General features: G+C 61.5%; 105 protein-coding genes (2 of these 105 cut by a window edge). 62 read left to right on the top strand and 43 right to left on the bottom strand.

Annotation, left to right across the window (positions count from 1 at the left end; translation table 11 throughout):
- Positions 1-123 carry the end of a hypothetical protein gene (locus tag AMK02_RS17085; RefSeq protein ID WP_064804641.1) on the top strand. The gene continues 177 nt to the left of window position 1, outside the view, so only the last 123 of its 300 coding nucleotides appear in the window; the start codon falls outside the window, past its left edge; its stop codon occupies positions 121-123.
- A gap of 185 nt (positions 124-308) precedes the next feature.
- On the opposite strand, the gene AMK02_RS17080 is transcribed toward AMK02_RS17085, so the two are convergent.
- The 5 genes from AMK02_RS17080 to AMK02_RS17060 form a co-directional block, all read right to left on the bottom strand.
- Positions 309-1,775 (bottom strand): hypothetical protein, encoded by a 1,467-nt coding sequence (locus AMK02_RS17080; RefSeq protein WP_064804639.1) that lies wholly within the window; start codon positions 1,773-1,775, stop codon positions 309-311.
- Between the two features lie 121 nt (positions 1,776-1,896).
- The gene (locus AMK02_RS17075; protein ID WP_064804637.1) at positions 1,897-3,276 is read right to left on the bottom strand and encodes a polysaccharide biosynthesis/export family protein; all 1,380 of its coding nucleotides are present in this window, start codon (positions 3,274-3,276) and stop codon (positions 1,897-1,899) included.
- Positions 3,277-3,280: 4 nt separating this feature from the next.
- On the bottom strand, positions 3,281-4,222 hold the full coding sequence (locus AMK02_RS17070; protein ID WP_064806303.1) for a glycosyltransferase: 942 nt from the start codon (positions 4,220-4,222) through the stop codon (positions 3,281-3,283).
- 74 nt (positions 4,223-4,296) lie between these two features.
- Entirely contained in the window at positions 4,297-6,057 is a 1,761-nt protein-coding gene (locus tag AMK02_RS17065) for a polysaccharide biosynthesis tyrosine autokinase (protein WP_064804635.1), read from the bottom strand.
- Between the two features lie 116 nt (positions 6,058-6,173).
- A complete protein-coding gene (locus AMK02_RS17060) occupies positions 6,174-6,875 on the bottom strand; it encodes a sugar transferase (protein WP_064804633.1) in 702 nt (233 codons plus the stop codon).
- Between the two features lie 471 nt (positions 6,876-7,346).
- Between AMK02_RS17060 and AMK02_RS17055 the strand changes: the two genes are divergently transcribed.
- From AMK02_RS17055 to AMK02_RS17035, 5 genes are all read left to right on the top strand, one after another.
- Entirely contained in the window at positions 7,347-8,081 is a 735-nt protein-coding gene (locus AMK02_RS17055; RefSeq protein ID WP_064804631.1) for a Crp/Fnr family transcriptional regulator, read from the top strand.
- Positions 8,081-9,427 (top strand): glycosyltransferase family 4 protein, encoded by a 1,347-nt coding sequence (locus tag AMK02_RS17050; protein ID WP_064804629.1) that lies wholly within the window; start codon positions 8,081-8,083, stop codon positions 9,425-9,427. The genes AMK02_RS17055 and AMK02_RS17050 overlap by 1 nt, the downstream gene beginning before the upstream one ends.
- A complete protein-coding gene (locus tag AMK02_RS17045; RefSeq protein ID WP_064804627.1) occupies positions 9,424-10,668 on the top strand; it encodes a glycosyltransferase family 4 protein in 1,245 nt (414 codons plus the stop codon). Before AMK02_RS17050 ends, AMK02_RS17045 begins: the two co-directional genes overlap by 4 nt.
- A gap of 75 nt (positions 10,669-10,743) precedes the next feature.
- Positions 10,744-12,225 (top strand): lipopolysaccharide biosynthesis protein, encoded by a 1,482-nt coding sequence (locus AMK02_RS17040; RefSeq protein WP_064804625.1) that lies wholly within the window; start codon positions 10,744-10,746, stop codon positions 12,223-12,225.
- 50 nt (positions 12,226-12,275) lie between these two features.
- Positions 12,276-13,103, top strand: coding sequence for a glycoside hydrolase family 16 protein (locus AMK02_RS17035; RefSeq protein WP_064804623.1), 828 nt, complete (start codon positions 12,276-12,278; stop codon positions 13,101-13,103).
- Between the two features lie 20 nt (positions 13,104-13,123).
- Here the strand turns inward: AMK02_RS17035 and AMK02_RS17030 are convergent, their stop codons facing one another.
- The 6 genes from AMK02_RS17030 to AMK02_RS17005 form a co-directional block, all read right to left on the bottom strand.
- Entirely contained in the window at positions 13,124-14,203 is a 1,080-nt protein-coding gene (locus tag AMK02_RS17030) for an ABC transporter ATP-binding protein (protein WP_064804621.1), read from the bottom strand.
- On the bottom strand, positions 14,200-15,129 hold the full coding sequence (locus AMK02_RS17025; RefSeq protein WP_064804619.1) for a PfkB family carbohydrate kinase: 930 nt from the start codon (positions 15,127-15,129) through the stop codon (positions 14,200-14,202). The genes AMK02_RS17030 and AMK02_RS17025 overlap by 4 nt, the downstream gene beginning before the upstream one ends.
- Positions 15,130-16,152, bottom strand: a complete 1,023-nt coding sequence (locus AMK02_RS17020) for an SIS domain-containing protein (protein ID WP_064804617.1) — start codon at positions 16,150-16,152, stop codon at positions 15,130-15,132. It lies immediately after the preceding gene.
- Positions 16,149-16,994 carry a carbohydrate ABC transporter permease gene (locus AMK02_RS17015; RefSeq protein ID WP_064804615.1) on the bottom strand — a complete coding sequence of 282 codons (846 nt, stop codon included), beginning with the start codon at positions 16,992-16,994 and terminating at the stop codon, positions 16,149-16,151. Before AMK02_RS17015 ends, AMK02_RS17020 begins: the two co-directional genes overlap by 4 nt.
- The gene (locus AMK02_RS17010) at positions 16,994-17,878 is read right to left on the bottom strand and encodes a carbohydrate ABC transporter permease (RefSeq protein WP_064804613.1); all 885 of its coding nucleotides are present in this window, start codon (positions 17,876-17,878) and stop codon (positions 16,994-16,996) included. The genes AMK02_RS17015 and AMK02_RS17010 overlap by 1 nt, the downstream gene beginning before the upstream one ends.
- 75 nt (positions 17,879-17,953) lie before the next feature.
- Positions 17,954-19,192 carry an extracellular solute-binding protein gene (locus AMK02_RS17005; protein WP_064804611.1) on the bottom strand — a complete coding sequence of 413 codons (1,239 nt, stop codon included), beginning with the start codon at positions 19,190-19,192 and terminating at the stop codon, positions 17,954-17,956.
- 228 nt (positions 19,193-19,420) lie between these two features.
- Between AMK02_RS17005 and AMK02_RS17000 the strand changes: the two genes are divergently transcribed.
- The 5 genes from AMK02_RS17000 to AMK02_RS16980 all read left to right on the top strand — a co-directional run bounded on the left by AMK02_RS17000 (position 19,421) and on the right by AMK02_RS16980 (position 25,406).
- On the top strand, positions 19,421-20,626 hold the full coding sequence (locus AMK02_RS17000; protein WP_064804610.1) for an ROK family transcriptional regulator: 1,206 nt from the start codon (positions 19,421-19,423) through the stop codon (positions 20,624-20,626).
- Positions 20,627-20,991: 365 nt separating this feature from the next.
- Entirely contained in the window at positions 20,992-22,347 is a 1,356-nt protein-coding gene (locus AMK02_RS16995) for an extracellular solute-binding protein (protein WP_012485024.1), read from the top strand.
- A 127-nt stretch (positions 22,348-22,474) separates the two neighbouring features.
- Positions 22,475-23,359: a carbohydrate ABC transporter permease gene (locus AMK02_RS16990; RefSeq protein ID WP_012485023.1), complete on the top strand. Its 885-nt coding sequence runs from the start codon at positions 22,475-22,477 to the stop codon at positions 23,357-23,359.
- A gap of 10 nt (positions 23,360-23,369) precedes the next feature.
- Positions 23,370-24,284 (top strand): ABC transporter permease subunit, encoded by a 915-nt coding sequence (locus AMK02_RS16985; RefSeq protein ID WP_064804608.1) that lies wholly within the window; start codon positions 23,370-23,372, stop codon positions 24,282-24,284.
- Positions 24,285-24,296: 12 nt separating this feature from the next.
- A complete protein-coding gene (locus AMK02_RS16980; protein WP_064804603.1) occupies positions 24,297-25,406 on the top strand; it encodes a sn-glycerol-3-phosphate import ATP-binding protein UgpC in 1,110 nt (369 codons plus the stop codon).
- Positions 25,407-25,412: 6 nt separating this feature from the next.
- Here AMK02_RS16980 and AMK02_RS16975 read toward each other — a convergent pair whose 3' ends face one another.
- A complete protein-coding gene (locus AMK02_RS16975) occupies positions 25,413-25,886 on the bottom strand; it encodes a cupin domain-containing protein (protein ID WP_064804601.1) in 474 nt (157 codons plus the stop codon).
- A gap of 111 nt (positions 25,887-25,997) precedes the next feature.
- Between AMK02_RS16975 and AMK02_RS16970 the strand changes: the two genes are divergently transcribed.
- Entirely contained in the window at positions 25,998-26,534 is a 537-nt protein-coding gene (locus tag AMK02_RS16970) for a hypothetical protein (RefSeq protein ID WP_064804599.1), read from the top strand.
- Here AMK02_RS16970 and AMK02_RS16965 read toward each other — a convergent pair.
- Entirely contained in the window at positions 26,531-27,301 is a 771-nt protein-coding gene (locus AMK02_RS16965; protein ID WP_064806301.1) for a TIM barrel protein, read from the bottom strand. The genes AMK02_RS16970 and AMK02_RS16965 overlap by 4 nt on opposite strands.
- Before the next feature lie 139 nt (positions 27,302-27,440).
- Between AMK02_RS16965 and AMK02_RS16960 the strand changes: the two genes are divergently transcribed.
- Positions 27,441-28,229, top strand: coding sequence for an SDR family NAD(P)-dependent oxidoreductase (locus AMK02_RS16960; protein ID WP_064804597.1), 789 nt, complete (start codon positions 27,441-27,443; stop codon positions 28,227-28,229).
- Between the two features lie 176 nt (positions 28,230-28,405).
- Complete coding sequence (locus tag AMK02_RS16955; protein WP_064806299.1) at positions 28,406-28,870, top strand: RrF2 family transcriptional regulator; 465 nt, start codon at positions 28,406-28,408, stop codon at positions 28,868-28,870.
- Positions 28,871-28,920: 50 nt separating this feature from the next.
- On the opposite strand, the gene AMK02_RS16950 is transcribed toward AMK02_RS16955, so the two are convergent.
- Positions 28,921-30,033 carry a monooxygenase gene (locus AMK02_RS16950; RefSeq protein WP_064804595.1) on the bottom strand — a complete coding sequence of 371 codons (1,113 nt, stop codon included), beginning with the start codon at positions 30,031-30,033 and terminating at the stop codon, positions 28,921-28,923.
- A 203-nt stretch (positions 30,034-30,236) separates the two neighbouring features.
- On the opposite strand from AMK02_RS16950, the gene AMK02_RS16945 reads away from it, so the two are divergent.
- Positions 30,237-30,974, top strand: coding sequence for a metallophosphoesterase family protein (locus AMK02_RS16945; RefSeq protein ID WP_064806297.1), 738 nt, complete (start codon positions 30,237-30,239; stop codon positions 30,972-30,974).
- A 133-nt stretch (positions 30,975-31,107) separates the two neighbouring features.
- Here AMK02_RS16945 and AMK02_RS16940 read toward each other — a convergent pair whose 3' ends face one another.
- The 3 genes from AMK02_RS16940 to AMK02_RS16930 form a co-directional block, all read right to left on the bottom strand.
- Positions 31,108-34,293, bottom strand: coding sequence for an efflux RND transporter permease subunit (locus AMK02_RS16940; RefSeq protein ID WP_064804593.1), 3,186 nt, complete (start codon positions 34,291-34,293; stop codon positions 31,108-31,110).
- Positions 34,290-35,468 (bottom strand): efflux RND transporter periplasmic adaptor subunit, encoded by a 1,179-nt coding sequence (locus tag AMK02_RS16935; protein ID WP_064804591.1) that lies wholly within the window; start codon positions 35,466-35,468, stop codon positions 34,290-34,292. Before AMK02_RS16935 ends, AMK02_RS16940 begins: the two co-directional genes overlap by 4 nt.
- A gap of 258 nt (positions 35,469-35,726) precedes the next feature.
- Entirely contained in the window at positions 35,727-37,268 is a 1,542-nt protein-coding gene (locus AMK02_RS16930; protein ID WP_064804589.1) for a cation:proton antiporter, read from the bottom strand.
- A gap of 229 nt (positions 37,269-37,497) precedes the next feature.
- Here AMK02_RS16930 and AMK02_RS16925 point away from each other — a divergent pair, with 229 nt between their 5' ends.
- The 3 genes from AMK02_RS16925 to AMK02_RS16915 are packed head-to-tail and all read left to right on the top strand — an operon-like array spanning position 37,498 to position 40,712.
- The gene (locus tag AMK02_RS16925; RefSeq protein WP_064804587.1) at positions 37,498-37,962 is read left to right on the top strand and encodes a MarR family winged helix-turn-helix transcriptional regulator; all 465 of its coding nucleotides are present in this window, start codon (positions 37,498-37,500) and stop codon (positions 37,960-37,962) included.
- Positions 37,955-39,178 carry an HlyD family secretion protein gene (locus AMK02_RS16920; RefSeq protein WP_064804585.1) on the top strand — a complete coding sequence of 408 codons (1,224 nt, stop codon included), beginning with the start codon at positions 37,955-37,957 and terminating at the stop codon, positions 39,176-39,178. Before AMK02_RS16925 ends, AMK02_RS16920 begins: the two co-directional genes overlap by 8 nt.
- Complete coding sequence (locus tag AMK02_RS16915; protein ID WP_064804583.1) at positions 39,171-40,712, top strand: DHA2 family efflux MFS transporter permease subunit; 1,542 nt, start codon at positions 39,171-39,173, stop codon at positions 40,710-40,712. The genes AMK02_RS16920 and AMK02_RS16915 overlap by 8 nt, the downstream gene beginning before the upstream one ends.
- Here the strand turns inward: AMK02_RS16915 and AMK02_RS16910 are convergent, their stop codons facing one another.
- From AMK02_RS16910 to AMK02_RS16900, 3 genes are read right to left on the bottom strand one after another with little or no spacing between them, the layout of a single operon-like run.
- A complete protein-coding gene (locus AMK02_RS16910) occupies positions 40,713-41,330 on the bottom strand; it encodes a DNA-3-methyladenine glycosylase (protein ID WP_082929679.1) in 618 nt (205 codons plus the stop codon).
- 48 nt (positions 41,331-41,378) lie between these two features.
- On the bottom strand, positions 41,379-41,693 hold the full coding sequence (locus AMK02_RS16905; RefSeq protein WP_064804579.1) for a hypothetical protein: 315 nt from the start codon (positions 41,691-41,693) through the stop codon (positions 41,379-41,381).
- A 23-nt stretch (positions 41,694-41,716) separates the two neighbouring features.
- Positions 41,717-42,625: a LysR family transcriptional regulator gene (locus tag AMK02_RS16900; RefSeq protein WP_064804577.1), complete on the bottom strand. Its 909-nt coding sequence runs from the start codon at positions 42,623-42,625 to the stop codon at positions 41,717-41,719.
- A 116-nt stretch (positions 42,626-42,741) separates the two neighbouring features.
- On the opposite strand from AMK02_RS16900, the gene AMK02_RS16895 reads away from it, so the two are divergent.
- Positions 42,742-43,485, top strand: coding sequence for an SDR family oxidoreductase (locus AMK02_RS16895; RefSeq protein WP_064804575.1), 744 nt, complete (start codon positions 42,742-42,744; stop codon positions 43,483-43,485).
- A gap of 245 nt (positions 43,486-43,730) precedes the next feature.
- Here AMK02_RS16895 and AMK02_RS16890 read toward each other — a convergent pair whose 3' ends face one another.
- A complete protein-coding gene (locus AMK02_RS16890; RefSeq protein ID WP_064804574.1) occupies positions 43,731-44,642 on the bottom strand; it encodes a LysR family transcriptional regulator in 912 nt (303 codons plus the stop codon).
- A 164-nt stretch (positions 44,643-44,806) separates the two neighbouring features.
- On the opposite strand from AMK02_RS16890, the gene AMK02_RS16885 reads away from it, so the two are divergent.
- The 5 genes from AMK02_RS16885 to AMK02_RS16865 all read left to right on the top strand — a co-directional run bounded on the left by AMK02_RS16885 (position 44,807) and on the right by AMK02_RS16865 (position 53,418).
- On the top strand, positions 44,807-45,622 hold the full coding sequence (locus AMK02_RS16885; RefSeq protein ID WP_064804572.1) for an alpha/beta hydrolase fold domain-containing protein: 816 nt from the start codon (positions 44,807-44,809) through the stop codon (positions 45,620-45,622).
- A gap of 46 nt (positions 45,623-45,668) precedes the next feature.
- The gene (locus tag AMK02_RS16880; RefSeq protein ID WP_064804570.1) at positions 45,669-46,859 is read left to right on the top strand and encodes an efflux RND transporter periplasmic adaptor subunit; all 1,191 of its coding nucleotides are present in this window, start codon (positions 45,669-45,671) and stop codon (positions 46,857-46,859) included.
- A 117-nt stretch (positions 46,860-46,976) separates the two neighbouring features.
- Positions 46,977-50,177 carry an efflux RND transporter permease subunit gene (locus AMK02_RS16875; protein ID WP_064804568.1) on the top strand — a complete coding sequence of 1,067 codons (3,201 nt, stop codon included), beginning with the start codon at positions 46,977-46,979 and terminating at the stop codon, positions 50,175-50,177.
- A gap of 276 nt (positions 50,178-50,453) precedes the next feature.
- Positions 50,454-52,238 (top strand): IlvD/Edd family dehydratase, encoded by a 1,785-nt coding sequence (locus tag AMK02_RS16870; RefSeq protein ID WP_064804566.1) that lies wholly within the window; start codon positions 50,454-50,456, stop codon positions 52,236-52,238.
- Positions 52,239-52,569: 331 nt separating this feature from the next.
- A complete protein-coding gene (locus AMK02_RS16865; protein ID WP_064804565.1) occupies positions 52,570-53,418 on the top strand; it encodes a GNAT family N-acetyltransferase in 849 nt (282 codons plus the stop codon).
- Positions 53,419-53,420: 2 nt separating this feature from the next.
- Here AMK02_RS16865 and AMK02_RS16860 read toward each other — a convergent pair whose 3' ends face one another.
- On the bottom strand, positions 53,421-54,338 hold the full coding sequence (locus AMK02_RS16860; protein WP_064804563.1) for a DMT family transporter: 918 nt from the start codon (positions 54,336-54,338) through the stop codon (positions 53,421-53,423).
- A gap of 191 nt (positions 54,339-54,529) precedes the next feature.
- Here AMK02_RS16860 and AMK02_RS16855 point away from each other — a divergent pair, with 191 nt between their 5' ends.
- Both AMK02_RS16855 and AMK02_RS16850 read left to right on the top strand, forming a co-directional pair.
- Entirely contained in the window at positions 54,530-55,828 is a 1,299-nt protein-coding gene (locus AMK02_RS16855) for an adenylosuccinate synthase (protein WP_020922114.1), read from the top strand.
- Positions 55,829-55,888: 60 nt separating this feature from the next.
- A complete protein-coding gene (locus AMK02_RS16850; RefSeq protein ID WP_064804562.1) occupies positions 55,889-58,375 on the top strand; it encodes a hypothetical protein in 2,487 nt (828 codons plus the stop codon).
- Positions 58,376-58,572: 197 nt separating this feature from the next.
- On the opposite strand, the gene rpoH is transcribed toward AMK02_RS16850, so the two are convergent.
- Together rpoH and AMK02_RS16840 are read right to left on the bottom strand one after the other, a co-directional pair.
- A complete protein-coding gene (rpoH, locus tag AMK02_RS16845) occupies positions 58,573-59,481 on the bottom strand; it encodes an RNA polymerase sigma factor RpoH (RefSeq protein WP_064804560.1) in 909 nt (302 codons plus the stop codon).
- Between the two features lie 190 nt (positions 59,482-59,671).
- A complete protein-coding gene (locus AMK02_RS16840) occupies positions 59,672-60,697 on the bottom strand; it encodes an RluA family pseudouridine synthase (protein ID WP_064804558.1) in 1,026 nt (341 codons plus the stop codon).
- A gap of 40 nt (positions 60,698-60,737) precedes the next feature.
- Between AMK02_RS16840 and AMK02_RS16835 the strand changes: the two genes are divergently transcribed.
- Positions 60,738-61,121, top strand: a complete 384-nt coding sequence (locus AMK02_RS16835) for a hypothetical protein (RefSeq protein ID WP_064804557.1) — start codon at positions 60,738-60,740, stop codon at positions 61,119-61,121.
- A gap of 6 nt (positions 61,122-61,127) precedes the next feature.
- A complete protein-coding gene (locus tag AMK02_RS16830) occupies positions 61,128-61,949 on the top strand; it encodes a TrmH family RNA methyltransferase (protein ID WP_064804555.1) in 822 nt (273 codons plus the stop codon).
- Between the two features lie 3 nt (positions 61,950-61,952).
- Here the strand turns inward: AMK02_RS16830 and AMK02_RS16825 are convergent, their stop codons facing one another.
- Together AMK02_RS16825 and AMK02_RS16820 are read right to left on the bottom strand one after the other, a co-directional pair.
- A complete protein-coding gene (locus AMK02_RS16825; protein WP_064804554.1) occupies positions 61,953-63,113 on the bottom strand; it encodes a hypothetical protein in 1,161 nt (386 codons plus the stop codon).
- A 116-nt stretch (positions 63,114-63,229) separates the two neighbouring features.
- A complete protein-coding gene (locus AMK02_RS16820) occupies positions 63,230-63,817 on the bottom strand; it encodes a DUF1134 domain-containing protein (RefSeq protein WP_064804552.1) in 588 nt (195 codons plus the stop codon).
- A 193-nt stretch (positions 63,818-64,010) separates the two neighbouring features.
- Here AMK02_RS16820 and chpT point away from each other — a divergent pair, with 193 nt between their 5' ends.
- Both chpT and AMK02_RS16810 read left to right on the top strand, forming a co-directional pair.
- On the top strand, positions 64,011-64,658 hold the full coding sequence (gene chpT, locus AMK02_RS16815; RefSeq protein WP_011426568.1) for a histidine phosphotransferase ChpT: 648 nt from the start codon (positions 64,011-64,013) through the stop codon (positions 64,656-64,658).
- 119 nt (positions 64,659-64,777) lie between these two features.
- Entirely contained in the window at positions 64,778-65,140 is a 363-nt protein-coding gene (locus AMK02_RS16810) for a response regulator (RefSeq protein WP_064804550.1), read from the top strand.
- A 215-nt stretch (positions 65,141-65,355) separates the two neighbouring features.
- On the opposite strand, the gene ctrA is transcribed toward AMK02_RS16810, so the two are convergent.
- Positions 65,356-66,057 carry a response regulator transcription factor CtrA gene (ctrA, locus tag AMK02_RS16805; RefSeq protein WP_007533606.1) on the bottom strand — a complete coding sequence of 234 codons (702 nt, stop codon included), beginning with the start codon at positions 66,055-66,057 and terminating at the stop codon, positions 65,356-65,358.
- Positions 66,058-66,494: 437 nt separating this feature from the next.
- Here ctrA and AMK02_RS16800 point away from each other — a divergent pair, with 437 nt between their 5' ends.
- Positions 66,495-66,848 carry a hypothetical protein gene (locus AMK02_RS16800; RefSeq protein WP_011426566.1) on the top strand — a complete coding sequence of 118 codons (354 nt, stop codon included), beginning with the start codon at positions 66,495-66,497 and terminating at the stop codon, positions 66,846-66,848.
- A 156-nt stretch (positions 66,849-67,004) separates the two neighbouring features.
- Here AMK02_RS16800 and AMK02_RS16795 read toward each other — a convergent pair whose 3' ends face one another.
- A complete protein-coding gene (locus AMK02_RS16795) occupies positions 67,005-67,283 on the bottom strand; it encodes a GNAT family N-acetyltransferase (protein ID WP_064804549.1) in 279 nt (92 codons plus the stop codon).
- Positions 67,284-67,418: 135 nt separating this feature from the next.
- On the opposite strand from AMK02_RS16795, the gene AMK02_RS16790 reads away from it, so the two are divergent.
- Entirely contained in the window at positions 67,419-67,886 is a 468-nt protein-coding gene (locus tag AMK02_RS16790) for a paraquat-inducible protein A (protein WP_064804547.1), read from the top strand.
- Between the two features lie 20 nt (positions 67,887-67,906).
- Here the strand turns inward: AMK02_RS16790 and sciP are convergent, their stop codons facing one another.
- Positions 67,907-68,182 (bottom strand): CtrA inhibitor SciP, encoded by a 276-nt coding sequence (sciP, locus tag AMK02_RS16785; protein ID WP_007533628.1) that lies wholly within the window; start codon positions 68,180-68,182, stop codon positions 67,907-67,909.
- A 97-nt stretch (positions 68,183-68,279) separates the two neighbouring features.
- Between sciP and AMK02_RS16780 the strand changes: the two genes are divergently transcribed.
- Complete coding sequence (locus AMK02_RS16780) at positions 68,280-68,513, top strand: hypothetical protein (RefSeq protein ID WP_064804545.1); 234 nt, start codon at positions 68,280-68,282, stop codon at positions 68,511-68,513.
- Positions 68,514-68,550: 37 nt separating this feature from the next.
- A complete protein-coding gene (locus tag AMK02_RS31770; RefSeq protein WP_064804544.1) occupies positions 68,551-68,865 on the top strand; it encodes a helix-turn-helix transcriptional regulator in 315 nt (104 codons plus the stop codon).
- A 378-nt stretch (positions 68,866-69,243) separates the two neighbouring features.
- On the opposite strand, the gene AMK02_RS16770 is transcribed toward AMK02_RS31770, so the two are convergent.
- Positions 69,244-69,969 (bottom strand): sugar transferase, encoded by a 726-nt coding sequence (locus AMK02_RS16770; protein ID WP_064804542.1) that lies wholly within the window; start codon positions 69,967-69,969, stop codon positions 69,244-69,246.
- A 584-nt stretch (positions 69,970-70,553) separates the two neighbouring features.
- A complete protein-coding gene (gene cysQ, locus AMK02_RS16765; protein WP_064804540.1) occupies positions 70,554-71,351 on the bottom strand; it encodes a 3'(2'),5'-bisphosphate nucleotidase CysQ in 798 nt (265 codons plus the stop codon).
- A gap of 535 nt (positions 71,352-71,886) precedes the next feature.
- On the opposite strand from cysQ, the gene AMK02_RS16760 reads away from it, so the two are divergent.
- From AMK02_RS16760 to AMK02_RS16735, 6 genes are all read left to right on the top strand, one after another.
- The gene (locus tag AMK02_RS16760) at positions 71,887-72,789 is read left to right on the top strand and encodes a branched-chain amino acid ABC transporter permease (RefSeq protein WP_012484986.1); all 903 of its coding nucleotides are present in this window, start codon (positions 71,887-71,889) and stop codon (positions 72,787-72,789) included.
- A 4-nt stretch (positions 72,790-72,793) separates the two neighbouring features.
- The gene (gene livM, locus AMK02_RS16755) at positions 72,794-74,185 is read left to right on the top strand and encodes a high-affinity branched-chain amino acid ABC transporter permease LivM (RefSeq protein WP_064804538.1); all 1,392 of its coding nucleotides are present in this window, start codon (positions 72,794-72,796) and stop codon (positions 74,183-74,185) included.
- On the top strand, positions 74,185-75,060 hold the full coding sequence (locus tag AMK02_RS16750; RefSeq protein WP_064804536.1) for an ABC transporter ATP-binding protein: 876 nt from the start codon (positions 74,185-74,187) through the stop codon (positions 75,058-75,060). The genes livM and AMK02_RS16750 overlap by 1 nt, the downstream gene beginning before the upstream one ends.
- On the top strand, positions 75,060-75,803 hold the full coding sequence (locus tag AMK02_RS16745; protein WP_170965895.1) for an ABC transporter ATP-binding protein: 744 nt from the start codon (positions 75,060-75,062) through the stop codon (positions 75,801-75,803). Before AMK02_RS16750 ends, AMK02_RS16745 begins: the two co-directional genes overlap by 1 nt.
- Before the next feature lie 18 nt (positions 75,804-75,821).
- Positions 75,822-76,175: a DUF6867 family protein gene (locus AMK02_RS16740; RefSeq protein ID WP_064804534.1), complete on the top strand. Its 354-nt coding sequence runs from the start codon at positions 75,822-75,824 to the stop codon at positions 76,173-76,175.
- Positions 76,176-76,295: 120 nt separating this feature from the next.
- On the top strand, positions 76,296-77,417 hold the full coding sequence (locus AMK02_RS16735; RefSeq protein ID WP_038690865.1) for a branched-chain amino acid ABC transporter substrate-binding protein: 1,122 nt from the start codon (positions 76,296-76,298) through the stop codon (positions 77,415-77,417).
- Between the two features lie 167 nt (positions 77,418-77,584).
- On the opposite strand, the gene AMK02_RS16730 is transcribed toward AMK02_RS16735, so the two are convergent.
- Positions 77,585-78,502 carry a response regulator transcription factor gene (locus AMK02_RS16730; protein WP_064804532.1) on the bottom strand — a complete coding sequence of 306 codons (918 nt, stop codon included), beginning with the start codon at positions 78,500-78,502 and terminating at the stop codon, positions 77,585-77,587.
- Positions 78,495-81,878, bottom strand: a complete 3,384-nt coding sequence (locus AMK02_RS16725) for a hybrid sensor histidine kinase/response regulator (RefSeq protein ID WP_064804530.1) — start codon at positions 81,876-81,878, stop codon at positions 78,495-78,497. The genes AMK02_RS16730 and AMK02_RS16725 overlap by 8 nt, the downstream gene beginning before the upstream one ends.
- 177 nt (positions 81,879-82,055) lie before the next feature.
- Between AMK02_RS16725 and AMK02_RS16720 the strand changes: the two genes are divergently transcribed.
- The 19 genes from AMK02_RS16720 to ureG all read left to right on the top strand — a co-directional run bounded on the left by AMK02_RS16720 (position 82,056) and on the right by ureG (position 99,039).
- Positions 82,056-83,957: an acid phosphatase gene (locus tag AMK02_RS16720; RefSeq protein ID WP_064804528.1), complete on the top strand. Its 1,902-nt coding sequence runs from the start codon at positions 82,056-82,058 to the stop codon at positions 83,955-83,957.
- A 187-nt stretch (positions 83,958-84,144) separates the two neighbouring features.
- On the top strand, positions 84,145-85,437 hold the full coding sequence (gene urtA / locus AMK02_RS16715) for an urea ABC transporter substrate-binding protein (protein ID WP_064804526.1): 1,293 nt from the start codon (positions 84,145-84,147) through the stop codon (positions 85,435-85,437).
- Positions 85,438-85,548: 111 nt separating this feature from the next.
- Positions 85,549-87,174 carry an urea ABC transporter permease subunit UrtB gene (gene urtB / locus AMK02_RS16710; protein ID WP_064804524.1) on the top strand — a complete coding sequence of 542 codons (1,626 nt, stop codon included), beginning with the start codon at positions 85,549-85,551 and terminating at the stop codon, positions 87,172-87,174.
- Positions 87,171-88,334: an urea ABC transporter permease subunit UrtC gene (urtC, locus tag AMK02_RS16705; protein ID WP_064804523.1), complete on the top strand. Its 1,164-nt coding sequence runs from the start codon at positions 87,171-87,173 to the stop codon at positions 88,332-88,334. The genes urtB and urtC overlap by 4 nt, the downstream gene beginning before the upstream one ends.
- A 5-nt stretch (positions 88,335-88,339) precedes the next feature.
- A complete protein-coding gene (urtD, locus tag AMK02_RS16700; protein WP_064806294.1) occupies positions 88,340-89,095 on the top strand; it encodes an urea ABC transporter ATP-binding protein UrtD in 756 nt (251 codons plus the stop codon).
- 76 nt (positions 89,096-89,171) lie between these two features.
- Positions 89,172-89,690, top strand: a complete 519-nt coding sequence (locus AMK02_RS16695; protein WP_064804521.1) for a hypothetical protein — start codon at positions 89,172-89,174, stop codon at positions 89,688-89,690.
- Positions 89,691-89,708: 18 nt separating this feature from the next.
- Positions 89,709-90,404 carry an urea ABC transporter ATP-binding subunit UrtE gene (urtE, locus tag AMK02_RS16690; protein WP_064804519.1) on the top strand — a complete coding sequence of 232 codons (696 nt, stop codon included), beginning with the start codon at positions 89,709-89,711 and terminating at the stop codon, positions 90,402-90,404.
- Between the two features lie 138 nt (positions 90,405-90,542).
- A complete protein-coding gene (locus AMK02_RS16685) occupies positions 90,543-91,364 on the top strand; it encodes an urease accessory protein UreD (protein WP_064806292.1) in 822 nt (273 codons plus the stop codon).
- 28 nt (positions 91,365-91,392) lie between these two features.
- Positions 91,393-91,695 (top strand): urease subunit gamma, encoded by a 303-nt coding sequence (locus tag AMK02_RS16680; protein WP_064804517.1) that lies wholly within the window; start codon positions 91,393-91,395, stop codon positions 91,693-91,695.
- A 9-nt stretch (positions 91,696-91,704) separates the two neighbouring features.
- The gene (locus AMK02_RS16675; protein ID WP_064804515.1) at positions 91,705-91,956 is read left to right on the top strand and encodes a DUF1272 domain-containing protein; all 252 of its coding nucleotides are present in this window, start codon (positions 91,705-91,707) and stop codon (positions 91,954-91,956) included.
- A 10-nt stretch (positions 91,957-91,966) separates the two neighbouring features.
- Positions 91,967-92,272 carry an urease subunit beta gene (locus AMK02_RS16670; RefSeq protein ID WP_003542314.1) on the top strand — a complete coding sequence of 102 codons (306 nt, stop codon included), beginning with the start codon at positions 91,967-91,969 and terminating at the stop codon, positions 92,270-92,272.
- Positions 92,273-92,289: 17 nt separating this feature from the next.
- Positions 92,290-92,697, top strand: a complete 408-nt coding sequence (locus AMK02_RS16665; RefSeq protein WP_064804513.1) for a lysozyme inhibitor LprI family protein — start codon at positions 92,290-92,292, stop codon at positions 92,695-92,697.
- Position 92,698: 1 nt separating this feature from the next.
- Positions 92,699-93,337, top strand: coding sequence for a hypothetical protein (locus AMK02_RS16660; protein ID WP_064804511.1), 639 nt, complete (start codon positions 92,699-92,701; stop codon positions 93,335-93,337).
- A 3-nt stretch (positions 93,338-93,340) separates the two neighbouring features.
- The gene (gene ureC / locus AMK02_RS16655; protein ID WP_064804509.1) at positions 93,341-95,053 is read left to right on the top strand and encodes an urease subunit alpha; all 1,713 of its coding nucleotides are present in this window, start codon (positions 93,341-93,343) and stop codon (positions 95,051-95,053) included.
- Positions 95,054-95,081: 28 nt separating this feature from the next.
- The gene (locus tag AMK02_RS16650) at positions 95,082-95,753 is read left to right on the top strand and encodes a TIGR02117 family protein (protein ID WP_064804507.1); all 672 of its coding nucleotides are present in this window, start codon (positions 95,082-95,084) and stop codon (positions 95,751-95,753) included.
- A 330-nt stretch (positions 95,754-96,083) separates the two neighbouring features.
- Positions 96,084-96,947 carry a GGDEF domain-containing protein gene (locus tag AMK02_RS16645; RefSeq protein WP_064804506.1) on the top strand — a complete coding sequence of 288 codons (864 nt, stop codon included), beginning with the start codon at positions 96,084-96,086 and terminating at the stop codon, positions 96,945-96,947.
- 86 nt (positions 96,948-97,033) lie between these two features.
- Entirely contained in the window at positions 97,034-97,660 is a 627-nt protein-coding gene (ureE, locus tag AMK02_RS30235; RefSeq protein WP_082929678.1) for an urease accessory protein UreE, read from the top strand.
- Between the two features lie 6 nt (positions 97,661-97,666).
- Positions 97,667-98,338 carry an urease accessory protein UreF gene (locus AMK02_RS16635; protein WP_064804502.1) on the top strand — a complete coding sequence of 224 codons (672 nt, stop codon included), beginning with the start codon at positions 97,667-97,669 and terminating at the stop codon, positions 98,336-98,338.
- An 89-nt stretch (positions 98,339-98,427) separates the two neighbouring features.
- Entirely contained in the window at positions 98,428-99,039 is a 612-nt protein-coding gene (gene ureG, locus AMK02_RS16630) for an urease accessory protein UreG (protein WP_064804500.1), read from the top strand.
- A gap of 75 nt (positions 99,040-99,114) precedes the next feature.
- On the opposite strand, the gene AMK02_RS16625 is transcribed toward ureG, so the two are convergent.
- The 6 genes from AMK02_RS16625 to AMK02_RS16600 all read right to left on the bottom strand — a co-directional run bounded on the left by AMK02_RS16625 (position 99,115) and on the right by AMK02_RS16600 (position 108,143).
- The gene (locus AMK02_RS16625) at positions 99,115-102,444 is read right to left on the bottom strand and encodes an efflux RND transporter permease subunit (protein ID WP_064804498.1); all 3,330 of its coding nucleotides are present in this window, start codon (positions 102,442-102,444) and stop codon (positions 99,115-99,117) included.
- A gap of 12 nt (positions 102,445-102,456) precedes the next feature.
- Positions 102,457-103,647, bottom strand: a complete 1,191-nt coding sequence (locus AMK02_RS16620; protein ID WP_064804496.1) for an efflux RND transporter periplasmic adaptor subunit — start codon at positions 103,645-103,647, stop codon at positions 102,457-102,459.
- A 391-nt stretch (positions 103,648-104,038) separates the two neighbouring features.
- Positions 104,039-105,010, bottom strand: coding sequence for an ABC transporter substrate-binding protein (locus AMK02_RS16615; RefSeq protein WP_064804495.1), 972 nt, complete (start codon positions 105,008-105,010; stop codon positions 104,039-104,041).
- 59 nt (positions 105,011-105,069) lie between these two features.
- A complete protein-coding gene (locus tag AMK02_RS16610) occupies positions 105,070-106,197 on the bottom strand; it encodes an ABC transporter permease (RefSeq protein ID WP_064804494.1) in 1,128 nt (375 codons plus the stop codon).
- The gene (locus AMK02_RS16605) at positions 106,194-107,123 is read right to left on the bottom strand and encodes an ABC transporter permease (protein ID WP_064804493.1); all 930 of its coding nucleotides are present in this window, start codon (positions 107,121-107,123) and stop codon (positions 106,194-106,196) included. The genes AMK02_RS16610 and AMK02_RS16605 overlap by 4 nt, the downstream gene beginning before the upstream one ends.
- A 234-nt stretch (positions 107,124-107,357) precedes the next feature.
- Positions 107,358-108,143 (bottom strand): ABC transporter ATP-binding protein, encoded by a 786-nt coding sequence (locus tag AMK02_RS16600; protein WP_064804492.1) that lies wholly within the window; start codon positions 108,141-108,143, stop codon positions 107,358-107,360.
- Positions 108,144-108,237: 94 nt separating this feature from the next.
- On the opposite strand from AMK02_RS16600, the gene AMK02_RS16595 reads away from it, so the two are divergent.
- Positions 108,238-108,651, top strand: coding sequence for a cupin domain-containing protein (locus tag AMK02_RS16595; RefSeq protein ID WP_038690814.1), 414 nt, complete (start codon positions 108,238-108,240; stop codon positions 108,649-108,651).
- A gap of 58 nt (positions 108,652-108,709) precedes the next feature.
- On the opposite strand, the gene hydA is transcribed toward AMK02_RS16595, so the two are convergent.
- Genes hydA through AMK02_RS16580 form a run of 3 tightly spaced genes read right to left on the bottom strand, consistent with a single transcriptional unit; the run spans position 108,710 to position 112,006 of the window.
- A complete protein-coding gene (gene hydA / locus AMK02_RS16590) occupies positions 108,710-110,164 on the bottom strand; it encodes a dihydropyrimidinase (RefSeq protein WP_038690812.1) in 1,455 nt (484 codons plus the stop codon).
- 19 nt (positions 110,165-110,183) lie between these two features.
- Complete coding sequence (locus tag AMK02_RS16585) at positions 110,184-110,753, bottom strand: endonuclease domain-containing protein (RefSeq protein WP_064804490.1); 570 nt, start codon at positions 110,751-110,753, stop codon at positions 110,184-110,186.
- Positions 110,753-112,006 (bottom strand): Zn-dependent hydrolase, encoded by a 1,254-nt coding sequence (locus AMK02_RS16580; RefSeq protein ID WP_064804488.1) that lies wholly within the window; start codon positions 112,004-112,006, stop codon positions 110,753-110,755. The genes AMK02_RS16585 and AMK02_RS16580 overlap by 1 nt, the downstream gene beginning before the upstream one ends.
- A gap of 298 nt (positions 112,007-112,304) precedes the next feature.
- Between AMK02_RS16580 and AMK02_RS16575 the strand changes: the two genes are divergently transcribed.
- On the top strand, positions 112,305-112,949 hold the full coding sequence (locus AMK02_RS16575) for a TetR family transcriptional regulator C-terminal domain-containing protein (protein ID WP_064804486.1): 645 nt from the start codon (positions 112,305-112,307) through the stop codon (positions 112,947-112,949).
- 71 nt (positions 112,950-113,020) lie between these two features.
- Here the strand turns inward: AMK02_RS16575 and AMK02_RS16570 are convergent, their stop codons facing one another.
- Positions 113,021-113,431 carry a rhodanese-like domain-containing protein gene (locus tag AMK02_RS16570; protein ID WP_064804484.1) on the bottom strand — a complete coding sequence of 137 codons (411 nt, stop codon included), beginning with the start codon at positions 113,429-113,431 and terminating at the stop codon, positions 113,021-113,023.
- 69 nt (positions 113,432-113,500) lie between these two features.
- Here AMK02_RS16570 and ftrA point away from each other — a divergent pair, with 69 nt between their 5' ends.
- Positions 113,501-114,392: the 5' portion of a transcriptional regulator FtrA gene (ftrA, locus tag AMK02_RS16565; protein WP_064806290.1), read on the top strand. 107 nt of this gene lie beyond the right edge of the window; 892 of the gene's 999 nt are visible here — the first part of the coding sequence; the start codon lies at positions 113,501-113,503; its stop codon lies beyond the right edge, outside the window.

Here is a 114,392-nt window from a genome sequence, read left to right as displayed (position 1 = left end):
ATGGAAATCGGCTACCTGACAGGCGTCTTCCTGTCGGGTTTCGCGCGGCGTAGCGCCAGGCTGCCAGAAAACAATTCCGCCGCTGATAGCGTCGCAGGCACCAGCGAACGCCGACAGGGCTGAGGCCGAAGCAGGATCGGTCGCCCGTCCTATCCAGCAGGGAGGTGCGACACCGCGTTCCTCCGAGCTTTTGATTTTACCAGCATTTCCTGACGGCGCGGGCGATTGGCTGCGAATCCGGCCGGGCATGCGTATCGCTGCAAGGGCATACCGTCCTCGACCTTGAACGAAATTCGCGACTGAGGTCATCACGTTGCAAACACCGGCGCTCTCCTGAGAGATGCCGATGCCTCCGGGGGATGCCGATTTGCGACAGGTCGGGCCACCCGATGCCAGGACACATAGGGGGTGGCCAGGCAACCGGCCGCCAAACCCGCAGTGGTGCTGAACAGCAGGCCGAGATCGGTGCCGCTTCCTGAAATCGCCGCAGAGGCGATCTGTGAGATCGATGCCATAACGGCGGCGTTTCCGATGGCATGCGTCTCCCGATCGCCGGAGACGTACCGGCCGGAGGCTCTGATAAGGCTGTACAGGAAGGCGACGAAGAGAAGCGTGCCGGTCAATCCGACGTTGGACAACAATGCGGCGATGAAACTCGATGCTCGAACCGTTCCGAGGCCGGCGCCGAAGGTTGCGGTATCGACGAATGCGATCAATGCCAGCGTGTTCCAGGCGGTGCGCTCCTCGCCGGACTGCGATTGGAGTTTGTCCGACACGGTGGTGTTGACGAGACTGGTGATGGAATTCCATGCATCGGGGATAAGGCTGAGGGCTACGATGGCGCAAGGGATCAGGAAGAGGGTTATCGCCAGGAAAGTCACGTGCGAGGTCTTTGCCGATCCTGCGACCATATGTTTGCAGCAGAACAGCACGAGCATGCAGACAACGAAAAGCCCGGCGATATAGGCGGTTGTCGATGTGCACAGCAGGATCGTCGGGCCGATGAAAAGCGTTGCTAGGCCGGCCATACGGCTTCGAACGCGCTCCAGCCAGAGCAGAAGCGTGAACGAAAAATAGGCCAGTGCGACCGTCCCGTATATGCTTGCTTCGGGAAAGGCGCCGACGATGCGTTTGAAGCCGCTGATCGTCTCGGCGGTATGCATGGTGTAATTCGCGTTTCTGATGACGTCGAGCAGGTAGGTCTGACCGGTCAGGAACGTTCCGATATCAAGCAACGCCAGAGCAAAACATGCGATTGATGCGACGATCAACTGCTGGGCGATGAACCGCTGATATCCGAGCCTCGCAAGTCCCGAGACCACCGCAAAGCAGGCGAGGTCGCCGAGCAGATAGACAGATTGGCTGAGATTGGAAGAGCCTGGCGACAAGGGCGCGGCCACCGTCGACATCATGCCCGTCGCATCTCTCGCAGAGGAGTAGACGAGCGTCGCGCCCGCAAAAATGCGCGGCAGGAAAAAAGACGACACGACGGAAAACAGCACGTAGGCGGCAAACCAGAAGCCGGGACCCGGATAGGCGATGCTAGCCAGCGCCGCTTGTGTCTGGACCGGACGCAACAAGGTGGCGGCGACGATAAACAGGAGCATTAGATGGCTTGGCTGGACACTGCTGCCACCGAGCGCAGCCAATTGCAGAGCCGCCGCTGCTCCCAGCAGCGTCAACAGGCAGAGGGTCGTCACTGCAAAACGCGCGCCATTGACCATGGTGAGCAGGCCAAGCAGGAGAACGATCAAACCGAGCGGCTCTATCGACATGCGTCTAATCCTGACCCTGGCAAACAGCTGAAATACCGCTTTGGCCGAATGCGGGCACGGCAAGTCGATATGATGGGCGAGGCGAAAGCCGCCAGCTGTCGTTGCTGATCATCATCGTGTCCTAATTCGATCCCATCTGGGACATCCAGCCGCGGCCGGCTCGATTATCCCCGGCCACATCAGATGACGGGAGTGTCGAGCTCTGCGTCTGGGGCGCGGACTGCAGCGGCGAAGTCGGCGCCTGAAGATTGGTGTCCAAGCCGATCTCGACGAGATCATGCGGCAGCAATGCGGTTTGCTCGTCGGCTACGATGTTGCTGGTGGTTCCGTCGTTGTTGCGACGCACAATCCTGTAGTTCTTCTGCGCTCTGCCAAGTCCCGGCGCCTCCATGTTCATCTGCGCAAGTTGAGCGTCATAGCCGGCCTGTTCGCCCAGAAGCTGGGCCACCTGAATATCGATCGCTGCCCTGCCGATCGCGAGGTTGACCTGATTCAGCAGCTCCTGGTTTTCGCTGTTCTGCCTGTTGACGATATTGATCTTGGAACGGTCGGCCTCGCTGAGGCCCTGACGAGCCGTGGTCAGGGCGACTTCGAGATCGATCAGAGTACCTTGTGCATCGGCAACCCAGCGGTCGACGGAGACCTGACGGGAATTGCTGACCAACCCTTTGCTCACCAGACTATTGACGTTGTCCAGTTCCTTTTGGGCAAGGTCAATCTGCCGCTTTTGCGAGCTGATCTTGGCCTCGAGCGACTCGACCTGCTGGCCGTAGAGGCGGGTGAGGTCATTCGCCGCTTCGATCTGGCTGTCGGTATCGACGCGGCGCAGCCGCATCAGGTTCAATTCCTGTGCCTTCAGCTTGTCCACGTCGGGCGTTCCCACGAGTTCGGCGGGAATCTCGAAGCTCTGCTCGCCGGCGATTTCCGCGCGCAGCCGCGCCTGCCGCATCAAGAGATCGCGCCGGTTGAGGACGGCGGTTCGGTAGGCTCCGGCTGCCTGAATCCGGTCGCGCTCGAAATAGGTATTGTCCTCGCGTTCCCGCAGAAAGCCACCAGCGATGCTGACGGCCTTCATGACGGTCATCCGCGGTTCAAAAGGATAGCGTCCCGGGGTCTGAACGGTGCCGGTCACAAAGATCGGCGCATGCTCGGCTATCTCCAGGGCGATGTATGGCTTGCCAGGAAGTTCCGCCTTTTCGGCGAGCGCACTGGCGACGGCATCGGCGAGTTCTTCGGCTGTTTTTCCGGACGCCTGTACATGGCCGGCGATCGGGATCGACAGGTCGCCGGTATCGTCGATGGTGTAGACGCCATCGACAGCTTCCCAGCTGGCATAGCGGGAATCCGCGGAACGCCATTCGACGACGCGCAGTCTGACCTTGTCTTCCGGCACGAGGGTGAATGTTTGTGCGTGGGCGACGCTCCAGCCGGTCAGGCAGCAGAAAACCTGCAAGGCGAGGGCCGCGGAGATAACGCGATCGAGCAAGAATGTGGACTGCATTGATCTATCTCCGTTTCGTTGCGATCGGCGGCGAGGGCGCGCGGGAGGGCGGATTGCCGAATTCGAGAATGCGGGATGGCGAGACGCGGCCGGCAAGAAGATCGGTGAGCGCCAGCAAATTGCCGTTCAAACGTCCCCATCGGTCGACCAAGTGGTCGTTGAGCACTATGCCCGATGCGTTCGCCAGGATGTTGCGGCCGATCTGTGCTATTGCACGGCCTTTCGACATCGTGCCCTTGCGGATCAGGTGGACAGGATTGGCAACCTGCGAATAGCCGAGTCTGCGGCCAGGCTGTCGCCCGGATCTGACGCCGAGATGCACTCCGTAGGCGCCTTCAACGCGCACGGATCTGCCGTAGTGGGCGATGGACCTGCTGAAATCGACATCCTCAAGCCAGCCATAGAGCGGCAGTTGCTCGTCAAACGCCAGCGCGTGTTCGAGAACGGGGGCGAGGCGAACCGCCATATTGCACCCGTAGGCATTATAGACATCCGACACCCGCTCGGACCCTTCGCCGGCGCTGTGAAGAACCTGCAGGGCCTTCGACATGTCGAGCCCCCCATCGAGGATGCCGTCGGCCAGGACCTCACCGGTGGCAATCGCGACGTCAGATTTCGCTGAAAAGACGGCTGCCATTCGCGACAGAAAGGTTGCGGCCGGAATAAAATCGTCGTCCAGGAAGATCAGAACATCTGTGTCGGCGGCGGACGCCCGGATGATGCTGTTGCGCTGAGAGGTCAGGCCGCGGCTGCCGATAATGATTTCCACGTCGAGACGGTCGGCGAGCCCGGCGGCATCGTCGATCCCCGGCACGCAGACGATCAACCGCTGCGGCTGGTCCGGCAGGCCGGCGAGGTAATTGACCGTTTCCAGCAGGATCGAAGGACGTCCCGCCGAAGCAATTCCGACGGCAATCCGCAATGGCCGGCTCGCGCGCCGGACCATCGCTTCGGTGTCGGAAGAAACAGGCGCCGGTCCGACCAAGCCGTCCTGCCTTGTGGTTTTTGCCGAATGCGCGATCATGGCTGTATGCTCTTCGGCGAGTGGTTGATGACCGCGCCGAGGATCTCCGCGCCGACATTGCGCATCGTCTCGATGACACGCATGGCGTCGTCGATCGAGGTGCGTCCGTGCGAGGCGACCACCAGAACACCGTCGAGCTCCGGCGCGATCGCATTGGCATCCGACGAAGCAGAGAATGCGGAAATGTCGACAAATATGGTGTCGAATTCCTTTTTCAGCTCGGCGAAGCTCAATTGCGTGCGGCGCGAACTCAGACGAATTGCCGGCGTCACGGTGTCGACCTTGCCGAGCGGAAGGAATTTCAGCGTCGGGCTGAGGGGCAAGGCCGCCGTCTGAATCAGTTGGCCGTTGTCGAGCACGTCGACGAGGCCGCTGGAACTATGGGGCGCAATCGCTTTGCTGAGTGATGATTTCTGCGCGGCCGCATCAATCAGAAGTGTCTTCGCTCCAGATGCCGACGATAGCACGGCAAGTTCGCTTGCGATGGTTGATGCTCCGTTGCCGGGATTGACGGCGACCACTCCGATGACGATCCGGCGTTTGCGCCGAAGCCCGACGACCGTTGCGCTCAACTCCGTCATGCCTGGAATGACCGGATAGGCGGCTGTACTGCTGCCCGTGCCGGCGGCGAGGAAAGGCGCCGGCTGGCCGTTGCGTGTTCTTTTTGATGTCGCCAGAACGGTGACGAAGGGCAGACCACAGGTTTCAGCGATCTGATGCGGGCGGACGAGCCGGCGGTCGCTGGCATGTCTTATCATTGCGAGTGCGAGACCCGCGCCAAGGCCGACCGCCGCCGCAAAGGCAACGATGAGCGTGCTGCGCGGTCTCGCCTTCGAAAGAGGCAACATGGCCCGCGAGACGATCGTGGCGTCGGACATCGGATAGGTGATGCGCTGCTTTGCTTCGGTCAGCTGGTTCAAGGTGTTTTCATAAAGCGTACGGCGGGCATCCGTCGCGCTTTGCAGTTCCGCAAGCTTGAACTGGTCGCGGGGATTGCTCGTGAAGCTCGCCAGGGCGCTGGCGGCTTCCGCCAGCCCTCGCTGTTGCTCGGCCATGAATTTCGCCAGCCAGTCGCTGTATTGGCGGGCGGAGTTGGCCTTCATCGAGATATTCTTCTGGATATATTGCCTGGCGAGCGTGTCGGCGATGTCGACGGCCTTCTGAGGGGTCGATGCCGCAGCCGATATTTCGATGATCGTCGAGCTTCCGATCCGGCGGATGTCCATCATGTTCAGCAGTTTGGCGGTTGCCCAGTCGTGGAGCCGCTCCTCCTCCGTCTGCGGTTGCGCTTCGCTCGCTCCGTTGCCCGCCGCGTCTTGCGATGGCGTATCCAGTTGTGAGGAAAGCCCTGTCAGCCAATTCTTCGCTCTACCCTGCAGAGAAGGCGTCTGATCGACAAACTCCGGATCACGGACGAGATCAAGCGCCGCCACCGCTCCGCCGACGACATCGCTCGATCTGGCGATCTCCAGCTGTCCTTCGATGAACGCATCTTCGGCGAAAGCCCTCTGTGCTTCAGAGCCGCTCACCTGGGGGAAGATCAAAAGCTGCGTGCTGGCAACGAAGGTCGGTTCGGCGGTCAGCAGGTAGGTTCCGGCGATTGCCAGAAAAGCGATGGTCGTCACGACGATCCAGTGCCAGCGCATCCTCAAAAAGAAGAGCATATCCCGCAGGGTCAGCGGCGAATTCCCGCCGCCAGCGGCTGCTGCGGGCAGGGATATGGCAGAGACACCGCTGAAGATCGTGCTGGAGGTCATGTCGTCCTAATCCAAAATGGGAAATCAAGGAATAACAAGGTAGTGGCGGCTTGGAGGGGACGCGGGAGCGGCGCATTTTCCGATCCCGGCGCTGTCGGCTGTCTCCTCTTGAACGCTCAGTACGATCCGCGCTGCGAAAACAGCGCTGGAATAGTCTTGGCGATGATGACGAAGTCTCGGGCAAGCGACCAGTTGTTGAGATAGTGGACGTCGAGAGAAACCCGGAACTCGTAACTGACGTCGTTGCGCCCGCTGGTCTGCCATTGACCGGTCAGTCCCGGACGGACCGCCATATAGGCCCACATGTGTTCGCCGTAGCGCGGCAGTTCCTCGGCTGTGACCGGCCGGGGTCCGACGAGGCTCATTTCGCCACGGACAATATTAATCAGCTGCGGAAGCTCGTCGATGCTCGAGCGCCTGAGAATATCGCCGACGGCGGTGATCCTGGGGTCGTTCTTAAGCTTGCGCGTCGTTTCCCATTCGCTGCGGGCGGCCGGGTTGTTTTGCAGCAATTCCGTAAGCTGAGCGCTCGCATCGGGCTTCATCGTCCGAAATTTGAGGCATCCGAACGGCGCTCCGCCGAAGCCGATGCGCGTATGGGAATAGAAGACAGGGCCGCGGTCGGAGAGTTTCACGATCATCGCGACGATCAGCAGAAGCGGAGAGAGCAGGATCAGGGCGGTGATCGCAACAAGAAGATCTATCGCACGCTTCGACGAACTACTCGCTGCACGAGGCCGGGCGTCGGGTAAATCGTCACCCTTAGCGGCCCGTCCGACGCGTGACCAAGCCTCAACACTATGTGCTTCCCATGCCATCGCGGTCTCCAAAACATTGCCCGTCAACAACCGTTGAAAGCTTGCTGCGCCGCACCCAGATTGTCTGTTACCAAGGTCATAATCGTTAATTAATTCTTTATGCTAGGAAGCCGTCACACAGATTTCCGACTACAGATCTGTGTCATCAATTCTTTTAATTGGCTATATAATCTGCTGTTGGTGATAATTTTGCGCATTAATTCAACAATTGTGTTGATGTCGTAATTTCAATAATTGATGAGTTTTAAATCACTAAGTCGTCTTTATGGGCAATTTTGGCTCGTATCGTAGAAATTATTAGAGCATTTTAGAATCTTCTATTTTACGTTGGGAGTTCTTCGCATTTCTATGAAGGTAGACTTAAATTTTACGTTAGATAGCGCCGATGTTATTTGACTAACGTAGTAATCCAATATAATTGATGCAATGCAGCATGGGTGAGAGACCATTCTAGTATTAGGAGCGAATTGCATGGACGGGATCACACATGCATCTGATCGCAGGCCCGGCATCAGCAAAGCCGCGATCTCGGCCAGCGGCACTCACCTCAACAGTCGCATTGTCATCGAAGACGACTTCCTTTCCTGCCGCTCGAGCATACGGCGTTTCCGTCGCGGCGAGATCATTGCCGGGGCGGGCGTTCTTGTCGACATGTTCGCTCGCGTGCATTCGGGGGTGGTCAGTGCAAGTACGATGCTGCCTGACGGCAGGGAATTCATCGTCGAGATCATTGCGAAATCAGGTCTGATCGGCGAGCTCGAGGTCTTGCGCCGACAGACATTGAACCTCGAATACCGGGCCGGTTCTAATTGCGAGCTGCACTTCTTCGAGGGCCGGCTGCTGCGGGACATGTATGCCACCGATCCGTGCTTTCGCGAAAAAGTCTTCTCAAGGGCTTTGGCGCGTGTCTCGGAGCTTGAACAAAGAATAATCGCCAATGCGGCGTCGACCCTGCAGGCAAGACTGGCGAGCACGTTGCTGCGGCTCTCGGCTGTTTACGGAAAAGATTCCGCAAACAGCGGCAACGAACTGACTATCTCGCAAAATGATCTGGCCGCGACGTTGCCGGCGTCCCGCGAGAAGGTCAATCAATGCCTACGGCGCCTGCGGGAATGCAAGATTATCGACGGAGGGCAGGGTAGGATCCGAATTCTTAACCGCAAGGCGCTCGAGGCCTGTGCGAATGGCGCGTTTTCGGTGAAGTGATGCACCCGTCGCTTTCCGAGGCCCTCCGATCCGCCGCAAATGTCAGCCGCTTTCCAGGCCCCGGCACGCCAAGGATCGATCGCGTGGTCGTCATCGACGACTACTCGGTGGCCAGGGGCGGGGCGACGGGGCTGGCGGTGCTGTCGGCCAAGCTTTTTCGCGGCCTCGATATTCCCGTGACTTATATTTGCGGGGATGACGCCGCCAATGCGGAGCTCGCTGCCCTCGGGGTCTCGATGGTCGGATTGAACAGTCGCGACCTGCTGAGCGCCGAGCGTGCGAAGGCTTTCGTGACCGGCATTCACAATGGTGCGGCTGCCCGCATGGTCGCGAATTGGATTGCCGCAAGAGATACGGCGAATACCGTCTACCACGTCCATGGCTGGCACCAGATCCTGTCTCCGGCGCTTTTCGGGGCACTGGCTCCGGTCGCGGCACGCTGCGTGGTTCACGCCCATGACTTCTTCACCGCCTGTCCCAACGGCGCCTTTTTCGATTATCAGGCGCAAGAGATTTGCCTTCGTCGTCCGCTCGGTGCCGGCTGCATCGCGACGGCTTGCGACAAGAGAAGTTATTCGCACAAATTGTGGCGGGTCGCCCGCGGCTCGAATATCCTCCGGTTGCTGAGGGCTGAAGCCGATTTCGGCCGGATCATCCTGCTGCATGAGAAGATGGCTGGCTTTCTCGTCGGCGCCGGCTATCGGCCCGAGCGGTTGACGACGATCCGCAATCCCGTCGCCCCCTTGTCGATTGAGCGTGTCGAGGCGGAGGCGAACGACGAGTTTGTCTTCATCGGTCGCCTCGACGAGGAAAAGGGCGTGGAAGACGCCGTGGCCGCCACACGCAGAGCCGGTGCCAGGCTCTGCGTGATTGGGGATGGGCCGCTGATGCCGTTGGTCGCAACTTCCGGCGATCACGTCAGGGCCGTCGGCTGGCAGTCGCATGCGCAGATCGGCACCACCATCCGCAAGGCGTGCGCCCTGTTGATGCCATCGCGCTATCCCGAGCCTTTCGGCCTCGTAGCGATCGAAGCGGCCAGAAGCGGCCTGCCGGTCATCATGTCGCGCAGCGCCTTTCTCGCCGAGGAAATGGAACGCGCCGGTATGGCGTTTGCCTGCGACACGGCTGATGAAGCCGCCTTTGCCGACACATTGACGCGATTTGGCCAAATGCCGAGGCACGAAATCCGCGCCATGAGCGAGCGGGCCTTCCTGATGTCGCCTGATCTCGCTTCGACGGATGAGGAATGGCGCGACGCGCTCCTTGCCGAATATTGCAGCCTGCTTTCGACGAATGCGGTTCCCGAGCTGACAGACGGTGTGGCGACACAAGGAGTATTCCGTTGACCTTTAAAGCAACAACCTCTCTTTCCGACGCAAGGGCATATCTCGGCGATGCGCCCGTGATGGCGAAAAGACGCGTGGCCGAGGCGGGAAGCGTCAAGGAAACCAGGCAACTGCGCGTCGCCATCGTGCATTACTGGCTCGTCTCGATGCGCGGCGGCGAGAAAGTCGTCGAAGAATTGTGCCGCATGTTTCCGCAGGCCGACATCTTCACCCTTGTCTGCAACCGGGATCGCATCAGCGATTTTCTCAAGACGCGCAACATCCGCACGTCCTTTCTGCAGAAGATCCCCGGCGCGCAGCGGCATTACACAAAGATGCTGCCGCTGATGCCCTTCGCGCTCGAACAATTCGATCTGCAGGACTACGATCTCGTGCTGTCGAGCGAATCCGGGCCTGCCAAGGGCATCATTACTCGCGCCGACGCTCTTCATGTCTGTTACTGCCATTCGCCGATGCGCTACATCTGGGATCAGTTCCACGTCTATCGGCATGGTCTGCCCTGGGTGGGACGTGCCTTGATGTCGGTCACCGCGCCGATGCTGCGCGCCTGGGACGTGACGACGTCGTCCCGCGTCGACGTGTTCGTTGCCAATTCCGACTACGTCGCAAACCGCATTCGCCGCTTCTACGATCGGGATTCCATCGTCATCCATCCCCCGGTTGCCACCGATGATTTTTCGGTCGGGAAGGGGAAGGGCGAATTCTATCTCTATGCCGGTCAGCTGACGGCCTACAAGCGGCCGGATATCGCTGTTCGCGCCTGCACCGCGGCCGGGCGTAAGCTCATCGTGATCGGAGAGGGAGAACAGTTGCCCTATCTGAAATCAATTGCCGGCCCGACTGTCCAATTCCTCGGCCATCAGCCGTTCGATGTCCTGCGTGATCACCTCTCGCGATGCCGCGCCCTGCTGTTTCCGGGCACGGAGGATTTCGGCATCCTGCCGGTCGAAGCGATGGCATCAGGGCGGCCTGTCCTCGCTTTCGACGCCGGCGGCGCAAGGGAAACGGTATCTTCACCGCAGGTCGGTTTTCGCTTCGCTGAGCAAACCACCGAGGCCTTGCTGGAAACCATGGCGGCGTTCGAAGAGGGGGAGGACGATATCGATCCGCAAGCCATCCGCGCGCATTCGCTGAAATTTTCCTCGGCGGTTTTCCGCAATCGGATGGCCGGGCTCATCGAGCAACAGCTCTCCACCCATGCCGACCGGTCCGTCGATGCCTTCAATAGACGACCGGTCTGAGGGCAAGACTGGAGCTGCCTGTCTTGCTGCCGCGATCGAAACCGTCCCAATCTGCCGACGAGGAATAGACAGATCATGTCAAGCCTATCTCAGAGGACGGCGACGGCGAGCATCTGGACGATCAGCGGAAAATTCCTCGCGCGACTGCTGGATTTCGTCAGTCTGCTTGTCCTGGCAAGATTGTTGAGTCCTGCGGATTTCGGATTGGTCGCCATTGCGACGTCGGTTCTGGTCATTATCGAAGCAATCCTGGATCTGCCGTTGACGCAGGCCCTGATGCGTCAGCCGTCCCCCTCCGAGGAGATGTTTGCGACGGCTTTCACGTTGAGCCTGCTGAGAGGGTTGGCCATCAGCCTGCTGATGATGGTCATTTCCTGGCCGATGGCCGTGATCTACGACGATTCCCGACTTTTTGCGCTTGTCACCGTGCTTTCGATCGCGCCTTCCATGCGGAGCATGATCAGTCCTCGCATGGTCCTTTTCATGCAGCGTTTCGATTTCAAACGCGAGTTTGCGCTCGACCTCATCACCAAAGGATCGACGCTGCTGTTCGGGGCAGGGGTGGCCGCGGCGACGGGCAGCTATTGGGGGCTCGCGGTCGGGGCGGTCGCCGGCCCGACCGCGGCGATGATCACCTCCTATGTCTTTGCGCCGATGCAGCCGAAGTTCAGCCTGTCGGAATGGAAGCGTTTCCAGGATATGATCAGCTGGAATACCGTATCGCAGGTGCTGAGCGCAATTAATTGGCAGCTCGACCGGCTGCTTTTGCCGCGTTTTGCCGGGCTGTCGACGTTTGGCGCCTTCAGCGTCGCCGACAATATCGCCGGCATTCCCTATCAGACCTTTGTCGGCCCGTTGTTGCGCCCGCTGATGGCGGCGTTCTCCTCTGTCGAAGATCGTCGCAACCTGGTTGCCGCCTATTTGAAGGCAACGAGTGCAATCACCTTCGTCGCGGCGCCCATTCTTATTGCGCTCGCCTTTCTGGCCGAGCCGACGGTGCGTGTCCTCGTCGGCGAGAAATGGGCATCCGCCGCACCAATTCTGCAATGGCTCTGCCTGGTGAGCCTGCTCGGTCTTCCGACGAACATAGTGCCGGCATTGGCGATGGTCATGGACAAAACCCGTTCCCTCGCCTTGCGGATGTTCGCCGAATTCCTGGTCAGGGTCCCGGTCACCATCCTCGGTATCGTCTATTTCCAGGTGGCGGGTGCGCTCGGCGCGCGCGTTGTGGCGGTTCTCGTCGCTTATGCCGCGTCGCTCATCATCACTCGGCGGTTGATCGGGGCGAGTTTTGCCGCGCAGCTGACTTCCTTTTGCAGGCCTCTGGCCACGAGCCTGCCGATGATCGCTTTCCTGCTCTGGATGGGCCCCAAGCTCGCCGCCATGCCTGCCGGCTTCGGCCTGATCGTCGGCCTGGCGCTTTGCGGCGCGGCGGCGGCGACGATCTTTTGGGTCTTCGCGCTGTTGCTATGGCAGATTCTGGGAAGGCCCGACGGCGTCGAGACCATCGTCGTTCACCGGCTCATGCCGCGACGAAACAGAATTCTCATTTCATGAGAAAGACCGGTGCAGTCCAACGATTATTTTGGCGGTTTCGGAGGAGCGCAATGCGTTACGGCATATCTTCTAAGAGCTTGGGTCTGCTCGTTGTTCTCGGTCTGGGGGCATTGCCCGGCCAGCCTAGTGTTGCCCAGGAACCGATCAACATGAATGCCTATCAGCTGACGTTCGAGGAGAATTTCGACAGTCTCGATGTCTCGGCGTGGGGAGAGAGAGGCTCCCGCTGGATCGCTCATACGCCCTGGAACGGTGATTTCGGCGACGCCCGTTTCACGGATCCGGCGTCCGATTTTCCGTTTACGACCGATCAGGGAATCCTGAAGATCGAAGCGCGTAAGGGAGAGGATGGAACCTGGCGGTCGGGCCTGCTCTCGGCGGTCAACCCGAAAGGCGAAGGCTTCTCGCAGCAGTTCGGCTATTTCGAAGCGAGGATGAAGCTGCCGCCGGGCAAAGGGGTTTGGCCAGCCTTCTGGCTCATCGGGCTCGACCGGTCGAAATACACCGCCGAGATCGACGTGCTGGAATATTATGGACGCGCGCCCTACGAGTTCAGCATGGGCTTTCATATCTGGCGCCAGGCCCATGGCGGTGAGAATTCCAATGGCGGCTATTGGAAAACCGTCCAGGATGGAATTTTGAACAGCGAGTATCATACCTACGGCGTCGATATCCGGGCCGACAAGACGACCTTCTATCTGGATCGCCAGTACCTGTGGAGCTTCGACACGCCGAAGGAGTTCCATATGCCGTTCTATCCGCTGGTGAATTTGGCGCTCGGCTCGGGCTGGCCGATCGATGAAACGCCAAATCCTTCCATCCTGCTCGTCGACTATATCCACGTTTACAAGCGCAAGCCGGCCGACGCGGCGAATTGAGCGAGCGACCGTTGATCGCTCTATTGCTCGCGGAGGCAACTGAGACCGGTTTGCGCATCGAAGAGATGCATCGCCTCCTCGTCAAAGAAGAGCGTGAGTTTTTCGCCGTCGCGGACCGGTGTGCGCGGCGGCAGGCAGGCCATCAGCCGTTGGTTTCCCGCGAGGGCGGTGACGACGAGCTCCGGGCCGGTCAACTCCGCAACCTCCACGGTTGCCTCGAGCGAAGCCCCGGATCCAGCCGTGCGAAGCGCCTCGGGGCGGATGCCAAAAATGAGGTCGCGGCCATCGGCTGCCGCCTTGCCGAAGCGGACGGGCAGAGGCAGGCTGGTATCGGAACCCGAAAGCACCAGTCGATCATCTCGGATCGTTGCCGCCAGCAGGTTCATCGGCGGTGCGCCGACGAAGGTCGCGACATAGAGCGTCGCCGGACTGTTGTAGATCTCTTCCGGCGTGCCCAGCTGTTCGATGCGGCCGTCGCGCATGACGGCGATGCGGCTCGCCAGCGTCATCGCCTCGATCTGGTCATGGGTGACATAGACCACCGTCGTCTTCAGTATCCGGTGCAGCCGCTTGATTTCGGTGCGCATTTCCATGCGCAGCTTGGCGTCGAGGTTGGAGAGCGGCTCGTCGAAGAGGAACACCTCCGGCTTGCGCACCAGCGCGCGGCCAATCGCGACGCGCTGGCGCTGGCCGCCGGAGAGCTGGCTCGGCTTGCGATCGAGAAGATTTTCGATCTGCAGGAGCTTTGCGGCATCGCGCACCGCTTTGTCACGCTCGGGCGTCGGAACTTTACGCATTTCCAGGCCGAAGCCGATATTCCTATGCACCGTCAGATTGGGATAGAGCGCATAGGATTGAAAGACCATGGCGATGTCGCGGTCCTTCGGATGCACGCGGAGCACTGAGCGGCCGCCAATCCTGATGTCACCGCTCGTCGCCTCGGCAAGGCCGGCGATGATGTTCAAGAGCGTTGACTTGCCGCAGCCGGAGGAACCGAGCAGTACGAGGAATTCGCCGCTTTCCAGGGAAATATCGATACCCTTCAGCGTCTCGACGTCGCCATAGGTCTTGCGGATATTTTCGATATCGAGCGCGCTCATGACTGTGGCTCCTGACGAGAGGTCGGGTCGCCATAGCTGCGGGGAAGCGTGGAGATGGCGCGAGAGGCGACCTCGGTTCCGGCCCTCAGGCAAGATATCAAAGGCTCATCCTTTGCCAGCGCTGCGAGAAAGGCGGCATTGAAGACATCGCCGGCGCCGATGGTATCGACTACTGCGACAATAGGCGCAGTCACCGTAGCCAGTTGGCCGTCAGCCCCGATCGCGATTGCGCCATCGGGGCCGCGCTTGACGACGACGATCGCACCTTGCGGCATATGCGAGCTGATGTGCCGGGCGGCTTCGATCGGATCGGCGATGCCGGCAAGCGTCGTCGACTCGACCTCGTTGAGCAGCGCGATGCGGCTGCGAGAAAGCCAGGCCCGTGTCGCAGCGCAATTCTGCTCGGTCCAGCCGTCGAGCGGCCAGCCGGTATCGAGGGCGACGGCGATGTCATGGCTCTCGGCCCAGTCGAAGAAGGCGTCATATTGGCGGGTCAGATCGTCGGTCAGGAAGCCGCCGCAGAGAAGCGCACAGCCGCCGCGCAGCTTTTCGCCGTCGATGACGGCGAAAACATCGGCGAGGCTGAAGCGCGGCAGATGGCCCCGCGTCGTGAAGAAGGTGCGCTCGCCGTCAGGATGGGTGATGCCGACGGAGAGGGTCGTTTGTTCGGGGCGCACCGGCCACTTCGCGGAACGGTGGCCGAAGGCTTCGGCCAACCAGCGGCCGAACTGGTCGCTGCCGATATTGGCGGCGATCTCGAATTCGACCCCGAGCGCCTGCCAGGCGAGTGCGCTGTTGCCGGCCGATCCCCCGACCCTGAGCTCGTCGTGATCGACGATGATTTCCGTCCCGGCCTTGGGCCAGGGGGCGGCCGGTCCGAGGATCAGGTCGACATTGACGTTGCCGATGACTGCAAGCGGCCGCATTCATTCGCTCCGGGTAATCTTGGTGGATCGAACCGGCGTTCCGGCATTCTCGACGCGGGTGTCGGCAAAGCCGATCATCAGCCGCTGGGCAACCGGCAGCATGGCGAAGATCGCGGCAAGGCCTGTCGCCGGGCGAAAGCGGATTGTGACCGCACCGGCCACCGGAGCTTCTGTCGATGCGTCAAAGAGGATGACGGGAGCGCCGGTCTCGACAGCAGACATCGCCATTGCTGTAACCAGGCCGGCGGTTTCATCCTGGCCGCGGAACAGCACGACGCCGATTTCCGGGCCGAGCATCTCCATCGGACCGTGGCGGAGCTGACCGCCTTCGAGCGAGAAGCAGGGGCGGCGCGACAATTCGGTCAATCCCAGGGCCAAGGCCTCGGCAACGCCCTGCAGACGGCGGCCCGAGGTGACGACGGTCGCAACATTTTCAAGTGCGGCGAGGGCGACGGTAATGTCGTGGTCTTCAGGCGCTTCAAAGACAGCAAGCGCGGCTGCGGGATCTTCGCCGAGCGCGGCAAGGATTGCCAGATGCAGAGCAAAAGTCACCGTCAGACTGCGGGTGGCTGCGAAGGCAAGCTCGGTGCCGCCGCTGCCAACGAGCGATGGGGCGGTTCTTGCCAGGAAGGCGCCGGCTTCAAGCGTCAGGCCGAAAGTGTCCTCGGTGCCGCCGGTCTCGTTGAACCAACGCACGACTTCGGCACTTTGGCCTGATTGCGAGGTGACGAAGATCGTCCTGCCGGCGATCGGCAGCGGCTGGCCGAGCTGCTCGGAGAGCGGCAGGGCGACGGCGTCGATGCCGAGCGCGCGATAGAGCGGCTCGACGGCGCGGTTGACGGCATGTGAGCCGCCCATGCCGATCAGGAGCAGCCGCCCGGTCTTCTCAAGCGAGGCGGCGGCTCTTGCCGCCATCGGCCCGGCCGATTGATAAGAGGTGATTGCATCGGCGTGCTGGCGGGCCATTTCGCGATCGATCGCCACAAGCCCGGCGGGTCGAATTCTTTCTGTTGTCATGTTCATCCCTTGACGCCGCCGCTGGTGAGCCCCGAGATCAGGGCGCGTTGCATGACGAGACCGATCAGCACCGGGGGCAGGGCGGCGAGCACGCCTGCCGTGGCGATCAGTCCGTAATCGGAAACGCGGCCGCCGGCGAGATCAGCGATGGCGACGGTCAGCGTCTTGGCGCGCTGGTCCGAGGTAAAGAGCAGCGCATAGAAAAATTCATCCCAGGCCAGCAGGAAGGCGAAGAGGCTCGAGGTCGCCACCACCGGGGCGGCAAGCGGCAGCGTGATGATCTTCAGCGTCTGAAACAGGCCGGCACCGTCGATCATCGCCGCCGATTCGATCTCGCGCGGGATGGAATCGAAGCCTGATTTCATCAGCCAGGTGGTGAAGGGCGCCAGTATCGTCAGATAGACGAGGGCGAGGCCGAAGACGTTGTTCAGCATCCCGAGATGGGAGAGGCCCATATAGAGCGGCACGGCGAGCGCCACCGGTGGCAGCATGTAGGTCGCGATCACCATCGACAGCGACCAGCCGACGGAAGGTGTGCGCGACACTGCCCAACCGGCGGGAATTGCGAGCGCGATGGCGGCGATCGTCGCCATGCCGGCCACCTCGATGCTGTTGCGCAATGACGAGGTGAAAGCGGCGCCGGCGCTGTTTTCGAGCGTCGACAGCAGCACCTGGTATCGCGAGAAATCAATGGCTTGCGGCCACCAGCGCAGCGGCTTTGCGGCGAGATCGGCCGCCGGCGCGATGCTCATGATGAAAAGCCACAGGATCGGCGCCAGGATGACGGCGGCAAGCAGCAGCGCCGAGAGGTGAATGAAAGCGGAAAAGAGCGGGCTCCGGCGTTCCATCAGACGGCACTCCCGGCGGTCTTGCGCACAAGGGCCGCGTAGCCTGCGGCGAGCAGCGTCACCAGCAGCGTGACGATCAAGGCGAGCGATGCGCCCGAGCCCGCGCGCTGGAAAGAGAAGGCCTCCTGATAGACCAGAATCGAGAGCGTTCGCGTGCTGTTGGCCGGTCCGCCGCGGGTCATGACCCAGATGATGTCGAACACCTTGAAGGCCTCGATCGTGCGCAGCACCAGCGCCACCATCAGCGGGCCGGCGAGATAGGGCAGGATGACGAAGCGGAAGCGGGCGAATGGACCGGCGCCGTCGACCAGCGAGGCGGCAGTAATGTCGCGCGGCACGGCCTGGAGTGCTGCGAGCGCGATCAGCGCCACCAAGGGAAAATTTTTCCAGCAGTCGGCGACGATGAGGGCGGCGAGCGCCGTGCCGGGTTCGCCGAGCCAGGAACGATAGGCGTCGAGCAGGCCGAGCTGGGTCAGCGCGGCGTTCAGCGCGCCATATTCCGGATTGTAGATCAGCCGCCAGAGCGTGGCGTTGACGACGGTCGGCAGCGCCCAAGGCAGGATCATCAGGGCGCGGAGCGCGGTGCGGCCACGGAATTGCTGGTTCAGCAACAGAGCCGCAAGGACGCCGATCACCATTTCGGCGGCAACCGAGACGATCGCGAACCATGCGGTGGTGATCAGTGTGCGCTGGAAATTCGAGCCGGAGAGCATCTTCACGTAATTGTCGAGGCCGACGAAGCTTCCCTCGGTGCCGACGAGCTTGGCATCGGTGAAGGAGAGGCCGACGGTATCGACCAGAGGCCAGCCGATCACCGAGATCATCACCACGAGAAGCGGCAGCATGAGAAGCCACGCGCGGGTTGTCAGCCAAGTGCCCGACATCGAGGCGGCCCTTTTCATTCATAGGTTCGGGAGGCCGGGCGACGACGGGCGCCGCCCGGGATTTCATGCGGGGGCTCAGAGACCGCTGTTGTCGGCCGCCGACTTCAGCGCGTCCTCGGGCGTGGACTGGCCGAGCAGCGATTCCTGGATCGCCTGCTGCAGCGCGGTCGACAGCTCCTGATATTTCGGCGTCGTCGGGCGCGGATACATGGCGGCGAGGCCGATCTTGGCAGCGGAGATCAGCTCTTCCTGGCCTTTGGTGACATTCGGGTCATCATAAGAGGATGCCCAGATCGGCAGGCTGAGCTTGGCATAGGCGTTCTGCGTGGCCTGCGAGGTCATGAAGGCGATGTACTTCCAGGCCTCGTCGGGATGCTGGCTGGCGGAGGTGATACCGAGGCCCATCGAGCCGTTGACGGCCGAAGCCTCGCTCTTGCCGGCGACACCCGGTGCCGGCACGACGCCGACCTTGCCCGCGACCTTGCTGTCCTTCGGGTCGTTGGCCATGTTGTACATGTAGGTCCAGTTCAGCGCGAAGGCGGCGTCGCCGTTCTGGAAGACCTTGCGAACGTCTTCTTCCAGAAATTCCTTGGAGTTCGGATTGGTCAGGCCCGATGTATAGCTCGCGACCATGTATTTCAGCGCATCGAGACCGCCGCCGCTCTGAAAGGCTGGTTTGCCATCCTTCAGGAAATCGCCGCCATAGGCGCTGACGAGCGTGGTGTAGTCGCAGATGGCGGCTTCGGCCTGCGACCAGCTCCAGGAGATCGGCGTGGCGAGCAGACCCTTGTCCTTGATGGTCTTTGCCTGCTCGGCCAGTTCGTCCCAGGTCTTCGGCGGCGCCTTGATGCCGGCCTTCTCCAGGATCTCCTTGTTGTAGAACAGGTATTTGGTGTCGAGGATCCACGGCATGCCGTAATATTTGCCGTCATACTGCACAGTGGTCCAGGCGCCCGGCAATACGCCCTTCTTCATCTCGTCGGTGATGCGCGAGGAGACGTCGACCAGCACCTTGTTGGTGGCGTATTCGGCCGGCCAGATGACGTCGAAGAGGACGACGTCGTAGCCGCCGCCGGAACCCTGCGCCAGCACCGTCTTGTCGTGCAGCCCCTCATAGGGAACGAATTCGAGATTGACCTTGATATCGGGGTTCGCCTTGGCGAAGGCGTCGGTCATGGCGCGCACATCCGCCTCGCTGTAAGCGGCCTGCGCCATGAACAGCGCGTTGAGCGTCGTTTCGGCGAAAGCATGCGGGGCAAGGGATGCGCCGATCAAGGCCGCACCCAAAAGCGTCTTGTTCAAGGATTTCAGCATTGCAGCCTCCAGTTTTTGACATTTACGCATGGCCGAGGGCGGATTTTCCGCCATCGGTTTTCGAGAAGGCACGCGTGAAACAAAACGTGCCGGTTGGTCATCTCGGAGCGTCGTTGGAGGCCCTGTGCGGCTTCCTGCGTTCCCAGGAACTCTTCGGTCCCTTATTAAGTCAATTGTCTTGACTTATTACTTCTTCAACATTCTACTGGAGTCAAGAGGCAATTGCACATGAATGACAGCAGGCCCATCAGGGCCAAGAGCGGCACCAATCACGAAGGCACCAGCGCGCATAACCGGCGCGTGATGATCGATGCCTTGAGGATCAACGGTGCGCTCTCGCGCGCCGATCTGGCGCGGGCGACGCGGCTGACCAAGCAGACTGTGTCGAATATCATCGAGGAACTCGAGCGCGACGGTCTCGTCAGTTCGCAGGAGGCGGTGCGAAAGGGGAGGGGCCAGCCCTCGACGCCGTATCGGCTCGTTCCCGAGGGCGCCTTTGCGATCGGCCTGCAGATCGACCGGCACGTGACGCGGGCGGTCGCCGTCGATCTCGTAGGCAGCGTTCTCGTGCGCGCCGAGGCCGTTCTGCCGCCGGGAGGCCCGTCGACAGGAACGAAGGTCATTCTCGATCTCGTCGCCAGTGTCCGGTTAAAGCTCGCCGGGATCGTCCGGCAATCCGAGAAGCGGCTGGTCGGCCTCGGCGTCGCGATGCCAGGTCCCTTCGGGATCGACGGCAGCGGCGACGATCCGTGGATGATGGAGGCTTGGCAGAAGTTTCCGCTGCTTGACACGCTGACCGCCGGCACCGGGCTCGATGTCGGTCTGCAGAACGATGCGGCAGCGGCCGCGACTGCGGAGCGTATGGTGGGGGCCGCGCATGGCCTCGACCATGCCGTCTGCCTGTTCGTCGGTTACGGCATTGGCGCCGGTCTCATCCTGAACGGCGAACTCTATCGTGGCGCCAACGGCAATGCCGGCGAGATCGGCATGGCACTGCTCTTTGCCGATGGCAAATCGACCCCGCTCGAACACCGCGCCTCGCTCGCCTCGCTCTACCAATATCTCTCGGCCGATCCCGCCGATCCCGATCTGCATGCACACATCAATGACCTCGCCTCGGGGGGCGATCCACGCATCGACACCTGGATCGAAACGGCGGCTGCTGACTTGCGCTGGAGCATCCATCTGATCGAAACGATCTTCGATCCGCAGACGGTGATCCTCTGCGGCAGCGCGCCCGAGGCATTGGTCAACAGGTTGATTGCGGCCATCGGCCCGCTGCTGCCCTCGATCGGCGAACGGCGCGGCCGGACGCTGCCGCGGCTGCAGTCCGGCATGGCCGACCCTTGGTCGGTGGCGCTCGGGGCGGCCGCTGGACCAATCGGCCGGGCATTCGATCCGCATTTTGCTGCAATTTTGAAGGCTTCCCGCTGATTTCGAGCCTGAAGCCGGGCGTTGCACAGCAGTGCAACGGCAGAAAAATGGTCACTCTTTGTAAGTTTCAAGCGACCATTGCCAGCGAATTAACAGGCGCGATCGAAGTATAGTCAAATATTGAAAATCATTGAAATTTATAGGAATTCTGGTATAGATATAATTATTCGGCAGTGCGCTGGGGTGGTTGGCGAGGCTTCTCTCAATATAGCCTTCAGCCGTGGCAAATAACATCCGCATGAAGGTTTCGTGACGGTACGATTTCGGTTGTTTCATGTCATGGAATATTCATTGGCCGCGGCAATTTGGACCAGCTAATAGGGCGTGCGCTGAAAGTGCGCGTCTCTTTTACGTTCGAGGTTCTCATGCAAGCCAAGCTTCTCGGCGCCGTTGGCGCCCTTCTCGCTACAGCGTTTCTTGCTGGTCCCGCTGCCGCCGCCGATAAGACCAAGATCGACTTCTGGTTCGGCAATTCCGGTGATATCGCGAAGCGTGTCCAGGAACAGTGCGATCGCTTCAACCAGTCGCAGGGCGACTACGAAGTCGTCTGCACCAGCCAGGGTAGCTACGATGCTTCCCTGCAGAATACGATTGCCGCTTTCCGCGCCGGCAAGCAGCCGACGATCGCTCAGGTCTCCGACGCCGGCACCCTCGACATCATGCTCTCCGGCGCCTTCTATCCGGCAAACCAGCTGATGACCGACATGGGCTACACGGTCGACTGGAAAGATTACTTCTCCGGCATTGCAAACTATTATGCGACGTCCAAGGGCGAGATGTATTCCTTCCCCTTCAACTCGTCGACCGCTCTGCTCTATTGGAACAAGGATGCCTTTGCCAAGATCGGCAAGGACCATGCTCCCGCCACCTGGCAGGAAGCCGGTGAAGATTTCAAGGCTCTGAAGGACGCCGGCTACGCCTGCCCGCTCGCCTTCGATATCTCCAACAATGAAGTCTGGCAGTACGTCGAGCAGTTCGAAGCCGTCAACGGCGAAGCGATCGCGACGAAGAAGAACGGCTTTGAAGGCCTCGATGCCGAGCTGGTGTTCAACAAGAACCCGCTCCTCGTCAGCTACATCAAGGACCTCAAGTCCTGGTACGACAACAAGCTCGCCGTCATCAAGAACAAGGCCGTCGGCCAGACCTTCGTGGAAGCCTTCGCTGCCGGCGATTGCCAGGTCATCCTGACGTCGGTTGGCGACCACGGCAATATCGGCCGCACCGCCAAGCAGGGCATGAACTGGGGCGTTTCGATGCTTCCGACCTACGGCAATGCAACCCGTCACAGCTCCTTTGTCGGCGGCGCTTCGCTCTGGGTTCTGAAGGGCCACACCGACGCCGAATACAAGGCTGCTGCCGCCTTCTTCAACTTTATCGCCAAGCCGGAGGAAGCTCTGACCTGGTCGACCGTCACCGGCTACATCCCGGTTCGTAACTCCGGCTTCGAATATCTGAAGAAGCAGGGCTTCTACGACAAGGCTCCCTATGCCGGCCGCGAACTCGCCATCCAGAGCCTGACCGCATCGCCGGCGGGCGACACAGCTCCGCACGGCATCCGCCTCGGCGGCCTGCTGCAGGTTCGCACCGAAATCGCCAACGGCCTGCAGGCGATCTTCGTCAACAATGCCGACGTTCAGGCTTCGCTCGACGGTGCTGCCGATCGCGGCAACCAGCTGCTGCGCCGCTTCCAGCAGACTTACAAGAACGTTCAGCTTCCCTGACCGTCCGATATGAGCCGCACCCGGCCGCCTTGCGCGCGCCGGGTGCGTCTTTGCAAGCTCTCTTAATCGGTCGCGGATGCAAAGCTGCTGCCCGCGCCCAAACAAACTCGGGCGAAAACGACCACTCATGGAAAAGCGCGTCACTTTCTCCTCGACGACGATCGGACTGCTCTTCGCCTTTCCGATGCTGCTGCTGATCTTCGTCTTCTTCTACTGGCCGAGCGCGCAGGCGCTCTATTGGGCATTCACGCTCGAGCAGCCATGGGGTGGCGGCAATGCCTGGGTCGGTTTCGACAATTTCAAACAGCTGCTCAGCGATCCCATCTATTGGGAGTCGATCACCCGCAGCATGATCTTCGGCTTCAGCTCGACGGCGATCGCCATGGGGATGGCGCTCATCCTGGCGCTGTTGACGGACCGTGAACTGCGCGGCCACAAAATCTACCGGTCGGTCTTCATCTGGCCTTACGCGATTGCCGCTCCCGCCCTCGGCCTTGCCTTCCGCTTCATTCTGGCGCCGGAGGCCGGTCTTCTCTCCGTAATCAATCACGTCTGGCCCGGCCTCTGGAACCCGGCACTCGACGGCAAGGACGCGATGATCGCCGTTATCATCGCCTTTTCCTGGAAATATATCGGCTATAATTTCATCTTCTTCCTTTCGGCTCTTCAGGGCATTCCCCGCTCGCTGATCGAGGCCGCGGCCATGGACGGTTCCGGGCCGCTGCGTCGCATGTGGGACCTGCAATTGCCGCTGTTGACGCCGACATTGTTCTTCCTGCTCGTCATCAACATCACCGAAAGCTTCCAGGATTCCTTCGGCATCGTCGACGTCATGACCCAGGGCGGACCGGCGCGGGCGACCGAGCTCATGGTCTACAAGATCTATTTCGACGGTTTCAGGGGGCTCGATTATTCGGGTGCGGCTGCCCAGTCGATCATCCTGATGGCGCTCGTCGTCCTTCTCACCATCTTCCAGTTCCGCTTCATCGAGCGGCGCGTGCACTACAAGTGAGGTCGCGGACATGATCGAACGCACGCCGATATTCAACTTCATCTGCTACACGATACTCGCGCTCGGCATGGTGATCGCGCTTCTGCCTTTTGTCATTGTCATCATCGCATCGACGCTCGATCTGGAGACGGTCAACCGGGTGCCGCTGCCGCTCACCCCGGGTTCGCATTTCTGGGAAAATGCACAGGCTGCCTGGATCCGCGCCGATCTCGGCAACAAGCTGATCCACAGTATCATCTTCGCGACAGCGGTCGGCGCCGGCAAGGTCATCCTTTCCGCCATGGCCGCCTTTTCGATCGTCTACTTCCGCTTCCGCGGCCGGCATCTGATCTTCTGGATCATCTTCATCACGCTGATGCTGCCGCTGGAAGTCCGCATCGTGCCGACCTATTCGATCGCGGCGAATGCATTGCAGCCGTTTCAGACGATCCTCGACCTTACTGGAATCACCGCGCTCGTCGCCTGGGTCTCCGGCATCCAGATCAAACTCGAATGGGGGCTGTTGAATTCCTATACCGGCCTCGTGGCGCCGCTCGTCGCGACCGCGACCGGCACTTTCCTTTACCGCCAGTTCTATCTGACCGTTCCGGACGAGCTTGCCGAGGCGACGAAGATGGATGGCGCCGGCGCCGTCCGCTTCTTCATCGACATACTGCTGCCGCTGTCGCGCTCGAACATGATCGCGCTGTTCACGATCATGTTCGTCTGGGCGTGGAACCAGTATCTCTGGCCGCTGCTGGTCACCACCGATCCGAATTTCGGCATCGCGGTGACGCAGTTGAAGACCCTTATTCCGTCCGAATTCGGCCTGCCCGACTGGAACGTCGCCATGGCCGGGACACTTATCATCATGTCGCCGCCGCTGTTGCTCGTCATCCTGATGCAGCGCTGGTTCGTGCGCGGCCTTATCTCCACCGAGAAGTGAAGGAGCAGTCCTGTGGCACCGATCTCAATCCGTGATGTGAAGAAGAGCTACGGCAAGCATCCCGTCGTTCACGGCGTCGACCTGGAGATCCAATCCGGCGAATTCATCGTCATCCTCGGCCCATCCGGCTGCGGCAAGTCCACGCTCCTGCGCATGATCGCCGGCCTCGAGGAAATCACCGGCGGCGAAATCGCCATTGACGGACGCGTCGTCAATCAGATGGAGCCGCGCGAGCGTGGCTGCGCCATGGTGTTCCAGAACTACGCGCTCTATCCGCATATGACGGTCGCCGAAAATATCGGCTACGCCTTGAAGGTGGCGGGTGTGGCGAAGGCCGAGCGCAATCGGCGAATTGCCGAGGTCGCCAAGGCGCTGAGCCTCGAGCCCTTCCTCGACCGCCGGCCGGCCGCCCTTTCCGGTGGCCAGCGCCAGCGCGTCGCCATGGGCCGCGCGATGATCCGCGAGCCGAAGGTGTTCCTCTTCGACGAACCCTTGTCGAACCTGGACGCGAAGCTGCGCATCGCCATGCGCGCGGAAATCCGCCGCCTGCACCGCCGCCTCGGCGCCACCTCGATCTTCGTCACGCATGACCAGACCGAGGCGATGACGCTGGCCGACCGGCTGGTGGTGATGAACGGCGGCAGGGTGGAGCAGGTCGGCACGCCGGAAGAGGTCTATCATAATCCGGTCTCGCGTTTCGTCGCCGGTTTCGTCGGAACGCCGGCGATGAACCTGCTCGAAGGCACGATCAACGACGAGGGTGTCTTCGTCTACGACCAGAGCCGCAGAATTGCGCTGCCACGCGAACGCGCCGCGCCGCTGAAGGGCAAACGCGTCGTGCTCGGCATACGCGCCGAGGCAGCTCGGCTGGTTGCCCCGGATGCGCCCGGCGCATTGGTCGCAACGGCCGATTTCATCGAAGAACTCGGCGCAAGCCGCGTGGTTCATGCCGATTTCGACGGGCTGCCCTTTGCCGTGGCGCTGACCGAGGCCGTGACGGTGAAATCGGGCGATCCGATCGGTATCGCGATCGATCACAATGCGATCCACCTCTATGCCGCCGATACCGGCCGGATCATCGAAAACCCGGCGGTGAGCAGCGCCGGCGCCGTTCACGCCTGAGCGGTGTCAGCGGTGAATGGGATCGATCCAGGCGACGTTTTCCGGTTTCTCGACCGGTTCGATATCCAGATTGACCACGACCGGTTCCTGGCCTGAGCGGACGAGCACGCATTCCAGTGTCTCGTCGCGGCTCGCGTTGATCTCCTGGTGCGGCACATAGGGCGGGACGTAGATGAAATCGCCCGGGCCGGCTTCGGCGGTATATTCGAGATGCTCGCCCCAGCGCATGCGAGCCTTGCCCTTGACGACGTAGATGATGCTTTCGAGATCGCCGTGATGATGGGCGCCGGTTTTCGCATTGGCATGGATCGTCACCGTGCCCGCCCAGATTTTCTCGGCGCCGGCACGCGCATGGTTGATCGCGGTCGCGCGGTTCATGCCCGGGGTCTGCGCGGTGTTCGGGTCGAGCGAATTGCCGGGAATGACCTTGACGCCGTGTTCGCGCCAGTCGATGTGAGAATGCTCGTGGTCGCCGCTCATGCCTAGCCTCCGCCTTGATCGGGTCAGTCTAACCCGGAAAGGCTCTACATCTAGGCGGGAGTATCGCGACAGCCAAGCGGATTTACCTTGATACAGCAAAGAGCGGAGCCGATGAGCCATCTCCCGCAGATCGATTACGACACCGCTTCGCCAGAAGTTCGCGCGGCGCATGATGAAGAAATCAGGCTGCGCGGGCGCATGACCAACATGAAGCGGACGCTCCTCCATTCGCCGGTCGCCCATCACATCTATGCCGAGTGGTTCACGCTGCGGACCGAGCTTGATCCTGTCATCAGCGACCGCGAGATCTGGATCTTCTCGCATGCGATTTCGAAGGCGGCGAAATCGAAGATCGCCATCACCTTCTTTCGCCGTGCCTTGATCAACAAGGGTTTTGATCCCGACGCATTGCAGCTTTCCGAAGCGGAGGCGCTGCTCGACGCCTTCGGCAAGGCTGTTGTCGCCGATTCCAATGCCGTTCCGGCCGAGCTCTGGTCGAAGCTGAAAGAGCGCTACGAAACCAAGGCGCTCGTCGATCTCGTCGCCTTCGCCGGCATCATGCTGGCGACCGCCGTCTTCAACAATGTCGTCGAGGTTGAATTCGACCCGGAGCTTGAGGCCTTCGCAGAAGGCGCGCGTTCGGACTAACCACCAAGCGAGACGATTGCGGCTTTGACCGCGTCCGCGCCGGATCTGGTCGGCCGGTATTCGAGGCCGATGGCGCCGGCATAACCGTTGGCGAAGATCCAATCGAGGCGATGAGCGAGGGCAATGCCGCCGGAGCCCGGTTCGTTGCGGCCGGGATGATCGGCGACATGGACGTGGAAAACACGGTCGAGACGGCCGTCCAGCACCTCTTCGGTGCGTTCATCCATCACGGCGGAATGGTAGATGTCATAGACGATACCGATCTCGGAGCGGGCGACGTCGTCAACGATGTCGAGGCCTTCGCGGGTCGAATCGAGGAAATAGCCGACGTGGTCGATACGGATGTTGAGCGGCTCGACGCCGAGGCGGACACCGCTGCCTTTGAGGATGTCGGCGCCTGCTTTCAGTGTTTCGGTGAGCGCCTTGCGCTGTTCTTCACGGCTGCATCCGGGGAGGTCGTCGCCGGCCTGGACGATCAGCACCGGCGCGCCGAGGCGTTTGGCGGCGGCGACGGATTCGGCAAGGCCTTCCAGCCAGGTCTGCCGGTTGGCGGCATCGGTCAAAGCGATCAGCGGCTCGGCGACGAGGCTGGTGACGGCAAGGCCGGTTTCCTTCAGAGTCGCCTCGATCGCATCCAGATCCTTGTCGGTCCAGCGCCAGAATTCGACCGCCGTCAGGCCGCCAGCATGGGCGCGACGGATGCGGTCGGCAAAGCTGTCGCCGTCTTCGGCAAACAGCCATTCTATACAGGCTGAATAACGTCGCATGAAAACTCCTTCGGTGCGGATGCAGGCTGCGACAGAACGGAGCCTGCCGCAAGAGGCGTTTGGGTGCTTGACGCCCGGATTCATTGGCGGAACACTCGCTTCCATCGAGCCGGGATCGCCGGCGCTTCTGGAGGAAGACATGGATCTGGGATTGAAGGGTAAGATCGCGGTCATAACGGGTGCGTCGGTCGGCATCGGGCTGGCGATCGCCGAGGGACTGGCGGCTGAGGGCGTGGACCTCGTGCTGGCTGCGCGCGGCGGCGAACGGCTGGAGGCGGAGGCCGTCCGCATTGGCGAGAAATTTGGCGTCAGCACCACGGCCGTCGCCGCCGACGTTGCGACGGCTGCGGGAACGGAGGCGATCATTGCGGCGGCTGCCGAAAAGGGCGGCGCCGATATCCTCATCAACAATGCCGGTACCGGATCGAACGAGACCGTCATGGAGGCGCCGGATGAGAAATGGCAGGCCTATTGGGACCTGCATGTGATGGCCGCCGTCAGGCTTGCGCGCGGCATCGCGCCGCAGATGAAGAAACGCGGCGGCGGGGTGATCCTGCATAATGCCTCGATCTGCGCCGTCCAGCCGCTCTGGTACGAGCCGATCTACAATGTCAGCAAATCGGCGCTGATGATGTTTTCAAAGACGCTCTCGACCGAACTTATCCAGGACAATATCCGCGTCAACTGCATCAATGCCGGCCTGATCCTGACGCCCGACTGGATCAAGACCGCCAAGCAGCTGACGGCCGAAAGCGGCGGAAACTGGGAAGGCTACCTGCAGAGCGTTGCCAATGAACACGCTGCATCCAAACGCTTCGGCACGCCGGAGGAACTGGCGAACGTTTTCGTCTTTCTGAGTTCGGAGCGGGCGAGCTACTGCATCGGATCGACCTATTTCGTCGATGGCGGCATGCTGAAGACGATTTGATCGAAGCTGCCGCAAAGCGCAGCATGGCAAGCCTGTTCTTCGCAAGACTGCCGGCCGGCCGTGGATGTTGCCGATACAAGCTATAAATATTAGCTATTTTGTTGTATCTTCACGCTTTCGACGTTATTTGCCTGCTATTGGCGGACGAATATTACGATTTCCAAAAGGCGACGACGATGCTGACGAAGAAGGGAAAGTACGGCCTGAAGGCACTGGTCGATCTGGCGCGTCTGGCGCCGGGCGAGACCGCCTTCATCAATGACGTCGCGGCGCGCAACAATATTCCGAAAAAGTTTCTCGACACGATCCTGCTCGAGCTGCGCAATGTCGGTATCCTGCGTTCAAAGAAGGGACCTGGCGGCGGGTATTCCCTCTCGCGGCCGGCTTCCGAGATCCGCATCGGCCATGTCATCCGCACCCTCGATGGTCCGCTGGCGCCGATCCGCTGCGCCAGCCGCACGGCTTACGAGGCTTGCGACGACTGCGCCGACCCGGAAACCTGTCAGGTGCGGCGTTCGATGACCGACGTTCGGGATGCGATCGCCGCCATTCTCGACAATATGACTCTCGACCAATTCGTCGCAGCCGGCGGCCGCATTGAAGAAACCGGGGACGAATTGCCGATCTCCGCCGCCAGCTGAGACGCTTCGATTTCATACGGCCTAGAGCGCCGCGCTGTGTCGTTCAGGGCTCATCTCGACATATGGTCGCCGGCGCGGTGCAGCAATCGATCGCGCGGCAGGGACAGCGCGTGGATGCGTGCATTGCGCCAATGGCGGTCGAGATTGAGGCCGATGCCGGTTGACGCTTCGCCCGCCAGTTCGAACAGCGCATTTGCGGCGCTTAGGGCTGTTTCCCCGGCAGCGATTGCGGCCGCCGAGGCGGAAAAATAGGCATCCGCCATCGCAGCCTCTACAGGATTGACCTGGGCAATATCGAGTTTGCGGCCCGCCCGCTCCAGAGCTGCCGCCGTGATTTCGATGCCGACGGCGTGTTCGCCGAGCCGGGAGGGGGAGACGGTGCGATCGCCAATGGCTGTCATCAGGTCGGCCCATGCGGCCCGCGCGATGCCGAGGCCTACGCCCGCCTTGAGCAGCAGCCCGAGCGAAATGCCCGTCGAGTATCCGAACGAGGGGGCCGGCGCGATTGCGCCGGCATCGACATGAACTGCGCCGGCGATCGTTGTTGCCGATCCATTGGTGCGCTGGCCGAAACCGTCCCAATCATCGATCACCTGCGCGTCCTCGCTGTTGCGGCTGAGGTAGAGCGTCACCGGGCGGCCGGGCGGAAGTGTGAGGGCAGCGGCAATCCAATCGGCATAGAGAATACCGGGCGCCGGCCGCATCCGTCCGCTCAGACGGTACCCCGGTCCTTCGGCCGACAGCTCGCTGCCGTCGGCGACGGTTGCGCCGGCGAAGCGGTCGCCGAGCAGCACACGGGCAAACAGCGATGCCTTCAGATCCTCGGCCGCCTGGGTGCGGAGGGTTTCCAGGACGGAAAAGTGATTTTCCAGGGTCTCGCCGATCGAGGCGTCAGCCTCGGCAATGATCGCGATGACCTCGGCAAGCAGGGCGTTCGGCACGTCGAGCCCTTCATGTTCGGGCGGAACAGAGATTGCCGTCAGCCCCGATATCGACAGCGCGTCGAGCTCGGCAAAAGGCAGGATGCGGTTGATATCGCGCTCGCTTGCCTGTTGACGGAATGTGTCGGCGAGTTTGCGAGCCGTAGATACCGCCTCCTCTTCGTTTTCGATGCGGCGTGCCGGCGGCCTGATGCGGTCTTGAAACTGCGATACTGTTCCCATCGCTCACTCTTTCCTCGACGGGTGACAGGAGTGAGGGATTTTCCTCCGGATGATAAGAACGGTTTTTCCAGAAAAACCCAAAGCTTCGAATTTTCTCACCAACTTGATCGCCTCGCCTTGCACTCTACTTATGGTTAACCGGGGCTATCCAGTTGAGGAATATGATGGGTGAAGCACTTGCTCGCCATAGCGAGGTTTGGAAAATGGGGCGCCAGCCGAGACCGCGCCTGACGCTGGATATCGCCGAGATTCCAACTTATGCGATCGGCGACATTCACGGCCGCTACGATCTACTTTTGAAAGCCGAGGAGGCGATCCTGCAAGATGGCACGCGATTGCCCGGGCAAAAGCTGATCGTGACGCTGGGGGACTATATCGATCGGGGCCCGGAATCGGCGCAGGTCATCACTCACCTTATGGAGCCGCCGCCTGACGGTTTCGACCGTATCTGCCTTGCCGGCAATCACGAGATCGCTATGCTCGATTATGTCGACGGCTGGCTCCCTTATGACGACTGGATGCGGATGGGATCGGCGGAATCGCTTAAATCCTATGGGCTCGATCCGGAGCATCTGCCGCTCGTCTTTCCCTCCGGCGCGCAGCTCGACGCCTTCCTACGGCAGTCGCTGCCGCATACGCACATCGATTTTATGCGGGCACTGCCCATCATGCTGGATACACCGAGTGTGCTATTCGTGCATGCCGGCATTGATCCGATGCTGCCGCTCTCCGCGCAGACGGAGGAGGACCTGGTCCTTATCCGCCACCGCTTTCTCGAAAGCAGGGTTCCTTTGCCGAAGCTCGTTGTGCACGGCCATACGCCCAGCGACGAGCCCGACATTCGCCCGAGGCGACTCAATCTCGATACACGCGCCTTTCGCAGCGGCAGGCTGACCGTCGCACGGTTCTGGCAGGGCCGGGTGCATCTGTTTTCCACCTGACATCGTTCCCCGCGAGGCTGTGTCACTAAAGCGCGTCGCGATCTTTCAGATTCCTCCTGCGCTTTAGGTCTTAGTTTTCACGCATGTCGTGCCGCAAAACCGCTGCACACTTTTGCGCGACAGGCTAGAGTGATCAGACCGTCTCCCTTTCAGTCGGAACAGCTTCGACCGGCCTTTCAACCGAGCGCTTGCGGCGCCAGCCGCGCAGCACGACGTAGAAAACCGGTGTGAGGAACAGGCCGAAGAGCGTCACGCCGAGCATGCCCGAGAAGACGGCGGTGCCGAGCGACTGGCGCATTTCGGCGCCGGGGCCGGTGGCGATGGCAAGCGGCAGAACGCCGAAGATGAAGGCGAATGCCGTCATCAGGATCGGGCGCAGGCGAAGATGACTGGCCTCGATGGCGGCCTCCACCGGCGACTTGCCTTCCTCTTCCGCCTGTCTGGCGAATTCGACGATCAGAATGGCGTTCTTGGCCGCCAAGCCGATCAGGACGATCAGGCCGATCTGCGTCAGGACGTTGTTGTCCATGCCCCTGAGCGACACCCCGATCAGTGCGGCGAGCACGGCAAGCGGGACGATGAGAATGATCGCCAGAGGCAGAACCCAGCTTTCATATTGGGCCGCCAGCGCCAGGAAGACGAAAATGACGGACAGGGCGAAGATGTAGACAGCGGTGTTGCCGGTATGGGTTTCCTGATAGGCAAGCTCCGTCCATTCGAAGGTCGTTCCGGGCGGCAGGATCTTGGCCGCCAATGCCTCCATTTTCTTCAGAGCATCGCCCGTCGAGGTACCGGGCGTCGGATTGCCCTGAAGCGGCACCGAAACATACATGTTGTAGCGCTGAACGAGCGCCGGGCCGCTGGAGTCCTGAATGTCCATCAGTGTGCCGAGAGGCACGAGCGCGCCGGTCGCGGAGCGCACCTTCAGGGCGAGAATGTCTTCCCGGTCCATGCGATATTGCCGGTCAGCCTGGGCGCGAACCTGGTAAACGCGGCCGAACGCGTTGAAATCGTTGACGTAGGCGACGCCGAGATTGATCGAAAGCGCGTTGAAGATATTGGGGATCGGCACGTTCAGGAAGCGCGCCTTGTCGCGGTCGATGGAGAGGAAATATTGCGGGCTGGCATCGGAGAACGTCGTAAAGACGCCGGTCAGCCCCTCGGTCGTTGCTGCCGCCCCCATCATCTGACGGGCAAGGCCGAGCACGCGCGTCATGTCGGGGTTTTCGAGATCGGAGATCTGCATCTTGAAGCCGCCGGAGTTGCCGACGCCGCGCACGGACGGCGGCGGGATGGCAATGATGAAGGCTTCCTGGATGCTTTGCAGCTTGCCGAAGAGCTCGCCGATGATCTTGTTGGCGTTCTCTCCGCCTTCCTCACGTTCGGCAAAGGATTTGAAAGGAACGAAGACAACGCCCGAATTCGAAGCATTGGTGAAGGTCGCGCCGCTGAAGCCGGCAAATTGCACGGCGTTGCCGACGCCGGGTACGGTACGGGCGATATCGCCCACCCGTTTGATGACGGCATCGGTGCGCGCAAGCGAGGCGCCATCGGGAAGCTGTACGACGATGATCGCATAACCCTGGTCCATGGTCGGGATGAAACCCGAGGGAACGCGGGTGGTCATGTACCAGGTTGCGCCGAGGAGGGCGACGAAGGCGACCATCGAGCAGGTCAATCCTACCCAGCTGCTGACCAGATGCCGGACGGTCCAAGAATAGCCGGAGCTCATCCGGTCGAAGCCGCGGTTGAAGCCGTTTGCAAGGCCAGCCCCCAGACGCGACGCGATGCTCTTGCGTTTCCCCTCGTGATCGTGGGCCTTCAGCAATATGCCTGCGAGCGCCGGCGAAAGCGTCAGGGAATTCAAGGCCGAGATCGCGGTTGTCACGGCGATCGTCACGGCGAACTGCCTGTAGAACTGGCCTGATATGCCGGGGATGAAGGCCGTCGGCACGAATACCGCAATCAGCACCAGCGAGATCGCGACGACCGCGGTTCCGACTTCGTCCATTGTGACGTGAGAGGCCTGCTTCGGCGTCATGCCGCGGGCGAGATTGCGCTCGACGTTTTCCACCACGACGATCGCGTCGTCGACGACGATGCCGATCGCCAGCACAAGGCCGAAGAGTGTCAGCATGTTGAGAGAAAAGCCGAAGGCTAAAAGCACCGCGAAGGTGCCGATCAGCGAGACGGGGATGGCGACGATCGGGATGATCGCGGTGCGCCAGGATTGCAGGAAGACGAGAACGACGATCGCCACCAGGATGGCCGCTTCGACGATGGTTTTATAGACCTCGTTGATCGAGGCCGAGATGAATTCGGTCGTGTCGTAGACGATGCGATACTCGAGACCCTCCGGGAAATTCTGGGAGATGTCCTTCATGAGTGCCTGGACCTGATGGGCCGTATCCAGGGCGTTGGTTCCCGGCCGGGCGAAAATGCCAAGCGCAACCGCCGGATCGTTGTTGAGGTAACTGTTGGTGACGTAGTCCTGCGCGCCAAGCTCGATGCGGGCGACATCCTGCAACTGCACGAGCCGGCCCGATGTCGTCGATTTCACGATGACATAACGGAATTCGCGCACATCGGAGAAGCGTCCGTCCGTGCGCACCGTATATTCGAAGGCGTTCCTGCCTGTGACCGGCGGCGCGCCGATCTTGCCACCCGAGACCTGGACGTTCTGGTCTCTCAAGGCGGAGACGACGTCGTCGGATGTCATGCCGTAGGCGGAGAGTTTTTCCGGATCCAGCCAGATTCGCATCGAATATTGACGTTCGCCGAAGACCTGCACGTCACCGACGCCATCGAGGCGCACGAGCACGTCACGGATGCGGTTACGGGCGTAGTTCGAGACGTAAAGCTGGTCATAGCGGTGTGATGGCGACAAGAGGTGCACGACCATCATCAGGTCGGGCGAGCTCTTGTCGGTGGTCACGCCGAGCCGCTGGACCTCCTCGGGAAGGCGGGGCAGCGCGATGGAAACGCGGTTCTGGACGAGCACCTGGACCTTGTCGAGATCGGTGCCGAGCTTGAAGGTGATCGTCAGCGAAATGGCGCCGTCGGCGCTGGAATAGGAAGACATGTAAAGCATGTCTTCGACGCCGTTGATCTGCTGTTCGAGCGGGGTCGAAACGGTGTCGGCGATGGTTTGCGGGTCGGCGCCCGGATAGGAGGTGCGCACGACGATGGTGGGCGGCGCGATCTCCGGATATTGGGCGACCGGCAGCTGTGTATAGGCGATGCCGCCGACAACGAGGAAGAGGATCGAGATGACGGCGGCAAAAATCGGCCGGTCGACGAAGAAATGCGCGAACCTCATTGTCCGCTCTCCGCGTTTGCGGCCTCCGGCGCTGTATCCTGCCGCTCCTGCGGCAGTTCGCTCATCTGCGGGGTGATGGTCGAACCGGGCCGGGCGCGTATCACGCCGTTGACGATGATGGTTTCGCTGCCGTCGAGACCCTCGCGTATGACGCGATAGCCATAGAGCCGTGGTCCGGGTCGCACGGGCTTGGTCGAAACCTTGCCCTGCGCATCGACGAGATAGACGACGCGTTCATTCTGGTCCGAGCCGATCGCTTCGTCGGGGACGAGAACGGCCTTGTAAGTGTTGGAGGCTTCGACCTGAACACGGCCGAAGAGGCCGGGCTGGAGGATGAAATCGGGATTTGGGAGACGGGCGCGGATGCGGATGGTGCCGCTCTCGTTGTCCACCCGGTTCTCGGCGAAATCGAGCTTGCCCTTGAAGGGTTTGGCGGTCGGGTCCGAGATCGTGACGGAAACATCCACGCCGCCGCCGCCCATTTGAAGGTCCTTGCCCTGCTTGCGCGCCGTGTCGGCGAAATTCAGCAGGCGGCGCTCATCCACATCGAAATAAAAATCGATCGGATCGAGGGAAACGATGGTGGTGAGCACCGTCTGATCGGCCTGCACCAGGTTGCCGGGCGAGATCAGGCGGCGATCGATGCGGCCGCTGAGCGGCGCTTTGATCTCGGTATATTCAAGATCGAGAGCCGCGCGGTCGGCTGCGGCTTGCGCGCCGCGGACATTGGCCTCGGCCGACTCGAACTCGCGGCGGCGGTCGTCCAGCGTCTGGGCGGACTGGCTGCCGCTCGATGCGAGCGATTGGGCGCGCTTGTACTGCGCATCGGCAAAAACGAGGGCGGATTGCGATGCTTCGAGCGCCGCCTTCGCCTGGTTGAGTGCTGTTATGAACGGCCGCTGGTCGATGACGAAGAGCAGGTCGCCTTGCTTGACCAGGGCGCCATCTTCGAAATGAACTTCCTGCAGGTAGCCGCCGACGCGGGAGCGCACGGAGACTTCGTCAACCGGCTGGAAGCGGCCGATGAACTCGTCATTGTCGACGACATCGCGCACCACGGGTTTTGCGACGGTGACAGGGGGAGGGGCGGACGGTGCGCCCTGCGCCATCGCGGCCAGAGGCATGAATGTGGCGATGCAGCCGAGCATCAATATCCGTCGAAGCGCGAAAGTCATATCGGTCCCTCCAATCGCGGCGGCCGATCGACTGCCACCGTACTTAAGATGAAGTGATGCTATTCATGTCTTGCTGCTTTGAACGAAAGCCTTGGGCTCCCGTGATCTCCCCGGCGTTCAATCGTTGGAAGGAAAGCCGGTATGCGATGCACAATGGAAAATCATAACGCTATGGAACGGGATATAAGCGGCAGCGACGAAAAATAGCAAATGCCAATTATTCGCTTTTCTGGAATCCATGAACTTCATGGAGCGGCATCAGCTTTCGACGATCTCATCTCGGCCGGGCGGCAGAACGGCAAGCTCAGCCCAATCAAGCTCCTGTTCCAGCATGTGAAAGACGTCGTCGTCGATCTCGCCGGCGCGGCGCATCGCGGCCAGTTTGCGCCGTTTCGCACCGATGACATTGCGGCGCTGTTTGTCGAGCCTGCTGACCTCGCGCGGGTGTCTTCCGTCGGCAGCAATCTCGCGCTCGGAGGTGTAGACGTCGCGCAGGATTCGGGTGGATTTGTCCTCGCCTTCAAGCTCGGCAAGAGCCGCGTCGATCAATGCCACGCGAGCTTTGGTGAGATCGCGGTTCAGGGATGTGTCCGGATCGAATTTCAGGAAGCGGATCAGCGGCCCGAGCGTCAGCCCCTGGACGATGAGCGTGCCGAGAACGACGGCCAGCGCGCTGAGCAGGATGATATCGCGATCATGGAAGTCGATCGGCAGGGCGAGCGCAGTTGCCAGCGTGACGAGACCGCGCATGCCGCACCAGCCGGCAAGCAGGCTCGCGGCAAATGTGGGAGCGGCTTGCGTCGTGAGACCGCGCTCGGCAAGGAAGGTGATGACGCGGTTATAGACGAGCACCCAGGCCAGGCGCACGGCGATGACGGTGACGAAGACTGCGGTTGCCAAGGTGAACGCAAAATTCAGCCGAGCGGGATCGAGATCGAGGACGATCTGGCGGACCTGCAAGCCCATCAGCAGGAAGGCGAGCACATTAAGCAGGAACACCGCGGCCTCCCAAACCGAATAGGAATGAATGCGGTGGCGGGCCGTCTGCCGCTCCGGCATGTAGCGGGCGATCACCATGGCATATGCGACGATCGCCAGGATCGCCGAAAGGTGCAGTCGCTCGGCGATGATCCAGGTGCCGAAGGTGGCGACGAACTCGAGCAGTGTGCCGCCGAGCGTGCCGGCGAGCTTCAGACCAACGATCATGTAGAGACGGCCGAGAAGATAGCCGAGGATGAGACCGCCCGGCGCTGCCAGCGTCAATTCCGCCAGAATGCCGGTGAAGAAGGCAGGATTGGTGGCGGCCGCCACTGCGGCGCTGAAGATGAGGAGGGCGACGGCATCGTTGAGCAGGCTCTCGCCCTTGAGGATTACATAGGTCTGGCGCGGCAGATTGAAGCGGTCGAGCATGACGGTCGCCGCGACCGCATCCGGCGGCGCGACGATGGCGCCGAGTGCGACGGCCACGGCAAGCGGCAGGCCGGCCATTGCGACGCCGACGGCGGCGACGGCCGCGGCCGTCAAAATGACGGCGATTGCGGCAAGCGAAAAGAGCGGCAGCCAGTTGCGCCTCAACGTCCTCGGCGGCAAATCGTATGCGGCATCGAAAAGTACGGGTGCGATGAAAAGCGCCAGCGCCAGCCTGGGATCGATCGCCACCTCCGGCGCCCACGGGAAGGCAGCGACAATGATGCCGGCGATCGCCAGCATGGTCGGATAAGGCACACGGAACTTCCTGGAGAATTGCAGGAAGATGATCGCCACCAAGAGCAGCGTCAGCATGCTTTCGAAGAACGCCATAGGCCCTCCAGACCATTTCAGCGGATAGTTCTTGCCGGAAACTAGGGCCAGGCGATGCCGCGGCTACCGTTGGAGCCTAAAGCTGTGAGGGACGGCAAGCTGCCGGCCGCGGCCTGCGGCATTTTGGCCGCGGTTGCAGAATCTGCGGCTTACGCTCTTGTGCGAGCGTCTGCGCTCAATATATGTGAGCACATCATAAGTATGCTTATAAATATCGGCATAGGTTTCCATGAACGCCACGCCCACACTCGGTTTCCTTCTCCACGATGTCGCACGACTGCTGCGCAAGCGCTTCGAGCAACGTGCCAAGTGTCTTGGGCTGACACGGTCGCAATGGCAGACGCTCGCCTATCTCTCGAACAACGAGGGCATCCACCAGAGCGGCCTTGCCGAAATTCTCGAAGTCGAGCCAATCACGCTGGTGCGCATTCTCGACAAGCTCGCCGAACGCGGGCTCATCGAGCGCCGCCAGCATCCGACCGACCGGCGGATCTGGCTGCTCTACATGCGCGACGAGGCGCATCCTCTGCTCGCCGAAATGCGCGAACTTGGCGATGTCACCCGCGCAGAGGCGCTGGAAGGTGTCTCCGCCGAGCAGCGCGAGCAGCTTTTTCAGATCCTGTCCATAATGAAGACCAACCTGGTCCATGCATGCCGGACCCCGGTTGACGAAAATGAGATGAACGATGGCTGATCAATCTCCCCTGCGCGTCGTTGCCGACGCCAATGCCAAGTCTCCTATTGAAGAAAATGAAGCGAAACAGCAGGAAACGGTAGCCGAAGCGCCTTCATCCAATTCAGCGCCGGCTACTGCCGTGGCTGCGCCTGGCGGCAACAAGGTCCGCCGCCGGCGCAGTTTCACGCGGCCCGTTCTCTTCGCCCTGCTGCCGGTTGCGCTCGTCGTCGGCGGTTACTACTACGTCAATGGCGGTCAGGTGATGTCGACCGACAACGCCTATATCCAGGCCGATATGGTCGGGGTCACCACCGATGTCTCCGGCATCGTCGACCAGATCGACGTGCATGAGAACGAGGCGGTCAAGGCGGGGCAGGTGCTGTTCAGCCTGAGGGTCGACTCCTTCAAGATCGCACTTGCCGGCGCCGAAGCGCAGCTCGGCGTCCAGCGCAACCAGATCATGAACCTCAAGGCGAGCTATCAGCAGTCGCTCGCCGAGATCACTCAGGCGCAAGCGGACCTGCCCTATTACCAGGATCAGTTCGACCGGCAGCAGAACCTCGTCAACAACGGCAGCGCGACCCAATCAGCCTATGACGAGGCCAAGCATAATCTCGAAGCTGCGCAGCAGAAGGTTGCCGTCGCCAAGGCGGAAGCCGCAACGACGCTCGCCCAGCTCGGCGGTTCTGCCGACCAGCCGGTCGAAGAAAACCCGCTCTACCTGCAGGCCAAGTCGAATGTCGACAACGCCCGGCGCGAACTCGACAACAGCGTCGTCAAGGCGCCCTTCGACGGCATCGTCACCAACGTCAATGCGCTGCAGGTCGGCTCCTACTTGCAGGCTTCGCAGCAGGCCTTCTCGCTTGTCGCCACCGATCATCTGTGGATCGCCGCCAGCCCGAAGGAAACCGAGCTCACCTATGTCAAGCCCGGCCAGACGGCCACGATTTACGTCGACACCTATCCCGGCGTGACGTGGAAGGGCAAGGTCGAGAGCATCAGCCCCGCGTCGGGCTCCAGCTTCTCGCTGCTGCCGGCGCAGAACACCACCGGCAACTGGGTGAAGGTCGTGCAGCGCATTCCGATGCGCGTCAGCATCGAGGATGCGCAAGGCAAGCCGCCGCTGCGCGTCGGCATGAGCACGGTCGTCGATGTCGATACCGGCCATGCCCGCGGCCTGCCCGATTTCGTCAACAAGCTTCTGGGCCGGGCTCAGGGCGGGGATGATGAGTAACGCTCCCGCTTCCCCGGCGACCCCGGTTGCCAATCGCGGCGCGATCACGGCCTGCGTTATTCTCGCCGTCATCATGCAGGCGCTGGACACGACGATCGCCAACGTGGCGCTGCCCTATATCCAGGGCAGCGTGTCGGCCTCCGCCGACCAGATCAACTGGGTGCTGACCTCCTATATCGTCGCGGCGGCGATCATGACGCCACCCTCCGGTTTCCTCGCCGCCAAGTTCGGCCGCAAGCGTGTTCTGCTCGTCGCAATCGCCGGCTTCGTGGCCGCCTCCGTTCTCTGCGGCCTGGCGCAATCCTTGAACCAGATCGTCGCCTTCCGCCTGTTGCAGGGCCTGTTCGGCGCATCGCTGGTGCCGCTTTCCCAGGGCATTCTTCTCGACATCTATACGGTGGAGGAGCGCGGCTCGGCTATGGCGCTTTTCGGCGTCTCGGTCATGGTCGGGCCGGTGCTCGGCCCGGTCATCGGCGGCTGGCTGACCGACAACATCAGCTGGCGCTGGGTGTTCTATATCAACGTGCCGATCGGCGCGCTCGCCTTCATGGGCATCGTCGTCTTCGTTAGCGAGACCAAGCGGGATGCGCTCGCCAAACTCGACTGGTTCGGCTTCGGGATGATGAGCCTGTTCATCGCCGCGCTGCAGCTCTTCCTCGACCGCGGCGAGCAGCTCGACTGGTTCTCTTCGGGCGAGATCATGGTCGAAGCGATTGTCTGCGCCGCCGCATTCTATCTGCTTCTGGTGCACACGCTGACCGCCGAGAAATCCTTCGTCAATCCGAAGCTGTTTCTCGACCAGAACTTCACGGTCAGCATGATCTTCATCTTCGTGGTTGGCGTCACCTACCTCGCCTCGCTGGCGCTGATGACCCCCTATCTGCAGACGCTGATGGGCTATCCCGTCATTACCGCCGGCATCGTCATGGGGCCGCGGGGGCTTGGCACCATGCTCTGCATGTTCATTGTCGGACGGCTGATCGGCAAGGTCGATACACGCGTGTTGCTGGTGCTCGGTCTCGGCCTGACCGCCTGGGCGATGTACGACATGACGGGCTGGACGCCCGATGTTTCGCAGTGGACGATCGTCTCGGTCGGCTTCATCCAGGGCGCCGGCCTCGGCTTTCTCTTCGTGCCGCTGACGACGGTCGCCTTCGCCACGCTGCCCGCCCATATGCGTGGCGACGGTACCGGCCTCTACAATCTGTCGCGAAACATCGGCTCGGCGGTCGGTATCTCGATCGTCTCGGCGCTGATCGTCGAGAACACACAGAGCAATCACGAGTCGATCGCGGCCTATGTGACGCCTTTCAACCACGCCTTCAATGCGGTGGCGGCGCAAGGGTTGAGCCCCCTGACGGCCGCCGGCCGCGCTTCGCTCAACGAGATGATCACCCTGCAATCGACGATCATCGCCTATATGGACGATTTCAAGCTCTTGATGCTGATGTCGCTCGCGGTCATCCCGCTGGCGCTGCTGCTGCGCAAGCCGAAAGCGGCGCCCACCGTCGACCATAGCGCGGTGATGGAATAATCAGCGAAACGGTTTGCTGAGATACCGCGATCCCTGAATGCCGAAGCGCCACGGTGCTTCGGCATTTCTAGTGATGCCGATGCGTTTTCCCGAGACAACAGGCACCAGCGCAGACGGCGTCAGCGCATAGGGAGGGCGGTCGAGCAGCCTGTCGTTGATTTCGATGTCGATGCCGAGCGCCTGGCAGAGCTTGCCCGGGCCGCTGCAGAGCGCCGTCAGCATATCGGTGCCGCTCCGCTCCGTCATGGCGGCAATTCCCGCTTCCGGCTCGAGCGCCCGGATCAGCACGGCCGAGCCCGGATGGCAGACGAAGTTCAGGCACCAGTACATGCCATAGATGCGGTAGATGTAGACATTGCCGGGCCGGCCGAACATGGCGCCGTTGCGCCTGGTGGGCCCGCGAAAACTGTGCGAGGCTTCGTCATCGGGGAAATAGGCCTCGGTCTCGGTGATGCGGCCGCCGGCGCCATCGACTGTCAGATGGCAGCCGAGCAGGTCGCGGGCCACAGTGATCGCGTCGCGCTCGAAAAACGCCCTGAGGCCTTCGCCGGCAAGCGCGCCGGCGCCGATCGCGCCCTTTGTCATTCCACCATCGGTCATAACCGAGGCAGATAACATTCGCTGCCGGCGCCGTCATCCTAAAACCATTTGATGAGGCCGGCCGCGTCAGCGGCGGGCATTCGGATCACGCATCGGGATCGAGGATGATGTAACCGAGACCGGATCGCTCGCCGGGAAGGAATCTTCCAGGCCTTCCTCCAGTTCCTCTTCGAGCAGGGCCGGATCCTTGCTGCGCGCGCCGTCGCCATGGGCTGGTTCGATTGCTGCCGCAAGCAGGACCTTGGCGCGCGGGACCGCGTTTTCCAACGTCAGTTCGGGTGCGCTCCGCAGCGTTACGGCAATGCTGTCTTCGCCTTCACCGCCGAATTCGACGACGAAGCCGTCTTCCGTCTGGTAGACGGTGATATCGCTGAGTGCCATGGCCCTTCCCCCAACCGCTCATATTAGCAAAGCGTGTTTTTGGAATTTTGTCGAGCGAAGACCTTCACCAGCCAATCGATGAAGACGCGCACGCGCGGCGAAAGCTGGCGGTTGCGGGGATAGAGCAGGGAGACCGGCGTCGGGGTCAGCGGAAAATCCGGAAGCACTTGGACCAGAGTGCCGTCGGACAGGTCTTTTTCGGCGTGGTAGCGCGGGATCTGGATCAGGCCGAGGCCCATCCTCGCTGCAGCAACATAGCTTTCGGCGGCGTTGACGGTGACGGTCGCGGGAATGGTTATGTTACGTGCCGCACCATCGACGATGAATTCGAGCGGCAGCAGACTGCCGGTGCTGGTAGAACGGAAGCCGACCATGCAATGGCCGGCAAGCCGGTCCGGATGCTGCGGCACGCCGCGGGCGGCGACATAGGCCGGTGAGGCGAGCGTGACCTCATCAAGCATGGCGACACGCCTGATGATCATTTCGCTATCGGCGGGCGTACCGACGCGCAGCACGCAATCGATGCCTTCGCGCACCAGATCGACCAGCCGATCGCCTTCGCTCATAAAGAACTCGATCTCGGGATAGGTCTCCAGAAAGGACGGCAGGCTCGGCAGCACGAAATGGCGCGCGAGCGTGCCGTGCACGTCGACGCGCAGCAGGCCTTTCGGTCTGGCGCCGGCAAAGGCCCCTTCCGCATCCTCGATGTCGGCGAGGATCGACAGGCAGCGCTGGTAATAAGCCTCGCCGTCGAGCGTCGGGCTGACGTGGCGCGTCGTGCGCTGGAGTAAGCGCACACCGAGGCGGGCCTCGAGCTGCTTGACCGCGTCGGTAACGGTCGAGCGCGGCAGGCCCATGTCTTCCGCTGCGAGGGTGAAGCTGCGGCGCTCCACAATGCGGCAGAACACACGCATGGCATCGAATCTGTCCATCTTGTTTGTTCGTATTCTCCGGATAGTAATGTCGAAGAATGCACGATTATCCGCCACAGGAAAAGGCCCATCTTCTTCTCATCGAAAACGCGCCGTGGCGCAGAAGGAGAAGAACAATGGCTTCCAACAAAAACAAAAAGGTCGCACTGGTCACCGGCGCTTCCCGTGGTATCGGCGCGGCCGTTGCCAGGCGCCTCGCCAGGGACGGTTTCACCGTCGTCGTCAACTATTCCGGCAGTGCGGCCGCGGCCGAGGACCTCGCCCGGGAGATCGAGCAGGCTGGCGGCAGGGCGCTGACGGCGAAGGCGGATGTCAGCGATGCTGGAGCCGTCCGGCGGATGTTCGACGCTGCGGAAGGCGCTTTTGGCCGCGTTGATGTGCTCGTCAACAATGCCGGCATCATGATGCTGTCGCCGCTCGCCGAGGCTGACGACGAAAACTTCGATCGCCAGATTGGCGTCAATCTCAAGGGCACGTTCAATACGCTCAGGGAAGCGGCCCGGCGCCTGCGTGACGGCGGCAGGGTCATCAACTTTTCGACTTCGGTCGTCGGGCTGAAGCTCGAAACCTATGGCGTTTACGCCGCCACCAAGGCCGCCGTCGAAACGCTGACGGCGATCATGGCCAAGGAGATGCGCGGCCGTAACATCACGGTCAACGCCATCGCGCCCGGGCCGGTGGCTACTGATCTTTTCCTCAACGGCAAGACGGAGGAACTCATCGCCCGCATGGCGAAGATGAACCCGCTGGAACGGCTCGGCTCGCCCGAGGATATTGCCTCTGCGGTCGCCTTTCTAGCCGGCCCGGACGGCGGCTGGATCAATGGCCAGACACTGCGCGCCAACGGCGGCGTGATCTGACGAAGGCGCCCTCATCGCAATCATGTGAACGAAGATTGTAGGTCTTTCCCCTTACAATCTTGTGGAGAGTGCCTATAGTTGCTTTATCGCGAGAGAGTGGAGTTCCCTGACGCTCTCTCCCGAACCTCCAGAGCCTGCCGCGCCCAGTCTGCGGCGCGACAGGTCCGATGTTCAAAATTTTGCGGCCCGTCGAAGGTTTCCTTTGCCTTCCGGGCCGTCTCTGTTTTGCCGCCGCGCGACATGCTCTAGAAATCGTTCAGCTTGGCCTCGACCAGGAGCTTGACCAGCCAATCGACGAAGACGCGGACCTTGTTGCTGAGGTGGCGGTTCGGTGGATAGACCACATAGAGCGGTATCGGATCGCGGCGCCAGTCCGGCAGCACGCGGATGAGTTCGCCCCGCCGCATCGGTTCACGCGCCATGAAGGTCGGCACCTGCGCGACGCCGAGCCCCGTCAGGGCCGCGGTCAGATAAGTGCGGCTGTCATTGACCGAGGCGATGCAGCGCGGGGTGGTCTCGACCATTTCGTTGCCCCTGCGAAATTCGAAGGGCAGCGTCCGGTTGTTCTGGGCGCGGAAATAATTGACGGAATAGTGCGTGGCCTCAAGATCCTCCGGCCGTTCGGGCATGCCGAATTTCTGAATGTAGCTCGGCGAAGCGCAGGTGATCAGTTCCATCTCCGAAACCCGCCGGGCGATCAGTGACTGATCGGTGGGCGTGCCGGCCCGCAGCGCGCAATCGACGTTTTCGACCAGGTAGTCTACCGTGCGGTCGCCGACCCCCAGGTCCAGACGGATATCGGGATAGCGCTGGTAGAAGTCGCAAAGTGCTGGAACGACAATGGCGTCGGCAAAAGCGCCGCTCATTTCGATGCGCAACCGCCCGCTCGGCACGCTTTGCGAATTGGAGAGGCTGCCATCGAGTTCCTCCAGCTCAGAGATGATCTGGGCGGCGCGTTCGTAATAAAGTGCTCCGTCCGTGGTCACCATGACCCGGCGCGTGGTGCGGTTCAGGAGCTTGGTGCGCAGATGCGCTTCGAGCCCCTGAATGAGGTTGGTCACCGTCGCCTTGGGCATGGCGAGCATGTCGGCGGCGCGGGTGAAATTGCCCGTCTCCACGACGCGGATGAAGACGCGCATTGCCGAGAGCTGATCCATCGGTTTCAAGTCCGCAGTTTGCGTTGCACCATTATTCGAAAATCGGAACAGTGTAATCGCGATATCGCTTCTTATTCCCTGTGCTGAATAACAATATCTTTTTTATACAAAATGCAAGCGGCGGAATGTGCCTGTTTGCTCCCATGCGGAAAGAGACCGGAAGCATGACGGTGGAGTGGAAAGATATGATGCTGGACAAGGTGGCCATTGGCCCCGTTTCCGCACGTATCTACCAGGGCGCCGATTATGGCAAGGGTCCGCCGATCGTGCTTTATCTGCATGGCGGCGCCTTTCTCGACAGCGAGACCAATGTCGATCGCCCGGTGGCGATGAGCCTCGCCAAAGCTGGCGCCATCGTCGCCGCCGTCGACTATAGCAGCCTGTCCGACAACCTGTTTCCGAAGGCATTGGAAGTTTCTTTCTCGGTTTTCAGCTATCTCGCCAACAAACGTGCTGCCGGTCTTGGCGACCGCAAGTCATTGCTTTTTGTCGCCGGTGAGGAGGCGGGCGGCAACGTCGCCGCCGGTGTGGCGCTGAAGGCGCGCGACCAGTTGCCTGATGCACTCGATGGCCAGGTGTTGATTTCGCCGCTGCTTGATCCCTTCATGGGCACGTCCTCCATCCGCAAGGCGGAAGCCGTCGGCATGCGCCAGCGCTGGACCGATGGCTGGAGTCATTACCTGAGCGGCGGCGGCTGCCATCCCTATGCGGCGCCTTGCCTCTGTTCGCGTCTTTCTGGCGTCGCTCCGGCGCTGATATTCACCGCTGAGGACGATCCTCTGCACGACGAAACAATCGGTTACGGCGCCCGCCTGAAAAAGGCCGGTGTCGGTGTCCGCCAGCATGTCCTTCCCGCCGGGACGGGCTGGGCTTCGATTTATGGTGGGAAATCCGGGGAAGCGCCCGGTTGGCAGGAACACGTCAGCCGCCATTTCGGGAGTTTCCTTCAGGACGTAAGCGTCCAACCGCAATTGCATTGAAGAAGATCTGATATTTCGGCGGCTCGAGGCCGCAAGGAGAGTACTGATGACGTCCAGAAGCAAGCGCTGGGCCCTGGTGGGCGCCGGCTTAGGTCTCATTGCGTCCGTTTCCGGCGCTGCATTGTTTTTCGAATTGCCGATGAGCACGGCTGCCACGGCCGCATCCGAGTCGGCGCAGCCTCCGGCCGTGCCGGTGACGGTTGCCGTGGTCGCGGCGCACGACGTGACCGCCTGGGAAAGTTTCTCCGGCCGCCTGGAAGCGGTCGACCGCGTACAGGTGCGCTCCCGCGTCGCCGGCGCCATTCTGTCGGTGGCGTTCCGTGAGGGCGCGCTGGTCAAACAGGGCGACCTGCTGTTCACCATCGACCCGGCGCCCTACCAGGCGAGCGTGGCGCAGGCGCAAGGCCAGGTCGCTTCGGCCGAAGCCAAGGTCAGCCTGGCGCAGACCGAGCTCGATCGCGGCCGCAGGCTTTCCGACAACCGCACCATCTCCCAGAGCGATCTCGATCAGCGCCAGAGCGCACTGGCCGAGGCGCAGGCCGGCCTGCGTTCGGCGCAGGCCACCTTGCAGTCGGCCCAGCTCGATCTCGATTACACGCAGGTTCGCGCTCCGGTATCGGGCCGTATCGGCAAGATCGAGGTAACCGCCGGCAACCTCGTTGCAGCCGGATCGACCTCGCCGGCGCTGACGACGCTGGTTTCGGTCGACCCGATCTATGCGAGCTTCAACGCCAGCGAAGAGATGGTGACGCGGGCGCTTGCCCAACTGCCGCAGACCGACAGCGCGCTGCCTCCGGTCGAGCAAATCCCCGTCGAAATCGGCACGTTGGCCGACGACGGTACGCCGATCAAAGGCAAGCTGCAGCTGATCGACAACGAGGTCGATGCATCAAGCGGCACGATCGGCGTGCGGGCCGTCTTCGACAATCCGGGCGGACGCCTCATTCCCGGTCAGTTCGTGCGCGTGCGCATGGGCCAGCCGAAAGCCGAGAACAAGATCGTCATCAGCGACCGGGCCGTCGGCACTGACCAGGACAAGAAGTTCGTCTTCGTCGTCGACGGCGAGAACAAGGTGGCCTACCGGCAGGTCCAGCTCGGCTCGCTGGCTGACGGCCAGCGGGTGGTCGAAAGCGGCCTGAAGGCCGGCGAGAAGATCGTCGTCAACGGCCTGCAGCGCATCCGTCCCGGTGCCGTCGTCGTTCCGCAGATGGAAGAGAAGGTCGCGACCGCTCAGTAAGATCCCGCCTTCCCCTGCGGGGGAAGGCCGATACCCGACATAATATGACCCGCCGGCGGCGCCTCACCCGCCGGAGAGGGACATTGCATCCATGTTCACCCCGGAGAGGGCTTTGATATGAACATCTCCAGATTCTTTGTCGACCGGCCGGTCTTTGCCGGCGTTCTTTCGGTCCTCATCGTAGTTGCCGGCCTGATCGGCCTGCGGGCGCTGCCGATTTCCGAATATCCTGAAGTCGTGCCGCCATCGGTCGTCGTGCGCGCAACCTATCCCGGCGCCAATCCGAGCGTCATTGCCGAAACGGTGGCGACGCCGCTCGAAGAGCAGATCAACGGCGTCGAGGGCATGCTCTATATGTCCAGCCAGGCGACGTCGGACGGCGTGCTTAACGTCACCGTCACCTTCAAGCTCGGCACCGACCCCGACAAGGCGCAGCAGCTCGTCCAGAACCGCGTTTCACAGGCCGAGCCGCGCCTGCCGGCGGAAGTCCGTGCACTCGGCATCACGACGGTCAAGAGCTCGCCCGACTTCATCATGGTCGTCAACCTCGTCTCCGACGGCGACAGCCACGACATCACCTATCTCCGCAACTACGCGACCCTCAACATCAAGGACCGGCTTGCCCGTATCCCCGGTGTCGGTCAGGTGCAGGTCTTCGGCGCCGGCGATTATTCGATGCGCGTCTGGATCGATCCGCAGAAGGCGGCCGAGCATGATCTCGCCGCCAGCGACATCAGCAACGCCATCAGCTCGCAGAACGTCCAGGCGGCCGCCGGCATCATCGGCGCCTCGCCGAGCCAGCCGGGCGTCGACCTGCAGCTCAACGTGAATGCGCAGGGCCGCCTGCGCACGCCGGAAGAATTCGGCAGCATCATCGTCAAGACGGGCGCCAATGGCGAGATCACCCGTCTTCGCGACGTTGCCCGCATCGAACTTGGCGCCGCCGACTATACGCTGCGGTCGCTGCTCGACGGCAAGCCTGCCGTCGCCGTGGCCGTCCTTCAGGCGCCCGGTTCGAATGCGATCGAAATTGCCGACAATGTGCGCGCGACCATGGATCAGCTGCAGTTGGCGATGCCCGAGGGCGTCAAATACGAGATCGTCTACGATACGACGAAATTCGTGCGCTCTTCGATCGAGAAGGTTATCGACACGCTGCTCGAAGCCATCGCGCTCGTCGTCCTCGTCGTCATCCTGTTCCTGCAGACATGGCGCGCCTCGATCATCCCGCTGATCGCGGTTCCGGTCTCGATCATCGGCACTTTCGCGGTCATGTATGTCTTCGGCTTCTCGATCAACGCGCTCAGCCTTTTCGGGCTGGTGCTGGCGATCGGTATCGTGGTGGACGACGCGATCGTCGTGGTCGAAAACGTCGAACGCAACATCGAACACGGCCTGTCGCCAAGAGCCGCCACCTACAAGGCGATGAAGGAAGTGTCCGGTCCGATCATTGCGATCGCGTTGGTCCTCGTCGCGGTTTTCGTGCCGCTCGCCTTCATCTCCGGCCTGTCGGGGCAGTTCTACCGCCAGTTCGCTCTGACGATCGCGATCTCGACCGTCATCTCGGCCTTCAACTCGCTGACGCTGTCGCCGGCGCTGGCCGCCCTTCTGCTGAAGGGCCACCATGCGCCGAAGGACTGGTTGACGCGGTTCATGGATGCGATTTTCGGCTGGTTCTTCCGCGGCTTCAACCGCGTGTTCGGCGCCGGTTCGAATGCCTATGGCAAGGGAGTGGGCGGTCTGGTGTCGCGCAAGAGCATCGTCATGGTGGTCTACCTGGCGCTGGTCGGTGCGACCTACAGCATGTTCACCACGGTTCCGGGCGGCTTCGTGCCCTCCCAGGACAAGCAGTATCTGATCGGCTTCGCCCAGCTGCCGGATGCGGCAAGCCTCGACCGCACCGAGGATGTCATCAAGCGGATGACCGACATCGCCTTGAAGCAGCCGGGCGTCGCCAATGCGATCGCCTTCCCCGGCCTGTCGATCAACGGCTTCACCAACTCGTCGAATGCCGGCATCGTCTTCGTGACGCTGAAGGATTTCGAGGAGCGCAAGACGCCGGATCTCTCCGGCGGCGCCATCGCCATGGCGCTGAACCAGAAGTTCGGGGCGATCCAGGACGCCTTCATCGCCATGTTCCCGCCGCCGCCAGTCAACGGCCTCGGCACGACCGGCGGTTTCAAGCTGCAGATCGAGGATCGGGCGGGTCTCGGCAATCAGGCGCTCGACGAGGCGACCAAGGCGGTGCTTGCCAAGGCCTATCAGACGCCTGAGCTTGCCGGGCTGTTCTCGAGCTTCCAGATCAACGTGCCGCAGCTCTATGCCGATCTCGACCGCGCCAAGGCCGAGCAGCTCGGCGTTTCCGTCACCGACGTCTTCCAGACGCTGCAGATCTATCTCGGCTCGCTCTATGTGAACGACTTCAACGCCTTCGGCCGCACCTACAGCGTCCGAGTGCAGGCCGACGCGAAATTCCGCGCCCAGCCGGAAGATATCGGCCAGTTGAAGGTTCGTTCGGCATCGGGCGAGATGATCCCGCTATCGGCCCTCTTGAAGGTGGAGCCGAGCACGGGGCCGGAGCGGGCGAACCGCTACAACGGCTTCCTCGCCGCCGATATCAACGGCGGTCCGGCGCCGGGCTTCTCGTCTGGTCAGGCCCAGGCGGCCATCGAGAAAATCCTTCGCGAGACGCTGCCGTCCGGCATCGATTTCGAATGGACGGATCTGACCTATCAGCAGATCCTTGCCGGCAATTCAAGCGTGGTCGTCTTCCCGCTTGCCCTGCTGCTGGTCTTCCTGGTGCTGGCCGCCCAGTACGAGAGCCTGACCCTGCCGCTGGCGATCATCATGATCGTGCCGATGGGCGTGCTGGCGGCTCTGACAGGCGTCTGGCTCACCGGAGGAGATAATAACATCTTCACCCAGATCGGCCTTGTCGTCCTTGTCGGCCTATCGGCGAAGAACGCGATCCTGATCGTGGAATTTGCCCGCGAACTGGAGTTCGAGGGCAGGACGCCGCGGGAGGCGGCGGTCGAGGCCAGCCGCCTTCGCCTTCGCCCGATTCTCATGACCTCCATGGCCTTCATCATGGGCGTCGTGCCGCTGGTCGCCTCCACAGGCGCCGGCGCGGAAATGCGTGCGGCCATGGGTGTGGCGGTGTTCTCCGGCATGATCGGCGTCACCTTCTTCGGCATCTTCATGACGCCGGTGTTCTACGTGCTGCTGCGACGGCTGACGGGCAACCGTCCGCTCATCCAGCACAAGCCGGACGAACACAAGGAGGAAGAGGCGGAGGTCATCCGGCTCGCGGCGGAATAGACGGAATTCAACCTTCCTTTGTCGAGTAAATCGGGCGGGAACTTCGGTTCTCGCCCGTATCGTTTTTCAGACACCCGACGAAAATGCGTTACGTTCATCAAAACGGTTGCAACCGTGAACGAGGGGACTATCAAAGACGGGTGGCAGCTGGGAGGATCGGCGCGGGCCTGCTGTCCGGATAAGCAAAGCCGGCGCGCTTGCGGAAGTTGGTGAGGCGGACTGCAGCGCTCCGCTTCTCGACTTCGACGAGAAGAGTGGCCGATCGGGAGGATAATGATGACGGATCGCCAACCGAAGAAACGCCGCCTGCGTTCGCAGGATTGGTTCGACAATCCCGATCATATCGACATGGCGGCGCTCTATCTCGAGCGTTTCATGAATTACGGCATCACCCCGGAAGAGCTGCGCTCGGGCAAACCGATCATCGGGATTGCTCAGAGCGGCAGCGATCTGACGCCCTGCAACAGGGTGCATGTCGAACTCGCCAAGCGCGTGCGCGACGGCATTCGCGATGCAGGCGGCATCCCGATCGAATTTCCGACACATCCGATCTTCGAGAACTGCAAGCGCCCGACCGCCGCCCTCGACCGCAATCTCGCCTATCTCGGCCTCGTCGAAATCCTTTACGGCTATCCGCTCGACGGTGTCGTGTTGACAACCGGCTGCGACAAGACCACGCCTTCGGCAATCATGGCTGCTTCGACGGTCGATATTCCGGCCATCGTGCTCTCCGGCGGGCCGATGCTCGATGGCTGGCACGAGGGGGAGCTGGCCGGTTCCGGCACTGTCATCTGGCGGATGCGGCGGAAATATGCTGCAGGCGAGATCGATCGGGAGGAGTTTCTACAGGCAGCGCTCGATTCGGCTCCATCCGTCGGCCACTGCAATACGATGGGCACAGCCTCAACGATGAATGCCTTGGCGGAAGCACTCGGCCTATCGCTCACCGGCTGCGGCGCCATTCCGGCCGCCTATCGCGAGCGGGGGCAGATGGCCTACCGTACCGGACGGCGCGCCGTCGAGATCGTGTTCGAGGATCTGAAGCCATCGGATATCCTGACGCGAGCTGCCTTCCTCAATGCGATCCGCACCAATTCGGCAATCGGCGGCTCGACCAATGCGCAGCCGCATCTGGCTGCGATGGCCAAGCACGCCGGCGTCGAACTTTATCCCGATGACTGGCAGGTGCACGGCTTCGATATCCCGCTTTTGGCCAATGTCCAGCCCGCGGGCGCCTATCTCGGCGAGCGCTATCACCGCGCCGGCGGCACGCCGGCGATCATGTGGGAGCTGCTGCAGGCCGGAAAACTCGACGGCGACTGTCGAACGATAACGGGCAGGACGATGGCCGAAAACCTCGACGGGCGGCAGGCCAGCGACCGCGAGGTCATCCGGCCCTTCGACGAACCGCTGAAGGAGCGGGCGGGCTTCCTCGTTCTCAAGGGCAATCTCTTCGATTTTGCGATCATGAAGATGAGCGTCGTCTCGGAGGATTTCCGCCGGCGTTATCTTCTGGAGCCCGGGCGGGAAGGTGTCTTCGAGGGCAGGGCAGTGGTTTTCGACGGTTCCGAGGATTATCACACGCGCATCAACGACCCTGAACTCGGCATCGATGAGGATACCATCCTCGTCATCCGTGGAGCCGGACCGCTCGGCTGGCCGGGTTCGGCCGAGGTCGTCAACATGCAGCCGCCGGATCATCTGTTGAAGCGCGGCATCCGCAGCCTGCCGACGATCGGCGACGGCCGTCAGTCAGGCACCGCCGACAGCCCCTCGATCCTCAACGCATCACCGGAAAGTGCGGCCGGGGGCGGCCTCGCCTGGCTTCGCACCGGCGATATCATCCGCATCGACTTCAACCAGGGGCGCTGCGACATGCTCGTCAGCGGCGCCGAGATCGAGCGGCGCAAGGGTGACGGTATTCCGCCGGTGCCGGCGGATGCGACGCCGTGGCAGCAGATCTACCGCCGTTCGGTCACGCAACTGTCGGACGGCGCGGTTCTGGAAGGGGCTTCGGAGTTCCGCCAGATCGCAAAAAAACCGCCTCGGCACAACCATTGATCTGGCGCAGGGCAGCGATAGTGGTTGATTTCCGCTGAAATGCTTCCTCGTCCTCCGGGTTGAGTAAGCGAGAGATTTCGGCGCGACATTTATTCGCGCCGGCAGGAAGATTATTGGGCGCCAAGTAATTTTCTTGAGCTTGCAACGGCATTGTTTCATGGTAATGCGGAAACGAAGCTTACTGCATTGCATCGAAAACGTTTATACGCGTGGTCAGGACCATTGGCGCTGCTTCTCGATCATTCGCAGGTGCGCTCGGGGAGCGGTGATCTGACAATTGCTTTGCCGTTGGCGGGATGGACTTGCGGAACATTCAATCTGGGAAGGTCGCATGAATTCGGAATTTGCCGTTCGTTCGATGCGGCCCGGCGAATTGGAACTCGTGCTCGAATGGGCGCGTCAGGAGGGGTGGAATCCGGGTCTCGATGATTCGATTGCATTCCTCGAAGCCGATCCGTCGGGATTTTTCGTCGGCTCTATCGGTGAAGTCCCTGTCGGCTCGATCTCGGTCGTCAAATATGGCGACAGCTTCGCCTTTCTCGGGCTCTATATCGTCCACCCGGATTTCCGCGGCAAGGGTTACGGCAAGGCGATCTGGGAAGCGGGGATCGCCACGGCGGAAGGTCGGACGATCGGTCTCGACGGCGTTGCCGCGCAGCAGGGGAATTATCGCAAGGCCGGCTTCGAGCCCGCCTATTCCACCATTCGTTACGGCGGTGTTGCCTCCTCTTTGCCGGCCTCGACGCTTGTCGCGCAGCCGGTGCTGGATTCACGCCTGGAAGGGTTGCAACGGTATGATGCGGCGGTCTTTCCGCAGCCGCGGGATGCCTTCCTCGCCGCCTGGTGCACCAGCCGCAAGGGGCGGCGTACGGCCGTGGTCCGCAAAAGCCACAAGATCCGCGGTTACGGCACGATCCGCCGCTGTTACGAAGGCTACAAGATCGGCCCGCTTTTCGCCAACGATGCAGCCAGCGCCGCGGCGCTGCTTGCCGAATTGATCCCCGAAGCAAAGGGGGCTCAGATATTCATCGATATTCCCGCCGAAAACCGCGAGGCGATCGCGCTTGCCGAAAGCATAGGCCTTCAGGCGGTGTTCGAGACCATGCGGATGTATCGCGGGCCGGCGCCAGCCATCCCGTTGAAACACGTCTTCGGCGTGACGACGCTGGAGCTTGGTTAAGCCTAATCGGCGGGTGAGGCAGGCACGGTGGGAGCGGACGCTTTCGGCCGGCCCCTTTCGGCGATCGCGATGCCGCCCAGCGTCAGCATCAGCGCTACCATATGGAAGGACTGAAGCCTTTCTCCGATCAGTACGACGGAGAGCAGTGTTCCGAATACTGGCACGAGATTGATGAAGAGACCGGCGCGATTGGCGCCGATAGCCTCGACGCCCTTGATATAAAGGATCTGCGCCAGCAATGAGGGGAAGATCGCCGTATAGAAGGTGATGCTCCAGCCGGCCTGGTCAGGCCACTGCGCCGCGCCGCGGCCAATCTCCCAAAGAAGCAGCGGGAGCGAGGTCAACATGGCGGCGAGGGCGGGGAAGGCCATCAGCGTGCGCCAATCGACCGCCGGTTTCCAGCGCAGGAAGATGGTGTAGAGCGCATAGGCGGCAATGGCGATCAGCATCAGCCCGTCGCCGCGATTGAGCTGCAACTGCAGCAGCGTGGCCAGGTCGCCATGGGCGGCCGTCAGTGCCACGCCCAGCAGCGTCATGCCGAAGCCGAGACATTGCGCCAGCGAGATGCCGGTGCGGAAAAAGAAGAAGTTCAACAGGAAGATCAGCATCGGAATGCCGGCCTGCTCGATGGCGACGTTGATCGCCGTCGTATATTGCACCGCCGAGTAGAGCATGGCGTTGAAGAGTGTATAGCCGATGGCGCCGTAGCAAAGGAGCAGGGGCAGGTTTTTCCTCGCCACGGGCCAATCCTTCTTCAGTTGCGGCACGGATATCAAGGCGATGAGCGCGACGGCGAGGAACCAACGCAAAAAGGTCAGCATCATCGGGCTGATATGGCCGACGGCAAGTTTGCCGGCGACGGAGTTTCCACCCCAGCAGAGGGTGGCGATGACGAGGCAGATATAGGCTGTGGCTTGCAAGAGCGTTCTTCCTCGTCTTTTGCGATCGATAATCGGCTTTTTCCCAGGGGAAATAGACTGCCGGCTGCTGATTTGTCACGTAAAAAGCCCAATCGGCTGTGACAACAGGGTCGCTTTCCCAAAAACAAAGCTTTATAGATGCGCGGGTTTGAGCAGGTGTGCGGTTTTCCGCCGGTAACAGGAAGAGTTGGATGACGAACGTAGTCGTGGTCGGTTCGCAATGGGGTGACGAAGGCAAAGGCAAGATTGTCGATTGGCTTTCGGAACGCGCGGATATTGTCGTGCGCTTTCAGGGCGGACATAATGCCGGCCATACGCTCGTCATCGACGGCACGAGCTACAAGCTCTCGCTGCTGCCCTCCGGCGTCGTGCGCCCCGGCAAGATGGCGGTGATCGGCAACGGCGTCGTCGTCGATCCGCACGCGCTGATCGCCGAGATCGAAAAACTGTCCGCCCAGGGCGTGACGATCAGCCCCGATAATCTGCGGATCGCCGACAATGCGACGCTCATCCTTTCACTGCACCGTGAGCTCGACGCGATGCGCGAGGATGCAGCCTCCAACAGCGGCACCAAGATCGGCACGACGCGCCGCGGCATCGGCCCGGCCTATGAAGACAAAGTCGGCCGCCGCGCCATCCGGGTCATGGATCTTGCCGATCTCGACAGCCTTTCCGGCAAGGTCGACCGTATTCTGACGCATCATAACGCGCTTCGCCGCGGCCTCGGCGTCGCCGAGGTCAGCCACCAGGCGATCATGGACGAGCTCACCTCGATCGCCGATCGGGTGCTGCCGTACCGTGACACGGTCTGGCTTTTGCTTGACAAGGAGCGCCGCAAGGGCGCCCGTATCCTGTTCGAAGGCGCGCAGGGCAGCCTGCTCGACATCGACCACGGCACCTATCCTTTCGTGACCTCCTCCAACACCGTGGCCGGCCAGGCGGCGGCCGGTTCCGGCATGGGACCAGGCTCGCTCGGCTATATCCTCGGCATCACCAAGGCCTATACGACGCGCGTCGGCGAAGGCCCGTTCCCGACGGAGCTGACCGACGAAATCGGCCAGTTCCTGGGTGAGAAGGGGCATGAGTTCGGTACCGTGACGGGGCGCAAGCGCCGCTGCGGCTGGTTCGACGCAGCACTGGTGCGCCAGTCGGTTGCCACCAACGGCATCACCGGCATCGCGCTCACCAAGCTCGATGTGCTCGACGGTCTCGAGGAATTGAAGATCTGCGTCGGTTATATGCTCGACGGCGAACAGATTGATCATCTTCCCGCAAGCCAGGGAGCGCAAGCTAGGGTCGAACCGATTTATGTCACGCTCGAGGGATGGAAGGAATCGACCGTCGGCGCCCGCAGTTGGGCGGATCTTCCGGCGCAGGCGATCAAGTATGTCCGACAGGTCGAAGAATTGATCGGGGCGCCGGTCGCGCTCCTTTCCACCAGTCCGGAGCGGGACGACACGATACTTGTGACCGATCCGTTTGAGGATTAAGGTCACGGCCCACTGTGGAGGACAGTTCGGCAGAAGGCCGGATTTCTTGAGAAAGTAAGAATGGCGGATTTTATTGCAGTTATTCGGCGGGCTGTCGACGGTCTGGCTGAAAATACCCCCGAGATGCGGGTGAAAGTCTACGAACGTGCTCGCGGCGCAGTGCAGCGGCAGCTCGAGAACATGAAGCCGCGTCCGCCGGAAGCCATGCTGCAACGCCAGCTCGAAAAGCTCGAGGCCGCCATTCGCGAAGTGGAGGCTGAACACTCCGAAGCGTTGCCCCTCGAGGCGGCGGCTGGCGCCGGTGCTGAGCCGGAAACCTTGGAAGAACAAGCGGTTCCTGGCGAAAGCACGTCGCCGCCTGCGCCCCAGACGGCTGTCGACGAGCCGGCCGGTGAAGCCGATGCGGGCTTGCCGACGGCTGACGCCGTCCACGAGCCCGATCACCTAGAAGCCGACGCAGGGCAGGAAACTGAGGAAGAGGTCGCGGCCGAGGAGCCCCTTTCCGCGGAACCTGAGCCCGAACACACGCCTGTTTCCGCTGAGACAGCTGCACCCGCCGAGACCTATTGGCATCCCTCACACGAGGAGGAGGCGCCGGCCGAGGAATGGCATGCCGGCGAGGCGCGTGACGTCGCCGCCGAAGAAATGCAGCCGGAACATCACGGCTTCGAAACGCCGCCTGCCGGTCATTCCTACGAGGAAGCCGACGAGCATCGTGCCGATGAGCAGCATTCCGTGGCGGCCGAGGAGATCCCGGCCGAACCGGCGATGGCGGAAAGCCATGAGCCGAAGGCCGAGGCGGCTTACGAGCCCATCGAGTCGTTTCAGCCGATCACACGCGGCATGGAGCATGCATCCAACCGGCTCTTGGAGCCGGTCGCCGATTTCGATCGTGCGCAGGAATTCGTCGAACATAGCCGCGAGGAGCCGCTGCAGGCCGATGCTGCGGGACATTTCGATCCTGTCTGGGCCGAGCCTGCCGTCGAGACGCCGGCTCCGGCGCCCAAGGATGCCGAGACCGAATGGGCCGAAGAGGAGCTCCGGCAATATTCGGAAACGGCGCCAGTTACCGCCGACGCTTCGGCGCGTGCCTTCGAAGACGTGATATCGAGTCTCGAGAAAATGACGCCCGCCGCTGTCATGCCGGTCGCCAAGGAAGCTTTTTCCTGGGAGAAGGCTGCCTTCGACGACCTGCCGCCGATCGAGGCGGGCACCGACAAGAAAACGCCGGTTTCCTCGCATTTCGACGACGTTGATATCTTTGCGGAGGTGCACGACGGCAAGCCTACACCCCCCGCCGGCGCGCCGAGCGAGGGGTGGCGCGAAGCGAAGGCCCTGCGTGGCTATGACCGCCGCGGTCCGATCGCCACTGACGATGACGACGGCAATCCGGCGATGGATATCGATCAGATCGTCGCCTCGAAGCTGCAGGGCAAGAATTTCCGCATGGAACCGAAGCGCCGCCGCTTCGGCATCGGCACGATAATCACTCTCCTCTTCGCACTTATCCTGATCGGTGGCGGCGCCTATGCCGGCTGGATGAACAGAGAAGCGCTGGTGGCGATGGTCGATGGGCTTGTCAGCTCGGCGCCATCGCAAGCTACGAGGAACGAGGCGGCAATGACGCCGGCGGGGTCCGAGACGCCGGCCCAGACCACGCCGACGCCAGCCCAGCCAGCTGCGCCGGAAGCGCAGAATACGCCGCCGGCACCGGCACAGCCGAACCAGCAAGTGGCGTCATTGAACAATGACGGCGCGGCGGCCAATTCCAAATTTACGCAACGACTGCTTTCCGACGGAACTGAAGTCGATAGCGGCCCGGCGACTGTGCCGGGAACGCCGACGGCCGAAGGAAAATCGGTGGCCGAGCAGAACGTCGCGGCAGCGGATACGCCGGCGGCCAGTGCGCAAGGCGATGCGGCCCCGCCCGAAACGCTGACGCCGAACGGTCCTGCGGCATCGCCGCAGCAGGCTGCTCCGGTTGGTTCGTCGGAAAAAATGTTCCTCTATGAGGAGCGTATCGGCCAGAGCTCGCCGACGGCGATCGAGGGAACTGTTGTCTGGAGCGTCCAGCACGAGGCCGGCCAGAACGGCCGGCAGGAAGCGACGATACAGGGCAATGTCACCGTTCCCGAGCGCAACCTCTCGGCTCTCGTCACCTTCAAGCGCAATTCCGATCCATCGCTGCCGGCGAGCCATCTCGTCGAGATCGTCTTTTCGGTGCCGCCCAACTTTGAAGGCGGCAGCATCGAAAGTGTCCAACGCATCTCGATGAAGCGCACCGAGCAGGATCGCGGCGACGCGCTGATCGCGGTTCCGGCCAAGATTACCGATGATTTTCACATGATCGCGCTCAACGACTACCCCGATGCGCGCAAGGCAAATCTCGATCTGCTGTCGACCCGCAACTGGATCGATATTCCGATCACCTACCGCAACGGCCGCCGCGCGCTGCTGACGATGGAGAAGGGTGGCACGGGAACGAATGCCTTCAATACAGCCATCAAGGAGTGGACTGCACTCGGGGATGTCTCGACGAGCCAGTGATGGCGGATGTTTCGTTTTTCTTGAGACATTTGTTGTCGGGCGAACTTAACCGCTTGCTCCCTCTTCTCCCCGCTGGGGAGAAGAGATTCGTTGTAACGTCCTGCCTTGCTAAGACATCCGCGGACAGGTTGGATGATGGCAAAAACGCCACCTCCCGCATCCGGAAGGTGGCGTTTCCAACTGTACGTTCAATTCCATCAGGCCGTGGCTTCGACGACGCGGATGGCCTTGGCGCGTTCCAAGGCCTCTTTGCGAACAGCATCCTGCACCTTTTCAAAGGCGCGGACTTCGATCTGGCGGACGCGTTCGCGGCTGATGTCGAACTCGGCTGAGAGATCTTCCAGCGTCACCGGGTCCTCGGCAAGGCGGCGGGCCTCGAAGATGCGGCGCTCGCGTTCATTCAGAACACTCATCGCTTTCGCCAGCATGCGCCGGCGGGTTTCGAGCTCATCCTGTTCGATCAGCACGTCTTCCTGGTTCTCGTGGTCGTCCACAAGCCAATCCTGCCATTGACCGCTGTCGCCTTCGGCCGCCTTGATCGGCGCGTTCAGCGAGGCATCGCCGGAGAGACGGCGGTTCATCGAGATGACCTCCTCCTCCGAGACGTTCAGCTTGGTGGCGATTTCCGAGACGTGCTCCGGCTTCAGGTCGCCGTCGTCGATCGCCTGGATGCGGCCCTTCAGCCGGCGCAGGTTGAAGAACAGGCGCTTCTGGTTGGCGGTCGTGCCCATCTTCACCAGCGACCACGACCGCAGGATATATTCCTGGATCGAGGCCTTGATCCACCACATGGCATAGGTGGCGAGGCGGAAGCCGCGTTCGGGATCGAATTTCTTGACGGCCTGCATCAGACCGACATTGCCTTCAGAGACGACTTCGCCGATGGGCAGGCCGTAGCCGCGATAACCCATCGCGATCTTCGCGACGAGGCGAAGATGGCTGGTGACGAGCTTATGGGCAGCGTCGCGGTCGCCATGCTCGGCATAACGCTTGGCCAGCATATATTCCTGCTGCGGCTCCAGCATCGGGAATTTGCGGATTTCGTCGAGATAACGGTTGAGACCGGCTTCGCCGGCGGTAATGGACGGCAAGGTATTTCGGGCCATAGTGCACCCTCCTAAAGTGAATTCCGGCTCCCGATGGAAACGCGCCCCCGCGTTAAAAGGCGAACCGGGACGTGCGGCTTTTGTTCCAAGCCCGCACTAAGTCTATATACAGATAAGTATGGCGAAACGGCGGTTCAAGGTGCCGCTCACGCAGGTGTGAGGCGGCGAGCGCGGTGTCCCGAAGCCGTCTTTATTGCCGCAATGCCTCGACCAGTTTCACCATGTCGGCCGGCAGCGGTACTTCGAAATTCATGAGTTCGCCGGTGCGGGGATGCTCGAATTGCAGCATGAAGGCATGCAGTGCCTGACGGCCGAAACCATTGACGACCTTGCGGATATCTTCGGGCAGAAGATTGGCCTTGGTCCTGAAGCCGGCGCCATAAACGGTGTCGCCAACGAGCGGATGACCGATATGGGCCATGTGCACGCGGATCTGATGGGTGCGGCCGGTTTCCAAGTGGCACTCGACCAGCGAGGCGAGCGCGGTCGCGTCAGGGTTCTCCTGGAAGCGCTCGATCACTTCGTAGTGGGTGATTGCCGCATCGGCATCCTGGCTGTCGGGGCGCTTGACGGCCCGGCGGGTGCGGTCACCGGTGGCGCGGCCGAGAGGGGCATCGATTGTTCCCGACAGAGTGCGGGGACGGCCCCAGACGATTGCCCGGTAGGCCCGCTCCAGCGGCATGGTGCGGCCGTGGTCGGCAAATTGAAGCGAGAGGTGGCGATGGGCGACGTCGTTCTTGGCGACGACCATGACTCCTGTCGTATCCTTGTCGAGACGATGGACAATGCCGGGACGGCGCACGCCGCCGATGCCGGAAAGCGTATCGCCGCAATGATGGATCAGCGCGTTGACCAACGTTCCTGTCCAGTTGCCGGAGCCGGGATGGACGACCAGACCCGCCGGTTTCGATATGACGATAAGGTCATCGTCCTCATAAAGGATGTCGAGCGGGATATCTTCGCCCTTTGGGGTCGGGTCTTCAGGCTCGGGCAGGGTGATTTCGAAGCTGTCGCCGACGCGCACCTTGCGCTGCGGATCGGTAACATGCTCGCCTCGCAAAGAAACCCGCCCCTCCTTGATCAGCGCCTTGATGCGGCTCCGGGAAAAATCCTCACCGACCTGCGCCGTCAGCCAGGCGTCGAGCCGGCCTTCGGCGGTTTCATCGGCGGTGAGGACTTTTCTAATGCCGCCTGCTTGTTTAAAGGGGTCGCTCAAGACGCTTCTTCTCCGACGTATTTTAGAACGGAACGCACAGATGACAGCAATCGAGCCAGACGACCAGGAAGAGAAGCCCCTTGATCCGGCGATGGAAAGTGTCCGGCGCAAGATGGTCCGCCTGCAGATTGTTTCCGGCGCCATCATGTTCGTCAGCCTTATGGCGGTCTTCGGCGCTGTTGTCTACAAGACGATGCGCGAGCCCAAGGAGACCGCGTCCACTGCCGCAGCCTCCGGTGTGCCCTCGGATGCACCGCTTGCGGCGACCCTTTCCCTGCCGCTCGGGTTCAAGGTGCAGTCCACCTCGTTTTCGGCGGGACAGATCCTGTTCTATGGGGAAACGGTTGAAGGCACGAGGAAGGCGCTGGTATTCGATCTGAGGACCGGCCGCACGGTCGCCGACGTCACCGTCGCGGGGAATTGAGGCGGGATGGCCGCCCCGATCGTCATCGACAGTGCCAACGATCCCCGCATCGCTGAGTTTCGCGCTATAAGAGAGCGTGACCTGACGGGCCGGGAAAATCGCTTTATCGCCGAAGGCACTGTCGTGCTGCGCATGCTCGCCGAGGCGCATGCGGCACGTCGCGGCTTCTCGGCCGAGAAAATCCTGCTGCTGCGCAATCGCGTCGACGGCGTGCAATCCATCCTGGAACGGTTTCCGGCTAGTGTGCCGGTTTATGTCGCCGAGGCTGAAGTGCTCGATGGTGTCGTCGGCTTTCATCTGCATCGCGGCATTCTCGCCCTCGGCAAGCGAGAGGACCGCGGCGAGGCAGCACTTCTCGACGCATTGCCGGAACGGGCGCTGGTGTTGGTCGGCTGCGGCATTTCCAACCACGATAACGTCGGCTCGATGTTTCGCAATGCTGCCGCCTTCCGGGCGGATGCCGTGCTGCTCGACGAAACCTGCTGCGATCCGCTCTATCGCAAGGCATTGCGTGTATCGGTCGGCTCGGTGCTGAGCGTTCCGCACCGGCGCGGCGGCAAGGCGCTGGACCTGCTTCTGGCGCTTGCCCAACGGGGCTTTACCATCTGGACGCTTTCGCCGCACGGGAAGACCGACATCCGCGCCATTCCGGCTGCGGCACGCATGGCGCTCGTCATCGGCACGGAGGGGGAGGGCTTGCCGGAGGCATTGCTGGCGCGCTTTCAGAGCGCCCGCATCCCGCAATCGGACGAGCTCGACAGTCTCAACGCGGCGACTGCGACGGGGATCGCATTGTTTTCCATGGCCTCGACCATGGGGCGGATATGAGCTTTAACGCCCCGGATTGGCGATGATGGCGGCCGCCCTGTCGGCAAGGCTGACGCGATCGCTCGGGTTCTTGTTGCCGGCGTCCGGCAGCAGCGCGTGGATCGGTGAGGAAGGGCCTTCGTTGAGTGCGGTCAGCGCCACCATATTGGCGGCGATCGCGGCAATCTCTTCGCGGATCGCGCCATCGCGTCCAGTGACGGACTTTGCCTTCTGCAGGCGTTCGGCAAGGGCGGCGCTGCGCTTGCGGACATCCTCGCCTATCTCAGCCGTCACAGCGGCGGTGTCGAGCATGGATGCGGCCGTGTCTTCGGCCGTCAGTTCCGCCGGAAGTTCCGCCGCTATCTTGGTCAGGCCAGCGTCGCGCAGCACGCGGTTGATCTTGCGGATCTCGGCGTTGGCGGCTTTCAACTGCTCCTTCAACTTGGCGATCTCCTGCTGACGGCGAGCGAGCTGCGTTTCCTTCTCGGCGGCGGAAGCGCTTTCGCGCGCAGCCTTGTCCTCCAGGCGGATCACCATATGCTGCTGCTGCGTCAGTTTCTGTTCGGCATCCCTAGCCCGCTTCTGCAGCAGGTTGACGTCCTGGCGCAATGTGTCGCGTTCGTCGCGCAGTGCGTTGGCGCGGAATTTCAGGCTTTCCGCTTCGGTCTCACGCGCGGCGAGATCGATTCTCAACCCGTCGGCCTGCTCGCTGAGTTTGCTCAGCCGCGTCCGCATTGCCGTCAGTTCGCTCTCCTTGTTGGCGGCGGATTGTTCGGCAATATGCAGATTGGTCTTCAACTGGCTGATATAATTCTCATCTTTGCGCAGGTGCGAGCGCTGCTCGGCCGCCTCGACATGCATCTCGCCGATCTGGGCCTGCAATTCGCCGATCTCGGCGGCGAGCCTGCCGGCATCGACGGCGAGCGCATCGTGGCGCAACTGGAGCGACAGAGATTTCTCGCGCTCACGCAAAAGGTCCTGGGTGGTGCGGGCATTTTCGGCGGCATGAAGCGCGCGCACCATATCCTTCTGGGCGCGAACCTCCTGCGGGCTCAGCGGCATCGTCGCCTTGAGACGGTTTTCGGTATACCAGACAATGCGGCGATGAACGGCCGGCGAGACCAGAAAGACGAGGAAGGCCGCGGTCAGGAAGCCCAATCCGAACAAGAGAGCGTATTCGATCACGGCGCGGCCATCGATTCGACAGTTGATGCGGGGTCAGCCGCGATGATTAAGCAGGCATGGCGCGCATGGCAAGGCCGCCGATGCCGGCGGCCGCCGATTCCTGCCGCTTTAAGGCCTCAGAAGGGGTTCCAGGTCGGCGCCTGGGTGATCTTGAGATAGCCGACATTGACCCCGAGGCGGGCGCCGACGCCGGTGCGGATCGGCACAACCAGCACGTCGTTGTTTTTCAGCACCGTCATGCCGAAGCCGGCGATCACATAGGCCGAGCCGCTGACGCCGCCGAAGCGGGCATAGATGCCGTCGATGGAGGGCAGGTCGTAGACCAGCATCATGACGCGCGAACCCTGGCCGCCGTAATCGATGCCGAGAGACGGGCCCTGCCAGTAGAGCGGATGCTCGCCGGCGTTCTTGGTGTTGAGTTGGCCTTCGCCGTAGGTGAGACCGGCGATGAAGGCGCCGCCGCCTTCCTGCCCGAGAATATAACCGTTCGGCAGACCATATTTCTGGAAGGCGCTCTCGACCACCTTGGCAAGGCCGCCGCTGGCAGAGCCGAAGAAGGAGTGGCCGGCATCGATGATCTCCTGCATCGTATACTGACCGTTGTTCTGGGCGGCGGCCGGCCCGGCAATCATCAGCGAGGAGAAGACGAGGGCCGAAAGCAACCTGCAGAAGCCAATGAATCGGTGCGGAAATCGAAGGCGCATGATGTCATCCGTTCGTCGTTTGGCTGGAGCGGGCACCCGCTCGCGTCGATTGCTGCATTTTGCGCCGATGATCTTAACAATCGGTTTACCAAATATGGTGTCATTATGGCACTGAATACGATCGCAAACTTCGCGCAATTTTGATGAAGCATATTGCGGGCGCGATGAGATTGCCGCCCTTCAGGAGACGATGATGTCCAAGAACCCGAACCTCACCCTGTCCGGCCCGGATCTGGCCGCGCTTCTCTGCAGCCGCGTTTGCCACGATGTCATCTCGCCCGTCGGCGCGATCAACAACGGTCTGGAACTTCTGGATGAAGGCGGTGCTGATTCCGACGCAATGGATCTGATCCGCACCAGTGCGCTCAACGCGTCCGTCCGTCTGAAATTCGCGCGCCTCGCCTTCGGCGCATCGGGTTCAGTCGGCGCCTCGATCGATACCGGCGAGGCCGAGCGGGCCGCCAAGGATTTTGCGATCGCCGAAAAGAAGACCGAGGTGATCTGGAACGGACCGCGCGCCATCGTGGCCAAGAACCGCGTCAAGCTGCTGCTCAACCTCTTCCTCGTCGCCTATTCGGCGATTCCGCGCGGCGGCGTGCTCGAGGTAACGCTTGAAAATCCCGAATTCGACGCCAAGTTCACGCTCACGGCGAAAGGCAAGCTGATGCGTCTGCCGCCGAAATTCGTCGAGATATCGACGGGCACGATCGAGGAAGCGATCGACGCCCATTCGATCCAGCCGTACTACGCCGTGCTTCTGGCCGAGGAGTGCGGAATGACGCTCGACCACAGCGCAAGCCCGGACGAACTGGTGTTCACGGCGACGGTTGCTGCGGTCTGATTTTCGGCGTGCAGCAGCATGCTCTCGCCCGTCTGGTAACGATTCCTTAGCCTGATGGACCTATTCTCTTAGGTTGTGGAAGACCCCTCGTTGCGACGAATGCGGGGAAAGGAGTAGTCATGCAAAGGTTCATGATCACCGATAATTCGGACATTGTCCGTAAGGTCGGCAAGCGCATTCTCTCCGAACTCGACTTTCTCGTCAGCGAGGCCTCCAATGCCGCCGAGGCGCTGCAGCACTGCCAGACAGAGTTGCCGGAATACCTGATCGTCGATTCCGGCATGGAAGGGGCGCTCGACCTCATCGCGGCCATCCGCGCCATGGACGGCGGCAAAGAGGTCAAGATCTATTACTGCGTCATCGAGGCGGATCTGAAGAAGCTGATGGCGGGTAAACGAGCCGGCGCCACCGATTTCCTGCTGAAGCCGTTCGATCGTAAGATCCTAACCGCCGTTTTCGGAAACCGCGCGATTGCTGCCTGACAGCAGCTTTCTTCCGGGCCGCATCGGCCGTCCCTGAGCATAGTGCCGAAAGCGCCGCCGGGCTCAGGCTGACGCTGCGCTTTTCCCTGACCGGGATATCAACCTGTTCGGCCAGATCAGCCGGGATCCCTTTAACGGCGGCAGCGCCGGCAGTACAAACGAAAAATCCCGCCGAAAGGGCGGGATTTCGTCATCCGATAAGGGGGATCGGAAGATCAAGCGGTTTCCGCATATTCGGTGCCATCCGGCTCGCGAAGAACGTAACCACGGCCCCAGACGGTTTCGATGTAGTTGGCGCCGCCGGCGGCGTTGGCCAGCTTCTTGCGCAGCTTGCAGATGAAGACGTCGATGATCTTCAGTTCCGGCTCGTCCATGCCGCCGTAAAGGTGGTTCAGGAACATTTCCTTGGTGAGGGTGGTGCCCTTGCGGAGCGAAAGCAGCTCCAGCATCTGGTATTCCTTGCCCGTCAGGTGGACGCGCTGGCCGCCGACTTCGACGGTCTTGGCGTCGAGATTGACGATCAACTCGCCGGTCATGATGACTGACTGGGCGTGGCCCTTGGAGCGGCGAACGATAGCGTGAATGCGGGCGACCAGTTCATCCTTGTGGAACGGCTTGGTCATGTAGTCGTCGGCGCCGAAGCCGAGGCCGCGAACCTTGTCCTCGATGCCTGCCATGCCCGACAGAATGAGGATCGGTGTCTTGACCTTGGACAGCCGGAGAGTGCGGAGCACTTCATATCCGGACATGTCGGGCAGGTTCAGATCGAGAAGGATGATATCGTAATCATACAGCTTGCCCAGATCGACGCCTTCTTCACCGAGATCGGTGGTGTAAACATTAAAACTCTCTGATTTGAGCATCAATTCGATGCTCTGCGCCGTAGCGCTGTCATCTTCGATGAGAAGTACCCGCATAATTATCCCCTTTACCGCCGCCGAAAGGTGGCCTGGCCCCCTACACGCTACCCGAACAAGCTACGTGATTTGGAAGCTGCCACGAAATGGTTAACAAATTCTAATTCACTCTGGCAAGGAGTATCGAATTTATTAAATAATTTTTCCATTTCTCTGTTTTCCAATAGGAATCTCAAAAAGGCGTTCCTCAACGTTAACATTAGGAAACAGCACTAAGTGATTCATCCGACTCGCCAATGAAAAGGTTCGAACTTCATGCCGTGGCATTTACCGACCCTTAAATCATCGGGTCTATCATTAACGATGCCCGTAAACGAAAGGTTACCAGCGGTAGGTTTTTGTTAATATCGCAGGAATTTTTTTAGCAAACCGTGTCAAAGCGGCGCGCAGGGCGGTTTCAAGTTGAGCCGGGGTCTCGCATCACGGGAGTAATGCGTATGAAGTCGCGAGAAAGTCTCGTTCGCCTGAAAGAGTTTCAGGTGAACGAAAAACGACGTCAATTGCAGCAATTGCAGATGATGATGTCCGAATTCGAACGGATGACGAAGGATCTGGAGAGCCAGATCGTCGTCGAGGAAAAGAAGTCCGGTATATCCGACCCGAATCACTTTGCTTATCCGACCTTCGCCAAGGCCGCGCGTCAGCGGGCTGACAACCTGCAGGTTTCGATCAAGGAACTGAAGATGCAGGAAGAGGCGCTGGAACTGGCGCTTGAGGAAATGCAGGCGGAATATGCAAGGGCGACGGCGCTGGAGGAACGTGACAGCGGCGCCCGCGCCGCCAGGGCCTGAGAGAAAATGCGGGCGCCGGCGTCGGCGCCCCGGGAATTGCCACAGAGAAGCCATGTATGATGGGCGTGCCGTCCGTCATACATGGCTTTTGGTGTTTCCCGCCGTTTGCGTCCGCACGCCACCGCTCCACGCGGCGACCGCTTCAGGCGTCGCGAATCAGTTCACGACATCCTGCCATTCCGGATGACGTTGCGCCTGCGCCTTGAAGAACGGGCAGAGCGGAATGATCTTCCAACCGCCAGCGCGAGCCGCTTCCACCGCGCGCAGCGCCAATGCCTGGCCGACACCCTTGCCGCGCAGGGCATCGGGAACCGCCGTGTGATCGATGATGACGAGCTTCGGCGAGGTGCGCGAATAGGTCATCTCCGCCTCGTGCCCCTCGACGTCCACGGCATAACGGCCGCCGGATGCGCCTTCCTCATTTCGAATATCCATCATCTTTCCTCGTACACAGATATTAATCGCAGCCGACGGTGACACGGTGGCGCGGTCGTGCCAAGCCGGCGGAACAGTTCCTCAGGGAGACGCAGTGTTCATGAAAAATGTCGGATCGGCGCGAGGTTTGGGGCAATGAGCGCGCTTTCGATCGTCCGCCCCGCTCTTTTCGTGGCAGCGCCGTTCCTCCTGGCGCTCGGCCTGATCTTGCCGCTGGTCCGTTTCGAGACGCTGTATTTCTTCGATCAGACCCCGTCGCTCATCGACATCGTCGTCTCGCTCTGGCAAGGCGGAGACGGGCTGCTGGCGACGATCGTCGCGCTGGTCTCGATCGTGCTTCCGTTTCTGAAGATGATCGGGATTGCGGCGGAAGCGACGGCTGCCGGCAGCGGGGCCGGGAGCCTGTTCTATCGTCGCGTCGTGCCGCATCTGTCCAAGTGGTCAATGATGGACGTGCTGCTGGTCGCGATCGTCATTGCTGCGGCGAAGACAACGGGATTGGCGGATGCCTTCACGCAGCCCGGCCTCTGGTGCTACGCCGCCTCGTCAATAATTTCGGGCCTTCTTCATTCCCTGATGGGAGATGCGTCCGGCCCGAAATAAATGGCGACGATGGCGTGCGATCAGTGGCGATATTGCTGGATGCGCGTGGTGCGCAGTCCGGCGAGGCCGTGGCTGTTGATCGACGACTGCCAGGAAAGGAATTCTTCGACCGTGAGCGTGTAACGCTCGCAGGCCTCTTCCAAGCTCAACAGGCCACCGCGAACAGCCGCGACAACCTCTGCCTTGCGGCGGATCACCCAGCGCCGCGTATTAGGCGGCGGAAGGTCCGCGATGGTCAGGGGGCTGCCATCGGGGCCGATGACATATTTCACTCGGGGACGTATCATTTCGGTCATTGGACTCTCTACACAACGCAAGACCACGAGCGCCACTCTAGCCTGCCACATTTAAAAATTGCCTAAGCCCAACGTAAGACTTTGATAACAAATTTAGATGCCCGGAGCGGCCGGTGAACGAGCCAGGCAAAATCCCGCCGGCACTCACGAGCACGTCGATCGCTTCTATGGCACCGGTGACGGCGACGAAGCGGACGGTTCGCCGATCTTCTGCGAGGAGGGATCGATTGCGGAAGGTGCGGCCGATCAGGAAAATTGCCGCCTCGACAGGCTCTTCCAGGTGCCCGGCCTGAAGAACGGCTTCGCCCTGCATTGCACGACGCTGACCTGAAACAATACATTTTCGCTACTCGAGCAGCCATGTCGGCATGGGAGCATTCTATGGCAATGCGCTGTGGCTGCGTGAGCTTCTGGAGCAGCTCTCAAGCAACAGCAATCCCGAAGATGGCTCGCCGGAAACGTCGAGCCGGCGGCAGATCCAAGCTGCGTTGTCGGCGAAACGCAAGAGCAGCGATGAGATCGCGATTATTCTCGATCTCTCGTCGCATGTGGTCGATGGTTATCTGAAGAGCGCGATGTCCAAGCCATATACGGTCAACCGCACGCAGGGTCGCCAGAACGGCACCGGCCGCCCTGAGGCAGCCGGTCCTTCTCATAAAAAGCCTAGAGCTTTTCCGGGTTAGATTGAAGCATTCTGTTGGCTCAAACGGAGTCGGATGGTCGACCGGCCGGCGCGCGTCGTAGCCCAGTTCTACGGCCAAGCCGGCCGGTCGATCAGCCGACCCGTTTCAGCCAACCCGAAGGGCCGGGCATCTTTCCGCCAGGATCAGAGGCGATCGGCTCGGACATACCTTGGGGTATGCCCGTCGCCAATCGCCTCTGCCCTGACGAAAACCTGCTCCGGCAGAATGCTTCAATCTAACCCGGAAAAGCTCTAGAGCAATTCCTAGAAAAGCGCGAAGCAGTTTTCCCAGGCAAAGCGCGAAGCGCTTTTGCCGGGAATTGCATAAATACAAAAGGTTAGAGCGGTTCTGCGCTTCCGTGGAAAGCTGAACCGCTCTTTAAAAGCCTTTTCCGCCGGTCACTTCTGATACGACGGTCCCGACGATGATGCGCATGTCCATCAAGATCGAGAAATTCCCGACATAATAAAGATCACAAGCGATGCGGGCGCGCGCCTTGGCGGGACGATCGGTCGGACCGCGCAGGCCACGCATCTGGGCAAGACCGGTCATGCCGGGGCGCATCGCGTGGCGCTGATGATATTCAGGCACGAGCTCTTCATAGAGCATGCCGCCGGCGCGCATGCCGATCGCATGGCAGCGAGGACCAACGACCGACATGTCGCCCAACAGCACGTTCAACAGCTGCGGCAACTCGTCGATATTCGTGCGGCGCAGAATGGCGCCGATACGAGTGATGCGGGGGTCGTTCTTCACCGTCTGGGCAACGCCCGAGACATCGCAAAGATCGGTGCGCATGGAACGGAACTTGTAGACCTTGATGGCCTTGCAGTTCTTACCCCAACGGGTCTGCTTGAACAGCACCGGTCCCGGGCTGTCGAGCTTGATCAGCAGGGCGACGAGGAGAAGGAAAGGGGCGAGGACGAGGAGGGCGCTCAACGACGAAACTATGTCGAACGCCCGCTTCAGGGCTAGATCCACCAACGGCACCTGGGAGGCATCGCTATGGATGACAGGGGTTTGAATCTTCAGGCTCGGCTGCTGGCGGCGGCTCGGCCGGAAGGAATCAGTCGAAATGGTGTTGTTTAATTCCGTGATGCTCAAGGATCGTACTCTGTTGTCTTCGAGGGGCGCGGCGGCAATAGGCGATCAATGGTTTGCCCTGACCAGGGCTGCACTCAGGTGTTGGTAACCCTACTAAAACGGAAAAATGCGACAATTGTGTAATGGTGTCCAGAGAAATATCGCATCGCAACAAATCTTTCGCACTTGCGTTAAGTTGAGGCAAGCTCATGATATTTCGTTAAGAATTGCAATTTCATCAAGGTTTTTAGGCCTTTGACAAAGGCTTCCATGGGGCTGTCCTCGTGTTGTTTCGACACGCGACCGACGGTTGGCAGACGGCATTTTTAACGAATTCCGACGTGAATTTTTTTGCCGGATATGTTCGGCCGTTCTCAAAATGTGTCAGAATATGACAAAATCAAGGCCGAATCGACAGCGCTCAAAACTGTGAGAGATAGAGAGTTAGGCCAGGCCATCACGCGACCACCTCGGCCAAATCACCTGCCGGTTTCTGCGAGGGTCTGCTGTGCGGCTCGAACGCGGCAGGGAATGCCGCGGCAGGCGCAGAACATCATAATGAGCGGGATCGCGCTATCACGGCATTTGCGAATGCCCGCGGACGGTCACGCCGGTTCGAGGACGCGTTTCCTGCCGCCCCAGGAGATGAACTTCGGGTTGGCAAAGTCGAAATCGGCCGCCGTCCCCGTCTTGCCATAGGTCAGCAGCGCCCCGTCGAGCGTCACCGTCGATCCCCCGGCGGCGCGCAGCACCGCATCGCCGGCCGCGGTGTCCCACTCCATCGTGCGGGTGAAGCGTGGATAGACGTCGGCCTTGCCTTCCGCCAGCAGGCAGAATTTCAGCGAGGAGCCGATATTGGTGCATTTGGAGATCGCGTGATCGGCGAGGAAGGTTCCCGTCTCCGGGCTGTTGTGACGAAGGCTTGCAAGTGCAAGCCGATCGTCGGGCTGCTCGCGCACGGCAATTGCGGTGCGCGCCCCGATGGTGAAGTCCTCGGTGACGTCGAGCCTTTCGGCACGGCCGCGTTCCCCTGAGAAGGCGAGCCCGAGCGCCGGCGCATAGACGATCCCGGCGACCGGGGCGCCGTTCTCGATATAGGCGATGTTGACGGTGAATTCCTGCCGTCCGTCGACGAATTCACGGGTGCCGTCGAGGGGGTCGACCAGGAAGAAGCCCCGGCCACTGATGTCGGGCACGTTTCCAGCGGCAACCGACTCTTCCGCCACGACGGGTATATCGGGATAATCCCTGGACAGATGGGCGAGGATGATGCGTTCGGCCTCCTCGTCGGCAACCGTAACCGGGCTTGCGTCCGCCTTCATGGCGACGGGAAAGCCTTCGCGCAAAACCGCGATGATGGCCTTGCCGGCTTCGAGCGCCGCCTTTTCAAATGTCGTCAGCATTGTCCTTTTGCCGTTCGCCGCACGCGAGCGCCCGCTGTCGCTCGTCGTCAACCATCCCTGTCGCACCAGATATCGATATGGTGGTTCTCGCCGCGCCCCGCACCCCCGATAACGCAGATTGAAGATGCTACCATAAGTTCCCGCAGCTGTCAGGCGAGGGATGGCGGCATTTACCTGTGAAATACCATTCGCAAAAACTACGGGCTCAAGGGTTGAATTTGCGCTTTCTTCCAGCCTTGTGGAATAGCTTACGCGGGAAGCGACACACGAAATCGAAGGCGCGCTTGCCGGATGGTTAACCCGGCAGCAGGTTTTGGCTAAAAATGGGTCGGTCTTTGCCGATTTTCTGTGGATTTTGGTTCAAAATGCGCCAATTAGGCCTGTTCGAACAAGAATCTGCTGGAGTAAATCCTTTTTGTCTTCACATTTTCAACGAAACCGCTATGCATGCGGCCTATGAGGTTCCTTGAACGGGGAGCCGAATAACCAAAAAGAGATGCAGCATCTTCGGCTCGCATCCAGGGGAAAACGACATATGGAGTATTTCGTCCAGCAGCTCTTCAATGGGCTGACGCTCGGATCCATCTATGGCCTCGTGGCTATCGGCTATACGATGGTTTATGGCATTATCGGCATGATCAATTTCGCCCATGGCGACATCTTCATGCTCGGTGGTTTCGCCGCTCTTATCGTCTTTCTCGTCCTCACATCCATCTTCGCAGGTCTCCCGGTGGCAATTCTGCTGCTGGCGATGCTTGTCGTCGCGATGTTGATGACGAGTTTGTGGAATTGGACGATCGAGCGCGTCGCATATCGGCCTCTGCGCGGTTCATTCCGCCTGGCGCCGTTGATTACCGCGATCGGCATGTCGATCGTGCTGTCCAACTTCATCCAGGTGACGCAAGGTCCGCGCAACAAGCCGATCCCGCCGATGGTCAGTTCGGTCTACCAGTTCGGCAACATCTCGGTATCGCTGAAGCAGATCATCATCATCGTGATCACCGCGGTGCTGCTAACGATCTTCTGGTATATCGTCAACCATACCGCTCTCGGCCGCGCCCAGCGCGCCACCGAGCAGGATCGCAAGATGGCGGCGCTTCTCGGCGTCAACGTCGACCAGACGATCTCGATCACCTTCGTCATGGGTGCGGCGCTGGCTGCCGTCGCCGGCACGATGTATCTGATGTATTATGGTGTTGCGTCGTTCGCCGACGGGTTCACGCCGGGCGTGAAGGCATTCACTGCGGCCGTTCTCGGCGGCATCGGCTCGCTGCCGGGCGCCGTTCTAGGCGGGCTGATGATCGGCCTGATCGAATCGCTGTGGTCGGCCTATTTCACCATCGCGTACAAGGATGTGGCGACCTTCGCCATCCTCGCTTTCGTGCTGATCTTCAAGCCGACGGGTATCCTCGGACGGCCGGAAGTCGAGAAGGTATAACGTCATGGCAAACATCGAGAATTCTGCAGGCAAGCCCGATGCCGGACTTGTCCGCAAAGGTCTTATCGAAGCCCTTTTCGCCGCCGTTCTCTCCCTCGGCATGTTCGTTCTCTATGTCGGCCTGAAAACCGATCAGAACATCAACAACGAGCTGATCATCGTTCAGCGCTGGGGACTGCTGGCGATCTTTGTCGCTATCGCCGCGATCGGCCGTTTCGCGATGGTCGTTTTCATCAAGCCGAACATCGACCGCCGCAAGCTTAGGAAGGCACGGGAAGGCGATCTCGACATCTCGACCGAGAAGAACTTCTTCCATCGCCATTTCCTGAAGTTCGCGCTGCTCGCGCTGGTGCTCTATCCTGTCGTGATCGTGGCGCTCGTCGGTGCTCAGGGCTCGCTGAAATGGGTCGACAATTTCGGCATCCAGATCCTGATCTACGTGATGCTCGCCTGGGGGCTGAACATCGTCGTCGGTCTCGCCGGCCTGCTCGATCTCGGTTACGTCGCCTTCTATGCGGTCGGCGCCTATTCCTACGCGCTGCTGTCGAGCTATTTCGGCCTGTCCTTCTGGGTGCTGCTGCCGCTTTCCGGCACCTTGGCGGCGCTCTGGGGCGTCATTCTCGGCTTCCCGGTGCTGCGTCTGCGCGGCGACTATCTCGCCATCGTCACGCTCGCCTTCGGTGAGATCATCCGTCTCGTCCTGATCAACTGGACCGACGTGACCAAGGGAACCTTCGGCATCTCGAGCATTCCGAAGGCGACCCTCTTCGGCATTCCCTTTGATGCGACGGCCGGCGGCTTTGCCAAGCTCTTTCATCTGCCGATGTCTTCCGCCTACTACAAGATTTTCCTCTTCTACCTGATCTTGGCGCTGTGCATGCTGACGGCCTACGTCACCATCCGCCTGCGGCGCATGCCGATCGGGCGTGCCTGGGAAGCGCTGCGTGAAGACGAGATCGCTTGCCGTTCGCTCGGCATCAACACGGTGACGACCAAGCTGACGGCGTTCGCGACGGGAGCCATGTTCGGTGGCTTCGCGGGCTCGTTCTTTGCCGCTCGCCAGGGCTTCGTCTCGCCCGAATCCTTCATCTTCCTGGAATCGGCGGTCGTTCTCGCCATCGTCGTTCTCGGCGGCATGGGCTCGCTGACCGGCATTGCGATCGCCGCGATCGTCATGGTGGGCGGTACCGAAGCGTTGCGCGAAATGGATTTCCTGAAAGCAGTCTTCGGGCCCGACTTCACGCCGGAACTCTACCGCATGCTGCTCTTCGGTCTCGCCATGGTCGTCGTCATGCTGTTCAAACCGCGCGGTTTCGTCGGATCGCGTGAACCAACCGCCTTCCTCAAGACACGCAAGGCCGTATCCGGAAGCTTCACCAAGGAGGGCCACGGTTGATGAGCCCCGTCACCAATACGATGTCGAGCGACACGCTTCTTAAGGTCGAGCACCTGTCGATGAAGTTCGGCGGCCTGATGGCCATCAACGACTTCTCCTTCGAGGCCAAGCGCGGCGACATCACCGCGTTGATCGGTCCGAACGGCGCCGGCAAGACCACCGTCTTCAACTGCATCACCGGCTTCTACAAGCCGACGATGGGGATGATCACGCTTAATCAGAGAAGCGGCAAGCAGTACCTGCTGGAGCGTCTCCCGGACTTTCGCATTACCAAGGAAGCCAAGGTGGCGCGCACATTCCAGAACATCCGGCTGTTTTCCGGCCTGACGGTTCTGGAAAATCTGCTCGTTGCCCAGCACAACAAGCTGATGCAGGCGTCGGGTTATACCATTCTCGGCCTCATCGGCATCGGCCCTTATCGGCGAGAAGCCGCAGCCGCCGTCGAGTTGGCGCGTCATTGGCTTGAAAAGGCCGATCTGATCGAGCGTGCCGACGATCCGGCAGGCGATCTGCCTTACGGCGCCCAGCGCCGTCTCGAGATCGCGCGCGCAATGTGCACAGGCCCGGAATTGCTCTGCCTGGACGAACCGGCCGCGGGCCTCAACCCACGCGAATCTGCTAAGCTCAACGAGCTGCTGCAGGGCATTCGCGCCGATACCGGAACCTCCATTCTTCTCATCGAGCATGACATGTCTGTGGTTATGGAAATCTCCGATCACGTCGTCGTCCTGGAATATGGCCAGAAGATTTCCGATGGCACGCCGGACCATGTGAAGCACGATCCGAAGGTCATTGCGGCCTATCTCGGCGTCGAGGATGAGGAAGTGGAAGAGGTGATTGCAACCGTCGAGCAGCTCGAAGGAGGCGCAAACTGATGGGCGATGCAGTCATGACGGGTCAACCGCTCCTTCAGGTGAATGGCGTCGAAACCTACTACGGCAATATCCGCGCGCTGGCCGGCATCGATGTCGCGGTCAACAAGGGCGAGATCGTCAGTCTGATCGGCGCCAATGGCGCCGGCAAGTCGACGCTGATGATGACGATCTGCGGCAGCCCCCAGGCCCGTAAGGGCTCGGTTGTCTTCGAGGGTCGCGAGATCACTCGTATGCCGACCCATGAAATCGCACGCCTGCGCATCGCGCAGTCGCCGGAAGGGCGCCGCATCTTCCCGCGCATGACGGTCATGGAAAACCTCCAGATGGGCGCGGGTCTCGACAATCTCAAATTTTTCGCCGAGGACGTCGAGAAGATCTTCACGCTCTTCCCGCGTCTCAAGGAACGTCACGCCCAGCGCGGCGGCACGCTTTCGGGCGGCGAGCAGCAGATGCTGTCGATCGGCCGCGCGCTGATGGCGCGCCCGAAGCTGCTGCTGCTCGACGAACCTTCGCTCGGCCTGGCGCCGCTGATCGTCAAGGGGATTTTCGAAGCGATCCGGAAGCTCAATGAGCAGGAAGGCCTCACCGTGTTCCTCGTCGAGCAGAATGCATTCGCGGCGCTGAGACTTTCGCACCGCGCTTATGTGATGGTGAACGGCAAGGTGACGATGAGCGGCTCCGGCAAGGAACTGCTTGCAAACCCGGAAGTCCGCGCCGCCTATCTCGAAGGCGGAAGACATTAGTCGAAGGGAGAGTTTGACATGCAGGGACTTTTCTTCGAAAGCGACGACGGCGTCCGGCTTGTCATTCGCGCCCTCGTCGTACTGATCGGCTTTTGGACGGCTTGGCGAGCCGGCAAGGCGGTGGCTGACGGCTGGAACAATTATCCGCTCGCCGTCGTCTACACCTTCCTCCTGGCCTGGGCGATGCAGTTTCTACACCATGCCCTGTTCAATGGACCGATGCTCAGCGGTCTCTTCTATGGCATCGACTTCGTGACCTTGCTAGTCTTCTCGACGGCCGGCTACCGCTTTCGCCGTACCAATCAGATGGTCAACAACTATTACTGGCTGTACGAAAAAACTTCCGCGTTTTCGTGGAAGGACAAACATTGACAGTCCGTTGAAACTAGGCATGAATTGCCTTCAGAGTGGAACAGCTTTCCTGGCGCAGTCAATGGTGGGTAATGCGCCGGGCCTTGGACCGGAACCCGCCCAAAAATTGGGAGTAACAATATGAAGAAGTCTCTTCTGTCGGCAGTGGCTCTGACGGCGATGGTCGCCTTCAGCGGCAACGCTTGGGCCGACGTCCTCATCGCTGTCGCTGGTCCGCTGACCGGCCCGAACGCCGCTTTCGGCGCTCAGCTTCAGAAGGGTGCCGAGCAGGCAGCCGCCGACATCAATGCTGCTGGCGGCATCAACGGCGAGCAGATCAAGATCGAACTCGGCGACGACGTTTCCGACCCGAAGCAGGGCATCTCGGTCGCCAACAAGTTTGTTGCCGACGGCGTCAAGTTCGTCATCGGCCACTTCAACTCGGGTGTTTCGATCCCGGCTTCGGAAGTTTATGCCGAAAACGGCATTCTCGAAATCACCCCGGCCGCTACCAACCCGAAGTTCACCGAGCGCGGCCTCTGGAACACGTTCCGCACCTGCGGCCGTGACGACCAGCAGGGCGCCATCGCCGGCAAGTATCTTGCCGACCACTTCAAGGATGCCAAGATCGCCGTCGTTCATGACAAGACCCCCTACGGTCAGGGCCTTGCCGACGAAACCAAGAAGGCCATGAATGCCGCTGGTGTCACGGAAGTCATGTACGAAGGCATCAATGTCGGCGACAAGGACTTCTCGGCCCTCATCGCCAAGATGAAGGAAGCCGGCGTCTCGATTATCTATTGGGGCGGTCTGCACACCGAAGCCGGTCTCATCATCCGTCAGGCCGCAGACCAGGGCCTGAAGGCCACGCTGGTTTCTGGTGACGGTATCGTTTCGAACGAACTGGCCTCGATCGCCGGTGACGCTGTCGCCGGTACCCTGAACACCTTCGGCCCCGATCCGACGTTGAACCCGGCGAACAAGGAGCTCGTCGAAAAGTTCAAGGCCGCCGGTTTCAACCCGGAAGCCTATACGCTCTACTCCTACGCTGCGATGCAGGCGATCGCCGGTGCTGCCAAGGCTGCCGGTTCGGTGGATCCTGAAGCCGTTGCCACGGCCATGAAGGAAAAGGGCCCGTTCCCGACGGTTCTCGGCGACATTTCGTTCGACGAAAAGGGCGATCCAAAGATTCCTGGCTACATCATGTACGAATGGAAGAAGGGCGCGGACGGCAAGTACACCTATGTCCCGCAGGGCATGTAAGCTTCGATTGCCTGTCGATAACATGATCTGATCGAAGCCCGGTTCCGGCCGGGCTTCTTTCATTTTCGGGACATCTCAATCGTGGTGCGCCTTTTCGAGGCGAGGGGCCCGGGGTTATTCGAAAGCTTGCAGCCGACATCGTGCGGGGCGGCGCGTTTCAATATCCCTCACATCTCATGCAGAACATGCGTCGCCTTCACGGCCGCCGACGCGCGGTTTTCGACGCCGAGTTTCACATAAATCTGTTCGAGGTGTTTATTCACGGTGCGTGCCGACAAACCCAGTATTTCGCCGATGTCACGGTTGGCTTTGCCCTTGGCAATCCAGAGCAGCACTTCGGATTCTCGTTGGGTGAGCGAAAAACGCTGGCGCAGCATCTCGTCGTCGCTGCGCTGGCTGGCGGCGGTGAGGCGGAAGAGATATTCATCCGGGCCGATCGCGCCGAGGAAGGCAAGCTGCAGCGCCGGCTGGCCGGCATGGGTGATTGAGATGATGCCGTCGCGCACTGCTGCCACGCGGTCACGCATCCAGCCGGCGATATGGCGGACGACGATCTCCATGCCGTCGTCACTGCCCATGGCGGCATTGACCAACCGGGTCGCCTGCGGCGTCGACCATTGGATCGCGCCATCACCCTTGACCGCCAGCAGATGACGGCCGGCAGCGTCGAGCGCAACGCGGGCGCTCTGGGCTGAGCGGGCATTGCGCAGATGGACGCGGATGCGGGCGCGCAGTTCGTCGATGTTGATCGGCTTGGTGAGGTAATCGACGCCGCCGGATTCCAGCGCGTGCACGACATGCTCGGTCTCCGTCAGGCCGGTCATGAAGATGACCGGCACCTGGGCTACAGTGGCATTCGCCTTCAGCCTTCGGCAGGTCTCGAAGCCGTCCATGGCGGGCATCACGGCGTCGAGCAGGATCAGATCGGGCGTGATCCGCTCGACGATGCCAAGCGCTGCCGTGCCTGAGGTGGCGATCAGCACGGAGAAGCCGGATTGTTCGAGCGCGTCTGTGAGGAAACCGAGCGCTTCGGGCGAGTCGTCGACAAGTAGAACGATGTCGCGAGGGGGGGCCGGCTCAGCCAATGGATTCCACCTTTTCGTCGAAGTCGTGCAGGAAGGTCATGTAGCCGGCCAGATCGAAGGCGGCCACATAGGGTCGAAGAGCCTCGGTGAATGGCCGATTTGCCTCCACCTTGGCAAGGTCCGAAAGCTTGGCTTCGATGCCCCTGATGTAACCGATCTCGCCGAGCCGCAGCAATTCCTGCACATGGGCTGCACCCGGGCCCAGCATCGGCGCTGCGGTCTTTGCAGGAGCGGCGGGGGCGTCATCGGCATAGACCCAGTTCAGGCCAAGATGCAAGGCGAGCTTGTCGCGCAGCCGGCGGATGTCGACGGGCTTGCCGATCGCATCATTGTGGCTGTCGTCGCTGTCGCTCAGAACCGTCGCATCGCCGATATTGGCCGAAAGCATCACAACCGGCGCTGTCTGGCCAGCCTCACGCAGACGCGAGACGAGCTGCCAGCCGCTCATGCCGGGCATCAGTATATCGACGAGGAACAGATCGGGCAGGATGCCGTCGATCAGCGTCAGGCATTCGGCCCCGCCTGCCGCCGTCAGCACGATGAAATCGAGCGGCGCCAGGATTTCGCGCATCATCTCGCGGTGATCCTCATTGTCGTCGACGACGACGATGGTGCGGCGCGGACCGTCGTAACCGACGATGCGTTTTTCCTGCGGCGGCGCGGCGGCGCGCATGACGGCGGACAGCATCAGCCGCACACGGAATGCCGAGCCTTCGTCCTTGACGCTCGAGACCGCAATCTCGCCGCCAAGCGTGTTGGTCAGAAGCCGGGTGATGGTGAGGCCGAGGCCGAGGCCCGGCATCGGCCGGACGCTGTCTGCCTCGCCCCGCTGGAAAGGTTCGTAGATGCGCGTCAGGTCCTTCTCGGCGATGCCGCGGCCGGTATCGGCGACGGTGAAGGTCGCAACCTGGCTGCGATAGGCGACATCGAAGGTGACGCTGCCTTCGTCGGTGAATTTGATGGCATTGGAGAGCAGGTTGACGAGAATCTGGCGCAGGCGCTTTTCATCGGTGCGGACGAATTGCGGCAAGGCGGGCGAGCGATCATGGATAAAGGTGAGCCCCTTTGCCTGCGCCTGCGGCCGAAATAGCTCGACGATCTGGTCGAGGAAGTCCTGGATGTTGATCTCGTTGGAATAAACCTGGAGGCGGCCGGCCTCGATTTTCGAAATATCGAGCAGGCCGTCGATCAGCCCCGAGAGATGTTCGGCGCTGCGGCGGATGATCTTGATCGAGGATTGGCGAGGCGCCGGGATCGTTTCGTCGCGTTCGAGGATCTGGGCATAGCCGAGCACGGCATTCAGCGGTGTGCGCAGTTCATGGCTGAGGCCGACGACATAGCGGCTCTTGGCGCGGTTGGCAGCCTCGGCCGTCTCCTTGGCGTTCTGCAGGGCGGCATCGGTTTTCTTGTGGGCGGCGATTTCCTTGAGCAGCAGGGTGTTCTGGCGCGACGATTCCTCCTCGGCGACGACGCGGCTGTCATGGGCGAGCACGTAGAACCAGCAGACAACTCCCGATATCACCGAAAAGACGAAGAAGACGACCAGGATGGTGCGATTGACGACCTCGGCCGTCTCGGGGGAGGCGGCGGCGACCTGATGTGCGATCATCGCCAGGATCGCTCCGATGGCGGCCAAGGCCAGAACGACGGCGATGCCGTAGCGGCCGAGGCGCGTCGTCAGTTTGCCCAGAACGGTTTCCGGCAGCAGAACCTTGGCGACGGTGCCGACCTGCGCATTGAAACGGGCGGCCGGCTTGCACATGTCGTGGCAGCGGCTGTCGAGCGAGCAGCAGAGCGAACAGATCGGCGCGGCATAAGCCGGGCACCATGCCATATCCTCCGGTTCGAAAGGGTGCTCGCAGACGGAGCAGGTGATGTTCGTCAGATTCTTCCAGCTCTGGCGCGGCTTGCGGGCGAGATAGAACTTGCCTTTCGTCACCCAGGCGAGTGCCGGCGAGGCGATGAGCGCGACGACGAGGCTGATATAGGGGGCAAGCGAGGCGGCGAGCGGGCCGAAGGCGCCGAAATGAACGATCAGCGACACCGTTGCCGACAGCGCCATGGCGCCGAGGCCGACCGGATTGATGTCGTAGAGGTGAGCACGCTTGAACTCGATGCCAGGGGGAGCGAGCCCCAGCGGCTTGTTGATGAAGAGATCGGCGAAGATCGTGCAGAGCCAGGCCATGGCGACAATCGAGAAGATGCCGAGCGTCTCCTCCAGCAGCCGGTAGATGCCGAGTTCCATCAGCAAAAGGGCGATCGCGACGTTGAAGACCAGCCAGATGACGCGGCCCGGATGGCTGTGGGTCAACCGTGAGAAGAAGTTCGACCAGGCGAGCGAGCCGGCATAGGCGTTCATCACGTTGATCTTCAACTGTGAGACGACGACGAAGGCCGCCATCAGCAACAGCGCGGCATTATGCCAAGGGATCATATAGCCGAAGGCCGTCAGATACATCTGCGCCGGGTCGGCGGCGCGATCGACCGGCACGCCCGAGGCCAACGTCAGCACGACCAGGAAGGAACCGGCAAGCAGCTTCGGCGCGCCAATGACAACCCAGCCGGGTCCGGCAAGGAAGACGGCGAGGCGATGGCGCCACTTGCGCCGCGGCTCCGGTGGCAGGAAGCGCAGGAAGTCGGCCTGTTCGCCGATCTGCGACATCAGGGCGAGGATGACGGCGGAAGCGGCGCCGAACTCCACCAGATCGAAATCGGCGACGGTGCCGGGCGGGCCTGAGACATGGCGGATGCCGGCAAAGGCGCGCCAGAGATCGAATTTCTCCCAGTCCATGAAGGCGATGAAGAGGAAGGGCAGGATATTCAGCACGATCCAGAAGGGCTGGGTCATCAGCTGGAACTTGCTGATCAGCCGCACGCCGTGCGTCACCAGCGGGATCACCATGACGGCGCTGACGATATAACCGATCCAGAGGGGAATGCCGAGCGCCAGTTCCAACGCGCCGGACATGATCGAGGCCTCGATCGCAAAAAGCATGAAAGTGAAGCTCGCATAGATCAGTGAGGTGATGGTCGAGCCGATGTAGCCGAAACCGGCGCCGCGCGTCAGCAGATCAATATCGACGCCGTGACGGACGGCGTATCGGCTGATTGGCAGACCGATCGCCAGCATGGCGAGCGAAGCGACGATGATGGCGTAGAAGGCGTTTGTGGTGCCGTAGGAGAGGGTGATGGCGCCGCCGATCGCCTCGAGCGCCAGGAAGGAGATCGCGCCGATTGCCGTCTGCGCGATGCGCTGCGAAGAGAAGTGGCGGGCGCTCTTCGCGGTAAAACGCAGCGCGTAATCTTCCAACGTCTGGTTGGCGACCCAGCGATTATATTCGCGTCTTACCGGAATGATGCGTTGGCGCGCTGCCATGTCTTCCTTCCGGCATTCCGGTTGGCCTATCGTCTCGGAACAGTTTTGGCGGGATGGGTGAGAAAGGCAAGGGCGTAGCACTGGCAGATTCACTGAACTGCCATATTTTTGAAGCCGCTCTGTCACACGAGCTCTCTAACTCTCCCGCCGTTCCTTCAACCATTTCAGGTATCATCCATGTCTGTTTCAAGCCTTTTCCGCCTCAGCACCGCCCTCGTCTGCCTCGTTTCGATCGTGCCGTCGCTTGCTGGCGCCGAGCAGGCCACGGCCGCAAAAGCGCCTTATGTTGAGACCGGAAACACCAACAAGCGCGGTGACGCCTGCTTCTCGACGGTGGACACCAATGCCGCCGTGCACCTTCTCTCCGGCTTTCTGGAAATCTGGACCCCGCGCACGCCTTTTGTCGACGCGGGCGTCGAAGCGGCGGCCAAGGACAATTGCCCGGCGGTCGCCAAGACGGATTGGGACGGCATTCCTTTCAGCAAAACCGACGGCCAGATCGTCAACAAGCTCGTCCATGACGCCAACATCGCCTATGCCGTCAAGGTGACCAAGGCGCGGACGGCCGAGCAGGCCGTTGCCGCCTATCTCGACGACCGGCGCGGCAAGAATGCCAGCATCGTCGACGGCCTTGGACCGCTGACGGATGCCTGGAAGGCCGGCTCCAAGCAGACCACCACGATCACCGAGGTGGCGGCCGACGCGACGACGGTCAAATATGACGACAAGGGCAACAATCGCGGCGCCGGCAGCAAGCCGGATACGGAAAACAAGACCGACGCCAACCCGGACATGGGGCTTGCGATCGACTTCATTAACGCCGCAAGCGCTGACGGCTCGACGGAACCCGCCAAGCGCTATTTCAAATATGGCCGCCCCTACCGCTGGAGCCAGGACGTGTCGGTTGTCCCGACCCTGGTGCCCGCAAAGAGCGGCAAGCCGGTCGAGGATGGCGGTTTCCCGAGCGGGCATACGGCGGAAGCCTGGCGGGATGCGCTCGCCATGGCCTATCTCGTACCGCAGCGCTTTCAGGAAATGATCACACGCGCCAGCGAACTGGGCGAGGATCGCATCCTTTCCGGCATGCATTCTCCGCTCGACGTGATGGGCGGCCGCATGCTCGGCACCGCGACGGTCGTCTACAATCTGAACAAGGCCGACAATGCTGCGCTGAAGAGCGACGCTTACGCCCAGGCACAATCGTGGCTCATCGGCAAATCAGGCGTTGCAGATGCAGGTGCGCTCGACGTCGTCGCCCATGCGGCGCCGCTTTCGGCGGACCGTTTCGCCGATCATGAAGCCAATCGCGCTTACGTGCTACAGCGCCTGAGCTACGGCCTGCCGACCATCCATGCGACCGACCAGCCGGCGCGTGTGCCGCAAGGCGCCGAAGCGCTGCTCGAAACGCGTCTGCCTTATCTTAACGGCGAACAGCGCCGCGAGGTTCTGAAGACGACGGAAATCGCTTCCGGCTATCCGCTCCTCGACGACGCGGAAGGTTACGGCCGCCTCAACCTGTTTGCTGCCGCCGACGGTTATGGTGCATTCGACCAGGACGTGACCGTAACGATGGATGCGGCCAAGGGCGGCTTCAGTGCAATCGACACCTGGCGCAACGACATCGGCGGCAAGGGCAGGCTGGTGAAAAGCGGCAGCGGCATCCTCGGCCTGTCCGGCGCCAACAGCTATGCGGGCGGCACCGTCCTGGAAGAAGGCGTGCTGGTCGCCGGTTCGTCTTCGGCTTTCGGCACCGGCGGGCTGACGGTGAACGGCGGTTCGCTCGTGGTGGCGGCCGACAAGCCGCTGATCGTGGGGGGCGATTATCGGCAGACCAATGCTGTGGCGAAGCTTGCACTCGGCGCGGACGGCGCCGGCACCCTTGTGATCAACGGCAAGGCGGAGCTCGCCGGCGATCTCGACGTGACGCTTGCCGACGGCTTCACCCCGACGCCCGGAACCAAGATCGAGATCCTGAAGGCGGGCAACGTCACCGGCAGCTTCGGCAAGTTCACCATCTCCGGCCATAAGGCGAGCCTCTCCTACGGTCCGACATCGGTTACGCTGACGATCGACGGCTGATTTCCGTTCACAGATGGAGGGCATCCCCGGTTGCGGGGATGCCCTTGTTTCCCGGCCGCCCGTTTGCCCCCTGCGCCTACGTCATTTTGCGTATGTGTTTTTGCGCTGCAGCACCCGATAGTCCCCTCGGCAACAGTTGATTTCCGTTTCCGGCCTGTTGCGGAACAAAAGAGGGGAGTTCGATCAGATGAATCTCAGAACCACTATTACAGGTGCCGCGCTCGGTGCCGTCATGGCGGCTTCGGCCGCCTTCCATGGCGCGGTCGCTGCCGATGACACCATTAAGGTCGGCGTGCTGCATTCGCTCTCGGGCACGATGGCAATTTCCGAAACCACGCTGAAAGACGCCATGCTGATGCTCATCGACGAGCAGAACAAGAAGGGCGGCCTTCTCGGCAAGAAGCTCGAAGCCGTCGTCGTCGATCCGGCGTCCGATTGGCCGTTGTTTGCCGAAAAGGCGCGTGAGCTGATCGAAAAGGACAAGGTTGCCGCCGTCTTCGGCTGCTGGACCTCGTCCTCGCGCAAATCCGTCCTGCCCGTCTTCGAAGAGCTGAATTCGCTGCTCTTCTACCCCGTGCAGTATGAAGGCGAAGAATCCTCGCGCAACATCTTCTATACGGGTGCAGCCCCGAACCAGCAGGCTATCCCGGCGGTCGACTACCTCATGAAGACCGAGGGCGTGAAGCGCTTCGTGCTCGAAGGCACCGACTACGTCTATCCCCGTACGACCAACAAGATCCTCGCAGCCTATCTCGAATCCAAGGGCATTCCGAAGGAAGATATTCTCGTCAACTACACGCCGTTCGGTTTCTCCGACTGGCAGACCGAAGTCGCCAAGATCAAGGAATTCGGCTCGGCCGGCAAGAAGACCGCCGTCGTCTCCACCATCAACGGTGACGCCAACGTTCCCTTCTACAAGGAACTCGGCAACCAGGGCATCAAGGCGACCGACATTCCGGTTGTCGCCTTCTCGGTCGGCGAAGAAGAGCTTGCCGGTCTCGATACCAAACCGCTCGTCGGCCATCTCGCCGCCTGGAACTACTTCGAGTCCGTGGAAAGCCCGGCCAACAAGAAGTTCATCAAGGAATGGCATGCCTTCACCAAGAACGACAAGCGCGTGACCAACGACCCGATGGAAGCCGCCTATATCGGCTTCAACGCCTGGGTGAAGGCCGTCCAGGCCGCCGGCACCACCAATACCGATGCCGTTCTCGACAACATTATCGGCGTCACCGTTCCGAACCTCTCCGGCGGCTATGCCACCGTCATGCCGAACCACCACATCACCAAGCCGGTGCTGATCGGTGAGATCCAGGCCGACGGCCAGTTCGAGATCGTCCAGCAGACGCCCGCCGTCGTCGGCGACGAATGGTCCGACTACCTGCCTGACTCAAAGGACCTGATCTCCGATTGGCGCAAGCCTCTCTCCTGCGGCAACTTCAACGTTGCCACAGGTAAGTGCGGTGGCAAGGGCTCCTGAGGAACCCCATCCGTTGAAAGCCTGAAGACTTCCGTCCGGAGCCGATCCGGGCGGAAGCTCTGTCCTTACCGCTGCGCCGCAAGGCCGACGACACTCAAGGCGAGAGAGCCGATGTTTCGCGCCATCAAGATTTTCCTTCTGACATTTTGCCTGATGCTTTCCGGCCTGGCGCTTTCGGTGACCGGTCTGCGCGCCGAGGGCGACGTGCACGCTCTCGTCGATGCGCTCGGCGTCGGCGGCTTTCCCGAGCGCGATGCGGCCATCCGGGCGCTTGCCGCTTCCGGGGATTCGCATGTCAGCCAGATCCTGCAGCAACTGAGCGACGGCCAGCTCTACGTCAATTCGGAGGGCGGCCCCGTTCTCGTTCAGGGCGGCACGGAGGACGAGCCAACCTATTCCGATCCGATCACCGGCGAGGCGGTTGCCGATGTCGACCCCGACATGATGTCGAAGGTCAAGATCAACAATTCGCTGCGCACCACGATCACGACTGTGATGAGTCAGCTGACGCTTTTGAGCCCGGATCGCTCCGCGCGGCTCGCAGCGTCTGAGGGCATGCTGAGGGATGCCGATCCCGCCAATCTCGAACTTCTGAATTCGGCTCTTTCAGCCGAGAAGGACGGGGAGATCAAAAACACGATGGAAGCGGCGCGGGCCGTGATGGTGCTGAAGAGCGATGCCGGCAGCGAGGAGAAGCGGGCCGCCATCGACATGATCGCCGCCCGCGGCGGCCGCGATGCGCTGACGATCCTGACGACGGCGATGGCGAATGCCCGTGACGATCTGAAGCCAGCGATCCAGACAGAGATCAATTCGATCAACCGCGACCTGGCGCTCTGGGACGTCGTCCAGAACGTCTGGTACGGCCTGTCGCTCGGTTCGGTACTGCTGCTGGCCGCGATTGGCCTTGCCATCACCTTCGGCGTCATGGGCGTGATCAACATGGCGCATGGCGAGATGGTGATGATCGGCGCCTATACGACCTATGTCGTGCAGGAATATATCACCTCGGCCTTTCCGTCGCTTGCCGATTATTCGCTGGCTTTCGCGGTGCCGGCCGCCTTCGTCTTTACCGGTTTCGTCGGCCTCGTCATCGAGCGCGTCGTCATTCGTTATCTCTACGGCCGCCCGCTGGAAACGCTGCTTGCCACCTGGGGCGTGTCCTTGATCCTGCAGCAGGCGATCCGCAGCTATTTCGGCCCGACCAACCGCGAGGTCCGCAATCCGAGCTGGATGTCCGGCGCATTCGATTTCGGCGGGCTCGCCATCACCTGGAACCGGCTCTGGATTATCGTCTTCTCGATGGTGGTGTTCCTGACGCTCCTGATGCTGCTGAAGCGCTCCGCCTTCGGACTGCAGATGCGGGCGGTGACGCAGAACCGCCGCATGGCCTCGTCGATGGGCATCCGCACCGGCTGGGTCGATGCCTTCACCTTCGCGCTCGGCTCCGGCATCGCCGGCATGGCCGGTGTGGCGCTCTCGCAGATCGACAACGTCTCGCCGAACCTCGGCCAGAACTACATCATCGACAGCTTCATGGTCGTCGTCTTCGGCGGTGTCGGTAATCTCTGGGGAACGCTGGTCGGCGCGCTGTCGCTCGGCGTCGTCAACAAGTTCATCGAGCCCTTCGCCGGCGCCGTGCTCGGCAAGATCCTGGTGCTCGTCCTCATCATTCTCTTCATCCAGAAGCGTCCGCGTGGGCTCTTCGCACTCAAAGGAAGGGCGGTGGAAGCATGATAACGGCCTTCCTTCTTCGGTCTCTTGATCGCAGGATCTCCATCGCCGTCGCCTTGTTGCTGGTGGTCGCCATTCTCGTGCCGGTGCTGAACCTTGCCACCGGCCCGACGCACCCGCTGCACGTGCCGACCTATATCATGGCGCTGTTCGGCAAGTATCTTACCTATGCGCTGCTGGCGCTGGCGCTCGATCTCGTCTGGGGCTTCTGCGGCATTCTCTCGCTTGGCCACGGCGCTTTCTTCGCGCTCGGCGGCTACGCGATGGGCATGTATCTGATGCGCCAGATCGGCTCGCGCGGCGTCTACGGCAATCCCATCCTGCCCGATTTCATGGTGTTCCTGAACTGGAAGGACCTGCCCTGGTTCTGGTACGGCTTCGACCAGTTCTGGTTCGCGGCGCTGATGGTGCTCGCCGTACCCGGGCTGCTCGCCTTCGTCTTCGGCTGGTTCGCCTTCCGCTCGCGCGTCAACGGCGTCTATCTCTCGATCATCACCCAGGCGATGACATACGCACTGCTGCTTGCCTTCTTCCGCAACGACATGGGGTTCGGCGGCAATAACGGCATGACCGATTTCAAGGATATCCTCGGCTTCAACATCCAGGCGGACGGCACACGCGCAAGCCTCTTTGCCGCGACCGCGATCTTCCTGGCGCTTTCGCTGACGATCGCTTCGGCAATCGTGCGCTCGAAGTTCGGCAAGGTGCTGGTCGGCGTGCGCGACGCGGAAAGCCGCACGCGCTTCCTCGGCTACCGCGTCGAGCATTTCAAGCTGTTCACCTTCGTCGTCTCGGCGATGATGGCGGGGATTGCCGGGGCGCTCTACGTGCCGCAGGTCGGCATCATCAATCCCGGCGAATTCGCGCCTGCCAACTCGATCGAGGTCGTCATCTGGACGGCGGTCGGCGGGCGGGGGACGCTGATCGGGCCGATCATCGGCGCGATCCTCGTCAACGGCGGCAAGACGATCTTCACAGGCCTCTTTCCGGAGTTCTGGCTGTTTGCGCTCGGCGGCCTCTTCGTCGCCGTCACGCTGTTCCTGCCGAAGGGCGTCGTCGGCACGATCTCGCACTATCTCGGCAAACGGAAAGCTGTCTCCGATTCTGTCCCGCCAGCGGCAGAGGAGGACGGCATCGAGACGAAAATCCAGGCAGCGGAGTGAACACAGTGATTCCCGACGTCAAACCCAACAGCGTGCTCTATCTCAGCGGCGTCTCCGTTTCCTTCGACGGCTTCAAGGCGCTGAATTCGCTCTCGATCGTCATCGAGCCCGGCGAGCTTCGCGCCATCATCGGCCCGAATGGCGCCGGCAAGACGACGATGATGGATATCATCACCGGCAAGACCAGGCCCGACGAGGGCGAGGTGTTCTTCAACGGCACTGTCGATCTCACCAAAAAGGACGAGGCCGACATTGCTCAGCTAGGCATCGGCCGGAAGTTCCAGAAGCCGACGGTCTTTGAAAGCCATACGGTCTGGGACAATCTGGAACTGGCGCTGAACCGCCGCCGCTCGGTTTTCTCGACGCTGTTCTACCGGCTTTCGGGCGAGGACAGGGCGCGTATCGAGGAAATCCTCGAAACGGTGCGGCTGACGCACCGGCACGACGAACTGGCGGCCAATCTCTCGCACGGGCAGAAGCAGTGGCTGGAGATTGGCATGTTGCTCGCGCAGGAGCCGAAGCTGCTGCTCGTTGACGAGCCGGTGGCCGGCATGACGGATGCGGAAACGGCGGAAACGGCGATCCTCCTCAAAGACATTGCCAGGACCCGTTCGGTCGTTGTCGTCGAACACGATATGGGCTTCATCCGCGACCTTGGCGTCAAGGTGACCTGCCTCGCGGAAGGTTCGGTCCTTGCGGAAGGATCGATCGATTTCGTCAGTTCGGATCCGAAGGTGATCGAGAACTATCTGGGGCGGTGATCAATGCAACTTCCAGGCTTGAACCTGACAAAAGAACAAGCTCTAAAACGAGTGGGTATTCTTGTGGGGTTTCAGCATGGCTTTTCTCGGTATTCTGGTCGCGGCGCTCAGCGGCGCCGTCATCTGGTATTGGCGTTTTAAAATGGTGCGTGAGGCGGGAAATGAGATCATCGATTCCGTCGAGCGTATGCGGGGCGCTTATAGGCGCGGAAAACGCCGCAAGCAGGCGGAGGCGGCGCCACTGGCCTCGATCGCCGATCCGGCGATAGCGGCAGTGGCCTTTTTCTTCTGCCTTGCCAAGGAGAAGCCGATGTATGTCGACGCAGCGAGGGATGTCATCCGCGGCCGCATGAAAGGAATCATTCGGCCGGGCGACATGGAAGAGGTGCTGGTTTTCGGCGAATGGGCGTCCAAGAACGTCAACAGTCCCGAAGACCCGATCCGCCGGTTCCGGGACCTCTGGATCAAGGTGCTCGATATGCAGGAGCGGCGGCAGCTGATCAATATTGCCGAAGAGGTGGCCGCGGTCGGCGGCGAGAGAACTAAGGAACAGGACTACGCTCTGCAGACGCTGAGGCGTAGCCTGATGAACTGATGGGGAATGGGTGAACGAATGCTGACAGTCAAAAACGCGAATCTGCATTATGGCGCGGCGCAGGCGCTGCGCGGTATCTCCATCAAGGCGGAGATGGGCAAGATCACCTGCGTGCTGGGCCGCAATGGGGTCGGCAAGAGCTCGCTGTTGCGCGCCGTCACCGGGCAGCATCCACTGTCGGCCGGCACCGTCACCTTCAACGATACGAAGCTGAACGGCCTGCCTCCCTTTGCCCGCGCCAAGCAGGGCATCGGCTATGTGCCGCAGGGGCGCGAAATCTTTCCGCTGCTCACCGTGAAGGAAAATCTCGAAACCGGCTTTGCTCCACTTGGCCGCCGAGACCGCAACATTCCCGATGATATTTTCAGCCTGTTCCCGGTGCTGAAGTCGATGCTATCGCGGCGCGGCGGCGATCTTTCCGGCGGGCAGCAGCAACAGCTGGCGATCGGGCGTGCCATGGTGACGCGGCCGAAGATCCTCGTGCTCGACGAGCCGACCGAGGGCATTCAGCCGTCGATCATCAAGGATATCGGCCGGGCGATCCGCTACCTCCGCGAATCCACCGGCATGGCGATCCTGCTCGTCGAACAATATCTGGATTTCTGCCGGGAGCTTGCCGATTACGTCTACATCATGGATCGCGGCGAGATCGTGCATGAAGGGCTGGCGGAGACGCTGGATACGCCGGAAGCCCGTCGTCATCTGACCGTCTGACGGGCAGATGCCGTGTTTTGCGGCAGTGGGAGCCGTACTTCGCCGATCTGCCGCATCTTCCGGGCGGCATGGGAATTGCTTGCTTTCCGTCATCCGCGCGATGAAATGAAAAGCGGTGGCGCGACCGAAAGGGACGAGATGACGATTGCGGTGGCCAGCACGAGACCGCAAAGAGCGGAGGGACGCGGGCATCTGGCGGCAAGGCTGCTCGATGGCCGTACGCGCCTCCGTGAACTCTATCAGGAGGGCGCGGCGAAGATCCGTCTGCCCGATACGTTCGATGCCTCGATGGAAGCCGTCATCATCAATACCGCGGGCGGGCTGACTGGCGGCGACCGGATGGACTGGAACGTCGTTGCCGGCGCCGGCACGAAGATCGACGTCACCACCCAGGCCTGCGAGAAGATCTACAAGGCATCGGCTGGAGCCGCCGAGGTGACGACCCGCATCGAAGTTGGCGCGGGAGCGCGCGTCGACTGGCTGCCGCAGGAAACGATCCTCTTCGACCGCGCTTCACTTTTCCGCCGGCTCGATGTCGATCTCGACGAGCGCGCCGAATTCCTGGCCGTCGAGGCGGTGCTGCTAGGCCGCAAGGCGATGGGCGAGGCGGTGGAGACGGGGCTCTTTCGCGACCGCTGGCGCATCCGCCGTTCGGGCCGGCTGATCCATGCTGAGGAACTGAAGCTTTCCGAAGGTATTTCGGCGCTGGCTGCGCGCCAGGCCGTGCTTGGCGGGCAGGTCGCGTTTGCGACACTGCTCTATGCCGGGCCGCTGGCGGAAGCCTATCTCGGCAAAGTCCGGCCGCTCGTCGAAGGGTCGATGGGTGGCGCCAGCGCCTGGAACGACAAGCTCGTCGTGCGCCTTGCGGCAGCCGACGGCTTCTCGCTCAGAAAAATCCTGATCCCGGTCATTTCCACCTTGCGCAATGGTGCGCCTGTGCCGAAAGTCTGGAATCTATGAATTTAAGCACGAAGCAGATGGGCACCTAATGAACCTCACTCCCAGAGAAAAAGACAAGCTGCTGATATCGATGGCGGCGATGGTGGCGCGGCGGCGGCTGGAGCGCGGCGTCAAGCTGAACCATCCCGAGGCGATCGCTCTGATCAGCGATTTCGTCGTCGAAGGCGCGCGCGACGGCCGTCCCGTCGCCGAGTTGATGGAGGCCGGCGCCCACGTGATCGGCCGCCACCAGGTGATGGAAGGCGTTGCCGAGATGATCCACGACGTGCAGGTGGAGGCGACCTTCCCCGACGGGACCAAGCTCGTCACCGTGCACGAACCGATCCGGTGAGGACATAGCATGCTGGAGCTCAGGCCCAATTGCGAATGCTGCAACAAGGATCTGCCGCCGGAAAGTGCGGAGGCGCGGATCTGCACCTATGAATGCACCTTCTGCGCCGATTGCGTGGACGGCGTGCTGAAGGGCGCCTGCCCGAATTGCGGTGGCAACCTCGTCGCCAGGCCCATTCGGCCGGCAGCGATGCTCGCCAAAAATCCTGCGTCGACGAAACGTGTGCTGAAAGCCGAGGGCTGCGCGCCCAGGGCGGCTTAGGGAGAACTCTATGATTCCGGGCGAGATCATTGCCGCAAGCGGCGACATCGAACTCAATGCCGGCGCGCCGACGGTGACGCTGGAAGTTTCCAATACCGGCGACCGGCCGGTGCAGGTTGGCAGCCACTATCATTTCGCCGAGACCAATGCCGGGCTTTCCTTCGACCGCGCGGCGGCGCACGGGAAACGTCTCGATATTCCGGCGGGGACGGCCGTGCGCTTCGAGCCGGGACAGACGCGCTCGGTGACGCTGATCCCGCTTTCCGGCAAGCGCGAGGTCTATGGCTTCCGCCAGCTGGTGATGGGCAAGCTTTAGAACAACGGGAGAGGTGAATGCGTCTGAATATTTGCCTCATTGGGGCGGCGATGCTGTTTGTGGCCGGCGGTGCGTCCGCGCAGGATGTCGATTGCAAGAATCCGCAGACGCAATCGGACATGACCTCCTGCGAAGAGGCGCGCCATGAGGCTGCCGACAAGGCGCTGAACGAACAGTACAAGAAGACGCGTGCCGCCATGGCGGCGATTGACAAGGATCTCGACGGCGACATGAGGGGCGCGGAGAAGGCGCTGGTCAAGGCGCAGCGCGCCTGGATCGACTATCGCGACGCAGAATGCGATGCCTTTGGCTTTCAGGCGCGCGGGGGCACGATGGAGCCGATGCTGGTTGCCGGATGCCTGGCCGAAGAGACGGATAAACGCACGAAAGAGCTGAAACAGCTCGCAGACACGATGAGCAACTAAGGTGATCAGGAAGATCGTAATCGTCGGCAATGGCGAGGTAGGGGAAGGACAGGCAGGCATCATCGATGCCGCCGACTTCGTCATCCGCTTCAATGATTGCCGCTCCTACGGCGGCGGCGGCAGCCGCACGGACGCCGTTGCGGTCTGCAATACCGGCCGGCCGGCAAAGGCAATGCTCGGCTCGCCCGAGTGGCGCGCTCATCCCGGCGTTGTCGCGGCGCGCGAAATCTGGAGCGTGCGCGACCCGGAAAAATTCGCCGCGATGCGGGCGCCGCTTGCCGTCTCGCATCCTGAGCTCGACGATTTCTGCGATGATTATACGGATGCGTTCGCTGCCTTCTGCGCGGATGCCGGCAAGACGCATGTCGTCATCGGCAAGGCGCTCCACGAGGCCGCCGACGCCTCGCTTTCGGCCTTTGCGCCGGCGCCCTATGTGGTGCCGAGCAGCGGCATGATCGTCATCGCCGAGGTGCTGGGCAAATATACCGAGGCCGAGGTGATGCTGGCCGGCTTCGGTCACGCTGGCTGGGAATGGCACCCGTTTGCCGCCGAACGACAGCTTGTCGATGGTTATATTGCCGCCGGCCGCCTCAGGCGGCTCGGCGGAAAAACGCTTGTCTCTTCCTCCTACGGAGCCTGATAGATGCCCTATAAGATCTCGCGCGCCGCCTATGCCGGCATGTTCGGACCGACCACCGGCGACAAGGTGCGCCTTGCCGATACGGAGCTCTTTATCGAGATCGAGAAGGATTTCACCACCTATGGCGAGGAGGTGAAGTTCGGCGGCGGCAAGGTGATCCGCGATGGCATGGGCCAGAGCCAGGTGACGCGGGCGGACGGCGCGGTCGATACCGTCATCACCAATGCGGTGATCGTCGATCATTCAGGCATCTACAAGGCCGATATCGGGCTGAAGAGCGGACGCATCGTCGCGATCGGCAAGGCGGGCAATCCTGACATGCAGCCGGGCGTCAATATTATTGTCGGCCCGGGCACGGAGGCGATCGCCGCCGAAGGCAAGATCGTTACTGCGGGCGGCATGGACAGCCATATCCACTTCATCGCGCCGCAGCAGATCGAAGAAGCGCTGATGTCTGGCATGACCTGCATGCTCGGCGGCGGCACGGGGCCGGCGCATGGCACGCTTGCCACCACCTGTACGCCGGGCCCCTGGCATCTCGCCCGCATGATCGAGGCGGCGGACGCCTTCCCGATGAACCTTGCCTTTGCTGGTAAGGGCAATGCCTCGCTGCCGGGAGCCTTGACCGAGATGGTGCTGGCCGGCGCCACCTCGCTGAAGCTGCATGAGGACTGGGGCACGACGCCTGGCGCCATCGACTGCTGCCTGTCGGTCGCCGACGAATACGATGTGCAGGTGATGATCCACACCGATACGCTGAACGAAAGCGGCTTCGTCGAGGATACGATCGGCGCCATCAAGGGCCGCACCATCCATGCCTTCCACACGGAAGGGGCGGGCGGCGGCCATGCGCCCGATATCATCAAGATCTGCGGCCAATCGAACGTTATCCCGTCGTCCACCAATCCGACGCGGCCCTATACGGTCAACACCATCGCCGAGCATCTGGACATGCTGATGGTCTGCCATCACCTGTCGCCATCGATCCCCGAGGATATCGCCTTTGCCGAAAGCCGTATCCGCAAGGAGACGATTGCGGCGGAAGACATCCTGCATGATATCGGCGCCTTCTCGATCATCTCGTCCGATAGCCAGGCCATGGGCCGTGTCGGCGAGGTGGCGATCCGCACCTGGCAGACGGCCGACAAGATGAAGCGCCAACGCGGCCGGCTGAAGGAGGAAAAGGGCGATAACGACAATTTCCGCGTCCGCCGCTATATCGCCAAATACACGATCAATCCGGCGATCGCCCACGGTCTCAGCCATGAGATCGGCTCGGTCGAGGTCGGCAAGCGCGCCGACCTCGTGCTCTGGAACCCAGCCTTCTTCGGCGTGAAGCCCGACATGGTGCTGCTCGGCGGCTCGATTGCCGCCGCCCCGATGGGCGATCCGAACGCCTCGATCCCGACGCCGCAGCCGGTGCATTATCGGCCGATGTTCGCCTCGTATGGCAAAAGCCTCACCAATTCCTCCGTCACCTTCGTCAGCCAAGCCTCGCTCGACGCCGGCCTGAAGAGCCGGCTCGGTGTCGGCAAGGAACTCGTGGCGGTGAAGAATACGCGCGGCGGCATCTCCAAGGCATCGATGATCCACAATGACCTGACGCCGGAGATCGAAGTCGATCCGGAGACCTATGAAGTCAGGGCGAACGGCGAACTGCTGACCTGCGAGCCGGCGACGGTGCTGCCGATGGCGCAGCGCTATTTCCTGTTTTAGGCCAGCATCCGTGCATGCGCGGCGGCTGATGAGGACGGGCGTCCGCTGGCTGTTGCGGGCCCTATTCCTGCTTCTGATGCTAGCAGCGGGTGGGACCTTCATTCCCCGGCCGCTGATTGCTCCGGTCAAGGCGTCGTCCGCGGCGCCAGCCCACCGGGTGCTTCTGCTGTCGGGACCGATCCATACCGATATTGCCATTCCGCTCGATGCGGAGACGCGGGCTGCCTTTTCCTTTCTCGACGATCCCGATTTTCCGCTCGATCACCCGAATGCGGAATGGCTCGTGGTCGGCTGGGGCGGCCGCGCCTTCTATCTGGAAACACCGACCTGGGCTGAGCTGAAGCCGCTACCGGTGCTACGGGCGCTGACGATCGACCGTTCGGTGCTGCATGTCGATCTCGCCGGCCATATTGCCGAGCCGCAGCCTGATGTTACCGCATTCGATATTGGTGGCGATGAATTGGCGCGGCTGCGCCAATTCATCGCGGACAGCTTCGTCCGCAATGCGGGCGAGATCGCGCCGATCCCGGATGCGGGTTACGGGGAGATCGATCGGTTTTTCGAAGCCAAGGGATACTTCAATACCCTCTTCGGCTGCAACACCTGGACTGCCGCTGCACTCCGTTCGGCGGGGCTTCGAACTGGCTTATGGAACCCGCTTCCACAATTATTGCGATTGTCTATTGGTGTCTACAATTGACGCACCCGCCGGCCTGTCCGCGCTTAAACGAAATTGTGAACGGAACTCTCTGTTCGGTTGTAAAAATCATTAGGAAAGCCCAAATTTTTTACAGTTACACCATTCTGAAACAGCCCAGTGCAATAACTCAAGAAAGGTATTATAGATCAGTCAATTAGCTGCTTCCATGCTCTGTTCGATTCAGGGATTGGAGACTTGCAGCCCCTGCTAGAAAAAATCTCTCCACCGAATCGTCTGAAATCGTTCAAATTCTAGCGAGTCGATTAAGACACCCGCAGCAATTGCGCTCTTATCAATGCCTTGAAACGCCGGGCAGGAAGGTCGATTCTCATGAGGAACTGGATGTCGCTGCAGGCCGATTTTGGCGATTTTCAATATCGCAGGCACGTCTATGTCTTTGCGTTGAAGATGAGCTTTCTTGCCGTCATTTTCTCCGGCGTCATCATTGCGCTGACGATACCGCCACTCGGTTTTCTCGGGCTGCTGCCGGTGACCCTTTCGCACGCGATCGGCTTCGGCGCCATTTTTTCCTGGCTTGTCGGTGGCACGGTTTCCGGAATGCTGTCGCTGGCCACAGGCTTCACCATGCATGAGCTGACGCTATCGCGGGCAAAATTCGAAAAGCTCAGCCGCACGGATACCCTCTCCGGCCTGTTGAACCGGCGCGCCTTCACCGAGGCGCTGGATCGGATCGAAGGCGACGCCTCGCTCGTCATTTTCGACGTCGACCGTTTCAAGGCGATCAATGATCGCTTCGGCCATGCCTGCGGCGATGCGGTTATCACGGCGGTTTCGGCGGTGCTGATCTCCGCCTTCGACGAATCGTCCGTCGTTGCGCGCCTTGGTGGCGAGGAATTCGGCGTCATCGTCTCCGGCGAACCGCTGGAGAAACGGTTGGAGCGGATCCAGGCCGTGCAGGCCGATATCGCCGGCAGGCCGCTTGTGGCAGATGGGAACCATATTGCCATCACCATTTCTGGCGGCGTGGCCGATCTCATTGCTGGGCGCAACAAGCAGCAGGTTTATGCCTCGGCCGACCGGGCGCTCTATCTCGCCAAGGCGCTCGGACGCAATCGCGTCGTGCACGAGAGGGAGGGGCTGCATCATGCCTGGCACGGACTTGCTGAAGCTGGTCCCGACGCGGAGGGCAGGCGACTGGGCAGCGACAGCGTGATGCAGGCCTACGGGATATAAAGCCAAGCTGCCAACGAAAGGCCATTGGTGCTTGCATCGGCAAGAGCTATTTTGCATGGTCGTCCTTTCAGCAAAACGGACATGTCATGCAGCGCGTTACCTCCTATCTTCCTGCCGGAACCCCGTCCTCCCATCCGACCGCCCAGGTCAAGCTGCCGCATGATCTGCGGCATCTGCGCCGCAAGCTGCTGCATCTGGAAAATGGCGAGATGGTCATGCTCGACCTCAAGGATCCGGTGCTCTTCGCCAATGGCGACCTGCTTGTGCGCGAAGACGGCGAACTGATCGAGATCCTTGCGGCCGACGAGAAACTCTTCGAGATTCGCGGACGCGACCGCACGCATCTGGTCGAGCTTGCTTGGCATCTCGGCAACCGTCATCTTGCCGCCCAGATCGAGGAGGACCGCATCGTCATCCTGCGCGATCATGTCATTCGCACCATGCTGCAGGGGCTCGGCGCCGCCGTGCTTGAGATCAATGAGCCCTTCCAGCCGGCACGTGGAGCCTATCATTCCCATGGCGGGCATTCGCATGATCACGGTCAGGACACCCATGATCACGGTCATGCGGCTCATGACCACGGTCACAACCATGATCATGATCACGGTCACGCACACGGCCATGACCACCAGCATGATCACAGCTGCGACCACGATCATGACCACGGGCACCATCATGACCACGGGCATCATCACGGCCACAAGCACGATTGAAGCACAATGACCGGGGATCGCGAGTTGCAGGCCTTGCTGCGCCTGGCGGCGTGGCTCTCGCCGGCCTTTCCGATTGGTGGTTTTGCCTATTCGGGCGGGCTGGAACGGGCGACGGGCGATGGGCTCGTCATCGATGCGGCCTCGCTTGCCGCCTGGATCGCCACATTGATCAGCCAAGGTTCGGTTTGGAACGACGCGGTGCTGCTGGCTGAGAGCCACAGGCAACAGGCGAGCCCCGCGTGCCTTGCCGAGATTACCGCTCTCGCCGATGCCCTTGCCGGGTCGCGTGAGCGCCACCAGGAAACCATGCTGCTCGGTGACGCCTTTCTCGCGGCCGCGCGGGCCTGGCCGGATGAGGTGTTCGAGAGGCTTCCCGGCAAGGCCGCTTATCCCGTCGCCGTCGGAGCGGTTGCGGGCGCGCACGGCATAGGGCTTGAGAAAGTGCTCGCGGCCTTCCTGCACGCCTATGCCTCGCAAGCGGTTTCGTCAGGCATCCGTCTTGGCGTGGCGGGGCAGCGGGATGGCGTTGCCGTGCTGGCCGGCCTTGAAGAGCATATCGTGGAGGTTGCCCGGCGGGCGGCAGCGTCGACACTCGACGAGCTCGGCTCGGCTACCGTGCAGGCCGATATCGCCAGCCTGCGCCACGAGACTCAGACGACGCGGTTGTTTCGCTCGTGAGGACGTCAATTAACCGCAGAAACTGCGTCATTTGACGGTGGCGCGCGCCGCCGCCGTCGCTATCATCCGGCTCGATTGGAGTGAAACACATGAAATCAAGAAACGGACCCCTGCGTGTCGGCATTGGCGGGCCGGTCGGCTCGGGCAAAACGGCGCTGACGGAAAAGCTCTGCAAGGCGATGCGCGACGATTATTCGGTCGCCGTCGTCACCAACGACATCTATACGACCGAGGATGCCGAGGCGCTGGTACGGATGCAGGCTTTGCCGTCCGACCGCATCGTCGGCGTGGAGACCGGCGGCTGCCCGCACACTGCCATTCGTGAGGATGCGACGATCAATCTTCAGGCGATCGCCAGCCTGAACGAACGCTTTCCCGATCTCGACGTCGTCTTCATCGAGTCCGGCGGTGACAATCTGGCGGCGACCTTTTCACCCGATCTCGCCGACATCACCATCTATGTCATCTCCGTCTGCCAAGGCGAGGAAATCCCGCGCAAGGGCGGGCCTGGCATCACCCGCTCGGACCTGCTCGTCATCAACAAGAAGGACCTCGCGCCTCATGTCGGCGCCGATCTCGAGGTGATGGACCGGGATGCGACGCGCATGCGCGCCTCACGCCCCTTCGTCTTTTCCGACATGAAGCGCGGCGACGGCGTTAATTCGATCGTCAGTTTCCTCAGGGAACAGGGCGGGCTCTGACGGTCATCCCGCAGCAAGAGAAAAGAAAAACGGGCCGGGAGTTCGCTCCCGGCCCGGTTTTTTTCTCAGCTTTCTTCACTCCGCCGCAAACGGCGGCAAGCGGAGTACGTTCGTGTCCTTGCCGGTGGAACTCTTGCGCTTGCCTTCCGGCTTTTCGATCGCGGTCAGACGCTCGTCCAGCGCATCGATGTCGCTCCGGTTCTCGCGGGTAACGCGGGTGAGATCCTCGCGCGACAGCGGTAGGTCCTCCTGGTCCTTCCGGCCGACCAGACGGCCGAACATCCAGCCGAGCAGGCGGGACAGGTCGTCCATGATCAGGAAGAAGGACGGCACGACGACGAGCGACAGCACCGTCGAGACGATGATGCCGCCGATCACGGCGATTGCCATCGGCGCGCGGAACGAGCCACCTTCGCCGACACCGAGCGCCGACGGCAGCATGCCCGCCGACATGGCGATCGAAGTCATGATGATCGGCCGGGCACGCTTGCGGCCGGCTTCGACCATGGCCTCGACACGGGCCATGCCCTGATGGCGCATCTCAATCGCAAAATCGACGAGCAGGATGGCGTTCTTGGTGACGATCCCCATCAGCATCAGAATCCCGATCATGACCGGCATCGACAGCGGATTGCTGGTGATGATCAGAGCCGCCGCGACGCCACCGATGGCAAGCGGCAGCGAGAACAGGATGGTGAAGGGCTGGATCACGTCCTTGAAGAGCAGGATCAGCACCGTCAGCACCAGCAGCAGACCCATCAACATGGCGTTGACGAAGCTCTGCTGCATCTCGGTCTGCACCTTGGTATCGCCGCTTTCGGCAAGGTGGACGGAGGCCGGAATGTTGGCGGCCTTGACGATCTCGCGGAAGCGGGCCGAGGCCGTGTCGAGCGCCACGCCCTGCGGCAGGTCGGAGCCGATCGCGACGACGCGGTTGCGGTTGTTGCGCTTGATCGAGCTTACGCCTTCGGAATAGTCGATATTGGCGACGCTTGCGAGCGGAACGGTGCCGCCGCTGGCGGTTTGGATCTTCAACGCCCGGATGGCCGCGAGGTCGCGGCGCATGTCGAGTGCTGCCTGCACCCGGATCGGGATCTGGCGATCGTCGAGCGAGATCTTGGCAAGGGCCGCATCGACATCGCCGATGGTGGCGACGCGGATCGTTTCGGAAATCTGCTGCGGCGTGATGCCGAGGCGGGCGGCCTCGTCCTTGCGCGGGTAGACCTGCAGTTCCGGACGGGGCAGGGCGCCGTCGGCGCTGACGTTTGCCAGCAACGGATCGGCGCGCAGCTTGGATTCCAGAATGCCGACGGCGTCGTTCAGATCCTTCTCGTTCTTAGAAAGGAAGTTGAAGGAGAGGTCGCGTTCGCCGCGGTCGTTGAGCTTGAGGATATGGACGTCGGGAATATCGCGCAGCTTGGCGAAGACCTCCTTTTCAATATCCCATTGCGGACGTTCACGGCCGTGAACTTCGACCTTCGGCAGCATCGGGCCGATGACCGGGATGTGGCCAAGCACGTCGTTGACCACCTTCTTGACCAACGATTGGTCGAGCTTGTCGAGCGCAAGCGTGATGGTCGCGCGGCGCAGTTCGAGTTCGCCCTTCGGCGATGCGCCGCCGAGGACGAAGACGCTTTCGACGCCGTTGATGTCCTTGACCCTGTCATAGATCGCATCGGTCGTCTTCTCGGTGTCGTCAAGCCGCGCATTCGGCGGCAGTTCGACGGAGAGAACGATACGCGAGGCGTCTTCCGGCGGCAGGAAGCTGCCTGGCACGAACATGAATAGCGATATGACCGAACCAACCGTGAAGAGGAGGGCCACAATCAACGTCGTATAACGCCAATACCACTTGCGAGTCGTGCCGGTGACAAGGCGCGTATAGCCCTTCATCAGCAGGCCGTCATTGTCATGATGGTCGTCGACGCCATCCTCGGCGCGCATGAGATAGGCGGCCATCATCGGCGTGATCAGGCGCGCCACCATCAGCGAGAAGAAGACGGAGAAAGCGACGGTCAGGCCGAACTGGATGAAGTACTGGCCGGGAATGCCGGGCATGAAGGAAACCGGCACGAAGACGGCGATGATGGTGAAAGTGGTGGCGATGACGGCGAGGCCGATTTCATCAGCCGCCTCGATCGCCGCCCGATAGGGCGTCTTGCCCATCTTGATGTGGCGGGCGATGTTTTCGATTTCGACGATTGCATCGTCGACGAGGATGCCGGTTGCCAGCGTCAAGGCAAGGAAGCTGACGAGGTTTAGCGAGAAGCCCATCATGTCCATGACCCAGAAGGTCGGGATCGCGGAGAGGGGGAGGGCGATCGCCGAGATCAGCGTCGCACGCCAGTTCCGGAGGAAGAGCAGGACGACGATGACGGCGAGCAGCGCGCCTTCGAGCAGCGTATGGATGGCGGCTTCGTAATTGCCGTAGGTGAAATAAACCGAATCGTCGATCATCTCGATCTTCACATTCGGGTTGTCGGCTCTGACCTTGTCGAGGCTCTGCGCCACGGTTTCGGCGACGCTGACCTCGCTGGCGCCCTTCGAACGGAAGACACCGAATGTGACAACAGGCGTGTCGTTGAAGCGCGAGAAGGATTTCGGCTCCTCATAAGTGTCCTTGATGACGCCGAGGTCGGACAGCTTGACGAAACGGCCGTTCGGCAGCGCGATCGTCGTGTCGGCGAGTTCGGCGACATTGCGGGCGTCGCCGAGAACGCGGATCGCCTGTTCGCTGCCCGCCACCTGGCCGCGGCCGGAGCCGAGGTCGACGTTGGTGCCGCGCAGCTGCTGGTTCACGCTCGCGGCGGTGATGCCATGGGCATCGAGTTTGGCGGGGGTCAGTTCGATGCGCACTTCACGCTCGGCGCCGCCGTAGCGATCGACGCGACCGATGCCGGCCTGGCCCTGCAGCGCGCGCTTGATCGTATCGTCGACGAACCAGGAGAGTTCTTCCAGCGACATGTCGGGCGACGACACCGCGAAGGTCTGGATTGCCTGACCTTCGACATCGACTTTGGTGACGATCGGCGTTTCGGCTGTCGCCGGCAGATCGCTGCGGATGCGATCGATCGCATCCTTGACGTCCTGCACGGCCTGTTCCGTCGGCACTTCCATGCGGAACATGACGTTGGTCTGCGAGCTGCCGTCGGTCACCGTCGACTGGATTTCGTCGATGCCGGTGATCGAGGCGATCGCGTCTTCGATCTCCTTCGTCACCTGCATTTCCAGTTCGGCCGGCGAAGCGCCGCTCTGCGTCACGCTGATCGAAACCAGCGGCACATCGATGTTCGGGAAGCGGGTGATCGGCAGCGTGTTGAAGGACTGGATGCCGATGAATATCAACAGGCAGAAGGCCAGCAGCGGCGCGATCGGGTTTCGAATGGACCAGGCTGAAAAATTCATCGAATGGTCTCTTTAGTTGGAAGCCGCGGGCTGTTCACGCACCGGCGTGATGTGGTCGCCGTCGCGGACATAAGCACCCGCTTTGGCCACGACCTCATCGCCGCTCTTCAATCCCTGAACGATCTCGACATAGGCGCCGTCCTGGATGCCGGTCTCGATCTTGGCGAATTTTACCACACCGTCCTCGACCTTGCGGGCGGATGAGCCTTCATTGCCCGTCAGGACCGCGGTCAGGGGAAGCGATACGCCTTGTGTCTCGCGCACGACGATTTCAGCGCTGCCATACATGCCGGAGCGCGCCTTGCTGTCATCGTCGATCGAGATATGCACGAGGCCGAGGCGGGTGGTGGGATCGACGGTCGGCGACACCAGGCGCACGGCGCCGGAGAGCTTCTCGCGGCTGCCGGACAGCGAAATCGTCGCCTTCTGGCCGGCCATGATCCTGACGATGTCACTTTCGGCGACTTCGGCGACAAGCTCGATATCGCCGTCGCGGATGAGGGTGAACAGCGGATCGCCGTTGCCGGCGGCAATGGCGCCGACCTTGGCGTTCTTGGCCGCGATCGTGCCGGCGACCGGCGTCTTCACGTCAGTGCGGGCAAGCTTCAGATCCGCATCGGCGATCTGGCTGTCGAAGACCTTGAGATCGGCTTCGGCGACTTCGATCGCCTGTTCGGCGGAAACGACGCGGGCATTGGCGGCGGCGGCGGTCGCATCGGCCTGTTCGACCTGGGCGGTGGAAACGGTGCCCTTCTTGCCCATTTCCTGAGCGCGGGCCTGTTGCTGCCTGGCCTGTTCGGCGTTGGCTTGGGCTTCGATGAGTTGGGCGCGCAGCTGAGCAAGGCTTGCCTCGCCTTTGGCCTTCGTCGCCATCATCTGGCTTTTCTCTAATACCAGCGCATCATCGTTCAGGGTCGCCAGCGTGCTATCGGCCTGAACCTTGTCGCCAACATCGGCTTTCAGCGTGCGGATCGACAGTCCCTCGACCTGCGGTTGGATATAGACCTCCTCGACGGGCTTGACCGTTCCGGTGCCGATGACACGGTCGACGAGAGTGCGGTTTGTCGCCGTGGTAACGACGATCGCCGGCAGGTTCTGCTGCGGTTTTGCGACCGGCGCTTCCTGCGAAAATGCGGTGGATGCAGCCAATGCCGCTGCAAGAAGGGTGGATGCACCTAAAAATCCGTTCGGCCTGCGTGCCATGCGTCGTCGTCCAATCTTGTAACAAGGTTGGCCGAACTCGCGCGTCTGTCCTTCAGCTCGCGACCAGGCCACTGCCTTTCCTGCATTCTCAAGGGTATCCGCACATCATTGCCGTCTTCATCCCTCGCCGGCAAATCGGCTTCTAATTGGTATCGATTTGCTCGAAATGCAAGCCCGGCAGAAAACAATTCCCCATGAGCCGATAATAATTGCCATCAGAACCTGAATCAATCACCGAAGGGTTATGCGAGCATGACGATGATTGATCCTGGCTCTACCCTAATGACGTTTGACGCCCGACAAATGCGACAGCTGCAGGCATTTTTTATCAGTGGGGAAAAACGAAACGCGCGGGAAATGTCCCCCGCGCGTTCCTAAAATGCTGCGGTCCTTACTTGGATGCGGCGTCGGTGATCTCGTGCGTCCAGGCGCCCGATGGCTCCTTGCTGATGATCTTCTGATCGAGCAGTGCCTTTGCCGTGCGGGCATAGAGCGCCTCGTCCAGCTTGCCGGAGCCGTCGCCGACCAGCTTGGCGACTTCGCCCATCATGCGCTTCTGGTGGTTCTCGTCCTGGCCGCCGTTGTCCATGACGATCTCGGCGGCTTCATCAGGGTTTTCGGTCGCGTATTTCCAGCCCTTCATCGAGGCGCGGACGAATTTGACCATTTTCTCCTTGAAGGCCGGATCCTTCAGCTTGTCTTCCATCGCGTAGAGGCCGTCTTCCAAGAGGTCGTTGCCCATCGCGGTATAGTTGAAGACCGTCAGTTCCTCCGGCTTGAAGCCGGCATCGATCGCCTGCCAGTATTCATTATAGGTCATGACGGAGATGCAGTCGGCCTGCTTCTGGACGAGCGGCTGCACGTCGAAGCTCTGCTTCAGCACGGTGACGCCGTTCGGGCCGCCTTCGGTGGAGAGGCCGAGCTTGTTCATCCAGGCGAAGAAGGGATATTCGTTGCCGAAGAACCAAACGCCGAGCGTGTGGCCCTTGAAGTCGGCTTCGGTTTTTACAGGGCCGTCCTTGCGGCAGATCATTTCCAGGCCGGACTTCTGGTAGGGCTGGGCGATGTTGACGAGCGGAACACCCTTTTCGCGGGCAACGAGAGCGCCGCCCATCCAGTCGACGATCACATCGGCGCCGCCGCCGGCGATCACCTGCTCAGGGGCGATATCAGGGCCGCCCGGCTTGATCTCGACGTCGAGGCCTTCCTCCTTGTAGAAGCCCTTGTCCTTGGCGACATAATAACCGCCGAACTGGCCTTGCGTGACCCATTTCAGCTGCAGAACCACCTTGTCGGCGGCCATCGCATGGGCCGCTGCCAGCGACATGGCGCTCGCCATCATTGCAACCATCAACTTTTTCATTTTCTTGTCCTTACCCTCTGAAGTTATGCCCGGCCCCCATTTGCGAAGCCCGCGCGCGCCTAGCCACCACGGATAGACGGATGCCAGAACGTCACCGCCCGTTCAGTCAGGGCGATGACACCATAAAAGATCGAGCCGGCCAGCGCCGCGACAGCGATTTCCGCCCACACCATGTCGACATTCATGCGGCCGATCTCGGTGGAGATGCGGAAGCCCATGCCGACGATCGGCGTCCCGAAGAATTCGGCAACGATGGCACCAATCAGCGCCAGCGTCGAGTTGATCTTCAGTGCGTTGAAAATGAATGGCATGGCAGCCGGAAGCTTGAGCTTGAACAGCGTCTGCCAGTCGCTCGAGGCATAGGTGCGCATCAGGTCGCGTTCCATGCTGCCGGAGGCGGCAAGGCCGGCGACGGTGTTCACCAGCATCGGGAAGAAGGTCATGATGATGACGACTGCGGCCTTCGACGGCCAGTCGAAGCCGAACCACATGACCATGACGGGGGCGATGCCGATGATCGGCAGGGCTGAGACCATGTTGCCGATCGGCAGCAGGCCGCGGCGCAGGAAGGCGACGCGATCGGCCAGCACCGCGACGATGAAGCCGCTAAGGCAGCCGATGATATAGCCGATCAATACCGCCTTGAAGATGGTCTGTCTGACGTCGTCGCCGAGGATCGGCAGGGAAGCCATGATACGGGCGCCGATGGCGCTCGGTGGCGGCAGGATGATGAAGGGAATGCCGGCGCCGCGCGTTGCCGCCTCCCAGAGGATGAGGATCCAGGCGCCGAAAATTGCCGGGATCAGCAGTTGCAGCGCCGATTTGCCGAAGGCGGTGACGGGCTGCTGTTTCGATAGCTCGGTGACGCATCGCCAAGCCAGCAGCCAGCAGGCGAAGAGCAGCAGGAAGAAAGCCCGCGTCGCCATGCCATCGTTGCCGGAGAGAGCGGACAGCAGCATCCAGGCGGCGCCATGGGCGCCGATGAACAGCACGGTGGCGCGGTAGGCCAGCGGCTGTGGCGCGAAGGACAGCAGTGCGGCGGCGGCGACGATGATGAAGACGAGGCTCGCCGTGCCGTCGGTGAAGGGCCGTGCCGCCCCCTCGGCCAGCAGCGGCAGGGTGATCAGCGCTGCAAGGCAGAGGAGGAGGGCGGTCACGCCCTGCCAGGAGAAGGTCAGGTGTCTCATGCCGGCCTCCCGCCCATCGCGCGCTCGACGATCTTGGCGGCAAGGCCGACGATTGCAACCAGGATACCCGCCAGCAGCGATCCGGCGACCAAGGCCGCCCAGATATCGATAGTCTGGCTGTAATAGGAGCCGGCAAGCAGCTTCGAACCGATGCCGGCGGTGGCCCCGGTCGGCAGCTCGCCGACGATAGCGCCGACCAGGCTTGCGGCAATCGCGACCTTCATCGAGGTGAAGAGGAAGGGGATCGAGGCAGGGACACGCAATTTCCAGAAAGTCTGCATTGGGCTCGCATAATAGGTGCGCATCAGATCGAGATGCATGATCTCGGGCGACCGCAACCCCTTCACCATGCCGACGGCAACAGGGAAGAAGGAGAGGTAGGTGGAGATCAGCGCCTTGGAGACCAGACGGGACGCGTCGGAATCGAGGTTGAGGAGGTGGGCCAGCGCATTGTCGCCGGTCAGCACATTATAGGAGATGATGACGATCATCGGCGCGATGGCAAGGATCGGAATGGTCTGGCTCGCCACAAGCCAGGGCATCAACGATCGGTCCATAGCGCGATTGTGAACGATCAGCACCGCAAGAAGAATGCCGAGCAGCATACCGAATCCGAAACCGAGCAGGGTGGAGGAGAGCGTCACCCAGCTGTGATAGACGAGGCTGCGATTGCTCGAAAGGCTGCGCAGCACCGTATTCTCGTAGACGTTCTGCGCCACCTGGTGCGGCGCCGGCAGGATCGGCTTCGGCTGCGCCAGCGTCTTGCCGATGAATTCCATCGTGGTCGGCGTGACGCCGGCGCGGCTATCCATGTCACGCTGGAACGGCGCGTTCATGAGGATGGCGGCGACATACCAGATGGCGATGAGCGCGAGCAGGATGGTGGTGACGGGGACGATCTTGTTTTTGAGGGTTTCGGGTTTCATAGGGTCTGCCCCCATTTTGGGGCGTCGAATACGCAGCCACCCCCCTCTGCCCTGCCGGGCATCTCCCCCACAAGGGGGGAGATTGGCAAGCGGATAGCGCATCGGTCCCCCCTGCTCCGACGCTGGATCAGGGGGCTTTGATTGTTTGGGGAAGCCGGTTCGGTATATCGATCTCCCCCCTTGTGGGGGAGATGCCCGGCAGGGCAGAGGGGGGTAACCCTCGGAGTCAACCGCCTAAACCTCATGGCTATGCCCCGTCCTCAGCCCTTCGCGAACGCGATGGGCGATCTCCAGGAATTCCGGGGTGTCGCGGATGTCGAGCGGGCGTTCGGCCGGCAGCGTCGAGTCGATCACGTCGGTGACGCGGCCGGGGCGCGGCGACATCACCACGATCTTGGTCGAGAGGTAGACAGCCTCGGGGATGGAGTGGGTGACGAAGCAGATCGTCTTGTTGGTGCGGGCCCAGAGTTTCAGCAGTTCTTCGTTCAGATGGTCGCGGACGATCTCGTCGAGCGCGCCGAAGGGTTCGTCCATCAATAGCAGGTCGGCGTCGAAGGCGAGCGCGCGGGCGATCGAGGCTCGTTGCTGCATGCCACCGGAGAGCTGCCAGGGGAATTTCTTTTCGAAGCCGGAAAGACCGACGAGATCGAGCGCCTCGGCGATGCGCCTCGTCCGATCAGCGCCGCCATAACCCATGATCTCCAAGGGCAGAGCGATATTGTTTTCGATGGTGCGCCAGGGGTAGAGCGCCGGCGCCTGGAAGACATAGCCGTAGGCGCGGGCCTTGCGGGCCTCTGCCGGCGTCATGCCGTTGATCGAGATCTCGCCTGATGTGCTCTTCTCTAGATCGGCGATGACGCGCAGGAAGGTCGTCTTGCCGCAGCCCGACGGGCCGATGAAAGAGACGAAGTCGCCCTTGCGGACATCGAGATTGACATCGCTGAGGGCCTGCACCGGGCCGTCATTCGCCTGGTAGGTGAGACAGAGATCCTTGGCGGATACGACGGAGGGTGCTTGCATCAATGCGACCGTTCTTGTTTTCGCCGCGGGGAGGCGGTTTGCATGTTACCATCGCCACAGGCCCTGCCGGCGGCACATTTCATGGAGGAAGAGAATGGACGCGACATCACAACCTACCTGCCACATCGTTCGCCCCAAGCATGCCTATGACGGCAAGCAGGGGCTCAGCTACTTCGAAGGGATAGCGGCCGAGACGGTCGGCGCCAAGGGCATCTGCATGCACCTCCTGACGATCCCGCCCGGCGTACGCGCCAAGGCGCATCTGCACGAGGCGCACGAGACGGCGATCTACGTGCTCTCCGGCGAGGCCCATACCTGGTACGGGGACCGGCTGGAGCATCACGTCATTACCCATGCCGGCGAGCTCTTCTACATCCCGGCCGGCGTGCCGCATATGCCGGCGAACCTCAGCAGCACGCCATGCACGGCAGTTATTGCCCGCACCGATCCACACGAGCAGGAAAGCGTCGTGCTTCTCCCGGAGCTGGACGCGCTGGTGCCGGCGTGAGGTCATCCGCATGAAGGCGTCGTTCGCCGGTTGATGGCCGTATCATTATGCTCCATCGTCATACGCCGGTTGCCGGAATGCCGCTTCGTTCCACCTTGCGCGGAGAGGTGATCTCCTTCCAGGTGGATAGTGCCTTGCTGACGGCAGTGACCGGTTCGCGCCTGACGAATTCGCCGTGGCCCTCGCGGGTTTTGATCGTGCTTTCCTCGATGGCGACCACGCCGCGCGTCAGCGTGAAGCGTGGCAGGCCCGTCACTTCCTTGCCCTCGAAGACGTTGTAATCGATCGCCGACTGCTGGGCCTTGGAGGAGATGACCTTCGAACGGTTCGGGTCCCAGACAACGATGTCCGCATCGGCGCCGACGAGGATCGCGCCCTTCTTCGGATAGATGTTGAGAATCTTGGCGATATTGGTCGAGGTGACGGCGACGAATTCGTTCATCGTCAGCCTGCCGGTGTTGACGCCGTGCGTCCAGAGCATCGGCATGCGGTCTTCGAGACCGCCGGTGCCGTTCGGGATCTTGGTGAAGTCGCCGACGCCGAAACGCTTCTGTGCCGTGGTGAAGGCGCAATGGTCGGTCGCGACCACCTGCAGCGAGCCCGAGGCAAGCCCGGCCCAGAGGCTGTCCTGATGCTGCTTGCTGCGGAAGGGCGGCGACATGACGCGGCGGGCGGCGTGATCCCAGTCGGGATTGGAATATTCGCTTTCGTCCAGCGTCAGATGCTGGATCAGCGGCTCGCCATAGACGCGCATGCCCTTGGCGCGGGCGCGGCGGATCGCTTCATGCGCCTGTTCGCAGGAGGTATGGACGATATAGACGGGGCAGCCGGCCATGTCGGCGATCATGATGGCGCGGTTGGTGGCCTCGCCCTCGACTTCAGCCGGACGGGAATAGGCATGCGCCTCGGGGCCGTTATTGCCTTCGGCGAGCAGCTTTGCCGACATCGAGGCGACGACGTCGCCGTTTTCGGCATGCACGAGCGGCAGGGCGCCGAGCTCGGCGCAGCGCTGGAAGGAGGCGAACATCTCGTCGTCATCAACCATCAGTGCGCCCTTATAGGCCATGAAGTGCTTGAAGGTGTTGATGCCCTTGTCGCGGACGATGGTCTCCATCTCCTTGAAGACCTGCTCGCTCCACCAGGTGACCGCCATGTGGAAGGAATAGTCGCAATTGGCGCGGGTCGATTTGTTGTCCCACATGGTCAGCGCTTCGAGCAGCGACTGGCCGGGGGCGGGAAGGGCGAAATCGACCACCATGGTCGTGCCGCCGGAAAGGGCCGCGCGCGTGCCGCTTTCGAAATCGTCGGAGGAATAGGTGCCCATGAAGGGCATTTCCAGATGGGTATGCGGATCGATACCACCAGGCATGACGTAACAGCCGGAGGCGTCGAGGGTCTCATCGCCCGAGAGGTTCGGGCCGATCTCGACGATCTTGCCGCCGTCGATCTTGACGTCCGCCTTGTAGGTGAGGTCGGCCGTGACGATGGTGCCGTTCTTGATGACTGTGGTCATGGCTGCTGTTCCCTATTCTCTATCGTTGTTCGGCAGGCGCATAAAAGCTCGGCAATTCGGAGCTGAATTCGAGCCGGCCCCGCAAGGCCGCAAGGACCGTTTCGAGTACGGAGCGCCGCTCGCGCGAGATTTCCTGATTCCAGGAGCGCAGCACCGAATAGCCATTGGCATTGAGCCATTCGGTACGGCGTTGATCAGTCGCGCTTTCGGCGTGCTGGAAGCCGTCGACTTCGACAATTAGCCGTTCTTCTCGACAGAGGAAATCGACAATGAACGGGCCGAGCGGAACCTGTCGCGCGAATTTGTAGCCGTTCAGGCGTCGTGCGCGTAAGTCGCTCCAGAAGTAGTATTCCTCTTCGGTTTCGTTGCGGCGAAGCTGGCGGGCTTGCCCGGTTTCCGCCGGACGATGTTTACGGATATCCTGTCGGATAATTTTCGTCTCGCCCGGAGCCCCCTCATCCGCCCTTCGGGCACCTTCTCCCCGAGGGGAGAAGGGGGAAGCCGCAACGTCAGTCGTTCCCTTCTCCCCAGCGGGGAGAAGGTGGCCCGAAGGGTCGGATGAGGGGACTCCGGGCGAGACGTTAGACATCACACGACGATCTCCGCCGTCTCGACCACCGCATGGAACAGCACATCGGCGCCCGCCGTCGCCCATTCCTTGGAAATCTCTTCCGCCTCGTTGTGGCTGAGCCCGCCGACACAGGGACACATGACCATGGTGGCAGGCGCGACCTTGGCGGCCCAACAGGCGTCGTGGCCGGCGCCGGAGATGAGGTTCATGTGGGTGTAGCCGAGCCGTTCGGCGGCGGAGCGGACGGAGGTGACGAGTTTTTCGTCGAAGGTGACCGGTGCGAAATGGCCGATCGCCTCGATGGAACAGCCGACGCCCAGCGCATCGCAGATGCCAGGGGCTTCGGCCTCGATCTTCGCCCGCATGCGGTCGAGCTTGGCCTTATCGGGCGAGCGGATATCGACGGTGAAAACCACCTTGCCCGGCAGCACGTTGCGGGAATTCGGCGAGAAGAACACCTGGCCGACGCCGCCGACGGCTCCCGGCTGTTCGCCCATCGCGACGGTCTGCACCATTTCCAGGATGCGTGACATTGCAAGGCCGGCATTGACGCGCATGTTCATCGGCGTCGAGCCGGTATGGGCTTCCTTGCCGGTCAGCGTGAATTCCAGCCACCACAGGCCCTGACAGTGGGTGACGACGCCGATCTGCTTGTCTTCGGCTTCGAGGATCGGACCCTGCTCGATATGATATTCGAAATAGGCGTGCATCTTGCGGGCGCCGACCTCTTCGTCGCCGACCCAGCCGATGCGCTTCAGTTCGTCGCCGAAGAGATTACCCTCGGGGTCCCTGCGGTTATAGGCGAAGTCAAGGCTGTGCACGCCGGCGAAGACGCCTGAAGCGAGCATGGCCGGTGCAAAACGCGCGCCTTCCTCGTTCGTCCAGTTGGTGACGACGATCGGATGCTTGGTCTTGATGCCGAGGTCGTTCATGGTGCGCACGACTTCAAGCGCCGAGAGCACGCCAAGCACGCCGTCATATTTGCCGCCGGTCGGCTGGGTGTCGAGATGCGAGCCGACATAGACCGGCAGGGCATCGGGATCGGTGCCGGGGCGGGTGGCGAACATCGTGCCCATTTGGTCGACGCCCATCGTCAGGCCGGCTTCGTCGCACCATGTTTTGAAGAGGCTGCGGCCTTCGGCATCCGAATCCGTCAGCGTCTGGCGGTTGTTGCCGCCGGCGATCCCGGGGCCGATTTTCGCCATGTCCATGAGACTGTCCCAGAGACGGTCGCCATTGACGCGCATGTTCTCGCCTGGTGCTGCCACCATTCTTCAAGCCCTCACCTGTTTGCGGCAGTCATGCAAGGGGCATGCCCACCTGTTCCCATGGTCCTTTCCCGCGCCTGTTGTTGGTTTTGTCGAGCGCCGGAAAATCGCCAGTTGCCTTTGTTTTTCATCTGGCGGATATTTGACCGATTGGTAAACATTACAACTTCCACCGCGGGGCTCAAGACGAAAATCACGAAATTTGCCGATAAAAATGCGGGCGGTTGCTCAAGAAAGCGGCAGGGGCCGCCTCTGCGAAACTTGAGGGAAGAAGTTGAATATCAAGGGGAAACAATAGCCGATGGCTATTCCGAGAGCAGCGAAGACCCTGAGGCGAACGCGAATCCAGGAGGAGAAGGAAGAGCAGATTCTGGAGGCGGCGCTCGACGTGTTTTCGGCACGCGGCTTTCGCGGTTCGACCATCGACCAGATCGCCGAAGTCGCGGGCATGTCGAAACCCAATCTGCTTTATTATTTCCGCACCAAGGAAGCGATGCACCGGGCGCTGATCGACCGGGTCCTCTATACCTGGCTGGAGCCGCTGCGGGCCTTCGACGCCGAGGGCAATCCGGAAGAAGAAATCCGCAGCTACATCAGGCGCAAGCTGGAGATGGCGCGCGATTTTCCGCGCGAGAGCCGGCTGTTCGCCAATGAGGTGCTGCAGGGCGCACCGCATATCGAGGACGAATTGAAGGGGCCGCTGAAGCAACTGGTCGACGAGAAGGCGGAGGTCATCCGCGCCTGGACGAAATCAGGCAAGATCGTCGAATGCGATCCCTACCACCTGATCTTCTCGATCTGGTCGACGACGCAGCATTATGCCGACTTCGACGTCCAGGTGCGCGCGGTGCTGGGGCAGGAGCATGCCGGCGAAGGGCGCTTCGAGGATGCTGCGCGGTTTCTGGAGCAACTTTTTATTAGCGGGCTGCGGCCGGAGAGTGGCTAACTGTTCTGCCCTCTCTTGGGAAGCGGCACCCGGGATGAGGCTCCCTCCGCACCGTGGAGGGGAGCCTTCTGTTATTCGGCAGCGATGGTTTCGGTTTCGAAGGCGAAACCCTCATCGGCCCAGCCGGTCATGCCGCCGATCATCAGCTTGGCTCTGAGGCCGAGCTTGGCAAGGCGAAAGGCCGCCTTGTCGGCGCCGTTGCAATGCGGGCCGGCGCAATAGACGACAAAGAGCATATCCCTTGCCCATTCCGACATGCGATGCGCGGTCATCTTGCCGTGCGGCAGGTTGATCGCGCCCGGCACATGGGACTGCGCAAACAGCACCGGCGAGCGCACATCGAGAAGAACGAAATCGGCCTTTCCAGCTGCGAAAGCGGCGCGGACATCCGAACAATCGGTCTCGAAGGCGAGCTTGGCGGCGTAATGGGCGGCAGCGATTTCGGGTTCTGCGGCGGGAATTTCGGAGACGGCGCTTGGCATCGGTCTTTCCTTTCGTGCTGGATTGCCGCCTGGTATCGCCGATGCTAGAGCTTGGCGATATTGGCCATCATGACTGACAGCGTAAAGATCATGCCAAACATATCTCCGAACATGAACGGACCGCTGGTCGCGGTGCTTGCTTATGACGGGCTCTGCACGTTCGAATTCGGGATAGCCTACGAGGTCTTCGGCCTGCCGCGTCCCGAGATGGGCGAGAGGTGGTATCGCTTCACCGTCTGCGGCATCGAGCCGGGGCCGCTTCGCGCCGCCGGCGGATTGACGGTCGCGGTCGATAAGGGGCTGGAAGTGCTCGATGCGGCGGACCTGATCGTCGTGCCCGGCTGGCGGTCGATCGATGCGCCTGTGCCGGAACCGCTTGCCGCCGCTCTCAAGGCAGCGCATCAGCGCGGCGCGCGCATCATGTCGCTCTGTTCCGGCGTTGCGGTTCTCGCAGGCTCAGGACTGCTTGCCAGCCGCAGGGCGACAACGCATTGGCGCTATGTCGCCTCGATCGCGGCGCGTTATCCGGACATCACGCTCGACGCGGATGTACTCTACATCGATGAGGGCAGCCTGCTCACAGCGGCCGGCAGCGCCGCCGGCATCGATCTCTGCCTGCATGTGGTGCGCGGCGATTTCGGCTCGGAGGCGGCAAACAGCGTCGCCCGCCGCCTCATCGTGCCGCCGCACCGCGAAGGCGGGCAGGCGCAGTTCATCGGCGCGCCGGTTCCGGAGGAACGTGAGGGCATACGCCTCAGCCCGCTGATCGACTGGATGCGCGCAAGCCTTGCCGAGGAGCAGCCGATCAGCCTGCTCGCCAAAAGGGCCGGCATGAGCATACGCACTTTCCAGCGCCGCTTCGAAGCGACGACAGGTCTTAGTGTCGGCCAATGGCTGCTGAAGGAGCGGCTGCGCCATGCGCGCGACCTTCTCGAAAGAGAGCTTGCCGTATCGCTCGACG

The sequence above is a fragment of the Rhizobium sp. N731 genome, from assembly GCF_001664145.1.
GTDB classification, from domain to species: domain Bacteria; phylum Pseudomonadota; class Alphaproteobacteria; order Rhizobiales; family Rhizobiaceae; genus Rhizobium; species Rhizobium esperanzae.
Note: the sequence above shows the minus strand (reverse complement) of the source record. Positions and strands in the feature narration are given on the sequence as shown.

Bases quoted from the DNA above. Each gene is read 5' to 3' on its own strand.
- AMK02_RS17080 (WP_064804639.1), bottom strand. From the start codon at position 1,775: ATGTCGATAGAGCCGCTCGGTTTGATCGTTCTCCTGCTTGGCCTGCTC.
- AMK02_RS17075 (WP_064804637.1), bottom strand. From the start codon at position 3,276: ATGCAGTCCACATTCTTGCTCGATCGCGTTATCTCCGCGGCCCTCGCC.
- AMK02_RS17070 (WP_064806303.1), bottom strand. From the start codon at position 4,222: ATGGTCCGGCGCGCGAGCCGGCCATTGCGGATTGCCGTCGGAATTGCT.
- AMK02_RS17065 (WP_064804635.1), bottom strand. From the start codon at position 6,057: ATGACCTCCAGCACGATCTTCAGCGGTGTCTCTGCCATATCCCTGCCC.
- AMK02_RS17060 (WP_064804633.1), bottom strand. From the start codon at position 6,875: ATGGCATGGGAAGCACATAGTGTTGAGGCTTGGTCACGCGTCGGACGG.
- AMK02_RS17055 (WP_064804631.1), top strand. From the start codon at position 7,347: ATGGACGGGATCACACATGCATCTGATCGCAGGCCCGGCATCAGCAAA.
- AMK02_RS17050 (WP_064804629.1), top strand. From the start codon at position 8,081: ATGCACCCGTCGCTTTCCGAGGCCCTCCGATCCGCCGCAAATGTCAGC.
- AMK02_RS17040 (WP_064804625.1), top strand. From the start codon at position 10,744: ATGTCAAGCCTATCTCAGAGGACGGCGACGGCGAGCATCTGGACGATC.
- AMK02_RS17035 (WP_064804623.1), top strand. From the start codon at position 12,276: ATGCGTTACGGCATATCTTCTAAGAGCTTGGGTCTGCTCGTTGTTCTC.
- AMK02_RS17030 (WP_064804621.1), bottom strand. From the start codon at position 14,203: ATGAGCGCGCTCGATATCGAAAATATCCGCAAGACCTATGGCGACGTC.
- AMK02_RS17025 (WP_064804619.1), bottom strand. From the start codon at position 15,129: ATGCGGCCGCTTGCAGTCATCGGCAACGTCAATGTCGACCTGATCCTC.
- AMK02_RS17020 (WP_064804617.1), bottom strand. From the start codon at position 16,152: ATGAACATGACAACAGAAAGAATTCGACCCGCCGGGCTTGTGGCGATC.
- AMK02_RS17015 (WP_064804615.1), bottom strand. From the start codon at position 16,994: ATGGAACGCCGGAGCCCGCTCTTTTCCGCTTTCATTCACCTCTCGGCG.
- AMK02_RS17010 (WP_064804613.1), bottom strand. From the start codon at position 17,878: ATGTCGGGCACTTGGCTGACAACCCGCGCGTGGCTTCTCATGCTGCCG.
- AMK02_RS17005 (WP_064804611.1), bottom strand. From the start codon at position 19,192: ATGCTGAAATCCTTGAACAAGACGCTTTTGGGTGCGGCCTTGATCGGC.
- AMK02_RS17000 (WP_064804610.1), top strand. From the start codon at position 19,421: ATGAATGACAGCAGGCCCATCAGGGCCAAGAGCGGCACCAATCACGAA.
- AMK02_RS16995 (WP_012485024.1), top strand. From the start codon at position 20,992: ATGCAAGCCAAGCTTCTCGGCGCCGTTGGCGCCCTTCTCGCTACAGCG.
- AMK02_RS16990 (WP_012485023.1), top strand. From the start codon at position 22,475: ATGGAAAAGCGCGTCACTTTCTCCTCGACGACGATCGGACTGCTCTTC.
- AMK02_RS16985 (WP_064804608.1), top strand. From the start codon at position 23,370: ATGATCGAACGCACGCCGATATTCAACTTCATCTGCTACACGATACTC.
- AMK02_RS16975 (WP_064804601.1), bottom strand. From the start codon at position 25,886: ATGAGCGGCGACCACGAGCATTCTCACATCGACTGGCGCGAACACGGC.
- AMK02_RS16970 (WP_064804599.1), top strand. From the start codon at position 25,998: ATGAGCCATCTCCCGCAGATCGATTACGACACCGCTTCGCCAGAAGTT.
- AMK02_RS16965 (WP_064806301.1), bottom strand. From the start codon at position 27,301: ATGCGACGTTATTCAGCCTGTATAGAATGGCTGTTTGCCGAAGACGGC.
- AMK02_RS16960 (WP_064804597.1), top strand. From the start codon at position 27,441: ATGGATCTGGGATTGAAGGGTAAGATCGCGGTCATAACGGGTGCGTCG.
- AMK02_RS16955 (WP_064806299.1), top strand. From the start codon at position 28,406: ATGCTGACGAAGAAGGGAAAGTACGGCCTGAAGGCACTGGTCGATCTG.
- AMK02_RS16950 (WP_064804595.1), bottom strand. From the start codon at position 30,033: ATGGGAACAGTATCGCAGTTTCAAGACCGCATCAGGCCGCCGGCACGC.
- AMK02_RS16945 (WP_064806297.1), top strand. From the start codon at position 30,237: ATGGGGCGCCAGCCGAGACCGCGCCTGACGCTGGATATCGCCGAGATT.
- AMK02_RS16940 (WP_064804593.1), bottom strand. From the start codon at position 34,293: ATGAGGTTCGCGCATTTCTTCGTCGACCGGCCGATTTTTGCCGCCGTC.
- AMK02_RS16935 (WP_064804591.1), bottom strand. From the start codon at position 35,468: ATGACTTTCGCGCTTCGACGGATATTGATGCTCGGCTGCATCGCCACA.
- AMK02_RS16930 (WP_064804589.1), bottom strand. From the start codon at position 37,268: ATGGCGTTCTTCGAAAGCATGCTGACGCTGCTCTTGGTGGCGATCATC.
- AMK02_RS16925 (WP_064804587.1), top strand. From the start codon at position 37,498: ATGAACGCCACGCCCACACTCGGTTTCCTTCTCCACGATGTCGCACGA.
- AMK02_RS16920 (WP_064804585.1), top strand. From the start codon at position 37,955: ATGGCTGATCAATCTCCCCTGCGCGTCGTTGCCGACGCCAATGCCAAG.
- AMK02_RS16915 (WP_064804583.1), top strand. From the start codon at position 39,171: ATGAGTAACGCTCCCGCTTCCCCGGCGACCCCGGTTGCCAATCGCGGC.
- AMK02_RS16910 (WP_082929679.1), bottom strand. From the start codon at position 41,330: ATGTTATCTGCCTCGGTTATGACCGATGGTGGAATGACAAAGGGCGCG.
- AMK02_RS16905 (WP_064804579.1), bottom strand. From the start codon at position 41,693: ATGGCACTCAGCGATATCACCGTCTACCAGACGGAAGACGGCTTCGTC.
- AMK02_RS16900 (WP_064804577.1), bottom strand. From the start codon at position 42,625: ATGGACAGATTCGATGCCATGCGTGTGTTCTGCCGCATTGTGGAGCGC.
- AMK02_RS16895 (WP_064804575.1), top strand. From the start codon at position 42,742: ATGGCTTCCAACAAAAACAAAAAGGTCGCACTGGTCACCGGCGCTTCC.
- AMK02_RS16890 (WP_064804574.1), bottom strand. From the start codon at position 44,642: ATGGATCAGCTCTCGGCAATGCGCGTCTTCATCCGCGTCGTGGAGACG.
- AMK02_RS16885 (WP_064804572.1), top strand. From the start codon at position 44,807: ATGACGGTGGAGTGGAAAGATATGATGCTGGACAAGGTGGCCATTGGC.
- AMK02_RS16880 (WP_064804570.1), top strand. From the start codon at position 45,669: ATGACGTCCAGAAGCAAGCGCTGGGCCCTGGTGGGCGCCGGCTTAGGT.
- AMK02_RS16875 (WP_064804568.1), top strand. From the start codon at position 46,977: ATGAACATCTCCAGATTCTTTGTCGACCGGCCGGTCTTTGCCGGCGTT.
- AMK02_RS16870 (WP_064804566.1), top strand. From the start codon at position 50,454: ATGACGGATCGCCAACCGAAGAAACGCCGCCTGCGTTCGCAGGATTGG.
- AMK02_RS16865 (WP_064804565.1), top strand. From the start codon at position 52,570: ATGAATTCGGAATTTGCCGTTCGTTCGATGCGGCCCGGCGAATTGGAA.
- AMK02_RS16855 (WP_020922114.1), top strand. From the start codon at position 54,530: ATGACGAACGTAGTCGTGGTCGGTTCGCAATGGGGTGACGAAGGCAAA.
- AMK02_RS16850 (WP_064804562.1), top strand. From the start codon at position 55,889: ATGGCGGATTTTATTGCAGTTATTCGGCGGGCTGTCGACGGTCTGGCT.
- rpoH (WP_064804560.1), bottom strand. From the start codon at position 59,481: ATGGCCCGAAATACCTTGCCGTCCATTACCGCCGGCGAAGCCGGTCTC.
- AMK02_RS16835 (WP_064804557.1), top strand. From the start codon at position 60,738: ATGACAGCAATCGAGCCAGACGACCAGGAAGAGAAGCCCCTTGATCCG.
- AMK02_RS16830 (WP_064804555.1), top strand. From the start codon at position 61,128: ATGGCCGCCCCGATCGTCATCGACAGTGCCAACGATCCCCGCATCGCT.
- AMK02_RS16820 (WP_064804552.1), bottom strand. From the start codon at position 63,817: ATGCGCCTTCGATTTCCGCACCGATTCATTGGCTTCTGCAGGTTGCTT.
- chpT (WP_011426568.1), top strand. From the start codon at position 64,011: ATGTCCAAGAACCCGAACCTCACCCTGTCCGGCCCGGATCTGGCCGCG.
- AMK02_RS16810 (WP_064804550.1), top strand. From the start codon at position 64,778: ATGCAAAGGTTCATGATCACCGATAATTCGGACATTGTCCGTAAGGTC.
- ctrA (WP_007533606.1), bottom strand. From the start codon at position 66,057: ATGCGGGTACTTCTCATCGAAGATGACAGCGCTACGGCGCAGAGCATC.
- AMK02_RS16800 (WP_011426566.1), top strand. From the start codon at position 66,495: ATGAAGTCGCGAGAAAGTCTCGTTCGCCTGAAAGAGTTTCAGGTGAAC.
- AMK02_RS16795 (WP_064804549.1), bottom strand. From the start codon at position 67,283: ATGGATATTCGAAATGAGGAAGGCGCATCCGGCGGCCGTTATGCCGTG.
- AMK02_RS16790 (WP_064804547.1), top strand. From the start codon at position 67,419: ATGAGCGCGCTTTCGATCGTCCGCCCCGCTCTTTTCGTGGCAGCGCCG.
- sciP (WP_007533628.1), bottom strand. From the start codon at position 68,182: ATGACCGAAATGATACGTCCCCGAGTGAAATATGTCATCGGCCCCGAT.
- AMK02_RS16780 (WP_064804545.1), top strand. From the start codon at position 68,280: ATGCCCGGAGCGGCCGGTGAACGAGCCAGGCAAAATCCCGCCGGCACT.
- AMK02_RS31770 (WP_064804544.1), top strand. From the start codon at position 68,551: ATGGGAGCATTCTATGGCAATGCGCTGTGGCTGCGTGAGCTTCTGGAG.
- cysQ (WP_064804540.1), bottom strand. From the start codon at position 71,351: ATGCTGACGACATTTGAAAAGGCGGCGCTCGAAGCCGGCAAGGCCATC.
- AMK02_RS16760 (WP_012484986.1), top strand. From the start codon at position 71,887: ATGGAGTATTTCGTCCAGCAGCTCTTCAATGGGCTGACGCTCGGATCC.
- livM (WP_064804538.1), top strand. From the start codon at position 72,794: ATGGCAAACATCGAGAATTCTGCAGGCAAGCCCGATGCCGGACTTGTC.
- AMK02_RS16750 (WP_064804536.1), top strand. From the start codon at position 74,185: ATGAGCCCCGTCACCAATACGATGTCGAGCGACACGCTTCTTAAGGTC.
- AMK02_RS16745 (WP_170965895.1), top strand. From the start codon at position 75,060: ATGGGCGATGCAGTCATGACGGGTCAACCGCTCCTTCAGGTGAATGGC.
- AMK02_RS16740 (WP_064804534.1), top strand. From the start codon at position 75,822: ATGCAGGGACTTTTCTTCGAAAGCGACGACGGCGTCCGGCTTGTCATT.
- AMK02_RS16735 (WP_038690865.1), top strand. From the start codon at position 76,296: ATGAAGAAGTCTCTTCTGTCGGCAGTGGCTCTGACGGCGATGGTCGCC.
- AMK02_RS16725 (WP_064804530.1), bottom strand. From the start codon at position 81,878: ATGGCAGCGCGCCAACGCATCATTCCGGTAAGACGCGAATATAATCGC.
- AMK02_RS16720 (WP_064804528.1), top strand. From the start codon at position 82,056: ATGTCTGTTTCAAGCCTTTTCCGCCTCAGCACCGCCCTCGTCTGCCTC.
- urtA (WP_064804526.1), top strand. From the start codon at position 84,145: ATGAATCTCAGAACCACTATTACAGGTGCCGCGCTCGGTGCCGTCATG.
- urtB (WP_064804524.1), top strand. From the start codon at position 85,549: ATGTTTCGCGCCATCAAGATTTTCCTTCTGACATTTTGCCTGATGCTT.
- urtC (WP_064804523.1), top strand. From the start codon at position 87,171: ATGATAACGGCCTTCCTTCTTCGGTCTCTTGATCGCAGGATCTCCATC.
- AMK02_RS16695 (WP_064804521.1), top strand. From the start codon at position 89,172: ATGGCTTTTCTCGGTATTCTGGTCGCGGCGCTCAGCGGCGCCGTCATC.
- urtE (WP_064804519.1), top strand. From the start codon at position 89,709: ATGCTGACAGTCAAAAACGCGAATCTGCATTATGGCGCGGCGCAGGCG.
- AMK02_RS16685 (WP_064806292.1), top strand. From the start codon at position 90,543: ATGACGATTGCGGTGGCCAGCACGAGACCGCAAAGAGCGGAGGGACGC.
- AMK02_RS16680 (WP_064804517.1), top strand. From the start codon at position 91,393: ATGAACCTCACTCCCAGAGAAAAAGACAAGCTGCTGATATCGATGGCG.
- AMK02_RS16675 (WP_064804515.1), top strand. From the start codon at position 91,705: ATGCTGGAGCTCAGGCCCAATTGCGAATGCTGCAACAAGGATCTGCCG.
- AMK02_RS16670 (WP_003542314.1), top strand. From the start codon at position 91,967: ATGATTCCGGGCGAGATCATTGCCGCAAGCGGCGACATCGAACTCAAT.
- AMK02_RS16665 (WP_064804513.1), top strand. From the start codon at position 92,290: ATGCGTCTGAATATTTGCCTCATTGGGGCGGCGATGCTGTTTGTGGCC.
- ureC (WP_064804509.1), top strand. From the start codon at position 93,341: ATGCCCTATAAGATCTCGCGCGCCGCCTATGCCGGCATGTTCGGACCG.
- AMK02_RS16650 (WP_064804507.1), top strand. From the start codon at position 95,082: ATGAGGACGGGCGTCCGCTGGCTGTTGCGGGCCCTATTCCTGCTTCTG.
- AMK02_RS16645 (WP_064804506.1), top strand. From the start codon at position 96,084: ATGAGGAACTGGATGTCGCTGCAGGCCGATTTTGGCGATTTTCAATAT.
- ureE (WP_082929678.1), top strand. From the start codon at position 97,034: ATGCAGCGCGTTACCTCCTATCTTCCTGCCGGAACCCCGTCCTCCCAT.
- AMK02_RS16635 (WP_064804502.1), top strand. From the start codon at position 97,667: ATGACCGGGGATCGCGAGTTGCAGGCCTTGCTGCGCCTGGCGGCGTGG.
- ureG (WP_064804500.1), top strand. From the start codon at position 98,428: ATGAAATCAAGAAACGGACCCCTGCGTGTCGGCATTGGCGGGCCGGTC.
- AMK02_RS16625 (WP_064804498.1), bottom strand. From the start codon at position 102,444: ATGAATTTTTCAGCCTGGTCCATTCGAAACCCGATCGCGCCGCTGCTG.
- AMK02_RS16620 (WP_064804496.1), bottom strand. From the start codon at position 103,647: ATGGCACGCAGGCCGAACGGATTTTTAGGTGCATCCACCCTTCTTGCA.
- AMK02_RS16615 (WP_064804495.1), bottom strand. From the start codon at position 105,010: ATGAAAAAGTTGATGGTTGCAATGATGGCGAGCGCCATGTCGCTGGCA.
- AMK02_RS16610 (WP_064804494.1), bottom strand. From the start codon at position 106,197: ATGAGACACCTGACCTTCTCCTGGCAGGGCGTGACCGCCCTCCTCCTC.
- AMK02_RS16605 (WP_064804493.1), bottom strand. From the start codon at position 107,123: ATGAAACCCGAAACCCTCAAAAACAAGATCGTCCCCGTCACCACCATC.
- AMK02_RS16600 (WP_064804492.1), bottom strand. From the start codon at position 108,143: ATGCAAGCACCCTCCGTCGTATCCGCCAAGGATCTCTGTCTCACCTAC.
- AMK02_RS16595 (WP_038690814.1), top strand. From the start codon at position 108,238: ATGGACGCGACATCACAACCTACCTGCCACATCGTTCGCCCCAAGCAT.
- hydA (WP_038690812.1), bottom strand. From the start codon at position 110,164: ATGACCACAGTCATCAAGAACGGCACCATCGTCACGGCCGACCTCACC.
- AMK02_RS16585 (WP_064804490.1), bottom strand. From the start codon at position 110,753: ATGTCTAACGTCTCGCCCGGAGTCCCCTCATCCGACCCTTCGGGCCAC.
- AMK02_RS16580 (WP_064804488.1), bottom strand. From the start codon at position 112,006: ATGGTGGCAGCACCAGGCGAGAACATGCGCGTCAATGGCGACCGTCTC.
- AMK02_RS16575 (WP_064804486.1), top strand. From the start codon at position 112,305: ATGGCTATTCCGAGAGCAGCGAAGACCCTGAGGCGAACGCGAATCCAG.
- AMK02_RS16570 (WP_064804484.1), bottom strand. From the start codon at position 113,431: ATGCCAAGCGCCGTCTCCGAAATTCCCGCCGCAGAACCCGAAATCGCT.